Below are 111,413 nucleotides of genomic sequence, written 5' to 3'. Positions count from 1 at the left end.
TCGGCGGCGACCCGCCGTCCTTCGTGCTTGGGCAGGTGGTGCAGGTCGGCCATGAGGAGCATGTTCTCCTCGCCGGTGATCAGACCGTCCACGGCGGAGAACTGACCGGTGACACCGATCGCGGCACGCACCCCGTCCGGTGAGGTGGTGATGTCGTGGCCCGCGACCTGCGCCTGACCGTCGTCGGCGGTGATGAGCGTGGAGAGGATCTTCACGGCGGTGGTCTTGCCCGCGCCGTTCGGCCCGAGCAGCGCGAAGACCGACCCTGCCGGGATGTGCAGATCGATGCCGTCGAGGACGGTCTTGTCGCCGTAGGACTTGCGCAGTCCGACGGTGGAGACGGCGGCAGGGGACGCGTGGCCATTGCCTCGGTTGGATGTGGGCATGACAAAAGAAGGCATGAGGTCCTCCCTTTCGAAGGCTCAAGTGTTCTGGTGCGGCTGGCGTGGCTGTGGCGGCTGGCGTGGCTGTGGCGACTGATGTGGCAGAGCGGCTGACGTGGCTGAAGAGGGCTGGGGCGCGAAGGGGCTGGGACGCGAAGGGGGCGGTCGGGATCTTTCGGGGCGGTCAGACCTTGGCGCGGACGATGTCGATGTTTCCGTGCCGGGTGCGGGCGCGGATCTTGACGGTGTCCTCGGTCTCCTCCGGGCCCTCGGACGAGGTGAGCAGGTTGCGCACCTGCCCCTTGTCGGAACTGATGTCGAGCCAGGCGGCCGTGCCCTCGCGGATGCCGACCTCGATGGCGCCGTAGTTGGTCTCCAACTGGACGGTGCCGCGGGCGGCTTCGGCGATGCGCAGGGCGCCATGGGCGTTGGTCGCGGTGACCGAGCCCTCGGCGCGCGCGATCTCGATGGCGCCGTTGGCGCCGCTCACCCGCAGGTCGCCGGTCGCGGCGCCGACGGTGGTGCTGCCGTGCGAGTTCTTCAGCATGGCGGGGCCGTCGACGAGGCCGACGCGGATGCTGCCGGAGCTGGTGGTGATCTCCGCCGGGCCCTCGGCCCGGTCGACGGTGATCGAGCCGTGGGAGACGGTCAGGTGGAGCGGCCCGGTCCTGTCGAGGCGGACGTCGCCCCCCGAGGACTTCACGCGGACCTTGCCGAGCCTGCCCTCGCCGAGCACCTGGGTCCAGGAGCCGCTCACCTCGACGTGCGAGCCTGTGGGCAGTTCGACCGTCACGTCGACGGCGCCGGTGGGGCCGATCATGAGGCGCTCCTTCGTCCTGATGTTCAGAACGCCGCTCGCGTACGTGACCTCGGTCTGCTCGGCGGCCCGAACGTCCTTGTTGCTCTTCGGGTTCTGGGCCGCGACCTCGACGAGGGTGTCAGGTCGCTCGCCGGCGGTGAACCGGATGGAACCGGCGCCTACATGTGCCGCGACCGAGATCGCTTCGGGAGTGTCGAAAGAAGGCATGGCTGTCCCGTCCTCTTGGGTCCTTGGAGCGTCCCCGCTGGTGGGACGTGGTGTGGGTGAAGTGGTGGGAGGGGCGGGGCGGAGGCGTGGTTACCGCACCCAGCCCGTGATGCTCTGTCCGACGGTCTTGGCCCTCTCCGGCGTACGGGCCCGGGCTCCGCCGCCGTCGACCGCGGCCGACACGGCGCGGGTCAGCCAGGCGTTGACCGAGAGGCCCTCGCGGGTCGCGGCCTGCTCGGCGCGGGCCTTGAGGTGGGCTGGCAGGCGCAGGTTCACACGGGCGGTGGCGCCCTCGTCGCCTTCCGCGGGCGCCTGCGCCTTGAGGGGTTCGTACGAGGCGTCCGGCTCCGCGGAGGCGCCGCTGTCGGTGGGCGGCAGCGTCACCACGAAGTCGGGGTCGAGCCCACGCAGCCGTACGTCGACCGAGCCGGGGGCGAGCTCGCGGGTGATCTCGTCCATCGCGGCCGAGAGCACGTTGAGCATGGTCAGCCGGGTTGCCGACTCCAGGGGAGCGGTGAGCCGGTCGGCCAGCTCGCGAGCGTCTTCCCCGCCGGCTTCGGCGGCCACCGCGAGTTCACGGCGGAGGTTGTCGACATACGGGGTGAGGTCCATGACGTCATCATGGCACCACGATGGCGCCATGCGCAAGCCTGGTGGCGCCGCGTGGCGCCAATGGGTGCCAGTAGGCGCCAGGGGTGCCACCTGATGCCGCGTGGTGCCCGATCGCGCCGACCGTAGGCTGGGCCCTTCTGTGCACGGGTTGTGTGGGAGGGGGCGCCGGGGTGGGCGACGTGAAGGCCGGTGCGGCTGGCGGTGCGGCTGGCGGTCCGGCTGGCGGTGCGGTGGGGAGGCGGCAGAAGCGGATGCCGCGGGCCGTGCGGGAGCAGCAGATGCTGGATGCCGCCGTACGGATCTTCGGGCAGCGGGGGTACCGGGCGGCGTCCATGGATGAGATCGCGGAGGTCGCGGGGGTTTCAAAGCCGCTGGTGTATCTGTACCTGAACTCCAAGGAAGAGCTGTTCACCGCGTGCATCCGGCGGGAGGCCGCGGCGTTGGTCGCGGCGGTGCGGGGCGGGGTGAGCGGTGGCGGGCCCGCCGACCGGCAGCTGTGGGCCGGCCTGCGGGCCTTCTTCACGCATACCGCGGAGCGGCCCGACGCATGGGTGGTCCTGCACCATCAGGCGCGGACGCAGGGGGAGCCGTTCGCCGCGGAGGTCACCGTGATGCGTGAGGAGATCGTGGCGTTCGTGACGTCACTGATCGCGGAGGCGGCACGGGACGCGCACCGGAAGCCGGAGCTCGCGGAGCGCGAAGTCGCGGGCCTGGCGCAGGCGTTGGTGGGCGCGGCGGAGTCACTCGCCGGTTGGGCGAACGGGGACGCGTCGGTATCGGCGAAGGAGGCTGCGGCGACGCTGATGAACTTCGCGTGGGCGGGGCTCGGGGCGTTGATGGAGGGGCGGAGGTGGGTGCCTTAGCGCATCAGCGGAGGGTTCCGCTGAGGTGGATCGCGCCGGTGGTGGAGTCGCGGAGTTGGAAGGCCGGGCCTTCGGCGGCGTAGGTGACGGTACTGGGGAGCAGTACGGGCGCCTTGAAGTCGACGGCGACGTGGGCGGTTTCGAGGGTGGCTTCGTGGGTGGCTTCGGACGCGTCGAACTCCGCGAGGCAGCGGGCGGCGGTCCACATGCCGTGGGCGATGGCGCGGGGGAAGCCGAGGAGGCGTGCGGTGAGGGGGTGCAGGTGGATGGGGTTGCGGTCACCTGAGACGGCAGCGTAGCGACGGCCGAGGTCGCGGGGGAGGGGCCACTCGGCGAGGGCGGGAAGGGGCTCGCTGCTGTTGCTGTTGCTGTTGCTGTTGCTGTTGCTGTTGCTGTCGCGCGGCGCGGCCGGTGTGTCGGTGCGATGGCGGGCCAGGTAGGTGCTGCTTGACGTCCATACGACGGCGCTGTCGACGCGTGCCTCGGTGACGAGGGTGGCTTCGGTACCGCGGCGATGGGCAGCCAACTGGCGTGCGTGCACGGCGAGTTCAAGCTCATCGTCGACGCTCAGGGCGCGCTGCTGGGTGATCTCGATGGACGTGTGGACGAGACCGAGGAGCGGGAGCGGAAAGGCGCGGGTGGTCATGAGGCGCATGGCCAGGGGGAAGCTGAGGACGTGGGGGTAGGTGAGGGGGAGGGTGCGCGGGGCGGTGCGGTAGCCGCAGAGGCGCGAGTAGGCGGCGAGGTGCCCCGCATCGGGACGCAGGCCGCCGAGGGTCGGACGTGCGGCGGGGAGCGGGGCGTCGGGCCGGGGCCGCTTGAACGGGGAGAGGATCGCACCACGGAGGAGCTGGGGGGCGAGCATGGGGGTCCTTTCGGGGCGGGGTGCGGGCGTCGTGTGTTGCTGCGGGGTGCGTCTGTGTGTGGGTGCGGGGCCGCGCCGGTATGTCCGTCCTCGCTGTCGTCCGGTGGGCGTTTGGGTGCTTCGGTTCCGGAGTCTTCGGGAGCCGTGCTCCGGGCGGACATACCGGCACGTCCCCTCGCGTCTCGCTGCCGGCTGCGGCTGTTCGCTGTTCGCTGGTCGCTGCGGGGCAGTCGGGATGGGTGGGCGGGAAGGCTTGTTCGTTCAGGGGTGGATGCGGGGCAACCGGGCGGGTGGGGGGTGGGGAGGGGCAGTTCGGGGCGGGCGAGGCCGCGGGGCCGGCGAGGACACCGTCGCACCGAGGGCTACGACCCGAGCAGGCTTTGGCCGCAGACCCGAACCACCTGCCCGTTCACGGCAGTTGATGCCGGGGAGGAGAGCCACGCCGTGGTCTCCGCCACGTCCACCGGCAGACCCCCCTGCGCAAGGGAGTTCATCCTGCGGCCCGCCTCACGGATGAAGAGAGGGACCGCCGCCGTCATCTTCGTCTCGATGAACCCGGGGGCCACCGCGTTCACCCTCACCCCGTACTCCGCGAACGCCCCCGGCGCGAGCGAGCGAACCAGGCCGATGATCCCCGCCTTGCTCGCGGCGTAGTTCGTCTGACCCGCATTCCCCGCGATCCCCGCGATCGACGCCGTGGCCACCACGCTCCCGCCCCGGTTCAGCGTCCCGGACTTGAGCAACGCGTCCGTCGTGCGCAGCACACTCGTCAGGTTCACGTCCAGGACCGGGCCCCAGCGGTCCGCCGGCATGTTGGCCAGCTTGCGGTCCCTCGTGATCCCCGCGTTGTGGACGAGGATGTCCAGACCGCCGGGCGCGAGCGCCGAAGCCATGCGCTCCCCGGCGTCCTCCGCCGTGATGTCCAGCGGCAGCGCGGTTCCGCCGAGTCGGTCCGCCACCCGTACCAAATCCGCCTGCGCGGACGGCACATCGAGTACCACCACCCGCGCACCGTCCCGCGCGAGCACCTCCGCCACCGCCTCGCCGATGCCCCGCGCCGCCCCGGTGACGAGTGCCGTACGGCCGGACAGTGGACGGTCCCAGTCGCACGGGGCGGCCTGATCCTCCGCCTCCCCCACCTCGATCACCTGGCCGCTGACATACGCCGACCTCGGTGACAGCAGGAACCGCAGTGTCGACTCCGCGGCCACCGCGGAGCGCATGCGGACCAGCGTCACCGTGCGGCCCCTGCCCAGTTCCTTGCCCAGGGATCGTACGAAACCCTCCAACGCCTGTTGCGCCGCCGCCTGGTGGTGGTCCGAGGGCGAGACGGGGGCGCCGAGCACCACCACGCGGCCGTTCTCCATCACCGAGCGCACCACGGGGTGCAGCGCCGCGTGTACGAGGGCGAGGTCGGAGGTGTCGCTTATGCCCGTTGCGTCCAGCACCACCGCTTCCGGGCGGGAGGAATCGGGTGTCAGCTTCAAGGTTGTTCGCGCCAAGGCCGAAGCCAGGTCCGCCCCGTGAGGGGAGCCCCCGCCCGCCGTCAGGAGCAGCAACTCGCCATCCAGGGAGGGGTGTTCCGGAGACCAGCGGCGCAGCGCCGACGGCTGGGGCAGGCCGAGCCTTCGGGTGAGGAAGCGGCCGGGTGCGGTGCCCGTGAAGTTCAGATAGCGATCGGCCATTGTCCAACTCCCAGCTCGGTCGTAAATTTACTTCAGAGTAAGGTTACTCAAGGGTCAGGATCTGGTCGAGACATGAAACTGCCCACCACCCGCCGCGTGGCGGTCATCGGCGGCAGCCGCATCCCCTTCGCGCGCTCCGACGGCCCCTACGCCACCGCGTCGAACCAGGAGATGCTGACCGCCGCGCTCGACGGACTCGTGGAGCGGTACCGCCTTGAGGGGGAGGGCGTGATCGGGGAGTTCGTCGCCGGTGCCGTCCTCAAGCACAGCCGGGACTTCAATCTCGCCCGCGAGACCGTCCTCGGTTCGCGGCTGGCGGCGACCACGCCCGCGTACGACATCCAGCAGGCCTGCGGCACCGGGCTGCAAGCCGTCATCGCCGCCGCCAACAAGATCACGCTGGGGCAGACGGAGTCCGCCGTCGCGGGCGGCGCCGACACCGCGAGCGACGCCCCCCTCGGTGTCAACGACTCCCTGCGGAAGATCCTCCTGTCCGCCCGCCGCGCGAAGACGGCAGGGGGGCGGGTCAAGGCGCTCGCCCGCGTGCGGCCCTCGCATCTCGTGCCCGACATCCCGCGCAACGCGGAGCCCCGCACCGGGCTTTCGATGGGTGAGCACGCCGCCGTGACCGCCCAGGCGTGGGGCGTCACGCGCGAGGCGCAGGACGAACTGGCCGCCGCCAGCCACCAGCGGCTTGCCGCCGCGTACGGCAGGGGGTTCCTGGACGGGCTCGTCGTGCCGTTCCGTGCGCTCGAACGGGACCAGAATCTGCGGCCCGGGTCGAGCGTCGAGAAGCTGGCGACGTTGCCGCCGGTCTTCGGCGTGAAGGGGCCCAACCCCACCATGACCGCTGGGAATTCCACGCCCCTGACCGACGGCGCCGCCGTCGCCCTGCTCGCCAGTGAGGAGTGGGCCGGGGAGCGCGGGCTCGAACCGCTTGCCTGTCTGACCGCGTACGAGACCGCCGCCGTCGACTTCGTCGGCGGTGACGTCGTGGGCGGCGGTGACGGGCTGCTGATGGCGCCCGCGTACGCCGTGCCGCGGATGCTGGAGCGGGTGGGGCTCGGGCTCGCGGACTTCGACTTCGTCGAGATCCACGAGGCGTTCGCCTCGCAGGTGCTTGCCACGTTGGCCGCCTGGGAGAAGCGGGGGCTCGGGGTGGTGGACCGGGAGCGGCTCAATGCCGCAGGGTCCTCGCTCGCCACGGGGCACCCCTTCGCCGCCACCGGCGCGCGGATCGTCGCCACGCTGGCGAAGCTGCTTGCCGAGCGGGGGGCTCCCGGGCGGGGGCTCATCTCCATCTGCGCCGCGGGTGGGCAGGGAGTGACGGCGATCCTGGAGCGGGAGTGAGTCGTCGTCGGCTCCCCGGGGGTGAGTCGTCGTTGGCTCCCAAGCCCGGAGCGGGAGTGGTTCGCAGTTGCCTCCCCGAGGCCGGAGCGGAGGGTGGCTCGCCGTTGCCTCCCCGAGCCCGCCCCTTCCCGAAACCGGGGGCAAGCCCTCGGACCCCCAAGACAGGCCCCCGGCACCCCTGGGGCTCCGCCCCAGACCCCGCTCCTCAACGCCGGAGAGGCTGGATTCCTGAGCCCCGGAGGGGCTGAAGTCCCTCGCCGCCCCCTTCACCCGCAAGGAGCTCCCACCCATGCCCCCCAGCCCCATCACCCCTCAGCCCGCCTTCGTAGAGCCCCACCTGCGCCACCTCGACGGCGTCGTACGCGAAGTCTCCGTTCCGCCGTTCGCCTCCGTCGTCCGCAGGGGGTCCCTCGCCGACATCCCCTTCGACAACGCACGTGAGGCGCCCGCCGAAGCCGTGCTCTCCCGCAAGGGCGGGGACGGGCGGTGGCGGGACGTGTCCGCCGCGGTGTTCGCCGATGAAGTCCTCGCCGTGGCCAAGGGGTTGATCGCCGAGGGGCTCGCCCCGGGGGACCGGCTCGCCATCATGGCGCGTACGACGTACGAGTGGACGCTGCTCGACTTCGCGGGGTGGGCGGCCGGGCTTGTGACCGTGCCTGTGTATCCGACCTCCTCCGCCTATCAGACCCGGTGGATACTCCAGGACTCGGGCGCGATCGCGCTCGCCGTCGAGACCTCGGCGCTCGCCGCCTCGCTCGGGCCCGAGCGGGACCGGATGCCCGATCTGGAGCATCTGTGGACCTTCGAGAAGGGGGACGTGGGGCGACTCGCCGACCTGGGGCGGCAGGCCGAGATCGGGGATGACGAAGTCGCGCGCAGGCGGGCCGAGTCGGGGCCCGGCTCCGTGGCCACGCTCATCTACACCTCCGGCACCACCGGGCGCCCCAAAGGCTGCGTCCTGACCCACGGCAACTTCTTCGCCGAAGTCGACAACGCGATCGAGCTGCTCCATCCCGTCTTCAAGTCCGTCAGTAAAGAGCCCGCCTCCACGTTGCTCTTCCTGCCGCTCTCCCATGTCTTCGGACGCATGGTCGCCGTCGGCTGTCTGCGCGCGCGGGTGCGGCTCGGCCACGCGCCCAGCATCCAGACCGAGGATCTGCTGGGGGATCTGGGCGGGTTCAAGCCCACCTTTCTGCTCGCCATTCCGTACGTCCTGGAGAAGGTCTTCAATACGGGGCGTGCCACCGCCGAGAAGATGGGGCGTGCCTCCTCCTTCGACCGCGCGGCCCGCATCGCCGTCCGCTACGGCGAGGCGGTCGAGGCGCGGCAACACGGCACGGGGCCCGGGCCGGCCTTCGGGCTGCGGCTTGCCCGCGCGCTGTACGACCCGCTCGTCTACCGGCGGATACGCGCGGCCCTCGGCGGCAAGGTGCGCTACGCGATCTGCGGCGGTTCACCGCTGGGGCGCCGCCTCGCCGCGTTCTACGCGGGCGCTGGCATCGAGATCTTCGAGGGGTACGGGCTGACCGAGACCACCGCGGCGGCGACCGTGACCCCGCCGCTGAAGCCGAAGCTCGGGACGGTGGGCTGGCCGCTGCCGGGTACGCGCGTGCGGATCGCCGACGACGGCGAGGTGCTGCTCGCCGGAGGCCAGGTCTTCGGCGGGTACTGGGACGGGCAGGCCGGGCGCGCGGTGCCCGCCAAGGGGGAGTGGTTCGCCACCGGGGACATCGGCGCCCTCGACGCCGACGGTTATCTGTCCATCACCGGCCGCAAGAAGGACATCCTCATCACCACCGGCGGCAAGAACGTGGCGCCCGCCCCGCTGGAGGACTGGCTGCGCGCCCACCCGCTGGTCGGCCAGTGCATGGTCGTCGGCGACGACCGGCCCTACATCACCGCCCTGCTCACCCTTGAGACGGACGGCATCGCGCACTGGTGCCGTATGAAGAAGAAGGTGCTCACGGAGCACACGGAGCACACGGAGCCCACAGGTCTGGCCGCTCTCGTGGACGACGTCGACCTGCGCGAGACCCTGCAGCGTGCCGTCGACGAGGCCAACAAGCTCGTCTCGCGTGCCGAGTCCATCCGGCGGTTCGCCGTCCTGCCCGTGGACTTCACGGAGGAGAGCGGCCATCTGACCCCGTCCCTGAAGCTGAAGCGGGACGCCATCGAGCGCGATTTCGCGGAGGAGATCGAGAGTCTGTACGGACACGCACGGTAGCGGGCACACACGGTAGCGAATGTCACTCACTGTCACCTGAACGGGCGGGGCCGCTGCCCCGCGCTTAGGGTGATCGAGGGGCAGACCCAGGGAGGTTGCCGTGCGTGGAGCCGTTGCACTCGCCGGCGTGACAGCGCTGGCCGTCATGGGGACAGGGGCCTGGCTGCCGGGCACAGGAGCCTCGCAGCCGGGCGAGAGCGCGGCGGCCGAGCCTTCCCCCGCCCCATCGCCCGACCTTTCCCGGTTCTACACGCAGAAGATCAAATGGGGCGCCTGCGAGGAGGACGGGGCGGACCTCATGTCCATGTCCGATGCCACCTCCGTCCCCAAGGACAAGAGCATCCAGTGCGGCAAGATCACTGTGCCCCTCGACTACGCGAAACCGGGGCGCGGCACGGTCAAGCTCGCCATGATCCGCATCAAGTCCAGTGGAAAGCCGCGGGGTTCGCTCCTGCTGAACTTCGGAGGCCCCGGCGGCGCCGGCGTGTCCGGGCTGCTCCATTCGCAGAAGGAGTTCGAGTATCTCGGCAAGGGATACGACGTGGTCTCCTTCGACCCCCGTGGCGTGGGCGAGAGTTCGCCCGTCAGCTGCGGGGACGTGGGTGCCGATGAGCCGGAGATGGAGGGGGGCTCCGATGGGCCCGGTGCCGTACTCGACGAGATGCGCAAGATCGCCGAGCAGTGCAAGAAGAAGTCGGGACCCGTCCTTCCGTACATAGGGACCGTCAACGTCTCGCGCGACCTGGACGTCATGCGCCAGGTGCTCGGCGACAAGAAGCTCAACTACCTGGGCTTCTCGTACGGGACGCGGCTCGGTGCCGTGTACACCGCCCAGTTCCCGAAGAACGTCGGGCGCATGGTCCTCGACGGCGTCGACACGCTGACCGAGGACGTCGCGGAGCAGGCGCTGGTGAGCGCGGAGGGACGCCAGACCGCCCTCGACAACTTCATCAAGTGGTGTACGGACAACGCGGGTTGCGTGCTCGGCACCGACTCCCGTGCGGCACGCGACAACATGGGCGAACTGATAAAGGGGCTCGACACCTATCCGCTCCAGTCGTCGGACGGTGCGGAGTTCACCGGACAGGACGTCGTGGACGTCCTCGGCCAGGCGCTCTACAGCAGGCAGTCGTGGCCCGCGCTCTCGCAGGCACTCGGCGCGCTCCTCGCGGACGGGGACCCCAGGGCGCTGCTGCGGATGAGCGGGTCCCTGGCGCACCAGAATCCCGGCAGGGGGCTCGCGGGCGTGCGCGGTCGGGCGCCGGAGGATGTTCCCGCCGACAACATGGCCGCCGCGCTGATGGCCGTGAACTGCGCGGACGACCCGGACCGGCCCGACGCGGACCATCTGGAGAAGGAAGTCGGCAAGCTCCAGGAGGAGTTCGAGTCGACGTCCGCCATCTTCGGGCAGTCGATGCTCACGCCGGTGCTCTTCTGTTACGGGCGGCCCCCCGGTACGGACTACATCCGCGACGACGTACGCGACGTGAAGAGCCCCGACTTCCTCCTCGTCGGGACCCGGGGCGACCCGGCCACGCCGTACCGCTGGACCGACGAGACCGCGAAGCGGCTCGGCTCGGCGGCGGTCGTCCTGGACAACAAGGGCGACGGGCACACCGGTTACGCCGGCTCGAAGTGCGTGCGGGACAAGGTGGACGGGTTCCTCCTGTACGGGGAGATGCCGAGGAACGGCAGTTCCTGCGGGGCGGAGGAGGAGGACTAGCGTCCGGCCCCCCGGGGTGTGCGCTAGAAATCCGGTGCGGGCCGGGCGCGGGCACGACTACCGTCCCCCTCCATGCGCCGACAAGCCGAACAAGATGCCGCCACCCCCGGTCCCGTCACCCCCGATGACCTCGATCGGGTCGTCCAGCTCGCCCTCGCGGCCCTCCGCGAGGCGCCCCCGGCCGCCTGGGACGGCAAGGCGGGGACGTTGGAGTGGGACTGCTGGGAGACCCTGGAGCACCTCGCCGACGATCTTTTCGCGTACGCCGCCCAACTCGGCCCGCGGAAGCCTCCCTTGGCGGGAGAGGTTCCCTTCGTCTGGGAGTCCCGCAGGCCGGGCGGCCCCGCCAACGCCATCCATGCGGACCGGGCCGCGGGTCCCGCCGGGCTGCTTCAGGTGCTCGAGGCGAGCGGGGCGCTGTTGATCGCCATGGCACGCACCGCGACACCGGAGACCCGCTCCCATCACGGCTTCGGGATCTCGGACCCGGAGGGCTTCGCCGCGATGGGAGCCGTGGAGACCCTCGTCCACACGTATGACCTGGCCGAGGGCCTGGGCCTTGAGTGGGCGCCGCCCGCCGACGTGTGCTCCCGGGTCCTCCACCGCCTGTTCCCCGACGTCCCCTCGGGCGATGAGCCATGGCCGACGCTGCTGTGGGCGACGGGGCGGGGTGAGCTGCCGGGGCAGGAGCGGCGCACGTCCTGGCGCTGGTACGGGGAGCCCCGGGGATAGGGGCAGTAGGCGGGGGCCGGGAGGCTGCCGTACTTGCGCGGCCCCCGCGCACTACCCCTCCTCCGTCAGGAGGTCGGCGTGGCCGAGACCTCGGGGGAGAGGGCGGACTCCAGGCCGTCCGCGTCGACGGTGGCGATGGCGTAGTAGTACTTCGTGCCGCCCGTCAGCTCCCTGTCCACGTACTCCGTGTCGCTCGTGACGTGGGTGAACTCGGCGTTCTCCTTGGTGACGCCGGGCTTCGTCGAGCGGTAGACGTGGTAGCCGGCCACGGGCACGTCGCCGCTGCCGGACGGGGCGCTGTACCAGCTGAGCCGCACGCTGCCCGCGCCCGGCGTGATCTCGTAGACCTGTGTGGCGCCGGGCGGGCCGGGCTCCGAGTACGTCGGCTGCACCGATTGCGAGGCGGGCGAGGTGACATGGTGCTCGGTTCTTGCGATGACGGCGTAGTAGTAGTCCGGCTCGTCCTCCGCGTCGCTCACTGTGGCGGTGTACTCGGTACGCGTCGTGGTGGCTATGCGGTTGTTCGTGTCGTTGATGTCGACCGTGGGGCTCTTGGAGCGGTAGACGGAGTAGGAGGAGACCGGCACGTACGGGCTCTGGGACCAGGACAGCGTGAGCCGCTTGCCCACGAGCTGGGCGTTGCCCAGGGAGGGCGCCTGCGGCACGCTGATCGGCGAGACGGTCTTGGTGCCGGTCACGAAGTTCGAGGCCTCGGACTCGTTCCCGACGGCGTCGACGCCCCGCACCTCGTACAGATACGTGCGGCCCGCCTCGCCCTTCGTGTCACGGAAGGTCAGCGAGGTCGTCGAACCGACCTTCGTGCGGTGCGAGTTGGGCGAGTCGGCGCGGTACAGGACGTACTTCACCGCGTCCGAGTCGCCGGTGCGCCACGTCAGCGTGACACCGCGATCGTCCTCGCGGGCACGGGTGAGGTCCCGCGGCGCGAAGGGCGAGACGGTGTCCCGGCTGCCGCGGCGGGGTTCGGTGTAGGGCGAGAAGTGGCCGGCGTCGTCCCGGGCGCGGATCTTGTAGGCGTACGCGACATCGGGGTCGGCGGCGCTGTCGACGTACGAACTCGCGGCCACGGTGTCGAGCAGTTCGTACGGGCCGACCTCGTCCGGTTCGGAGCCCTCCGCCTCCGCGCGGTACACCTCGTAGCCGGTGGCCGCGGAGAGCGTGCTCCAGGACAGGGAGACGGACTCACGCCCTGATGCGACATTGAAGCTCTCGGGGGCGTCGTACAGGGGATTGTCGGGCAGGTCCGGGTCGTCGCTGACGCGAGGGGCGGCGCTGGGGGCCGTGGCGGGCGCGGCGGCGTGGGCGGTGCCGGTCAACCCGAGGGCGAGGACGACGACAGCCGCTGCGGAGGCGACGGCTGCGGGTCTGAGAGTGCGGCGTTGAGACACGGCTGGCGTTCCCCTTCCGATGGAACCACGCACGGGTGTACGCGAGTTCGGGATGCAGTCGTGGGGGGAGGTGGCTGGTGGTGCTGAGCTGTGCCGTGGGGGCAAGGAACTGTAGCCGCATACGACCGGGAAAGGGGAGGCGGCGCGGGCTCCCGCCGGCTACACCGGCTGGCGCAAGGACGACAACGGCAGCTACAAGGGCCACAACGCCCCGTTCCACCGGTGCGTGGCGAGCAACGTGCCGGAGAACCGCAAGTGCAAGATCAAGATGTGCGTGACGTCAGCGAGCCACCAGTGGTGCTCGAAGGCTGCGCGGGTCGTGTCGTAGCGGGTCGTGGTGCTGCCCGAGGGGCGTCCTGGTGGGCGGGCCCTCGGGCTGACCGTCAGCGGGTGGGCCGGATGGCCGTCTGCGCGATGAAGGTGGTCCACGCGGTGGGCTTGATCGCGAGGTTGGGGCCTTCGGGGTTCTTGGAGTCGCGTACGTGGATGGCGTGGGGGCGGGGCGATACCTCTACGCATGAGCCGCCTTCACCGCCGCTGTGACTGGACTTGCGCCAGGCGTAGGCGACTTCGAGGCATTCGCCTCCGCCTCCGCTACTGTGGCTGGACTTGAACCAGGTGAGGTCCTCGGTGCTCATAGTTCTCCCAGCATCTTCTCGATCAGGGCCAGCGAATCACGGGGCGTTAGAGCCTCCGATTGCAGGATCCCATAGCGGACGGCGAGCACACGTACTTCCTCCAGAACGGTGATCAAGCGCGGGTATGTATGGATCTCCATGTACGCAACTTGCTGCTGCCTCTTGGGCGTCAGGAGAGTGAACGGGCCGTCCAGGCTGGGTTGTTCCTGACGGTCCAACGGCATCACCTGTAGTTGAACCGTCCGCATCCGCCCGATGCGCAGGAGCTTACGCAGCTGCTCCTCGTGCACGGCCTTCCCACCGATCGGCCGCAGCAGCACGCTCTCGTCCAGGATGAAACTGAACGTCGGTGAGGGCCAGGGTTCGAAGATCTGCTGACGAGCAAGTCGGTCCGCCACCCGCTTCTCGATGGTTTCCTCGCTGAGTAGCGGCTTCCACTGGGTGAACATGGAGTGTGCGTACGCTTCGGTCTGGAGGAGGCCCGGAACGGACTGGTTGGTGTACACGTACAGCTGGACGGCCAACGCCTCCAGGCTGGCGTACCCCCGGTACCAGTCCGGATGCCGCGTACGCGACTTCTTCTGCGCCTCCCGCACGTCATCGATCGCCGCGATCAGCACGCCGTCCGCCCCCAGCAACGGGTCCGCCAGGTCGAGGAACTCCGGCTGCGGCGTGCGAACTCCCCGTTCCATGGCGGAGATCAGGTCCTCGCCGCAGTGCGTACGCGCGGCAAGTTCCTTCTGGCTCAGGCCCGCCCGGACGCGCAGCACCTTGATCTGCTTGCCGACGGCCCGGAAGAGATGGGCCGTGCCGTCCTCCTCGGCGGGCCGCTCCGGGCGCCGCTCTTCAGGTTCCGTGTTCGCCATGCCCCGTACCGCCTTCGCGTGCGTCCAATGGTCACGGCCGACGACCCGACAGACAGCACAGGGCAGCCGTACAGCTACGCTCCGTCGCGGCGTCGTACCTGGTCAGCCTAGAACCAACCGACCACGCTCAGTGACATGAAATCCCAAATCGCCGCCCCCCAAATGCAGTTCGCGCAGCGGCTCAGTGCCACCCGCAGAGGTGCCCGCCTCGCCCGCCGCCTCACCGCCCACCAGCTGGAAGCCTGGGGCGTCCCCCACGGCAGCGACCTCTCCGACGCGGCAGCACACGTCATCGCCGAGTTGGCGGCCAACGCCGTCACGCACGGCCACGTCCCCGGAAGGGACTTCGAACTCCGGCTCCTCTACGCGGAGTCGGCGCGCACGCTGCGTATCGAGGTGTCGGACGCGCGCGGCGACCGCGTCCCGCAGTTGCGCCCGCCGGACCCCGATGCGGAGACGGGCCGGGGGCTCCGGCTGGTCGAGGCGACCGGCGCCACGTGGGGCGTCATGGAGCGCCGGATCGGCAAGACGGTCTGGGCCGAGCTCCGAGGACGTGCGCCTGGAGGCCGGGTCAGCGGTCGGGTCGCGCCATCCGCTGTTGCGAAGCCGGGGGCGGGTACCCGCCGGGACGTACCGTGAGGCCTTCGTCCCGCCGTGAGGCAACCGGCCGGCAACACGTGAACCCGACCGGAGCGGGCACAGGATGTCGGGTCCGGCAGGGTGGGTCCTTCCTAGCGTGAGGGTGTCAAAGGGAAGGAGTCCGGGGTGCTGGAGCGGCTGAACCAGGCCATGGAGCACATCGAGGCCCACCTCGATCAGCGGATCGAGGCGGCCGACCTGGCGCGGACGGCGCTGACGTCGGAGTACCACTTCCGGCGGCTGTTCTCCGCGCTGGCGGGGATGCCGCTGTCGGAGTACATCCGGCGCAGGCGGCTGACCGTCGCGGGTGCCGAGGTGCTCGCCGGGGAGCGGACGCTCCTGGACGTGGCCACGCGCTACGGCTACTCGTCGGGCGAGGCGTTCGCGCGGGCGTTCCGCGGGATGCACGGGGTCGGGCCCGGCGAGGCCAGGCGGGACGGCGCGACGCTGCGGTCCCAGCAACGGATGACCTTCCGACTCATCGTCGAAGGGAGCAGCAGCATGCGGTACCGGGTTGTGGACAGGGGCGAGTTCCGGGTCGTCGGCAGGAAGGCGCGGGTTCCGCTCGTGCACGAGGGCGTGAACCCGGCCATCGCGGAGTTCATCCGGGGGCTTGGGCGGGAGACGCTGCAGCGTATCGAGAGCCTGTCGGATCAGGAGGGGGAGGGGCCGGAGGGGATCATTTCGGCGAGCGACAAGCTGGATGAGAGCCGCGCCGAGGGGACCGAACTCGACTACTGGCACGGTGTGGTGACCCGCGGGGCCGTGCCCGACGACATGGAGGCACTCACCGTGTCCGCCGGGATCTGGGCCGTCTTCGAGAGCGAGGGTCCGTTCCCGCAGACGCTCCAGTACCTCTGGCGGGACGTGTTCACGCAGTGGTTCCCGTCGAATCCGTACCAGAGCAGGCCGGGACCGGAGATCCTGCGGACCCGCCTGTCGGACGACGGGACGCGGGCGGACGCGGAGCTGTGGATTCCGGTGGAGCGGACGGTGGCGGGGGTCTGAGGGGCGGCGGCCCGGGTGGGCCGCGGTTCGAGCAGCGGTGCGCGGCGGGCGCCTGTCCGCCGCGAGCTGCATCGCCAGCTCGTTCAGCGCCCGCGCCCCCCCCGCGATCTCCTCGCCCACCCGCGGCTGTGACGAGTCGGCAGGGTGCCGGCTCGCGTATCCGTGCGCCCGGACCTCGTTACCGTCGGGGAGTCGTACGAGGGCGGCCGCACGGGTGCGGTCAGGGTGCGCCCGGCCGCCCGCCGTGGTCCAGCGGGCGGCTCGGGTGACTACTGGCAGTTGCCCCGGGCCGGCTTTCCGGCGAACCGGTCCGCCAGCCAGTTCGCCGCCAGCGGTGACTGCGTGATCACGCCGGATACGTGCTCGCCCAGCGGGACCGTGTGCCACTGGACGTTCGCGCCCCTGGCGCACCAGTCCTTGCGGACCTGCCTGCCCACGCCGTACGGGATCAACTCGTCGGTGATCACGTGGTACTGGTAGACCGGCGCGTCGGGAGCCCGTGTGCCGACCGTCGACTCGCGCAGCCGCTGCTGCCAGTCCGGCTGGTCGAGGGGGTTCTTCACCGTCATGTCGGAGATCTTCTTGAAGGCGCCGAGCACCGCGCCGTCCGCCACACAGCTGTTGCGCAGCGCGCCGATCAGCTTCTTGCCCGCCGGGTTGAGGTACGACTCCAGGTTCAGCTCGGGGAAGGCCGCGTTCTGGCCGATCGCCGCCATGAAGATCAGGCCCGAGCCGTACGAACCGTTGTTGAAGTCCGCCACCTTCATCAGGTCGCCGGGGACACCGCCGGTCGCCGTGCCCTTGACCTTCAGGTCGGGGGCGTACGAACCGTGCAGCTCGGCGGCCCAGCTGGAGGCCTGCCCGCCCTGCGAGTAGCCCATGATGCCGACCGGGGTGTCCTCACCGAGCCCCGCGTCCGGGAGCCGGATCGCGGCGCGGGCGGCGTCGAGCATGGCCTGCCCCTCGGCCCTGCCGACCGTGTAGGTGTGGTCGCCGGGGGTGCCGAGGCCTTCGTAGTCCGTCACCGCCACCGCCCAGCCGCGCAGGGTGAGTTGCTGGATGAGGTTGGCTTCGAGGGTCGTGCCCCTGGGGAAGCCGGCGCTCGGGGCGCAGTGGTCGCCCATGCCGATGGTCCCGACGGCGTACGTGATGAGGGGGCGGGGGCCCTTCCTGCCGTCCTGCGGCACGATGACTGTCCCGGAGACGGTGTTCGGCTCGCCCTTCGCCGTCGTCGACCGGTAGTTGATCTTCCAGGCCTTGGTGTGGGTCGGCTGGCCGGGGAGCGGATGGAAGCTGCTGGGTGCGGAGCTGACGATGTCGCCGGGGGCGGCGGCGTCGGCCGGTGCGGCCTGGGCCGTCACCGGGGTGATGGCCGAGAGGCCGAGCGCGGCCACCACGGCCAGGGCTCTCGCGCTGGTTCTCGCGCCGGCTCCTGGACTGGCGCTTGCGCTTCTTCTTGCGCTGGTGCGAACGTGCATGCGGCTCTCCCAACTGTCCTCAGTGGCTGGGGTGTTCAGGCGACGACCGTAGTGACTCGCGGGTAAGTTCGGCGCTGGCTGGAGCGCTCAGCTTTGTTGACCCCGGTTCTCATAGCGGTAGGCGCCCGGCGTGGTACCGGTCCACCGACGGAACGCCCGGTGGAAGGCCGTGTCCTCGGAGAAGCCGAGTCGCGCGGCGAGGTCGGCGATGGGCTCGGCGCCCTCGGCGAGCCCGGCGATCGCCGCGTCACGCCGCACGGCGTCCTTCAACTGCTGGTACGAGGTGGACTCCTGGGCCAGGTGGCGGCGCAGCGTCGCGGGGCTCACCGCGAGGCGGGCGGCGATCTCGCCCAGGGAGGGCAGCCGGGGAGAGGTGCGCAGCGCGCGGGCGAGGGCGCGGCGGACCTGTTCGGCGACCGTCGTCCCGTACTCGCGCCGCGAGAGGAGATCGAACGGCGCGCGGTTCAGCATCCCCTCGAGCGCAGCCTCGTCCCGGATCAGCGGGGCGGTCAGCCAGTGCTCGTCGAACCCGGCACCCGTGTGCGTCGCGCCGAAGCGGACCGGGCAGCCGAAGAGGAGCCCGTACTCGTCCTTGTGCGGGGGCGGCGGATGCCCGAACTCGGCCCAGTGGAGCGGGATGCGGCGCCCTATCAGCCAGCTGCACAGGCGGTGCCAGATGATGACCAGGCACTCGGCGAGGAAGTAGTCCCGTTCGAGGTCGTTGCGTACGGCGAAGACGGCGCTGCCCGTCTCGCGGTGCTCCAGGGTGAGGTCGGGGCCGCCCGGGAACAGCCCGTAGAAGGTGACGCCCCGCTCCATGGCGGCGCCGAGGTCACGGCAGCCGAGGGACGCGTGGCACATCATCGCGAAGGTGCCCGGCCTGCTGACGGCCGAGCCGAGGCCGAGGAACTCGTCACCGGTGGCGCGGTACAACTCCCGGAAGAGGCGCGCGAACTGGACCTCGGTGATGCGGGCCCGGTCGTCCCCCAGGAGCAGCGGCGGGATCTGGGCGGTGCGGAGCAGCGGGACGGTGTCGATCCCGTGGCGCCGGGCGCCGTGCAGCATGGCGCGGACGTGGTGGACGGTGATGGTCCGGCTGGGCATGGGGTTTCCTTCCCCCGCCCTGCCCCTTCTCGAACTCGAAGGGGCCGCCCACCACGCTGCGGCTGTCAGACTCCGGCCAGGCCCGCGAGCACCCCGAAGCCGACGGGGAGCAGGAAGGCGACGCGGCCGAAGTCGGGCCGCCCCTTGCCCGCCCGGCGCAGGAAGGTCGCGAGCCCGGCGGTGACGATGCCGAACGTCACCGCGTACAGCAGGGTGTCGCTGGACGACATGCCGCTCCAACCGTCCGAGAACAGCGCCGTCAGCGTCATCGCGCCGCCGAACAGCGCGCCACCGGCCACCGCGTCACCGCCGGTGAACACCGGAGCCGACTCACCGCCGTGCCGCTCCTTGCGCCAGATCTGGAAGACCAGGACGGCGACCATGACGAGTTGGATGGCCACGGCCACCATGAACGAAGCCTTGAAAGTGGTCTCCATGGTGTCCATGATCCCCCACGCTCCCGCATGAGTTGCCCGGCCACGCTCCCGCATGAGTTGCCCGGCACGATCCCGCATGAGTCGCCCGGCCACGACCCCGCGTGAGCTACCCGGCCAACTCCGCTGACGTTTCCCGTCATCCCGGGAAGGACCGCACTGTCCCTAGCGTCGTACGCATGCAGCCGACGGAGCGCCCCAAGACCCTCGCCGTCCTCACCGAGTGGGCGGCCGACCGCCACGGCAAGCTGCCCGCCCTCCGGTTCAAGTCCGGCGGCGGTACGTGGGAGGAGGTCTCGTACGACCAACTGCGCGCCCGTGTAAGGGATGTCGGCAGTGAGCTGCTCGCTCTGGACGTCCGCCCGGACGACCGCGTGGCGATCCTCGCCGAGACCTGCCCCGAGTGGACCTACGCCCACTTCGCCGCCTTCGCGGCGGGCGCGGTGGTCGTCCCCGTCTACCCGACGGCGGGGGACGAGGAGGTCGAGTGGGTCATCGGGGACTCCGGCACCTCGGTGGTGATCTGCGAGGACGCCACACAGGCGGCGAAGATCGAACGCCTGCGGCCGCGGCTGCCGGGAGTGCGGCACGTGCTGCTCATGGCGGAGGGGGCGGGGGCGGCCGAACCGGCCCCGCCCAAGGCCCTGTTGGAGAAACTGCTGGACCGCGCCGGGACCCGCGCCCCCGCCGACCTCGCCACCATCATCTACACCTCCGGCACCACCGGCCTGCCCAAGGGCTGCCTCCTCACCCACGGCAATCTGGGCGCCGTCCAGTCCGCCACCCTCCCGCTCATCCAGGGCGGCCCCGGCGACTCCACGTACCTCTATCTCCCGCTCGCCCATCTCCTCGCCCAGCTCATCGAGTTCACGACGCTGATCCAGGGCGGCGAGCTGTGCTTCTTCGGCGGGAAGATCGAGAACGTCGTCGGCGAGCTGGCCGAGGCGAGGCCCACGCATCTTCCGTCCGTGCCCCGCCTGTTCGAGAAGGTGTACTCCGTGGTCCTCTCCCTCGCGGAGTCCCAGGAGGGGGGCCGCGAGCGGTTCGAGGAAGCGGTACGCATGGGGGTCCTCGCGGCGGACGGAGACCTTCCGCCCGCGCTCCAGGACGCGTACGAGGCAGCGGACAAGGCCCTCTACGGGCTGGTACGGCAGGCGCTCGGAGGGCGCGTCCGGTGGGCGCTGACCGGCGGCGCACCCATCGCGCCGCACGTCGTCGACTTCCTTCGGGCCTGCGGGATCGCGGTCTACGAGGGGTACGGGATGACCGAGTCGGCCGGTGTCATCAGCCTCAACCATCCCGGCGCGGTCCGGTACGGCACGGTCGGCCGTCCCGTCGAGGGCTGCGAGGTCCGCATCGCGGAGGACGGGGAGGTGCTCGCCCGGGGCGAGATGGTCTTCCCCGGCTACCACGCCGACCCGGCCGCGACCCGCGATGCCCTGGACGAGGAGGGCTGGCTGCACACCGGTGACCTGGGAGCGGTCGACCCCGACGGCTACCTCAGCATCACCGGCCGCAAGAAGGACCTGATCATCACCTCCGGCGGCAAGAACCTCACTCCGTCCCTCAGTGAACTGGCCGTCCAGCGTTCGCGTTTCGTGTCGCGCGCGGTGATGGTCGGCGACAAGCGTCCCTACCCGGTGGCCCTCATCACCCTGGACGCGGAGGAGGTCACCGCCTGGGCGGGCCGCGAGGACGTGACGCTGACCGAACCGCCCGCACGGGACCCGCGCGTCCGCGCCCTCGTCAAGGAGGTGGTGGACGAGGTGAACGCAGGCGTCTCGCACCCGGCCCGCATCCGCGATTTCGCCCTGCTCGACGAGGACTTCACGGTGGAGGACGGACTGCTCACGCCGAGCCTGAAGGTGCGCAGGCGTGCGGTGACGGAGCGGTACGCGGGGGTGGTGGACGGGCTGTACGAGAGGGGCGGCGGCGAGGGGGCGGCGGTTACGCCACTCCCGCCAGACGCAACAGCGCCGTAGTCGCCGCCGCGCCGACCACCACCACGGCGAAGGGCGCCTTGCGCCAGGCGAGCAGTCCGCCGGCCAGCACGCCGATGGGCCGTGCCCACCCGGCGAATCCGTGGCCCTCGGTGAGGGCGCCGGTGGCGAGCAGCGCGACGAGCAGGACGGTCGCCCCGACGGTGAGCAACTCCTGGACGCGGGCGGGCAGTTCGATCCGGCCGTGCATCAGGGGCCCCGCGAGGCGGAAGGCGTACGTTCCGGCGGCGAGTACGAGGACGCAGGCGAGGTAGGCGTTCACGAGGCACTCCTCTCGGAGAGGCGGGAAGGGCGTGCGGGACGGCCGGGTCCGCGCCGTGCCGCGAGCAGACCCAGCAGGGCGAGCAGCACCGGCACCCCCGCGGGCAGCCACGGCGCGGCGGCGACCGCGATCACGGCGCCGGCGGCCGCGGCCCGCCGCGTCATGCTGTCGCCGCGCAGCGCGGGAAGCACCAGAGCGAGGAGCACCGCGGGGAACGCGGCGTCGAGGCCGAAGCGGGCGGTGTCCCCGATCGCGGACCCGGCGAGCGCGCCCCCGAGGACGCTGACGTTCCAGACGGCGAACAGGCCGAGCCCGGATATCCAGAACGCGGCCTTGCGCCGCTTCTGGTCGGGCTGCGCGAGGACGAACGCCGCGGTCTCGTCGGTGATCAGATGCGCGCCCAGGAACCGTGCGGCCCAGGATCGGCCCAGGCTGTCGGCGACGGCCAGGCTGAACGCGGCCGTGCGGGAGTTCAGGAGCAGGCCGGTGGCTGCAGCGGCCACCGGACCGCCGCCTGCGGCGAGGATGCCGACCGCGCTGAACTGGGCGGAGCCCGCGTACACGAGCAGGGACATCAGAACCGGCACCCAGACGGGCAGGCCGCCCGCGACGGCGATCGCGCCGAAGGAGACACCGACGACGGCGTCGGCGAGCCAGACGAGGGCGATGTCGCGCAGGACGCCGCGGGGCAGGTGGGCAAGGCGCACGAAACCGTCGTTCGTTCGCTCTGGCGGGCTGTCTGTTCGGTGTGACGAACGCATACGTCGTAGGATGGGCAGAGGGAGCGCCGTTCGTCAAGGCGAACGATCGACCCGGCATACCGAACGATCGAGGGAGCGGCAGGGCATGACTGACGCCGAAGAAGCCGGAGGGGCCACCGGAGCCGGAGGGGCGGGCGCCGACGGCACCGTCCGATCCCGCCTGCCGCGCGAATGGGTCGCGGCGGCGTTGCGCCGGGAGCGGGCCAAGGCGGGGCTGTCCCTCTCCGAGCTGGCCAAGCGGGCGGGCGTCGCGAAGTCGACGCTGTCCCAGCTGGAGGCGGCCACGGGAAACCCCGGCATCGAGACGTTGTGGGCCCTCGCGGTGGCGCTGGGCGTGCCCTTCAGCGTCCTTGTGGAGTCGCCCGCGCCCGAGGTGACGGTGATCAGGGCCGGGCAGGGCCCGACGATGCATGCCGAGCGCGCATCGTTCGCGGGGACGTTGCTGTCGGCGGGCCCCGCGGGTGTGCGGCGCGACATCTACCACGGGGCGATGGAACCGGGCTCCGCACGGGAGTCCGACCCGCACATTCCCGGCTCGATGGAGCACCTGATCGTCAGCACGGGCCGCCTCCTGGCGGGCCCGCGCGACGAAACGGTGGAACTGTCCGCAGGCGACTACATGTCGTACCGCGGCGACGTCCCCCACTCGTACGAGGCCCTGACCCCGGACACGACGTTCGTCCTGATCATGCAGCACACCTAAACCACCGAACCACGCCCCAACGGCGACTACCGGCCGGCCCCCAAGGGACGCGGGAAACGACTGCCGATCGGTCCCCAAAGGGGCGCGGGGAACTGCGCGCCCGGCCAGGACGGCGCCGCAGTCGAAGAACGGACGGCCCACGGCCCCCTTGCGAGGCCAGGGGTCAAGCACTGACTGCCGGCCGGTCCCCAAAGGGGCGCGGGGAACTGCGCGCCCGGCCAGGACGGCGCCGCAGCCGAAGAGCGGGCCTACGACCCCTTCCGAGGCCTAGAGGCCAGCAACTGCTCGCGCAGAGCCGTCAGCTGGTGCGAGGTCTCCACGGCCAGGCCCTCGTCCAGCGTCGCCAGCGCAAGCAGCAACGCGTCTGCCACCACCAGCGCCGTCAACGCCTCCGTAGTGATGCCGGTAGGCGTATGCGGCGCCGTCAGGACCGCGTCCACCCGGGGGCCGTACAGCTGCGCCAGCTCATCCGTGACCAGGACGACCCGCGCCCCCACCGCCCGCGCCCGCTCTATCAGGACCGTCAGCTCGGTCAGCGCGCGCCCCGGCTGGAAGATCACCACCGCGTCGCCCTGCCGCACGGCGAGCAGACGGTCGGCGAGGGTGAACCCCGTGTCCCCGAGGAAGCGGGCCCGGCGGCCGATCCTGCCGAGCGCCAACGCCAGGTGCCGCGCGGCGAGTTCGGACGCCGCGACGCCGTAGCAGTGGATCTCCGGCGCCTCGGCGAGGAAGCCCACCGCGTCCCGGAGCGCCTCGCCCGGCGTCAGGCGCCGCGCGTGCTCGATGCGCTCCTGGGCCTCGTCGAAGACGTCGCTCCAGATGTCGTCCAGGTCCCGGCCCACGTGCGCGATGCGCTGCCGCAGGCGCACCTCGGGCGGCACCGCCGAAGTGAAGTCCGACGTCAGTTCCCGCTTGAGCGCGGGCAGACCCGCGTAACCGAGGCGCTGCAGGGCGCGGACCACCGTCGCGTTACTGGTGCCGCTCGCCGTGCCCAGCTCCTGGGCACTGGCGAAGAGCAGCGACTCGACGGGGGCGCTGACCAGGTACTGGGCGACGGCCCGCTCGGACGTCGGGAGCGTTTCCCACTGGTCGCGCACGGCGGCCCGCAGCCGGGCCAGGCCCGCCCCACCGGAGGCCTCGGCCTCCTCGGTCCCACCCTCTGAAATTTCCATTACAGCTATTGACTCTCGTGTGATGGCGGTTACTCTCCTGGGCAACGCATTCCAAAGGGAGAGCTTCTCGTAACGAACGTTACAGCAGCACTCCGCCGCGAGGAGAACAATGGCACTGCCCCTCATCGAGATATCCGGCACCCCGATCGACCGCGGCCGCCAGTACGGCGAAGCTGTCCGACCCCAACTGCACGCCGCCCTCGCCTATTACGAGGAGGCGTTCGGCCAGTCGTCGGGCCTCACCTGGAAGCAGGTCGCCGCCCGCGCCGCCCGCTGGCTCGAACCGGTCCGCGACTACGCGCCCCACCTCCTGGAGGAGATGCGCGGCATCGCCGACGGCGCCGGAGTCGACCTGCCCGACATCCTCGCCCTCAACGCCCGCGGCGAGGTCATCTACGACCGCTCCTTCGCGGACATGGATGCCAAGGGCACCGCACCCGCCCAGGAGGAGCCCGCCGAAGGCTGCACCTCCTTCGCCGCGTACGGAGAGGCCAGCGGCGACGGCCACGTGTGGGCCGGGCAGAACTGGGACTGGCGGGCCGGAGTCGCCGACACCGTCGTCATGCTGCGCATCGTGCAGCCCCCGCACCCGACCCTGATCATGCAGGTCGAGGCGGGCCAGATCGGGCGCCAGGGCGCCAACTCGGCAGGTATCGCCCTCAACGCGAACGGCCTCGGCGGGCGCTTCAGCGACGCGATCGGCCTCCCCCAGACCGTCGTACGCCGCAGCGTCCTGGACCAGCACTCCATCACCGACGCCCTGGACGTGCTCTGCCGAACCCGCGCCCATATCGCGTCCAACGCCCTGCTGACCTGCCGCGAGGGCTTCGCCGTAGACCTGGAGACGACCCCGGCCGGGCACGGCTGGATGTACCCCACCGACGGGCTCCTCGTGCACGGCAACCACTACCAGGCGGGCGTCCCGGCCGCGATCGCCGCCAACTACCGCCCCATGTCGTCGGATTCGCTGGTCCGCGTCCCCCGCGCCGAAGAAGGCCTGAGGGCCCTGCGCTCCTCCACCGGCGCCGACGAGTCGCGCAAGCTGATCAAGCAGGCCATGTCCGACCACCTCGGCCACCCCGAGTCGCTCTGCACCCACCCCGACCCGCGCACACCCGAGGTCAAGCACTGGTCCACGCTCGTCTCCTCCTGCGTGGACCTCACCAGCGGCGACTACCACGTCACCGCGGGCACCCCCTGCGACCGCGACTACCAGCACATGCCCTGGAACCTCCACGACGGTCCGTACGGAGACAACAGATGACGACGACCAGGACCCCCATGAGCCGTCCGCTGGTCGCGGGCCTCGCCACCGCCGCGCTCCTCACTGTCGCCGGATGCAGCGGCGCCGACACGGCCGCGACCGGGGGCAGGCCGGCCGACGCGGCGAAGCTGAGACTGACCGCGACGACCACCGCCGCCAAGGGCCCGTTGGACAAGGCGAACTGGCTCCTGGAGGACGAGCCGGACTCGCTCGACCTCGACACCCAGGGAACGAGCGCGGGCCGCGTCGTCCTCACGAACGTCTGCGAGCGGCTCTACCAACTGCGGCCCGACATGACGACGAAGCCCTTCCTCGCCGAGAAGGCCGACGCGCCCGACGACAAGACCCTCGTCCTGACCGTCCGGGACGGCGTCACCTTCCACGACGGGTCGAAGCTGACGGCCGACGACGTGCTGTGGTCGCTGAAGCGGCACGCCGATCCGGACATGGAGCAGGCGGACGAGTTCGGCAACGTCAAGTCAATGAAGAAGACCGGCGACCGCGAGATCACCATCCGCTTCAAGTCCCCCGACGCGCTCTTCACCAAGGCACTCGCGGGCGACGCGGGCATCGTCTGGAACAAGGAGCAAGTGGCCGCCGCGGGCGAGGACTTCGGGACGCCGGGCCAGGGCGACGCGTGCAGCGGGCCGTACGAGCTGAAGGGATGGAAGTCCGGCGACTCGATCACCATCGAGGCCTACGACGGCTACTGGGGCCGGCAGCCGCTCACCCGCCAGGTCGTCTTCCGCTGGGCCTCCGACAGCGCGCTGGTCAACGCCCTGAAGACGGGCGCCGCCGACGGGACGTACGCGGAATCCCCGAACACGGCCTCCGCCCTGCGCGCGAGCAAGGGACTCGACCAGCACTACGGCCCGTCCACCGCGTCGCTCGTGCTCATCCCGACGGCCAGGGGCGGCCTGAAGGATCCGCAGATCCGGCGCGCACTGTCCCTCTCGATCGACCGGACGGGCATCGCGAAGTCGGGATACGGCGGCCTCGTCCAGCCGTGGGCCACACCGGTCGGCTCGGGCGCGTGGGGGTACGAGAAGCCCGAGTTCACCGCGGCACAGAAGGAGTTGGCGGGCGCCGCGCCCGATACTCCGACCGCCGACGACCTGGCCGAGGCCAAGGAGCTGGTGAAGGAGGCGGGGGCGCCGACCGACCCCATCGTGGTCGGCACGGACAGCAGCCAGGGCCGGACGGTCGTCGCGAACGCGGTGCGTTCCGCGCTCCAGCGGATCGGGCTCAAGGGGCAGATCAAGACCGTGCCGACGGCCCAGTTCGAGGAGTTCTACAGCGACCCGGCCGCGCGGGCAGACATCGATGTGCTGGTCGGCGACTGGTACATCTCCAAGGCCGACCCCATGGGCTTCTACGACAACGGCCTCTCCGACTCGCCCAACAACTGGGTCGGCTTCAAGGACGCCACGTACGACAGGAAGGTCCGGCAGGCGCTGAGCACCCTGGACGACGGGAAGCGGGCCGAGCTCGCGATCGACGTACAGAAGCGGTTCGTGGACGCGGGGGTCTGGATCTCGGTCGCGCAGGTGCCGACGGCGCTCGTCCTCTCCGACGAGCTGACAGGGCCCCCGGCCTCGCAGGCCTATCTCTACTACCCGTGGGCCGCCGAACTCGGCCTGAAGAAAGGCTAGGTGAGGGTCGTGCTCGCTCGGATCTCACGAAGGCTCGCGGGCCTGGTCGCCACTCTCCTCGCCGCCTCGTTCGTCATCTTCGCCGCCGTGTACGCGGCGCCGGGCGACCCCGCGGTGTTCCTCGCGGGCGGCCGGGACAAGCTGACCCCGGAGCGTCTGGCCCAGGTGCGCGCGCAGTACCACCTGGACGAGCCGCTGGTGGTGCAGTACGGCCGGTGGCTGTGGGACTGCGTCCACTTCGACCTGGGGAGGTCGTTCAAGTACAGCGACCAGGTGGCCGACCTGGTGACGGCCCGCTTCCCGACGACGCTCCAACTGGTGTCCTACGCCACGGTGTTGTTCGTCGTCCTGGGCGTCGGAGCCGGCATCCTGGCCGCCGTGAAGCGATCCACGTGGGTCGACTCCGCGGTCGTGGGCGGCACGACGCTCGCCGCCTCCGTCCCTTCGTTCGTGGCGGCCATCGCGCTGGTCTCGCTGTTCGGCGTGCAGCTGGGGTGGTTCCCGGTATCGGGTTCGGGAGAGGGCTTCGGCGGCACACTGCACCATCTGACCCTGCCCGCCCTGTCGTTGGCGCTCGGCGCCCTTGCCATCATCAGCCGGGTCACCCGCCAGGCGATGGCGGACGCCGCCGCGTCGGACCACGTGGAGGCGGCGCGCGCGTCGGGCGTGCCGGAACGCGACATCATCCGGCGGCACGTCCTGCGCAACGCGCTCGGGCCGATCATCACCATGTGCGGGCTCGTCATGGCGGGCATGCTCGCGGGCACGGTGGTCGTGGAGACGGCGTTCGGCATCAGCGGCATCGGCTCGCTCCTCGTGGGCGCGATCAACACGCATGACTTTCCGGTGGCGCAGGCGGTCCTGCTGCTCATGGTCACCGGCTACATCGTGGTGACGACGCTGGTGGACGTGGTGCACCCGCTGCTGGACCCGCGAGTGAAGGAGGCACGCTCCTGATGGCCGCCACCGCAGTTGCTCTCGCGCCCTTGGTCGTACGCCGTCGGCGCCCCGTCGGGGTGATGGTGGCCGCGGGCCTGCTCGGCCTGGTGGTGCTCGCAGCGGTGTTCGCACCGCTGCTCGCGCCCTACGCCCCGGACGCGATCGACCTCTCGGCCTCCCTGGTCGGTACGTCGGGCGACCACCTCCTGGGCACGGACTCGTCCGGCCAGGATCTGCTGTCGCGTGCGTTGTACGGAACCCGGACCAGCCTGATCGCGCCGGTCCTGCTGCTCGCCGTAGCAGCCGTACTGGGTATCACGCTCGGCGTGCTCGCGGCCTGGCGCGGGGGCTGGGTGGACGCACTGGTCTCGCGGATCACGGACGTGATGTACGCGTTCCCGGGCCTGCTGTTCACCGTCCTGATCATCGCGGTGTTCGGCGCCGGGATGACGACGTCGGTCCTGGCCCTCGGCCTCGCCTTCACTCCCACCATCGCCAAGTACGTGCGCTCGCTGGCCCTTTCGGAGGCCCGCAAGCCGTACGTCGACGCCTACCGGGTGCAGGGGATGGGCGGCGCGCGGATCTGCGTCGCGCACCTGGTGCCGAACCTGGGCCGAGCGATCCTCGGCTACCTGGTGGTGCTCTTCGGGGAGGCGCTGATGTCGTTGGCGACCCTCTCGTACCTGGGCTTCGGCGCCCAACCGCCCTCGTCCGACTGGGGCTTGATGGTGCAGGAGGGGCAGGCGGCGGTAGTCCAAGGCGCCCTCCTTCCAGCCCTCGTCCCCGGCACGGCCATCGCCCTGGTCGTCGTGTCCTTCAACGTGGTCGGGGTCTGGGCCGCCGACCGGCTGGGGAGGCAGTGACCCATGCTCCTTGAGATCGAAGACCTCACCTTGCGGATGCCGGGCGCGGCCAGGCCGCTACTGGACTCCGTGTCCCTCACCGTGCGGCCCGGCGAAGTCGTCGGCCTGGTCGGCGAGTCGGGTTCGGGCAAGTCGACCACGGCGAAGGCCGCGCTCGGCCTGCTGCCTGCGGGGTCGGTGACGTCGGGCGCCGTCCACGTGAACGGCACCGAAGTCCTCACCCTCACCGGCGAGGCCCTGCGCACACACCGCGCGCGTACGGTGGCCATGGTCCACCAGGACCCCCGGGCCGCCCTCAACCCGGTGCGCCGCATCGGCGACTTCCTGGTCGAGCGGGGAGCGACCCGCGAGCGGGCGGTCGAACTCCTGGACGCGGTAGGCCTCTCGGACCCCGAACACCGCGTACGCCAGCGCCCGCACGAGCTCTCCGGCGGCATGCTGCAACGCGTGGTCATCGCGGGCGCCCTCGCGGCAGAGCCGAGCCTGCTCCTCGCGGACGAGGCGACCAGCGCGCTGGACGTCACGACACAGGCGGAGATCCTGGCGCTCCTGCGCCAACTGCGCTCCACCCGGGACCTGGGCCTCCTGTTCATCACCCACGACCTGCACCTGGCGGCCGCGTACTGCGACCGTGTGTACGTCATGTACGCGGGCCGGGTCGTGGAACAGCGGTCGGCGAAGGCCCTGTTCGACACCCCGGCACACCCCTACACCCGGGGCCTGCTCGCCTGCTCGCCCACCCTGGGGGACACGACCCACACGCTCCACCCGATCCCGGGCCGCCCGCCGTCCCTCTCGGACACGTTCCCGGGCTGCCCGTTCGTGTCGCGCTGCGGGGAGGCGGAGGAGGGGTGCGGGACGTGGGTTCCGGAGCAGTCACGACTGGACGACGACGGAACGGTCGCCTGTGCTGTTGTGTCCAAGACGCCGAGCACCGACGCAACAGAGGTGAGCCACTGATGTCCCCCGACCTGCTGTCGGTAGACGGCCTCAGCAAGAGCTATCCCCTGCCGGGCGGAGGCCGCCACCAGGCGGCGGACAACATCACGTTCAGGGTCCGACCAGGCGGCTCCACAGGAATCGTGGGGGAGTCGGGCTCAGGCAAGACAACGGTCGCCCGCACCCTCGTGGGCCTGGTCCGCCAGGACTCCGGCACGGTGAAAGTGGCAGGCCGCCCCCGCGAAGCCCGTACGCCCAGAAAACGCGCCGCACGCCTGGCCAGGGCCAGGGAGATCCAGATGGTCTTCCAGGACCCCTACCTCTCCCTGGACCCCCGGCTCACCTCCACCCAGTGCCTCCGCACAACCCTGCGCCTGCACGGCAGGGACGAGGGCCTGGCGACAGGGCTCCTGGACCAGGTGGGCCTCGGCAGCCGAGAGGCCGGCGCCCGCCCCCGCGAACTCTCCGGCGGCCAGCGCCAACGCCTGGCCATCGCTCGGGCGCTGGCGGTGGACCCGCAGGTCCTGGTCCTGGACGAGGCGGTGGCGGCACTGGACGTGTCGATCCAGGCCCAGATCCTGCAACTCCTCGGGGAGATCCGCCGGGACACCGGGGTGGCCCTGGTCTTCGTCAGCCACGACCTGGCGGTCGTCCAGCACATCACCGACGAGGTCCTGGTGATGCGCCGGGGCAAGGTGGTGGAACAGGGCCCCACGGAAGGGGTCCTCACGGCACCCCAGGACCCGTACACGATCCGGCTCCTGGCATCGGTCCCGGGAGAGGGCTGGAACCCGGAGGACGTGCTGAGCACCCCGTAAGGGGCGCGGGAAACCGCACCGGGCCCCGTATGGGGCGCGGGGAACTGCGCGCCAAGCCACGACGGACCCGCAGAAGAACAGAACCCCAAGGCCCAGGGGCCAGAAAAAGGCAGGAGCCCCGCCTTCCACTTACGCGGGAGGCAGGGCTCCTTGGGTACTGCTATCCATGTCCGGATCAAGTCACCGGAACTGTCACACGCCCCACTCGCATGGGGCGCCCCACTACATGGGGGTGACGTTCTCCGCCTGCGGACCCTTCGGGCCCTGCGTGACGTCGAAGCTCACGGCCTGGTTCTCCTCAAGGGAGCGGAAGCCGTTTGCGTTGATCGCGGAGTAGTGGACGAAGACGTCGGGGCCTCCGCCTTCCTGGGCGATGAATCCAAAGCCCTTTTCGGCGTTGAACCACTTCACGGTTCCGGTAGCCATAAGCCCTCCTTGGGCCAAAGGGTTGCCCTGCTCCAGAACCTGCGATTGTTGAAACAACTGCATAAGTCTGAAAACGACGAGAGCCCGCGGGTCACATGCTCCGCAGGCTCTGTACTGCAAGGGAAACCAAACTGCAACTTGCGGCGAGCTTAGCACGCAGGCAGCCGAAAGCAATAGGGGGCAAGATCACGTCACCCGGATGTTTGACGGACCCCCCAGAGGGGTTGACGGACCAGGTCCGAAGCTCTTGACAAAGACGGGATCGGGGCCCCGCTTTCTGCACCGTACCGCAAGGGGGCTAGCCTCCCCGATGTGGACAATTCTCCCGTTGACACCCTCGCCGGGGAGGGCTCAGATCAACTCCCCGGCCATCGCCGCACCCCCCGGCCGCGCGTCGGTCACATTCAGTTCCTGAACTGCATGCCTCTGTACTGGGGGCTCGCGCGGACCGGAACGCTGCTCGACTTCGAGCTCACGAAGGACACGCCGGAGAAGCTCAGTGAGCAGCTGGTGCGGGGCGATCTCGATATCGCGCCCGTGACTCTCGTCGAGTTCCTCAAGAACGCCGACGACCTCGTCGCTTTCCCCGATCTCGCCGTGGGCTGCGACGGCCCGGTGATGTCCTGCGTGATCGTCTCGCAGGTGCCGCTGGACCAGCTGGACGGCGCCAGGGTCGCGCTCGGCTCGACCTCGCGCACCTCCGTGCGCCTGGCGCAGCTGCTGCTCGCCGAGCGCCACGGCGTGCGCCCCGACTACTACACGTGTCCGCCCGACCTCGGCGTGATGATGCAGGAGGCGGACGCCGCCGTCCTCATCGGGGACGCGGCGCTGCGGGCCAACCTGATCGACGGGCCGCGGCTCGGTCTGGACGTGTACGACCTGGGCCAGATGTGGAAGGACTGGACGGGCCTGCCGTTCGTCTTCGCGGTCTGGGCGGCGCGCAAGGACTACGCCGCGCGCGAGCCGGCCGTGGTGCGCGAGGTGCACAAGGCGTTCCTCGCCTCGCGCGACCTCTCGCTGGAGGAGGTCGGCAAGGTCTCCGAGCAGGCCGCGCGCTGGGAGACCTTCGACGCGAAGGTCCTGGAGCAGTACTTCACGACGCTCGACTTCCGCTTCGGCCGGGCGCAGTTGGCGGGCGTCGCGGAGTTCGCGCGCCGGGTGGGCGAGACGACCGGCTTCCCCGCGGACGTGCGGGTGGAGCTGCTGGGGTCGCAGCGGTAGTAAGTGGTAGTAAGCGGTAGCAAGGGGCAGTAAGCGGTGGGAATGCCGGGGCCGTCCGGTGTGCGGGCGGACTACCCTGAGCCGCAGACAATGCGCGCGGCCCGGGGGCCGCGGCCGTGCGGCGCGTCCGGGGGAGGCCTTCGTCATGCACCCGCTCGATCCCGGCGAACCGACCGTCATCGGGCCCTACCGGCTGCTCGGCCGGCTCGGCTCGGGCGGTATGGGCCGGGTGTACCTGGGGCGCAGCTCGGGCGGCCGTACGGTCGCGGTGAAGGTCGTCCATCCGCATTTCGCGCTCGACGAGGAGTTCCGCGCCCGCTTCCGGCGCGAGGTGGACGCGGCGCGGCGGGTGGGCGGCGACTGGACCGCGCCCGTCCTCGACGCGGACCCGGAGGCGCCGGTGCCGTGGGTGGCGACGGGGTACGCGGCGGGCCCTTCCTTGGCCGATGCGGTACGCGACCTGGCACCTCTCCCCACCCATTCCGTACGCGTACTGGTGGCGGGCCTCGCCGAGGCGCTGACGCACGTGCACGGGCTCGGGCTCGTCCACCGCGACATCAAGCCGTCGAACGTCATGCTCACGATGGACGGACCGCGGCTGATCGACTTCGGTATCGCACGGGCGACGGACGGCACGGCCTCGCTCACGTCGACCGGTGTCTCCGTCGGTTCGCCCGGCTACATGTCGCCGGAGCAGATCCTCGGCAAGCCGGTCGCCGGGGCGGCGGACGTCTTCTCGCTGGGGGCGGTCCTGGTGTACGCGGCGACGGGGTCGGCGCCGTTCCCGGGTGACTCGTCGGCATCACTCCTCTACAAGGTCGTGCACGAGGAGCCGGAACTGGGCGCGCTGGACGGCGAGTTGCGCGACCTCGCCCAGCAGTGCCTGACCAAGGACGCAGCGGCCCGTCCGACGCCGGATGAGGTCGCGAGGCGGCTCGCTCCCGCGGGCGCGGACGGTCTCGTGGCGGCCGGGTGGCTGCCGGGTCCGCTGGTCGAGCGGGTCAGCCGGAGTGCGGTGCGGCTCCTGGATCTGGAGACACACGGGGCCGGGGCCGCGGAACAGGCTTCGGGGCCGGTGCCGTTCGGCAGCTCGGCGGTGGGCGGGGCGTCGAGCGGTAACGCTCCGGTACGGGAGGCATCGCAGACCGGCGGTTCCTTCGGCCCGCCGGACCCGTCGTACGCCCCGAGCGCTTCTTCCTCTCCTCCCCCCGCGTACGTCCCCACCCAGACATCGGCACCTTCATCCGCGCCCCCCGGCCGGGTGACGGTCTCGGTCGCCGCGACGTCCGCTCCCAGCGGGGCCGACGGGCGGGGCCGCAAGGTCAGTTGCACGCTCGTCCTGGGCGTGGCGGGCGCGCTCGCCGCGGTGACCGTCGGGTCGGTCTTCGTCTTCGGCCTGCTTCCCGGGAACGACGGCAAGTCGAGCGACGCGGGCCACCCGCCGGCGGCGAGTCAGCAGCCGACCGGGGACGGCGGCGCCGACCAGGCCGGCGGCAAGGTCCCCGCCTCCTACCGCGGCACCTGGGAAGGCCAGGCGGTCGCGGCCAACGGCGCCGTCCCGATGGGCACGTTCAGACTCAGGGTCGAGCAGGGCAGGATCGGCGAGCGCTTCGCGGTGATGACGCAGACGGACCAGCTGGGCGGCACGTGCGCGGTGGACCTCACCCTGAAGTCCGTGTCGGGCAAGGAGATCGTGGCTCGGGGGAAGGGGCAGGCGGACAGCGCGTCCCAGTGCACGAAGAACACGCACACGGTGCGGTTGCGCCCCAAGGGGGACGCCCTGCTGTACCTGTCGGAGAACGAAGAGTCAGGCAACCCAGAAGCCACAATGACCCGCCTGAACTAGCCCCCGGCAACCACCCCCACCCCGAACAATTCCTTCCCCGCCCACCCATCCCGACTGCCCCGCAGCGACCAGCGACCAGCCGCAGCCGGCAGCGAGACGCGAGGGGACGTGCCGGTATGTCCGCCCGGAGCACGGCTCCCGAAGACTCCGGAACCGAAGCACCAAAGCGCCCACCGGACGACAGCGAGGACGGACATACCGGCGCGGCCCCGCACCCACAGCCGGAGAAGCCCCACACCCCACCAAGGCCCGCGGCCCGCCCCGCACTCGACCAAGGCCCGCCCCGCACTCCACCAAGGCCCGCGGCCCGTGTCACGCACCCCACCAAGGCCCGCGGCCCGGTCACGCACTCCACCAAGGCCCGCGGCCCGCCCCGCACTCCACCAAGGCCCGCGGCCCGGTCACGCACCCCACCAAGGCCCGCGGCCCGGTCACGCACTCCACCAAGGCCCGCGGCCCGGTCACGCACTCCACCAAGGCCCGCGGCCCGTGTCACGCACTCCACCAAGGCCCGCGGCCCGGTCACGCACTCCACCAAGGCCCGCGGCCCGTCACATCGGCGTAGTAACCGTGACCGGCTCCCCGCTGCCCGTGTACAGCAGGCCCTTGCCCGGTGCGATCGGGCCGCCGACCATGCTCCGGGTCGTGCGGATGCCGATCAGTTCGCCGCTCGAAGAGTCCTGCGGGGAGAGCAGGATGCCGCGGCGGCCCTTCTTCGCCTCGACCTGCCAGCCGGAGAAGCCGCCGCACACCTCCTCCTCGTCGCCACCGATGACGAGCCCGAGTCCTCGCTCGGAGCCCCGCTGCACCAGGCGCTTGAACTCGCGCTCGGCGTCGCAGTCCTCCAGGACCTCACCGTCGTCGATGATCCACACGATCGGGTCCTCGGGCGTCGCCGACTCGACGACCTCCTTGAAGTCGTCGCTCTCGATGTCGTCGTCCTTGAAGACCTTCAACACGCCCTCCTGGCCTTCCAGTTCGCGCAACGGCGACGGGCGCGGGGCTGCGATGACCAGACGTACGCCCTGTGTCATGTAGGACCGCGCCAGGTTCATCAGCGTCGTGCTGCGGCCCGACTTGGCCGGGCCCGCGACGACGAACGTCGGCACGCCCTGCGCGAGGTCGGGACCGAAGCCCATGATGTCGTCGCCGCCGATGCCCGCGAGGGCCCACAGCTTGGAGCGCGAGGCGTCCGGGTCCCGCATCTCCCAGGCGTCCGCGAAGCCGATACGGCTGGGCAGGCTGTCCACGCGGAACGGCTTGCGCGAGCGCGGCACGTCCGCGTCCCGCACGGCCACCGCCTCGCCGATCTCGGAGAGCGCCGCGGCCTGGCCCTGGCCGGTGGAGTCCTCGGCGAGGAGCGCGAACTGCGTCTCCGTACCGTGCTCGTTCTTGAAGCCGCGGCCCGGCGGGATCTCCTCCGGCACCTTGCGCGCGTTCATGCCGAGCATCGAGAAGTCGGAGCGGTCGGCGAGCCGCAGGCCGTACTTGTCCTCGGTGAGCGAGGCCATGCGGCCGATGAGGACCTGGCGGTCACCGGTGATGACCAGGTGGATGCCGACGCTCGCGCCTTCGCGCATCATCGCCTGCAACTCGTCGGTCAGCTCCCCGTGGTCGTACTCGCCGAGGGTCGGCAGCCAGCCTTCCCAGCGGTCGAGGAGTACGACGATGTGCGCGAGCCGCTCCTCCTCGGGCTCCGCGGCCCGCTGCTCGCCGATGTCGGCGAAGCCCTTGTCGGCCAACAGGTCCTGGCGGCGGGTCAGTTCACCCTTGAGGCGGGTGATGAGGCGCACCGCGCGCTCGGTCTGGTTACGGCTGACGACGGCGCCGCAGTGCGGAAGCCGGGTCAGCGCGTTGAGCGCGCCGTTGCCGCAGTCGATGCCGTAGAGGTGCACGTCGGCCGACGAGTGCGTGCGGGCGACGGAGCCCGCGATCGTACGCAGGATCTGCGAGCGGCCACTGCGCGGGGCGCCGCCGATGAGCAGATGCCCGAAGGTCTCGAAGTTGACGGCGACCGGGCGGCGTGCCTGGTCGGAGGGGATGTCCTCCAGGCCGAACGGCGCGGGGGCCAGCGAGCCCGGCTTGTCGCTCGCGACAGGCAGCGGGATCTCGTCGAGCTGGAGCTGCTCGGAGAGCGCGGGCAGCCACGGGCTGTGCTGGGAGGGGATGCCCATCGTCGCGTTCGCGTCGCGCACGGCGTCCACGAGGACCTTGAGGTCGGTGATCTCCTCCTCCTCGCGCGCCGCGGCCTTGGGCTTGACCAGGGCCGCGCGGCCCAGGTCCTCCCAGCCGAGCGGTCCCGCCCAGGGCGCGAGCAGCGCCGGGTCGGTGGCGCCGGGCCTGCGGCCACCGACACGCCCCGACTGGAAGGGGACGAGCGAGGCGTGGCCGAGGCGGACGTAGGCGCGTCCCGGCGTGCTCTTGGCGATGTGTCCTGCCGCCGGGTCGTCGATGACGTCGGCGGACTCGGCGCCGTCCGTCACACGCAGGGCGATACGGAGGTTGGTGTTGGCGCGGATCTCGGGGGACACGACGCCGGAGGGCCGCTGGGTGGCGAGGAGCAGGTGAATGCCGAGCGAACGGCCACGCTGGGCGATGTTGACCAGGCCCGTCACGAAGTCGGGCAGGTCACGCACCATCGAGGCGAACTCGTCGATGACGATGAGGAGTCGGGGCACGGGAGGGTGCGAGGGATCACGGCGTACGAGATCCTGGTAGTCCTCGATGTCCTTGGCGTCGGCGGCGGCGAGTATGTGCTCACGTCGCTTCAGCTCGGCGCCGAGGGACTCCAGGGCGCGTTCCACGAGGTGGGCGTCGAGGTCGGTGACCATGCCGACGGTGTGCGGCAGCTTCACACAGTCCTTGAACGCGGACCCACCCTTGTAGTCCACGAGGACGAAGGTCATGTTCTCGGGCGTATTGGCGACGGCCAGCGCCGCCACGATGGTCTGCAGGAGCTCCGACTTACCGGAGCCGGTCGTGCCGGCGATCAGGCCGTGCGGCCCGTCGCGCCGCATGTCGATGCCGAAGGGACCGTCGTACGACTCACCGATGACGGCCATCGTCGACTGGCCCCCCATCTGCCAGCGCGCGGTGATCTGGTCGGCGGTCGGCGGTTCCAGCTGGAGCACGTCGAGCAGCCGGCTGGAGCCGGGCAGCGCGGAGTCCTCGGTCTCGCCGCTGATGTCGCGCAGCGGCGAGAGGGCGCGTGCGAGCCGCCCGCACCAGGCGGGGGAGACGAAGTCGGGGCGTACGTCACGGATGCGGGCGGCGTCGGTCCTCTCGACGCGCAGCCGCAGTTCGAGGGGCTTCTCGGCGCTCTGTTCGGCGTCGTCCCCGGCGGCCGTGTGCCAGGCCTGGAAGGAGGGGAAGCCGCCGGGAGCACCGGCCGCGGGCGTGGCCGCGCCAGGCGCGGACGGGGCGGGCAGGCCGATCTCCTCGGCCTTCGGCTCGGCGATCACGATGGCCTGGCACTCGCCGGGCAGGAACCGCTCCTCGTCGTCGAGGCAGAGCGCGTACATGGCGACGGCGGGACCCTCGCGCAGCAGCTTCACCACGCCGGGCAGGGAACGCAGCCGCCGCGAGCCGTCCCACATTACGACGATGTCGGGGTCGCCGAAGGACGCGGCGCCGCCGCGGTTGTTCTCCTTGGCGGCCTTCTGGCGCGCGGCGAGGATCTGGGTCAGCTCACCGATGCGGGATCCGACGGTCTCGGCGTCCGTCCCGATCAGTACGTTGGCGTCCTGCGCCCCGGCGGGCCGCGAGTGCGGCAGCCAGCGCGTCCAGTCCCACGTCTCGCGCGCGGAGTTCTCGGTCAGTACGTAGAACTGCACGTCGAGCGGGCTGTGAAGGACCGCGGACTGCGCTACGGCCCAGCGGCCGAGCGCCTTGGCCGAGTCGCCGGGGCCCGCGATGCCGATGACGCCGAGATCGCGCAGCGAGAGCGCGACGGGCGCGTCCTCGATCTTCCAGGTGACCTCGCGCTTGTGGTCGTCCTGCTCGGGGTCGTCGAGCACGACCTCGGAGTCGAGCCGCCCGGTGCCGACGCGCACGAGGAGGTGGTCGGAGTCGGTGCGCCGCCGCTCCCACAGCCGTGTACGGGGCCCCGTACTGAGGGAGAGGACGCCTGCCGGGCTGAGGATGGCCTGCCGCTTGTCGAGCCGCTCGGCGACGAGGGCTTCCTGGGCGTCCTTCTCGATCCGCTCCTTGTGTTCGTTGTACTCCTGGACCTGTTTGGCATGGGACTTGCGCCCGTGCTTCTTGTCCATGAAGTAGTTGCCGAACAGGATGAGCGGGCTGAGCAGCGCCATGATCAGGTAGTACCAGCGCCCGAAGATCATCACGGATACGACGGCACCGACGAGCGGCGTGAGTGCCATCAGCCAGGGCAGCGGGCGTGCCTCGAAATCACGTACCGGACTCGGCAGCCTGAATTTCGTCTGCCGCTCCGGGGGACGCAGTCGGGGCGGCCGGTTGTAATCGAGTCCGGCACCGTCTTCGGACCACTTCAGGGCGGCGTTGGGCGGCGCGTACCTGTCGAGTTCGAGCAGGGTGTTACCGACGGCGATCTGGGCGCCGATCGGCCATTCGCCCTTGTCGCGCTTGTCGCCCTTTTTCCCGCTGCTGTCCGCCCTGTTGTTCTTGTCGCGCTTCTTGCTCTTTTCCGGCTTGCCGCTCGTCTCGCCCTTCTTCTCGCTTTCCTCTGCCTCGCCGAACGGCTTGCCCTCCAGGGTCACGCCGTCTATGTCCCCATGTACGGCGACTTGGCAGGTGCCATCGGTTGCAACTGACAACGTCAGGGCGCGCGCGGGCAGCTCCGGATCGTCGATGCGGATGTACGAGGCGGGCCCGCTGCCGATGTCGTAGCGCCCGATGCCGAGCCGGTGCACGGCGCCGGCCACGGGTCCGCCCGCGATGCGCAACTCGACGAGGCCGGTGGGTTCGCCGGGCAGGCAGCCCGCCGGATCGTGCAGGCTGACGACGGCGCCCTCGCGCAGCGCGGAGGTCCCGATGGTCGCGGCGGCGTCGATGGGGTAGCCGTCCACGAAGACGATCGGCGCACCGCCCTGGCCTGGCCCCGGCTGGAGTTGATGCCCGCCGATCGGGATGATCTGAGCGTCGCCGCCGCCGTACCCCACGTGTGAGGCCAACTCCTTGGCGATGTCCCCCACGGAGGACTCAGGATCGGCGTCGAGCACGACGTCGGCGTTGGCGCCGCCGAGCGGATCGACGACGGTCAGAGTCAGGCGCACGATCGTCCTCCCCTTAAGCCCCTTTTGACCGCTTCCGGAACACGGTCACAGCGGCAAATCCACAGTGCCTGTGAGGCTGTCCACAGTGCCTGTGACGATAGCCGCTCCACCCTTCCCGCCGGCAACGGGCTGTGCAGGAGCTCATAGCAGAGCTGTGACTCAACCGGGGTGTGCTCACTTCTGCCCCACCCGTAAGCTGCTGACACAAGAGCGGAAGATCGCACGAGCAACCGAGTGGCCTCGCACGCGGGGTGCACGGGTTCGAGCGGGCCCGCACTGGTGGAGCCAAGGGGGATGGCCCTGCGGCGAGTTGGATTGGATGTGAAGCCACATGGCCAAAGACGCCGATATCACCTATGAGGAGATGCGGACCGCGGCGGGCAAGCTGAACGACGCCAAGGACAAGATCGACGAGAAGCTCGACGCCCTCGAGCGCTTCGTCGAGAACCTGGTGAAGAACGGCTACACGACTCGCAAGGGCTCGCAGGCCTTCGAGGACTCCTTCAAGGAGTTCAAGAAGGGCGCCAAGGACACCATCGAAGGCCTCACGGGCATGGGCAAGTTCCTGACCAGCGCCGCGAAGGCGTACGAGGACCTGGATGACGACCTCGCGAAGGGTGTCAAGGGCAAGGGCTGAGCACGCCTTTGGTCTCTTGAAGTGAGCCGGTGCGATGGGCAGCCGCATAACGCGGCGGTTCATCGCACCGGCTTGTTTGTCGGCATTGCGATGCATGGGGGCACTGTGGGTGGCGGTGGCGGCCGGGCCAAGCTTGACCTTGATGTGATCAAGGGCATGGGCACCGGGCTCAACAACGTGAAGAAGGCCTTCGACGGCCTGGAAGATCTCGGCGGACAGTACGAGGACGACTTCGGAAACGGTGATCTCGCCGACAAGTTCGGTGATTTCGCGGACACTGGAAGTTGAGCCGCAAAAGACTGACGGACGAGGTCGACGCGCTCGCCCAGATCGCCAAGGCCGCCGCCGAAGCGTACGAGGACATCGACCACCAGCTGGCCGAGGCGATCCGGGGCGCGGACGACCCCAAGTCGAAGAAGAAGGGCTGACCCATGGCCGGACGCCCACGCGATTGGCACCCGGTCGCGGACAACGACCCCATCCCCGGTGACGCCGACCGGGTCGCGAACCTGGGAAAGAAGCTCCGCAAGACCGCCGCCGAGCTCGAACGGCAGATCAAGAACATCAAGGCCGTCTCCGAGGTCGAGGCCTGGGACAGCAAGGCGGGCACGGAGTTCCGGGAAAAGGCGCAGGGCAACGTCAAGAAACTGGAAGCGGCCTTCAAGCGGGGGGATGGCGGCGCTTGGTTTCCTCATGATGGGCGTGGGTAAGGCCTTCTCGAAAGTGGCAGGAAAGTTCGCGAAGACCGCGCTCGATCGCATGGGAAGTGCGAGGAACGCAAAGACGGCCGCACAGGTTAAGCGTGCCCGGAAGAACGTCAACCGGGCTTCTGGCGACAGCTTCCACGTCGATGGCTCCAGGCCTCTTTCCTCGCTACGAGAATCCGTGGCCGGGAAGCTTGAACAGTTCAAGCTCCAAAAGGGCGAGGGGTGGGCTTCGCTCAAGGAGCCGTTCAAGGAGCCCTTCTCGCCGTCTGCCTGGGGAAAGAACCTGAGCACTCTCAGGCCGGGTAGCGGAAACTATCGCGAGCTCCGCTTCCTACGCCTGTCGAGGTTGTGCCGATCCTTCTGGACTGGTCGAACGCAGAGATCGCGGGCGAAGCAGACGTCAGATACCTGGAACTGGCGTCCGCACCTGCGGTGCGTGTTCAAGCAATGGTTGAAATGAAGCGAAAGTTCGGATTCGGCAGGCAGCTTGGCGAGTTCATCAAGTACGCCGTTTTCCGCCAGGCCTTGAGACCTGGCACGGAGCTGTATGTCTCAACCCTGGCGGTCGGACCGCTACCGCTGGCGTCCTCGCTCCTGATCAGCGTCCCCCGTTCTGACGAATGGCCAAAGTGCTCGGATGCCGACGAACTCGCGGGGCACCTGTCGGGACGGAGCGGCGCGGATTCGTCCGAGTTGGACGGTGAGGCCGAGCTGGACGTGGTGTCTCTCGCCGCTGCCGGCAGAGCCGTGCGTCAGCGCCGCAGGGAATCGCCTGACCCGTCAGCCCAGTTGGGCAACACCCTGCCGACTACGCAGCTCACGTACTATGTCCCCATCCCCGCGACCAAGAGCTGGCTGCTCCTGAACTTCTCCACACCGATGGATCCGCTGGCGGACAAGATGGTGGAGCTGTTCGATGTGGTGGCCGGCACGTTGCACTGGGACTGACTGATGACGCGCGCACAAGGCGACTCCCGCCTCCGGGACGGCTTCGGCATCGTGGCTTTCGTTATGGCGATGCTCGCTCTGGTTGTCGGCTTTCTCTGGGTGAAGGGGGTCTGGCGGGCGGTGATCCGTGAGGCTCCGGACCTGATTGCGGGTTGGCCCGGTGGCCCCTGGGGCTTTGGCATCGTGGCCGGAGTGTTGGCGGTGGCTGGGGTGTATGGCGGCCTGGCGGCATCCGACGCCTCGGAGGGCACGGGAAAGTCACGCCGTATCGCCCGTCGTACGGCCACCGCGGTGTGCTGGGCCGTGCCCTTGCTTCTGACGCTGTACATCGTCTCGGCGCTGCCAGGCCGCAACTGCCGCCCTTCGGCCGCCACTTGCCGGGAAGTCGAGGGAGCGTTCCCCGCTCTCCTGGCGTACGCCGGCACGGCGGCTGTCGCGGGCTGGGCGACGTACCGCGTCCGAGCCGGCCGGGAGGAGCAGCGCCGCGCGGCCCAGCAGGCGAGGCTGCGCAAGCTGCGAAAGAAGGGCAAGGGGAAGAGCCGGGCGGCTCGGTAAGGGGCACGCCTCGCAGTCTGTCCTCTCCTAGGGTGGCCCGCATGTTCATCTCACCTCGTGCCCTGGACGGCAGCCGTCGGCATCGACTTGCCGTCGCCACGCTGTTGTTCGCCACCTTTGTCCTGCTGGCGATCGGAACGACGGCCGAGGCGGTGGCCGGCGGATTCGGAACGCTCGGGCGCGTCGGGTTCGGGGCGATGGCGGCGTCCTTGTACGCGGTGGCCTGGTGGTGCGTCCGCTACTGGTACGCCGCCTTCAGCCAGGGCCGCCGCGCCGAACCGGTGCGCGAGCCAGGCTTCTGGCCGTGGCTGCTGCCTTACGGGGTTCTCGTCGTGATGTTCACCGTCAACGGAGTGCGTGAGCTGGCCCGCGGTGAGGACGGAGCGTGGTTCTCGCTCGGTTTCGGGGCGCTGATGGGGCTGCCGGTGATCGTGGTAGGAGTGATGGGGCTGTGGGCTCTGGTGCGGTCGCCGAGGCGTGGCCGGGCCGGAAGCGGCCGTGCGGAACCCGCGCCCGCAGAGCCGCCGCGTCCGCGCCGGGACTGGGGCCCGATCGGTTAGCACCTCGACCTGCTCCGCCGGGCTCCTCCAACCCCCGCCGCAGCTACCCCCGCCCCCGCGAGAACTCCCCCCGCCCCACCCGCACCGCAAGGCCGTCCCCCTCCGCGTCCTGGAGCAGCGACCCGTAGCCCGTCGCCGCCCACACGCTCTGCTCCGCCGGTACCTCGAAGTACGGAACCCTGCGCCCCTCGAAGTCATCGGTGAGTACCTCCGGCGCCCGGCGGGAGTGGACAGCCGTCCCGCACTTCTCGCAGGCCGAGACGTGCAGCTGATCGCGCCGTCCCAGGGGGCGCCACCGGATACGGAGGACGGAGCGGCCGTGGAGGGGGTTGAAGAAGCAGAGGGGGAGCGGGGACGCCGTGCCGACTTGTGTGTCCCCGTCCTTCAGCGCGTCCCGGCCCTCAGTCACCAGGGCAAGCGCACCCGCCAGGTCCGGCAGGCCGCGCGCCGCGTCGAGGACCGTGCTTGCGGCGGCGTAGGCGTCAAGTGCGCGCTGCAACCCAGGAGTTGAGGTCGGCGTCGTTGCGGCAACCGCCTCGCCCAGAGCCAGCACCTCCGCCTCCGTCCGCCGTCGCAGGGTCGCCTCGTCCGCGGTACGCCCCGCCGCGAACACGGCCTGGGGGAAGGCGAAGGGTGAGCCGGTCGCGCTCGGGTACCGACCTGACCTGCGGCGCCCCCGTCGACGTACGCCTACGAAAGAGACGAGACCGGCGGCGGCCACCGCCACCGCGACACCGGCCGGCAGCAGCCAGGAGGAGCTGCCCTCCTCGCCCGCGGCCTCCGGGCGCCCGGGAAGGCTCCCGCTGGGACCGCTGTCACCGCCGTCCCCCAGGTCCGCCGTCGCCTCCTCGTACGCCTTCGTGCCGTCGCCTTCCGCGATCAGCTCGATCGCCCTCTCCGTCTGCTCGGCGAGCCCCGCGTCCTTCATGTCGTCGAGGAAGCCGACCGCGCCCACTGCGTCGTGGGCCTGGTGCTTGTCGGCGTCCGGCCACTCGTAGCCGTTGAGGCTTCCGCTCCACTTGTCGCCGCCGGTGACGAGGATGACTTCGCGCTGGTCGAGGCGGTCGCGTACGACCTCGGCGAAGATGTCCGCCTCGCCGGCGTACGCGTCGCCCTGGACCAGCGGCGCGAGGGCGACCTTGATCGGGAGTCCGGTCTTCTCGATCTGCCGCGCCAGTTGCTTCTGGCGGGCGGGCGGTACGGAGTCGGTGTACGCCGCGTCGACGTACACCGGCGACTCGCGCAGGGCGTCGGCGATCTTCTGACCGGGGCTGGGTGCGCCCGGAGCCTGCGCCTCGGAGGGTACGGCCACAGCGAGGAGGGCGGCGAGGGCGGTCAGGGCGCCGGCCGCCACCGCCGCGAGGCGCTTCAGGTCACTGAACACCGGCGTACTCCCGTACCTGGCGGATGAGTTGAGGGACCCCGTTGACTATGGCCGGCAGCGGTCCCACCGCCTCCTCGTACGGCACGCGCCGGGAGCGGCCCGGCCCCGGCAGCGTGAGCCGGAGCGTGTGGGCGAGGCGCGGCTGCACGCCGACGAGGACCCGGCATTCCGCGCAGACCGGGATGGTGCGCAGGCGCTGTTCGTCCGGCGAGTACTGCGCGTCGCGCCACCCCGTGGCAGGTCCGTGCAGCGGGTTGAGCGCGCAGCAGGGCTTGTCGGCGCCGACGAGCGCGCCCCGGCCGACCCGCGCGAGGACGATCGCGGCGGCGAGATCGGCGGGCGTCGTGTCGTCGTCGACGTGACCGTCCGGATCGCGGTCGGCGAGGAGCGTCGCGGTGTCGAGGCAGTCCCAGACGCGGGTGCGTACGGACGACCCAAGGGCGGCGCCCGGATCGAACTCGCGGGCCAGCGCATCGAGTTCGTCGCGCGCCGCGCGCCGCAAGTAGCCGAGGGAGGGAGCCGGCGGCGCGGTGAAGTCGAGAACGCCGTCGGGCGACACGGTGGTGCTGGGCGGCCGTCTGAGCCCCGGCACCAGCAGCCGCAACAGTCCGAGCAGCGCGGCGACGATCCCGAAGAGCAGCGCTGCGGCGAACGCGCCGACGAGAAGGCCCGGCCAGAAGTCCCCGGAGAAGAGCGGAGGGAGCGTGTCCTCCTCGACGGGCTCGGGTGCGTCGTCCATTCCGAGCGAGGAGGTCTCGGGCCGGTCGGTGCGTGGCGCCTTGTCGAGGAACGTCAGCAGGTCGTCGAGTCGCTCGCCGAGCCGGTGATCGGTGGAGCGGTCGTCGTCATCGCCGTAGCGGATGGAATCGGGGAGATCGAAGGCGACGTGGTTCGCCTCGATGCGTACGTCGTAGGTGACGACGTCGATGGAGCCGCCGAGGGGGTCGGCGACGACGTACACGCCGTGGTCGTCCTTCGTACCCATGCTCCGCATCTTCTGTCGCACGGCTTCCACGAAGAGCTCGGGCTCGCCCCCGGACTCGTCCTCGGTGAGCTGCGGGACGAGGGCGATACGGACGGGGCCCCTGTCGAATTTCGCGATCCGCTCGCGGAGTTGACGATGCTGCTCGTCGTCGAGTGGGCGTGGGCTCTCGGGATCGCTGTAGATCGGCCCGCCCTGCTGCAGCCCGGCGGCAACCCGCTCCACACGGCTCGACAGGTCGGAGGCGGTGGGTGGCGGCGAGGCTCCGGCGGAGTCCTGGTGGAAGACGAGGAACGCGGTGAGGGCGATGGCACCGGCGACGAGGGCGGCGGCACCGGCTTCGACTCGGAAAGGGGTGAAGTGGCGGTGGCGGGGGACGGGCGGTTGCTCGCTGAAGCTGTCGCCCGCCGGAGGCTGAGGCCTCCGCTGCCGCCGATGCCACCGACGTACGTACGGACTGAGGGCGAGGATCAGCAGAGGTACGCCGGTGAGGGCGATGCCGGTGACGAAGGACTGGTTGTCGCGGTCGGCGGGACCGATGTGCATCTTGTCGACTTCTTCACCGGTGTCACCGCCGTACTTCTTGCGGGCGGCCTCCGCGCGCGCGGCGGCCTTCTTGCCGCCTTGGGCGATGACGTCGGTGAACCGCTCGAAGCTGAGCAAGGGCCCTGCGTCGTACGGAAGTTCATAGAGCGCCACGGTGGACGCGTCATCGGCCGGCGCCCGCACCCCGAAGGCCGCGGCGTCGGCGACGCCCATGTCGTCGACGAGCACGTAGAGCCCGTCCCGCCCGAGCCGATCGTGCACGGCCCCGAGCAGCTGGTCACCGTCGGTGCCCTGTTCGGGCAGTACGAGGACATAGGTGGGCACACCGGTCCGCTTGGCGAGCTTCGCGAAGTCGGGGGCGGTGGACCGGGGGATCTCGCGGGGGAGCTGGTCGGTGACGTGGACGGGGTTGGCGCGGAGGAGGGCGGCCAGGGCGGCGGGTTGGGTGGGGGCGGCAGTGGCAGTGGCGCCGGCGGCTGCGGTGCGGGTGGCGGTGGAGGGTGACGCGTCGGAGGGGCTCGCGGTGGAGGGTGCCGGGCCGGAGGGGCTCGCGTTGGAGGGCGACGCGTCGGAGGGGCTCGCGTTGGAGGAGCCTGCGAAGGCAGGCGCTGCCGGGCCGCCGCCGACCAGGAGGAGAACGCAGAGGGTGGCGAGCAGCGCTGGGAAGCGTCTGCCATGGCTGGTGCGCGATATCTCGCAGTCCGTGGCCGCCTGCCCGGCAGAGGCCCCTTCACCGGCACCGTTCGGCGCCGTCCTCACCCGTCCCACCCCGTAACTCATTGGGCGCACTTTACTGTCGCGACGGAGGCGTTTCCATGGGGGCCGTCGGGGTGTTGTTGCGGGGCGGAGTAAGGGGGCCGGCCATAGAAGGCGTACCGGCAGCGGAATGTGCGGCCGCGAAGGTCATGACCGTCATGGGCCGGACGGCGGTCAGGCCGTGGAGTGGCGGTCAGGCCGTGGAGTCCTGGGACGCCAGGGACATTTCTGCAGGGTCCTCTTCGTCCCGTCCCTCTTCGTCCTCCACAGGTTCCGTGAAGCTCACCGTCTGGAGGATGGCCGCCATGATGTCGCAGAACTCGGTCCAGTAGTCCGTGGACGCGGTGTAAAGCGTGAATATCGCGGTGAACGGGCCTGTAGGGAAGGGGACATGCACCTGGATCTGCCCGGTGAGCAGATCCACGGGCTCACCGGTCGCGGTCACTTGCGGACTCAGCGTGTACGTGGTCAGCGTGATGCAGGAGACTGCGGGCCCACAGGGCAGGTCGAGCCAGCGGGCGTCGTTGTGCGGGTCTGTGGAGAGGACCGACAGGATCCCCTGGGCGGCGATGTCGGTGTCCTTCGCGGCCTGGTCCGTCGGAACGGCGGCCACGGTGAAGGCGCACTGGGCGACACCGTCGGCGCCTTCGTACCGGGCCTCGAACCCCCTGGCGTCTTCGTCGTCCTCCGCCTCTTCGCCCTCATTCGCGGTGGGTTCTTCGCCCCCGTCCGCGGTGGGCTCCTCGCTCCCATCCGCGGTGGGTTCTTCGCCCCCATCCGCAGTGGAGAAGAGCCCCATGGCCGAGTACGAGACACCGGTCTCCGCCATGAGCTCGGCCAGGCCCTCGTAGTAGGGCGCGGCCGGCTCCCAGATGCTTTCGTCGCCGCGGGAGTAGAGGCCGCGTACGAACTCTTGGGAGCGTTCGGCGCGCTCCTCGGGGGTGGCGGCGAGAGGGAGGGCGAAGAAGCCTTCGGGGACGTTGAACCAGAGGGGCGGGGGTTCCTCGTCGGTGGGCAGGGGCGGGATCGCGCTCGTGGAGTCGGCGGAGGTTGTCATCGTGGGGGACCGTCCTGGTCAGAAGCAGATGCGACGTCGGGCTCTAAGAGTCGGGCGGGGTCTAGAAGTCCTCCGGATCAAAGTCCTTGGGCTCGACCTCTGCGCCCTCGGCGTCCATGAGCAGGTCGTTCTCGGAGAGGCCGAAGAACGAGTCGACTTCGTACGACCTCAGGAACCCGACCTGGAAGTGGCCGCAGGGGTGGCGACTGATCACAGGGCTCCCGTGGTCGGACGAAGCCGGGGACTCCGCGACGAAGTTCTCCACCGTGGTCCGCTGCGCGGGTGTGAGGCCGGCGAACGGGATCAGGTCGAGGGGGTGGCGCAGATACCGGGTGAACTTCTCCGGCGTGATGGCACGCAGCCTGCACCAGGACCCGTCGTCGAAGACGACCTTGACATCGGTTCCGTCCTTGAAGGGCTTCGGCTCCACCTGGCTGATCCGGGAGCGCGAGACCTCCCAGAGCACTTCGTCGTCGATGAGGCTGTCGTTCTTCTTGGAGTACGGGAAGCCCACGACGACCAGTCGCCGGTCAGTGACGATCGCGTGCGTGCGGTAGTGCTTCTCGGGGGAGCGCGCAGGGTCCAGCTGCCATGGCAGGGTGCGGGCGAGGGAACCCGGAGCGGCCCACATGACGGGGAAGTCCTCGACCTCGTCGGCGGGGTCGTCCGGGGTGTCGGAGCCTGATCCCGGCCCCGAGCCGCCGCTGACGTTGCCTCCCGCCGAGCTGAGCGCGGCCATGATGGCGCCGCCCAGCGCGATCAGTCCGCCCTTGCCCGTGTTCCGTGCGACCGTGCCGCCGGTCGAATGGGCCACGTACGTGGGGCCATCGGGCCAGCCGGAAAGCTCACCCTGGATGTCACGGCGCTCGGTGTCGCGGAACCAGCGCATGCCCCGGACGCGCGTGGCCTCGCCGGTGGCGAAGGTGACGTACGCACGGGTGAGGAGCGTTTCGCCCGGTTCGGGCTGCCATGTGTCCATACCGGAAAGAATCCTCCTACGTGGTACTCCCGGGCGTGGTACTCCCGGGCTCTTTGCCCTGCATCCTCACACTTCGCGCCGGCCGCTCATCCACTCACGCTCGTCCGCTCACGCGTGGCTGCCTGCGCTTGTCCGCTCACGCACGGCTGCCCGTGCCCACGCACGGCTGCCCGTGCCCACGCACGGCTGCCCGCGCTCACGCATGGCTGCCCGCGCCTACACACGGCTGCCCGCGCTCATGCCCCCGACGCCGATTTCTCGAACTGGTCACCGGGGAAGAGGGCTTCTCCCACGTGCTGGTGGATGCTCTCGACCTTGGGGAAGATCTTGAGCCCCGCGTCCATGGCGATACCGGCACCCAGAGGGTTGATGTTGACCCCCGGGATGAGGTTGGCGCCCTTGGAGCCGAGCCACTGACCCGCGTGGTAGCCCTGGTTGGCGATGCCGCCCATGCGCGATGCCAGGCCGCTGGTGGCATGGGAGACCTCGTAGACGTTGTCCGCCATGCCGCCGAGCACCACCTTTCCGGGCAGTAGTTTGATGCCGCCCTTCACGAACCCCGCCTGCTCGCCGGTGGAGATCAGCATGCGTGCTTTGCCGATGTTGGTCGCCTGGAACCCCTTGCCGAGATTGCCGGCCTTGGCGACGCCGGCGGCCCTGGCCAGCTTCGTGGTCTTGCCGGCCACCTTGATGCCCTTGCTGAAGGCGCCGATCCCCGGCATCAACCCCACCGCATCCATCCCGATCTGCATCCAACTCACGTCCGCACCGGCCGCCTTGGCGACCCCGTGCGCCGCCAGCGCGAGCCCGCTCGCGATGAGTGCGGCCGTGCCGAAGATCGCAGCGAGCGGCGGGAACGGCAACGTGATGATGGCCAGCAGGCCCAGCACCGCGGTCAGGTCGCTCAGCAGATCGCCGATCAGTTTGATCATGTCGGCGTGGTCCTTGATCCACTGACCCGTGGCGTCCCACGCGTCGGCGACCCCCTTGGTGAGCTTGTCCCAGAAGCCCGGCTCGTCCGGGGCGATGTCGCCCGCCTTGTCGAGCTCCTTGCTGATCCGCCCGGCGGCACGCGCGTATCGGTCCTCGAGGTCGTGCACCTTGCCGGTGACCTCGTCGACATCGCCGGAAGCCTTGCCGAGCTCCTTGCTCCCCTTGCCCTCGGCCTTTGTCTCGGCCTCCTGCCGGGCGTCGAGCTTCTCCCCGGCCGACTTCTCGAGGCGGTCCGCCTCGTCCTGGAAGTCCTGGAGCTCGCCGGCCCACTTGTGCAGCGCCCGGGAAGCCTTGTCGAACGACTCGTGGCTCTTGCGGACGAGCGGGGTGACGTCCTGTCCTATGTACTCGGTGAAGGCGAGCGCGGTCTTGCCCTTCCAGGCCCCGCACTCGATCCGCTCCAAGTCCCGTACGGCGTTGCCGAGTTCGGTGGCGAGCCCACCCAGCTTCTTCGCGAGCTCGCGGGTGTCGGTCACGTCCCCGGGGGTGGGGTCCCAGCCGATGTGCGGGAAGGCGGGTCGACGTCCCACGTCACTCACCGCCCTTCTTGGAGCCCGCCTTCTTCGAGTCCGCCTTGGCCGACTTGAGCGACTCGGCCAGATCCTGGTCCAACTCGCTGAACTTCTCGCCGATCTTGTTGATCATCTTGACGGCACCGTGTGTGTGCTTGCCGAGCTGCTTGACGCCGTAGCCCCACTCGTCGGCGAACTCGTGTACGTCCTCGACGAGTTTGCCCGCGCCGACGACTGAGCCGTCGGTCCCACGGAGGGTGCGGCGGGCGGCATCCATGCGGTCGCTGACCGTGGAGAAGGTCTTGCGCAGGTCTTCGAAGATCGTGTCGTCGAGCCGTAGATCGCTCACGTGGTGTCCCCCGGGTCCCTCTGGGCGGTCGATGTACCGGAGCCCGGCGGCAGTCCACACTCGAGTCCCGTGCGACGAGGCTATCGTCAGGAGGTTTGACGCTATTGGCCGGGTCGAGGACTTGCTAGGGCGAACCAAGGGGGCATGCTGGGGCGATAGGGAGTCGAATGTGAAGGGGCGGTGGAGGCGAGATCTACCACGCCAGAAGCCGAACCGTCCGTCACCAGCATTCTTTCCTCGCCCTTTACCTCTTGCTTTGCGTCCGTTTACTTCATGATTTGCAGGGCGCGGGTGGTTTATTGCCCTTATCGAACTGGAGGGAGTTCCTGCTTGCGTTCCTCCAGGCCCGCCTGACCCGCCTGACCCGCCTGGCCCGCCGGGGTCACGCAACACCAACCAGCCGTGTCAGCTCAGCGGTTGATGGACTGGATCTCCTCGACGGTGACCGGCTGATCGTTCCCGTACTCGCCGTTGGGGAGCGTGCCGCCGGGACTGTTCGTGCCGGTCCAGGTGATCTCCCAGGTGGCGGTGGCCTGGAGGTTGAAGGTGCCGTTGCCCGACGAGCGCTTGTACGTCACGCCGCACGGGGGCTGCTGCTTCGCCTTGCCCTTCGCGTACGGCTCACCGATGGAACCGTCCTCGTTCATCTCGCACTTGCCGGAGGCCGGCATGCGCACGGCGTCCTCGGTGCCCGGATTGATGCTGAGCGCGACCGGCTTGGCAGTCGTCGTCGCCTCGATGTGCAGGCCGGGAGCATCGAGCGAGGCGGTCACGGACACGGGCTGGAACTCACCCTTGTCCAGCCAGGCCCAGGTGGGGAGGTTGACCTTGGAGGGGCCGTCGGGGGCGAGGGAGACCTTCGTGCCGGGGACCTCGATCTGCTCGTACGCGAGACCTGCGAGGGTTTCGGCATCGATCGCCTCAGGAACTCCGGGGTCTTCGCCGTTCTCGACCCAGAATGCCGGCTTGTTGCACTTCTGCTGTTCCGCAAGTGTGGCGTTCGGGCTGAACTGCGCGTCCCACCACATGCCCTCCTTTTCCTTGTCGATGTTGTAGTTGTCCTTGGCGTAGGCCTGATTCTCGTCGGACATGTCCTTCAAGGCGTCCCGGGGTGCTCCGGGGTCGTGCCGAGCGGTGAAGTACAGCCGGTCGCGGAACTTCGCAAACTCGCTGGCTTTCCATTCTGGGGCGTACCAGCACGGCGGTGGCGCCCAGTTGGGGTCGACGGAGGTCACGGGTCCAGATCCCGGCCCGCCGTTCCCGGTCGAGGTGTAGCTGATGCGCGCCATGGCGCCGATCGAGTCGTCCTTCTTCGTGGCCGATGTGTTGCTGTCGCTGACCACGGGATCCTCACCGGCCATTGCCGGGGCCCCAGAAGCGAGTATCAATGCCGTGCTCGCGGCCAACAGGACCAGGGATATGCGGGGGATGGTCACCTGCACTCCTCAGCCTTTTCCTGCACCTGAACCTTCTGGGCCCGCCACAGCCCCTTTGCGTTCTTGGACGGGGTCATGAGGACCTGCCAGGAGTAGTAGTCATTGATGCTCGGCTTCGTGTGATGGACCTTCTTGGTCTTCACTTCCTTGCTGTACAGCTTGCTGCTGTCGCTGCAGAAGGTGACGACGCTTGTCTTCTTGTTCTCGGCAGGCATGACCTTGGTACGGGAGAAGCGCATCTCTCCGCTGATGGTCAGGCTCCTGTCGACGCGCTGCTTGATCTGGTCCTTGGCGTATGTCTGAGCGGGGCTCTTGAATTCCGAGTAGAACTTGTACGCGGAATTGTTCATGTCCTGCTCGACGATTCCGTACCGGATGGCAAGCGCGAAGTTATGGGCGTCGCTCGCGGCTGCTGCCTGGTCGGGGTCGCTGAGGTCAGCCTCGTCGAAAACGATGCTGACGTCCGAGGGGAGCCGCATCTTCGGCCGGTCGACCCCGGGAACTTCACTCTTGCGGGCACTCGGCGACGCACTCTTCTTCGCGCCCCCCTCATCCGCCCCCGCGATCTTGTCCTTACCCGAGTCCTTGTCGCCCCCACCCCCGCATCCACTCAGCAGCAGGGCAGCGGCAGCGGCCATCGAGGCGGCGGCAACGGGCAAAGTGCGACTGCGGTTCACGTGGGACTCCCGGTGGGGCGACAGTTCTTCAAGCCATCTGAAGGTACTGAAGCGGTCAACGCCTTCGCCAGGGTTCACATCGCCGAGTAGTGAATGTCTCGTGATGTAAATGACCGCACAAACCACCCAGTTCGGTCGCAGCGGGCACGAATGTTCCGGGCGTCACAAATAGCGGAATGTATAGCTCCGCAGATGACGGGGCTCTGCCCACCGGGGCGTGGGGGCCATTGCCTCCGACGCCAGGCAGTGCGGTGCGAGTGCGTGCAACGTAAGAATCCTCTGGAGGAGAGGGTCCTACGAGGATGTCTTGCGGGCCTGTGACGCTCTCAAAGGTCAAACACTCTCAGCGGTTGATGGACTGGATCTCCTCGACCGTGACGTTCTGCTCATTGTCGAAGGTGCCGCTCGGCAGGGTTCCGCCGGGCACGCCGGTGCCGGTCCACGTCACCTTCCACGTGACGGTCGCCTTCAGCGGGTAGGTACTGTCACCGGAGGAGCGCAGGTATTTGAGACCGCAGGGCGGGTTCCGGTCGCTCTTGCCCTTCGCGTACGGCTCGCCAATGGACCCGTCGTCGTTGAACGTGCACTCGCCGGATGCGGGATAGGTCTCCGCGTCCTTGGTGCCGGGCTCAAGCTTGAGGGAGATGGGCTCGGCGGTGGTGGTGGCCTCGATGTTGACGCCTTGGGCGTTCAGCGCGGCCGTCACGGAGACCTTCTTGAACTTGGACTTGTCGAGCCAGGCCCAGGTCGGCAGGTTGACCTTCGTCTCGTCCTGGGGTGCGAGCGTAACCTTCGTGTCGGGCAACCGGACTTTGTTGTAAGCGAGTTCGGCGAGGATCTCGGGGTTCACGGCGTTCGGATCGTCGACGGGCTCCCCGTTCTCCACCCAGAAGGGCTGCCGGTCGCAGGCCTGCGCGGCATCCTCCATCCACCGATCAGGATCCCGCTTCGCGACCCACCAACTACCCTCGTCGGCTTTGCCCTTGTTGTAGTTCTTGTACTTGCCGTCTTTGTAGATGTCCCGGAAGTCACTCACGGAACGGCGGGCGTAGTTCGGTTGCTGGGGATCGTTGGTGACCTGGTCGTAACCGCGCTCGGTGTCCTTGGCGAACTCACCTGCGGAGTACGGCTCGTACCAGCAGGCGGGCGGGGTCCAGTCCCCTACGGGCTGCATGCTTCCGGCTTCGCCCCCGGAACCCTTGGTGACGCCTTTGAAGGTGATGCGGGAGGAGAGGGTCTGGTCCTCGCGCTTGTTCTCCTGCTCCTTCTCGCCATTGGACCCGCCTGGGCCCCATTCGGCCATGGCGGTGCCCGGGGTGAGCGCACACAGCCCAGTCAGCACTCCGATGACGAGCAACCTTTTGCGCGCGGTTATGGCGTGCACGTCTTGTCCCCCCTCTTTGACTGAAGCTTCGTGGTCTGCCAGACGCCTTGCGCGTTCTTGTCCAGGCGGGTGCTGTAGGTCACGTAGGAGTTATCGGTGACGGGAGTCTTTGTGACCTTGTTCGTCTTGCGGTTCTTGTTGAACGCCTTGCTCTCGTCGGAGCAGTACACGACGGAGGCGGCATCCTTGCCGATCAGTGAAACCCTGGGCGCGAAGTAGCGCACCTTGCCGTGGAAAGTCGATCCGGAGTCGATGACCGACTTGACCCACTGGGCGCTGCCGACGAGAGCGTCGCCGTCCTGATAGAAACCCAAGGCCGGTTCGTCCGCATTTCCTTGGGTGATGGAAAAGGTGACGGCAGTCTGCGCGTGGCCGGCGTCTGCGAGGACGGCGTCCTTCGTCGCATCGCCCGTCTTCCAGTTGGCGAAGGTTTCGGTGACATCCTTGGGAAGCGTCATATCGGGCCGCTTCGCCCCACCCTCTGCACTCACACTCGGCGAGGCCGACTCCTTCTTCTCTCCACCCTGATCTGCGCCATTGATCTTGTCGTTGTCCTTGGGCTTGTCGTCGTCCCCACTCCCGCAGGCCGTCAGCAGGAGAGCTGCGGTCGCGGCGAATGCGGCGGCAACGGGCAAAGTGCGGCGCTTCAAGATCGACTCCCAGATTGGGGCACGGGTGCAGTCAAGCGCAATGACGCTATAGGCGGGACGCGTGGTTTCGCCAGAGCGAACTTCCCTCTGTGGAGGCGCGATACGGGCGCAATGCGGGCAGTAGGGATGTGGCTCCTGACACTTGCCGGAGCCCGGAGCCCGGAGCCCGGAGCCCGGAGCCCGGAGCCGCCCGTCGTCTGGATCAATCGCAGAGAAGTCTCAGTGGCGTACCGCTAAAGCGGCCTTCCGGTGGGAGATTTCTGCAGCGGTGTGCCCGTGTACTGCTGGCCCGGCGTAGGAGCGAGCAGTCCAGGACGTCAGCATGCGCAGGCCGGGACGCGCGGCCGCACACATCGCACACCTCGCACGCGTATCAGCCGTCGCCGACCCGCTCCCGGAGGGCCCGGCGGCGCGGCCTCTCTCCGCGCGAGGCCGCGCCGGGAGCACGCCCGAGCACGGCACCGGAATGCCGCCTCGTACGCTGACAAGCCAGAGCCGACAAGCCAGCCGATAAGAGTCAACAAAGGGGACGGGGACAACCGCATGGCCCGCTACACCGAAGCGCAGACCATCGCCCGCGGCGGATTCAGCATCAAGGTGCCGGAGACCTGGTGGGAGTTCGACGTCCGCCCGGAGTCGCGCGACGCCAGCATCCGGCAGATGATCAACGACCGCATACGCGAGCGCCCCGAGCTGGAGCCGCACCGGAACACCTTCGAGGGCTTCCTGCGCAAGGCGTCCAAGGAGGCGTGGCAGTCCGGTGCCCTGTACTGCGGCTGCATGGCGGAGAGCTTCGGCGGCGACGTGCCGATCACCGGCTCGGTCACGGTCTCCCTGGTCGGCGCCCGCACATCGAACGGCGACGTGCTGCCGACCGACCCCGCGGCGATCGTGGCCCAGCTCGGCGTACGGGAGGCCAAGCGCGAGGGCGACACGTACCGCAAGGTGAAGACGGTCGACATCCCGGGAGTGGGGATGGCGGCCCGGACGTACGGCATCGAGGACGTCTCGGTCCCGGGCGACGACCGCACGATGCGCGTCGTGCTGATGCAGACGTTCATCCCGGTCCCGGGCCAGGAGGGCAAGGTCGCACTGGTGGCGGGCAGCAGCCAGGTCCTGGACCTCGCGGACTCCTTCTTCGACATCTTCGACGCCGTGACGTCAACGTTCCGCTTCGCGGAATAGCCACCCCATGCAGGAAGCGGCGGGGGGTCGCCTGATTGAAGTCACATTCGTCAAACGTGCGGGTGCTCGGGAATCGGGCCTGGCGGTCGCGCCACCGCCAGGCCCAGCTCGCAGAAGGGTCAGCGGCGGTTCATCCCCCGCTTGACCTTCTTCCCGCCCGCCGACTCATCCAGCGTCTTCCACAGCTTCGACGAGCTCACCGACGTGTAGATACCCGGAGCGCCCTGCGCCCCGCAACCGTCCCCGTACGAGACCACGCCGATCTGGATCGGGGCCCTGCGGCCGGGGACGTTGCGGAAGATGGGGCCGCCGCTGTCGCCCTGGCATGAGTCCTTGGTCTCGACTCCCGCGCAGAAGTTGACCTTTGAGTCGTATTCGTCGTAGCTCGTCCTGCATTCCGCGTGCGAGAGGATCGGGACGTTCACCTTGCGCAGGCGGTCCGGGGTGTCGGGGAGGTCCGTGTCCGTGTTTCCCCAGCCCGCGACCGTGGCCTTCTGGCCCGGGCGGATCAGGGCGTCCGTGCCCTGGGTGGGGAGGGCGATCGGGCTGTTCCCCTTCACCCGCTTGCTGAGTTGGATGAACGCTACGTCGTACGCTTCTTGGCCCTTGAGGTAGCGGGGGTGTACCACCACACCGCCCTTCGCCACGTTGCGTATCTGGCCCTGGCCCGAGGACGAGAGGACCGTGCGGCCTACCGCCACCTGGAGCTTCTCCGGCTTCAGGGGCTTGCCCGCGTCGTTCACCAGACAGTGGGCCGCCGTCATGATCGTGTCGGCCGTGACCAGGCTGCCACCGCAGAACTGGCGGTCCAGCGGGCTGCCGGAGCCCTTGTCCATCACGGCCGCCATGAACGGATAGGCGTCGTTGGAGACTTCGGTGCCGCCGATGATCGCGTGCGCGGCGGGAGTGCTGGTGGCCAGCAGGGCAAGCGCCGCCGTGGCTACGCCGGTTGCCGCCATGGTCTTGCGGGGCGCCCTCAGTGAGAAGCGTCGTGCGTGCGTGGGAGAGGAAAGTCTCATGGGGGTTGAAATTCTCTTCCGTGTCTAGCAGAGCAGGAATTTCTGATGCGGTACGCCGAACCAATCGCCGGTGGTGCGGTGGTGCGGTGGTGCGGTGGTGCGGTGGTGCGGTGGTGCAGTGGGCGGTGGTGCAGTGGTGCGGTGTTGGCGTGCCGGCCTGTGAGACGGGGGAGCGCGCGTCGCGGTTCATCGGGTGCGCCTGGCGCCTGGCGGTCGGCGGCCAGCGGTTGGCGGCCAGCGGTCGGCAGCTGTGGGGCAGCACTTGGCTGAAGTCCGACCAACCCGAATCCGTGGGAACCACTCCCACCCCTCCCGGCGTCATCCGTGCGGCTGACGGATCAACTGCTCATCGGCCGGGCGGGCAGCCCGTGTTCCTCATCACCGCGCCCAGCGGAGCCCGTTGCGCAAAGGGGAATTATTCGCGTACGCACATCCGTCTCTCCGTCCGTGATCCCGGAATGCGTGGGAACCATGGAGTGCGGATTGCGCGTGGATAACGATGAGGGGCACGGGCCGCGGCAGGTCTGACGCGCCTTGAGGGGCTTATGTGCTGCTGATACGGTGCGATGACTTGACACTGTGCCTGGGGCTGAATAGCCCGCCCGAGGCGGGCGAAGAGAGTCGCGAGTGTCTGAAAATGACCGAATCTTCTTGGGCGTGCGGGGAGCAGTTGCGTGAAGATCCAAGAGCGTACGGGGGCGGGCAACAGCCGTTCCGCCGCGCCGGTTCAGCCAGCGGTCGGTGAGCGCCTTCCCGCGCCGCCTCGCGAGCGCAAACCGGCACTCGCCGCCCTGGCCGTTCTGCTCATCCTTGTCGGTGCCCTCGGGGCCACCGTCCTCGTGCTGCGCGCGGGGGACCGGATCGAGGTCGTGAAGGTGACGGCGGAGATCCCCGCCGGGGAGTCCGTCGTCCGCGACGAGAACGTCACTTCCGTGATGGTCGCCGCCGACTCCGGGGTCAACTACGTCAAGTGGTCCCAGGTCGACAATCTGTCGAAGCTCAAGGCCACCAACACCATCCCCAAGGGCGCCGTGGCCGTCGGCGAGATGTTCTCCAGCAAGAGCGGGCTGCCCGCGGGCAAGTCCGCCGTCGGCGTCTCCCTCAAGGAGGGTCAGTACCCCGCGGACGGCCTGAAGTCCGGCGACAGCGTGGACGTCTACCAGGTCGGCGACAACGCTTCCGGAGGAAGCTCCGGCGACAAGGGGACCGGCGGCTCCGCCGGATCGAGCGCGAGTGACTCGCCGATCGTCTCGGCCGCCCGTGTCAGCTCCGTCGCGAGCAAGAGCGACGCCACCGTGAGCACCGGTGCCCTCGGCATCACGCTCCTGGTGGACAGCGCCGACGCCGCGGCCGTCACCAGGGCCGCGTCCGCCGGTGCGGTCTCTCTCGTCCAAGTGTCTCCCAACGGCAACTAGAGGCGAGTAGAAGAGACATGGCGCTCATTGCTCTCGCTGCTGACAAGGGGTCTCCCGGAGTCACCACCGCGGCCGTCGCGCTGGCGGCCGTGTGGCCGCGGCGCGTCCTCGTCGCGGAGACGGACCCCGCCGGCGGCGACCTGATCTACCGCAGTGCCGCCGCGCACGGCGGGCCGCTCAACCCCAACACCGGGATGCTCAGCATCGCGGCCACCGCGCGTCGCGGCCTCGTGCCCGATCAACTCTGGGACCACACCCAGCCGTTGAGCGGTGGACTCGAGGTGCTCGTCGGGCTCGGTGTCGCCGAGCAGGCCGCCGGGCTCGCGGGCCTCTGGCCGACCCTCGGCCGTGCCTTCTCGCAGCTCGCCGACTCCCCGCACGCGCCCGCCGACGTCATCGCCGACTGCGGCCGCATCAGTGGGGACACCCCTGCCGTCGAGCTGTTCCCGCAGGCGGCCCTCGTGCTGCTCGTCTCGCGGACCGAGCCCGAGGCCATCGCGCGCGTGCGCGACCGCGCCGCCGCCCTCGCCGCCAAGCTGCACGGCGGATCGCGTGGGGCCGCATCTCTTGCGACCCCGCTCATCGGCGTACTCCTGATCGCCGACCCGTCGACGTCCGCGAAGCTCGTCCACCAGGTCAACGACATGCTGATGGCCGCGCAGACCGGCGCCCGCGTCGTCGGCACCCTCGCCGAAGACCCGGCGGGCGCCGAGCAGTTGGCGGGGCGGAAGCGCGGGCGTCTCGACAAGTCCATGCTGATCCGCTCGGCCCGCAAGGTGACCGTGGACCTCTACCAGCAGTACGGCGCCGCCTGGGCCAACCCGAACACCGGCGCCCACGGAGCCATGGGCGCCCACGGCACCGTAGGCATGCAGGGCACCCACGGGACCGGCCGATGAGCGTTCCCGTCGATCACCAGCTCGTCAAGCGGTTCCGGCAGGACGCCGGTGACCGCATCGCCGAGCAGCGCCGCCTGGACCAGGTCTCCGGCGTCACCCCCATGTCGGGCGAGGACGAGCGGCAGTACGCCCGCGCCGTCATCGCCCAGATCCTGGAGGAGTACGCCCGGATAGAGATCAACGCCGGGCGGACCCCGCTGGATGCCGACACCGAGGAGAAGTACGCGGCCGCCGTGCACGCGGCGCTCTTCGGCGTAGGAAGGCTCCAGCCGCTGCTCGACGACCCCGAGGTCGAGAACATCGACATCAACGGGTGCGACCAGGTCTTCGTCGGATACGCCAACGGCCGTGAGGCCAAGGCCGATCCGGTCGCCGAGACCGACGAGGAGCTCATCGAGCTCATCCAGATCCTCGGCGCGTACTCCGGTCTCTCCTCGCGCCCCTTCGACTCCGCCAACCCGCAGCTCGACCTCCGGCTCCCTGACGGCTCGCGTCTGTCGGCCGTCATGGACGTCACGCGGCGCCCGGCGCTCTCCATCCGACGTGCCCGCATGGGCAAGGTCTTCATGTCGGACCTGGTGGGCAACGGCACGGTGACCCCCGAGGTCGCCCACTTCATGGCGTGCGCGGTGCGGGCCCGCAAGAACATCATGATCGCGGGCGCGACCAACGCCGGCAAGACCACTCTGCTGAGGGCGCTCGCCAACGAGATCCCGCCGCACGAGCGTCTGGTGACCGTCGAGCGCGCCCTGGAGCTCGGCCTCGACCAGTTCGCCGACCTGCACCCGAACGTCGTCGCGTTCGAGGAGCGCCTGCCCAACTCCGAGGGGCAGGGCACCATTTCGATGGCGGAGCTCGTGCGCCGTTCGCTCCGTATGAACCCCTCACGCGTCATCGTCGGTGAGGTGCTCGGCGACGAGATCGTGACGATGCTGAACGCGATGTCGCAGGGCAACGACGGCTCGCTCTCCACGATCCACGCCAACAGCTCGAGTGAGGTCTTCAACCGCATCTCGACGTACGCACTCCAGGCCACCGAGCGGTTGCCCATCGAGGCAAGCCAGATGCTCGTGGCCGGAGCCGTCAACTTCGTCGTCTTCATCCAGCGGCGCAACAACTACCAGTCCGGCGGCAAGCTCCAGCGCATGGTGACCTCGGTCCGCGAGGTCAACGGCGTCGACGGCCGCGTCCTGTCCAGCGAGGTCTTCGCGGAGGCCGCGAACGGGCAGATCGTCGCGCACGCGCCGATCGCCTGCATGGACGACCTGGCCGCGTTCGGCTACCGCCCCGCCGGGCAATGGGGGTGAGCACGACATGAACTCACTCGGCTCGATGGGCGGCCTTTTCTCGCTGCCCGTCCTGTACGCACTGGGCTGCGGCATCGCCGTCGGCGGTGGCCTCGCGGTCCTCGCCATGGCGCTGCGCGGTCTGCCGGTGAAGCCGGAGCACGAGAAGCAGAAGGCCAGCGAGCGGATGAGTGAACTCATCCGGTTCGCGGGCCAGCGCGGCTCGCTCGCCATCGGCGTGGGCCTTGTGGTCCTGCTCCTCACGCGCTGGGCGGTGGCGGGCATCGCGTCCGGCATCCTCGTCTTCTTCTGGGACAAGCTGTTCGGCGGCGCGTCCGAGGAGCGTGCCCAGATGAAGCGCGTCGAGGCACTCGCCGCCTGGACGGAGTCCCTGCGCGACACCATCGCGGGGGCGGTGGGCCTGGAACAGGCGATCCCGGCATCGGCACGGGCGGCGGCGCCCGTCCTCCGTCCCCACCTGGACGCCCTGGTGGACCGACTGCGTGCGCGTACGCCGCTTCCCGAGGCCCTTCAGATCCTGGCCGACGAGATCGACGACGCCTCGGCGGACATCATCGTGGCGGCGCTGATCCTGAACGCGAAGCTGCGCGGACCGGGTCTGCGTCAAGTTCTCGGCGCGCTCGCCAAGTCGGCGCGCGAAGAGGTCGACATGCGCCAGCGCGTGATGGCGCAGCGCGCCTCGACGCGACGCTCGGTGCAGATCGTGGTCGCGGTGTCGATCGCGTTCGTCCTCGGCCTCTCGATCTTCAACCGCGACTTCGTCGCGCCGTACGGCACGGCGGTCGGCCAGCTCGTGCTCGCCTGCGTCTGCGGCCTGTTCGCGCTCGGCTTCTGGTGGCTGCGCAAGCTGTCGACGGTGGAAACCCCGGACCGCTTCCTGGTCCGCGACGAGCCCGGCGTGCAGTTCGTGCGGCCGCGGGGGCCGGGGGCGGCCCCTGGCACGGGTGCTTCGGGTGCTTCGGGTGCTTCGGGTGAGCAGGCGCCGCTGACGGGCCCGTCGGGCCCGTACGGCCAGCCGCAGCCTGGCGTGGGCCCGGGGCAGCCCGGTCAGCCCGGTCAGCCCGGCTATTCGAATCCCGAGGGGGTACGTCGATGAGCCTGACGATGCCGATAGTGATCGGCGCCATCCTGGGCCTGGGTATCTACGCCCTCGTACGTGCGCTGATGCCCTCCAAGCGGAGTGCGGTCGCCACTGTCGCGCGGATTGACGCTATGCGGGCTCGGGGGGCGGCTTACGAGTCGCATCGGTCCCCGGCCGGGGACGGCAAGAAGGCTTCCGGGCGACTGGATTCGACGCGCTCCCGGGTGGGCACGCGAGTCGCCGACTTCTACCTCCAGCAGGGCTGGGAGCAGCGCTCGCTCCGTGCCGACCTGGCCGTCCTTGACCGCAGCTGGGAGAAGTTCCTGGCGACGAAGACGTTGCTGGCGGCCGCGGGGGTCTTCTTCGGGCCGTTCATGTTCGTCATCATCTGGACGTTGGGGGTCGGTCGCAGCCCCATCATCCCTGTGTGGCTCGCGTTGATGTTCGGCGTCATCTTCTTCTTCCTTCCCGACCTCGAAGTCCGACGGGATGCCCAGGAGAAGCGCCGCGACCTGCGCCGCGTCATCGGTGCCTACCTGGATCTGGTGTCGATGAGCCTGGCGGGCGGCCGGGGTCTCCCCGAGGCCCTGATGGCGGCGGCGGAGGTCTCCGACGGTTGGGCGACGCAACGTATCCGAAGTGCTCTGGCCGATGCGCGTATCACCGGCATCAGTCAGTGGCAGGCGCTCGGCTCACTCGGCGAGCAGCTGGGTGTCGAGGAGCTCAAGGACCTGTCGGCTTCTCTGGGTCTGGTGGCCGACGACGGAGCCAAGGTGCGCGAGTCGCTCGCCTCCCGCGCGGAGACGATGCGGCACCGCGAGATGGCCGAGATCGAGGGCAGCGCGGGCGAGAAGTCACAGTCGATGCTCGTCGCTCAGCTGCTTCTGTGTGCGGGCTTCCTGGTCTTCCTCATCTTCCCGGCGGCCATGCGCGTGTTCCAGGTCTAGCGAGCTTCAAGGCGACGGACGGGCCGGCCGACGGGGGCGGCCCGACAACCTCCCCCCACTCCTGAGAGGACAACTCACCATGAACGGACGGAATTTCAGCACCGGCAATCCCGGTCTGGACCTCGTGATCACCTTCCTGCAGGGCCGCGTGCAGCGTGCCCGCTCCGGCGAGCTCGACCGCGGTGCGTCCGCGGTCGAGTGGGTCATCATCTCGGCGGTCGTCGTGGCGATCGTCGGCGTGGTCGCCGCAGTGATCAACGGCGCGCTGAAGGGCGGCGCGGAAGACGTCAAGAACTGCATCGAGGGCGCGGACGCCGACGGCACCTGCTGATCAGCTGTTGACCGGGGAGCGAAGGCGGATACGAGTGCGCGGGTGCGTGAAGCGATGGATACGCCGCAGGGTGGAGGCCGCCTCCACCCGCGGTGAATCCGGCATGACCGCGATCGAGTTCGTGCTGCTCACTCCGGTGCTTTTCTTCATGATCTTCGCGACGGTGCAGTTCGCGCTGTACTTCTTCGCGGATCACGTCGCCCAGGCCGCGGCCCAGGCGGGGGCGCGCAAAGCCCGAGCGACGGCCGACGAGAACCCCGGCGGGTGGCGAGGCGACGCGCGTGATGTGGTCGACGACTACATCCAGCAGCTGGGACCGCAGTTGGTGCTCGGCCCGGACGTGAAAACGGTCGAGCCGAAGGCGAACACGGTCGGTGTGGAGATCACCGCGAAGGTGCCTTCCGTCTTTCCCGGACTCGACATGACGGTGCGCGCGCAGTCGTCCGGGCCGGTTGAGCGGTTCGTGGAGGAGGGCGAGGGCGGCTGATGACCAACGTAGGGGCACGTGTCCTGCGACGGCGCGTGCAGCGCATCGGGCACGGCGGACGCGAGCTCAGGAAGGATGACCGCGGTCTTTCGACCATCGAGGTGGTCATCCTCGCCCCCGTGATGATCCTCTTCATCCTGCTCCTGGTTGCCTTCGGACAGCTTGTCGACGCCCGGGGGGCCGTCGACGGCGCGGCGCGTGACGCCGCGCGCGCCGGCTCGATCCAGAAGGACAGCGGCACGGCGATGGCGGAGGCACGTGCGGCGGCTGTGGCCGACCTCGAGGGCTCATGCGTCGGCCCGGTCACCGTCAACCAGACGAGCAACGGCTTCGAACCCGGCACGTTCTTCACGGTGGAAGTCAGCTGCGAGGTACGGGGGCTGGGCATGCTCGGCCTCGACATGGAGACGACACTGAAGGCCAGCTTCAGCTCGTCGCTGGACCCCTACCGGAGGTCGGCGTGAGCGTGGCTCCTCGTATCAGTTCTCACATCGGCACTTCTCGACTCGGCCCTCGTTTCAGCCCCCGTATGCGTGAGTGGGCCGCCTCCCGCCGCGAACGCCTCGACGACCGTGGTTCGGGCGCGGGCGCCGTCATCATCTTCGCGATCGTCTTCCTCACTCTCTCCGCCTTCGTCATCGACGGCGGCATGTCCATCTCCAAGCGGGAGCGGGCAGCGGACATCGCGGAGCAGGCCGCGCGCTACGCCGCGCAGGATCTCGACACCGAGGGCATCTACGAGGGCGCCAAGGGTGCGCCCATCAACTACGAGAACTGCGGCGCGCGAGTACAGGCGTACGCCCGCTCGGCGGGCATGCGAGGCGCGGACGTCGCGGCGACGCACTGTGTGACGGCGAACGCGAATCAGGTCGAGGTCGAAGTCCAGATGACCTACAGCCCTGTGTTCACCGGGATGTTCTACGGCGGCGACGTGACGGTGCACGGACGCGCGGTCGCGGAGAACGCGGTCGGCTGAGCGGCGCCGCAACCGCGCCCTCTCCGGCCTCTACCTCCGGCTCCGCCTCTACCTCTACCTCCGGCTCCGCCTGTGCCTCAGGCTCCGCCTACACCTCTGGCTTCCACTGGGTCGCTGTCACGACGTACGTACGGAGATTGTCGTTCGTCGGCTCCTTGTTGACCTTGGTGATCCACAGGTGTGTGACGGGTCCATCGCTGGATTCGACGCAGATGCCGGTGTTCACCTTGAGGAGCGAGTCGTTCCTGACCTTGCTCAGTGGGATGGGGTTCGGCAGGTTGGCCTTGCGCGCGGTGTCGCGGCACGCGCTGGGGGTGGGCCTTTCCTCGGTCGTGCTGCTGAACGCGCCGCTCTCGTCGGCCAGGCGGATGCCGTTGCTACTGAGGGGGTCCGCGCAGTCTTCGTACGTGATCAGAGGACCGGAGTTGGACGCTATCTTCTGGTTGAGGCTGAGCTTCAGGTCATTGATGTTGAGCTCGGTGACGTCGACGGGCCGGCATCCGGCGTCGTGGCCCACGTCCTCGGAGGTGGGGTCGTACTTGGGTGCCCGCAGGGTCAGAGGCTTGTTCTGAGCGCTGATCTGCCACCCAGCCTCGCTCTTCGGGGCGTCGGCAGCTGCGTCCGGTGATGCGTCGGCGCCCGTCCCGGATCCGCTGCCACCGGGCTTGGCGTCCGCGCCGGAACCGGAACTGGTTTTGTCACCGGCCGAGTTGTTCTCCGTACCACTGCCCAAGAGCTGGTACGCGGCGAAGCCTCCGCCCCCCACTGCCAGGACGCCCACGACGGCGAGCGCGGCGATCAGCGGCGTACGACGGCGCTTGCCGCCCGTCGTCGGGGCGGAGGGCGGCGCGTAGGCGGGTGCGGTCGGCGCGGCGGCGGCGAAGGCGTAGCCCGGGGTCTGCGCGGGCTGGGTGGGGACGGCGGCGGCGTACGCGGCGCCGGGGGAGTGGGCGGGCTGCGTCGGAACCGGGGGCCCCGCAGCCCCGGAGGGCCCCGCGGCGCCGGAGACATGGAGCCGCATCGTCTGCTCCTGCCACGCGATCTGCTGCACGACGGCCGGCGGCAGCCACCACCCCTCCTGCCGGGCGAGCCCCGACGTACCCGCGAGCGTGGCGCACGCCTCGACGAGCTGGGCCGGAGTGGGCCGGGAGCGGGGCTCCTTGGCGAGGCAAGCGGCGAGCAGAGGGCGCAACTGCTCGGGGCAGGCGGAGAGTTCGGGCTCGTTGGAGACGATGCGATAGAGCAGCGCATGCGAGGAGCCGTCGCCGAACGGATGCTGCCGGGTCGCGGCGAAGTACGCCACGAGGCCGAGGGCGAAGACGTCCAGGGCCGGGGTGACCTCGCCGCCCATGGCCTGCTCGGGGGCCATGTAGGCAGGCGTGCCGAGCCGTACGTCGGTGCCGGTCAGCGCGGTGGTGTCGGCGGCGCGGGCGATGCCGAAGTCGATGACGCGGGGCCCGTCGGCGGCCAGCAGGACATTGGAGGGCTTGAGGTCACGGTGGATGACCCCGGCGGCGTGGATCGTCTGCAGAGCCTCCGCGATGCCGGCCATGAGCTGCAGAACGGTCGGTACGGGGAGGACGCCGTGCTGGTAGACGGCGGAGGAGAGGGAGGGCCCGGGGACGTAACTCACGGCGAGCCAGGGCTCGGGACCTTCGGTGAAGCTGTCCAGGACGGGCGCGGTGTAGGCCCCTTGCACGCGACGGGCGGCGGTGACTTCCTGGGTGAACCGCTGCCGGAACTCGGGATCCTGCGCGTACTCCCGCCGCACGACCTTCAGGGCGACGGGCTGGCCGCCGCGGGTGTGCGACAGATAGACGACGCCCATACCGCCCTCGCCCAGGCGGGCGCGCAGTCGGTATCCGGCTATCTCGCGGGCGTCGTCCGGCGCCAGCTCGTCCATGGTGGGTCCTCCCCGAATCGTTGGGGCCATGGTACGGAAGGGGTTTGTGGGGGTGGTGGTCCCCTGCGGGCACGGGGGTGTCTCTCGGCGGTCTATGCCGCCGCAGTGGTGGAGCGCGCGGTGCAGTCGCGGCAGTGGCCCGGCACCGGGGCGCGGAAGGCGCGGTCGCAGTGGTCGCAGTTCTGGAGGGGGGCCGGACGGGGCGATGGCTGGGGTGGCGGGAGTTGGGGCGGGAGGAACTCCGTGAGGCGGTGGGCCAGCAGGGCAGCCGGGTGGTGGATCGGGTTGGTGGGGAGCCCTGCTGTGAGGGTGCGGCGCACCGCCTCCGGATCGATGCCGCGCTCCAGCCATGCGGCGGCTGCCGGTGCGAGGCGGCGTACCTCGCGTTCGGCGAGCAGGAGGCGGGGGTCGTGGTGGCGCAGGTCGGCGAGGAGGGTCGTCGCGGCGGTGTCGTGTGCTTCGGGGAGAGGGAGAGGGAGAGGGAGAGGCGGCGGAGCATTAGGGGGTGCCGGTGCGGGCCTCGGTGGTGGCGGACTGGCCGTCATCGCGGGCGGGTTGTTGTACGACACCGTTCGCGTGATCACCCGGCCCGACGGCAGGCGCTCGCGAGTGCGGGTGAGGTAGCCGTGGGCCTCCAGCTCGCGCAGGGCGGCGGCGATGCGGACCTCCCCTTCGGGGAAGCGCTCTGCCAGGTGTTTGATGCTGACCTTGGCGCCTGCGGGCAGCGACTGGATGTGGGCGGCCAGGCCGATCGCCGTGAGGGACAGCTCGCGATGCTGGGTGAGGTGGTTGCCGACCACGGTGAAGCGCTCCGCGTGGCGGCGGTTGTCGTGCCCGATGCCGGAGGAGGGAACGGGGGACGGTGCGCATGGGTGCGCGTTAAGCTGCTGCTCAGTCCTCGGGAAGGTCTTCTCTTCCTTGGTGGTCAGGCCCTCGCATTGGGATGCCAGTCCCGGCGGGGGCCGTTTCATGTCTGGAGTTGTCGAGGCCGAGCTTGCACCGTGAACTGGCATACTCGCCAGCTGCGTTGCCTGTTCGGCCCCGTTAGTCGCCTTCCCCCTTGCCCTTCCCCTTGCCCTTGCCACCCTTGTCCTTCACGCCCTCGGAGACATCCTTCGCGAGCTTGTCGTCCAGCTTCTTGAACTCGCGTACGACCGCGTCGGACATATCAGCCAGCGCGGTCAGCTGCTGGTTGATGTCCTCGCGGCCGTCCTCCCAGTTGGACTCGAAGTCCTCGAGCGCGTCGTACACGCCGCCGTCGCCGATGTCGTCCTTGTAGGACTCGAAGGTCTTCTTCGTACGGTTCATGCGGTCCTTGACGGACCTCAACCGGCTTCCGTAGTCCTCCAGATCACTGAGCGGGAGCGCGAGGTCGCTCTTGCCTTTACCACCCATGCCGTCGTCTCCCCCTCTTGGTGTTCCGGCTCGCTGCGTACTCAGACGAGTATGGCCTGTTCAGTGGCGTCCGGGGCGGGAGTGCACCCATGTGGACCGTGGACTACTGGGATGTATGGAAGGTGAGGCCCGAGATGTCGTACTCGGCGAAATGCTCGGGGAAGAGCGTGACTTCGCCGCCCTGGGAGTCCGCTCCGCAGAAACAGCGCGGGCCGGGAGCGCGCAGGTACAGCACGTCGATGTCCTGCAACGCGTCCTCGGTGCGGCAGAGGATGGCCGGTTCGCTGCTGTTGTACATGATCAGCACCAAGGGATGGCCGCCAAGCGGAGTCTTTCCCCAGGCCTCGGTGAAGTCCGGGTCGTCGGAAGGCGCCTCGTCGATCTCGATATGAGGGACGGCTGCCCACCGGATCCGGCTGGATGCCCAGGGAAGGGTCTCCAGGTAGCGTTCCAATGTGGCGGAGTACGCGGGATCAAGAATCCGGTGGTCGTGGTCCGCGAGCCATTCCCGCACATGGTCGTGATCGGTATACCCCATGCCTGTTCCTTGCGGTTCCTTCGGGCCGATGGGCAGTAGGTCTACTGGGACGCTGGTGGTGATCTGCCTGGTTCCGAGCCGACGTCGGGCCAGTCCTCGCCGGTCGATGTCGCCCTCAAGCGCCCCTCTTCGAGTTCCACGCCGACGTCCATGCCGTTCGCAACGGCCGTGGCGAAGGCGCCGGGCGGGGTGCTGTCGAGGAGGAAGACGAAATGCAGAACGAAGGGCGCGGTGTGTGGGTCGGGTACTCCATCGGCGTCGAGCTGAAGGTTGGCCTTCCAGGCTGCCTGGCAGAGAACGGAGACGAAGCGCCCCAGGAATTCGGCGCTCAGCAGGCAGTCGGCGTGCTCGATCAGGACCGCGACGTCCTTCGTGTCCGCCCCGTGGCCGTGCCAGTCATGGAGACAGTCCACGAGCGCGTCCCAGTTGTGGCCGAAGTGGCCAGGGAAGCAGAGCTCCCGGGCAAAGGTGCCGAACAGGATGTCCGGCTCGCGCAGCTTCCTGCCGTCCAGGCGGATCACGCGTCCGCCCTGCTTCTGGAGCTCGGCGGCCTCCGTACTCAGCCATGGGTCGTCACGGCGTGTGAAGACGACCCATGGTGAGCGACGCCGAGTGAGGTTGCCCATGGGGGAGGACCTGAATCAGCGGTTGATCGACTGGATTTCCTGGACGTCCATGTCCTGGGTCGTCTCGAAGGTGCCGTCAGGCATGGTGTCGCCCGCGCCGCCCGTGCCTTCCCAGGAGATCTCCCAGGTGATGGATGCCTTCAGCTGGTACGGCTCTCCGCCGGTTGCCCGGAGGTATTTGATGCCGCACGGCGGGTCCTGCTTCGACTTGCCCTTGGTGTAGGGCGTGCCGATGCTGCCGTCGTCGTTGATCTTGCACTCGCCGGATGCCGGGAAGGTTTCCGCGTCCGCCGTGCCCGGTTCCAGGTGGAGGCTCTTCGGCTTTGCCGTGGTCTCCGCCCAGAGCGGGGTGTTCGGGAGCTCCGCGCGGACCTTGACGTCCTTGAAGGTGCCCTTGTCCAGCCAGGCCCACGTGGGGAGGTTCACCGTCGACTTGGCCTCGGGCTTCAGTTCGACCTTGGTGTCAGGGACCTTGACCTTGTCGTACGCGTACTCGGCGAGCATCTCCGGAGTAGGGGCGTTCGGGTCGTCCGGGATCTCGCCCGCGTCCACCCAGAACATGATGCGGCCGCAGTCCCAGGACTTCGGGTCGGAGGGGTCCGGTGCGACGCCGCGCCAGAAGTAGCCCTTCTTGCCCTCGTTGTAGTCCTTGTAGCCCTCGGCGACGCTGTTCGTGGGCGAGTGGAGGTCGAAGTTGTCCTCCGGCTTGCCGTCCCTGTAGTGGTCGGTCCAGAGGCCGTTGCCGAACCACGACTGGTGGATGCCGACGTCGCCGCCACCGTCGTTCTCCGCGAAATCCTTGAGCTGTGCGGGCGTGAAGGCCGGCTCGTACCAGCAGGCCGGGGGCTCCCAGTTGGGGTCGATGGGCGCGAGGTTGCCCTTCTTGCCGTCGCCGCCCCCGCCGCTCAGGTACTTGATCTTGATCTGGGAGGTCTTGGCGGACAGGTTCCCGTTGTTGTCCGCGCCACCCTCCACCGGGGCGGGAGGTGGCTGCGTGGTGCCGCCGGGGATGTCGTCGGCATGCGCCGTTCCTGCGGATCCCAGCGCCAGGGCGGCCACGCCGGCCGCCGCGAGCCACTGCCGTGCGCGAAGGTTCCTGGTCATCCGCGGCATTCCTTGACCCTCCCCTGGACTTCGATCGTCTGCGCTTTCCACACCTTGACGTCGCCCTTCGGCGGGCTCATGAGCACGCTGAACTTCTGGTAGCTGTCGAGGGATTCCTTGCCGTAGTGGATCTTGTCGCCCTTGATGTCCTTGCTGAAGGACTTCGCCTGGTTGCGACAGAAGGTGACGAGGACGGCTTTTCCGCCGCCCAGCTCGGTGGCCTCGGACTTGAAGTAGCGGTCCGTTCCGGTGGGCACCCAGCCGCCCTTGACCCACGTGTTGATCTGGCCCTTCGCGTACCGGGCCGCCTGTGCGGCCGAGTAGTACTTGTACGCGGGGTCATTCGGGTCCTGCTGCACGATGCCGTGCTTCAGGGCGCGGATGTAGTTGCCCGCGTTGTCGACCGCCGCGGCTTGCTTCGGGTCCGAAGGCTTGCTGAAGTCGAAGATCAGCTTCAGGTCCTTGGGCACACTGACGTCCGGGCTGCCGTCCTCGGCCGACGGCGAAGTCGACGGTTTGTCCGCCCCCTGTCCCGCCCCCTCGATCTTGTTCGGGGAGTCATCGCTCCCGCCGCCTCCACAGGCGGTCAGGAGCAGGGCCGCGCTCGCCACCAGCGCGGTCATGACGGGCAGGGTGCGACGGGCCACGATTGCAGTCCCCCAGAGTTCGGCAGAGTTCGACATGTGTGCAGGAGAGAATGGAGCCGGACGACGCTACCAGGCGTGGGTTTCCAGTACTGGTGGGCCGTGTGAAGGTTCTCGCGTCCGGTGTGATGACGGAAGCGAACAGGAATGGACGGTCCTCAAGTGCTACGCGGGCGCAGCGAATCCGTGCCGGAACTGTGACGCGTGGCGATGAATGCCTGTCCCGGGCAGCCAATCCCCAGGCGGAGCCCTGGAGGGAGAGTTGGGCTTATGGGGCAACTCGGTCGTAAACGGGTGTGCGCGGCAGTCCCTTGGAGGCCGATACCCCTGTCTGACCTCCGGCCCCTTCCGTACCATCGCCTCAGTACGCTCAGCGCACAGACGTACCGCTGATCCCAGACCTCCATCCGCTCCCTCTCAGAGGACAACAGGACACCCGCCATGGCGCGCACCACTTCAAGTTCGACAGGCGGCCCGTCGGCTCCACGGAATCGGACGCCGCAGCCGCTGCCCCGGCGTCGACGTACGTTCGGGGACTTCGCCAAGGCGTTCCTCGCCTTTGTCGCGTTGGCCGCGCTCGTCTTCGGCGTGCCCGGTGCCCTCGCGGTCGCCGTGGGGTGGCCTCTCCCGGGCGGTGCGCCCTCGCTGGACTGGTTGCAGCAGGAGATCACGGTCGGGACGTTCATCAACGTACTGACGGTGGTCGTCTGGCTCGCCTGGGCCCAGTTCACCGCCTGTGTGCTGGTCGAGGTGAAGGCCGCGCTCTCCGGGGTGGGGATGCCGGGTCGCGTTCCCGGTGCCGGTGGCAGTCAGCTGCTCGCGCGTCAGCTTGTCGCCGCGCTGCTTCTCGTGGGCGCCACCGCGGCCAGCTTCGCGCCGGGGCTCTCGCAGTTCGGGCAGTCGCTGGAGGGGAATCAGAAGCCCGCGTCCGCCGCCTCCGCCCAGCAGACGCCCGGCGGTCTCTTCGGCCAGGAGCAGGCCGGGAGCGCCGCGAGTGCCGTTGCCGAGCAGGCCGAGCAGGCTGCCGCCCACGCGGACGGCAGCAAGAGCGAAGACACCAAGTACTACCGGATCCAGCCGCCCGAGGGCCGTCACCACGACTCCATGTGGGAGATCGCCGAGCGGCACCTGGGAGACGGGCGGCGGTACAAGGAGATCTACCAGCTCAACAAGGACCGCGAGCAGCCCGACGGGTCGCGACTGTCCGAGGCCAGCCTCATCCGGCCCGGCTGGATCATGGAGATGCCCGCGGACGCACACGGCGGCGAGCTCGTCGAGATGCCCGACGAGGCGCCCAAGGTCTCGCAGGACGTGAAGGAGCAGATCTCCGACTACGCCAAGTCCGGGGACCACCAGCAGGGTGGCGGCGCCCACGAGCAGGGCGGCGGTCAGCAGGGCGGCAGCGGCTCCGGTGACCGTGACACCGCGCACATCACCATTCCCGAGCAGCGGCCCTCCCAGGGTGCGGGGCAGGGGCAGCGGGAAGCCCCCGTCGCCAGCAGCGGCAGCGAGTCCGAAGGGTTCTCCTTCGGGCTGCCCGAGGCGCTCATCGGCGCCCCGCTCCTCGCCGCCGGGCTCCTCGGCGCGCTCGGCCGTCGCCGCCGGCACGCGCTGTGGCAGTCGGCCATGGGCGCCGTCGGCGGCCGTCGCGGCATGGAGCCGCCGACGCCGACCGGGGGCGCGGCCGACGCGATGGACGCGCTGCTCGTGGGCGCCGACCCCGAGGGCGTACGCCTTCTTGATCTGTCGTTGCGGGGGCTCGCCGCCGCGCTCGCCGAGGAGTCCCGGGCGCTGCCCACCGTGTACGCGGCCTGGCTCAGCAACGGCGATCTGCATCTCCAGCTCGCCCAGCCCGCCGGACGGCCGCCCGCTCCTTGGCAGTTGGGGCAGGACCAGACGTTCTGGATGCTGGCGCGGACCGACGCCGAGCGGTACGAGGATGTGGACACCGCCGCTCCCTACCCGGGCCTGGTGAGCCTCGGAACGCTCGATGACTCGCGGCTGCTGCTCAATCTCGAAGCCGTGCCCGGTGTCGTGTCGCTGAGCGGGACCGAGGCCGACCGCGCCGCCGTCTTCGCCTCCGTGGCCGCCGAGCTCGCCACCAACGGCTGGTCCGACCGCATGACCATCACCCTCGTCGGCTTCGGGCAGGACCTGACGCCGCTCGCGCCCAACCGTCTGCGGCACCTCGACGACATCGAGGCGCTCATCGAGACGATGGAGGCGGAGACGCGGCAGCGGCGCGGAGCCCTGGGGGCGGCCGGACACGACTCCGTGCTCACGGGTCGTACGGGGCCCGCCCAGCACACCCGCTGGGCGCCGCACCTGGTGCTGCTCGCCGCCGAGCCCGAAGGGGACGACGCGGTGAAGCTCGCCGAACTGGCCGCCGACGCGAGCAGGTTGGGCATCGGATACCTCGTCGGCACCGAGTCCGGTGACCTGCCGGGCGCCGCGTGGGAGATGGAGATCACCCCCGAGGGCAAGCTGCTCGCCCCGCTGCTCGGGCTCGAACTGGACGCTCAGACGCTGCCCGAGGCCCAGCAGCGAGCCGTCGTGGAGCTGTTCGTCGACGCCGATCCCGGTGAGGGCGACGCCTCCGGCCCCGGTTCCGGTCGTACGGCCGCCACCCCGCCGTTCCTCGTCGACGTCACCGAGCAGGGGCGGCCCGCGGTCTACGCGCGCCTCGTCGGTACGTACGAGATCATCGGCCTCGACACGCCGGACGGCGAGCGCAGCCCGCTGATGCACGAGGCGCTCGCGCTGCTCCTGCTGCACCGCGAGGGTGTGCACCCACGGGTGCTCTCCTCCGCGCTGTGGCCGCGCGGTGTCACCGAGGACGTGCGGGACGCGCTCGTCGACCGGCTGCGGGAGTGGCTCGGCACCGAGCCCGACGGGTCGCCCCGGCTGCGGGCCGACCGGAGCGGGCGGCTCACGCTCGCGAAGTCCGTGGTGTCCGATCTGGATGTGCTGCGGTCGCTGTACCACGAGGCGACTCAGGGGCGGGGCGCCAACAGCCGGGCCGTACGGGGACGGATGCTCACCGATGCCCTGGTGCTCGTACGCGGGCCGCTGCTCGCGGACCGGCCTCAGGGGCGGTACGCGTGGCTCACGCACGAGATCATCGACGCGCAGCTGCCGCTGCTCGTCGCCGACATCGGGCTCGCCCTCTCCGAGTTCCACCTGGAGAAGGGGCGCGCGGAGAAGGCCATCGAGGCGTTGAACGCCGCGCTGAACTCTTCGCCGGGGGATGAGCGGCTCTGGAACGAGTTGCTGCGGGCCACGCATGCGGTGGGCGACCCGGGTCGCCTTCAGCAGGTGGCCGCTGACCTCGTTGCCCGGAGTGGGGCTCGGGGCGTGCCGCCCCGGACCGAGGCTCTGCTGGACGAGTTGCTTCCTACCTGGCGTAGTGGGCTCACCGCTGTCAGCTGACGCCCGGCTGCGTCGGAACCCAGCAGCTTCGGCGTTGTGCCCACCCGTTCCGCCTTGCGGAACGCCTGCCCACAACGGGGGACGGACCTCTTGTACGTGACGCTCATCATCGGCGGCGCCCTCTGGGGCGTCGTCGCCGGGCTGCTCGTGCCCCGTGCCGTCTACCGGCTGTCCGTGTCGCCCGACGAGGGCTGGCGGGACAGCTGCCCCGAGGGACATCCTCTCGGCGGCTGGGTCGGGCTCGCGCGCTGTCCGCGAGGAGACCGCTTCGGGCCCCGTACCACGAGCGTCGCCACCGCCACCGCCCTCATCTGCGCCGCCCTCGCCGCCGCCACCGGCGCGCGGCCCGAGCTGGCCGTCTGGCTGCTGCTCGCGCCCGTCGGCGTACTGCTGGCCGTCGTGGACTTCGGTGTGCACCGGCTGCCCGACGTGCTCACCCTGCCGCTCGCCGCGGCCGCGCTCGTACTTCTCGGGGGCGCCGCACTGCTGCCCGAACACGCCGGCTCCTGGATCCACGCGCTGTACGGGGCGCTGGGGCTCGGCGGCGCGTACTTCGTGCTCTTCCTCATCAGCCCGAACGGCATGGGCTTCGGCGACGTGAAGCTGGCGCTCGGCCTGGGCGCCGTCCTCGGCTGGTACGGGTGGGGCGCGGTGCTGCTCGGCACGTTCGCCGGGTTCCTGCTCGCCGCCCTCTACGGGGCGGGGCTCGTCATCGCCCGCCGCGCCGGACGCAGGACGGCGATCCCGTTCGGGCCGTTCCTGATCGGCGGGGCGTTCGTGGGGCTGCTCATGGGGGCGTACGCCGCCTGACGTCGGGTGCCGGATTCGGCTGGCGTACGCTGAATCCGTCCGCCCACAACCCTTACGAAAGGGACGCCCCGGTGACCGAGAAGGCCGACCTTCAGTCCGTCCTCGACCGTGCCGCCGCAGGTGGGCGGATCAGCGCCGAAGAGGCGCTCGACCTCTACCGCGACGCCCCGCTGCACGCGCTCGGCGCCGCCGCCGACGCGATCCGCCGCCGCCGGTACGCCGGGACCGAGCACATCGCGACGTACATCATCGAGCGGAACATCAACTACACCAACGTGTGTGTGACCGCCTGCAAGTTCTGTGCCTTCTACGCCGCTCCGAAGGACACCAAGAAGGGCTGGACGCGCGACCTCGACGACATCCTGCGGCGCTGCGCCGAGACCGTCGAGCTCGGTGGCACGCAGGTCATGTTCCAGGGCGGGCACCACCCGGACTTCGGCGTCGAGTACTACGAGGAGCACTTCTCGGCGATCAAGAAGAACTACCCGCAGCTGGTCATCCACTCCCTCGGCGCCTCCGAGATCGAGCACATGGCGCGCATCTCGAAGGTCTCCGCCGAGGAGGCGATCCAGCGGATCAACGCCGCCGGGCTCGACTCCTTCGCCGGTGCCGGCGCCGAGCTGCTCCCGGCCCGCCCGCGCAAGGCCATCGCCCCGCTCAAGGAGAGCGGTGAGCGCTGGCTGGAGATCATGGAGATCGCCCACAACCTCGGGGTGGAATCCACTTCCACCATGCTCATGGGTACGGGCGAGACCAACGCCGAGCGCATCGAGCACCTGCGGATGATCCGCGACGTACAGGACCGGACCGGCGGCTTCCGGGCCTTCATCCCGTACACGTACCAGCCCGAGAACAACCACCTCAAGGGCCGGACGCAGGCCAGCATCTTCGAGTACATCCGCATGATCGCGATCTCGCGGATCTTCCTCGACAACGTGGCCCACATCCAGGGTTCCTGGCTGACCACCGGCAAGGAGGCCGGCCAGCTCACCCTGCACTACGGCGCGGACGACCTCGGCTCCGTGATGCTGGAGGAGAACGTCGTCTCCATGGCGGGTGCCAAGCACCGCAACAACCTGCGCGACATGATCGACATGATCCGCACCGCGGACCGCGTCCCGGCCCAGCGCGCCACGACGTACGAGCACCTCGTCGTGCACGACGACCCGGCGAACGACCCGACCGACGACCGCGTCGCCTCGCACATCTCCTCCACGGCGATCGAGGGCGGCACGGCCCACCCCGAGCTGAAGCTCCTCGCCTCCAACTGAGGCTGCCGTGCTGACACTTCACGTCGCCGAACGCTCACCGGAGTCGGCGGTCCTGGTCGACGGGGCGAGCGTCACCGCCGTCGGCCCGTACGAGGGGCTGGCGGCAGCGCACCCTGCCGCCCGCGTCCGGCGCTGGCCCGGCATCCTCTTGCCGGGCCTGCTCAACCCGTACGGCCCCGAACTCCTCGAAGCCACCTACCACCCCGACCCGCGCGAGGCCGACGAGTTCGGCACGGAGCCCATCGGCGGGGAGCGCGCGCGGGCCATCTTCCGGGCCGACCCGTCCCGCCTGGGCGCCAGCGCGCGACGCGGCGTGCAGCGTCTCTTCGCGCACGGCACGGTGGCCGTCGCGGGCGAGCTGAAGGCACGGCCCGTCCTGGACACCGTCCGCAGGGCGGGCCTGGCGATCGGCCGGCGCCCTCCGCGGCTGTCGGGCCCGGTGTCCCTGTCCCCGACCCCACTGGTCCTCCTGCCCCCCTTGAGGGAGGGCGCCCCGGCCCGCTTCGCGATCTTCGACGTGCCCACGCGCGCGGAACTGGTGCGCCGGGGCGCGGGAACGTGCGTGGCGACGGTGGTGGGCGGACGCCTGGTGTACCGGGCGCGCTGAGACCTGAGACCTGAGACTGGCTGAGCTGAGGACAGCCCCGCGGGGGCGCCCTCAGGGGCGCGGGGCTGTGTCGATATGCGGCTCCGCCGCGTGGGCGCGAGCAACCACAACAAGCCCGCACCCGCCGACGGCCCCGCACCGGGCAGACGCTCCCGCGTGGAAGCCCGCCGCAGGCGAGAAGAGCCCGCCGCAGGCGAGAAGAGCCCGCCGCAGGCGAGAAGAGCCCGCCGCAGGCGAAGCAGGGCGCGGCCACGGCAGAAGACCGGCCTGACACAATGGCCGGGTGACCCGAGCCTCCTTGGACAAGCAGCCGCACGAAGTCGCCTCCATGTTCGACGACGTCGCGGAACGGTACGACCTGACGAACGACGTGCTGTCGCTCGGGCAGGCGAGGCTGTGGCGCAAGGAGGTCGCGAAGGCGGTCGACGCGCGCCCCGCGCAGAAGGTGCTCGACCTCGCCGCGGGCACGGCAACCTCGTCGCAGCCGTTCGCCAGCGCCGGCGCGTACGTCGTGCCCTGCGACTTCTCGCTCGGCATGCTCCAGGTCGGCAAGGGACGCCATCCCTGGATGCCGTTCACGGCCGGGGACGCGACGAAGCTGCCGTTCAAGGACGACACGTTCGACGCCGTCACGATCTCCTTCGGGCTGCGCAACGTCCACGAGACGGACGATGCGCTGCGGGAGATGTACCGCGTGACGAAGCCCGGCGGCCGGGTCGTCATCTGCGAGTTCTCGCACGCCACGTGGACGCCGTTCCGCACGGTCTACGAGGAGTACCTGATGCGGGCGTTGCCGCCGGTGGCGCGCGCGGTCTCCTCCAACCCCGACGCGTACGTCTATCTCGCGGAGTCCATCCGCTCCTGGCCGGACCAGTCGACGCTGGCCGCGCGGCTGCGGGACGCGGGCTGGTCGAAGGTGGCGTGGCGGAATCTGACGGGTGGGATCGTGGCCCTGCACCGGGGCTTCAAGGCCTAGGCCTGCGGCCTTTCCACGCCTGGACGGGGCGCGCGCAGAATCCTGCGGTGTGACCCGAGTTGACGGGAACCAGCCGCCGGGCAAGATGTGTCCGTTGTGATACGACTCCGCCGACGCGACGGAGTCGATGCGAAGCCGCTCTTTCGCATCGGCCGCCGCGGGATCACTCGGCACGGGTCGGTTCCATCTGGTCATCTCCCCAATGACGGAGCGTTCCCATGGCGTCGTACTGCTCTCACTGCGGGGCACCCACCCCTGACGAGGCCCGCTTCTGCATGAAGTGCGGGCGTGAACGCCCGCGTGACACGACGGTGGACGCGGGGCCCGCGGAACTGCCTGCGGCAGAGCTGGGCGTTCCCACGTCTGCGGGGGAGGACCCCCCTGCGGCGTCGGCGGCGTCGGCGGCCCCTGAAGCCCCTGAGCCCGACGCACCCGGCAGCGAGGCGCCCCCCGCTGGGCCCGGGTTCACTGAAACGTCCCTCCCCGCGCCCGCCCTCCCGCCCCCGCCCGCATACGTTCCGGGGGCGCCCGCCGTGCCCGCGGCTCCCGCCGGGCCCTCCCCGCTCGGCGCCTTCTTCGGACGGGCGCTCCGGGGCGACTGGGCCGGGGCTGCCCAAGCCGCCCTGTGGCCCGTGGGGTTGGTGCTCGTCGCGGCCGTGGCGCTGGCCGTTCCCTCGTACGGGCAGGACGAGGGCGACGTCGTCGTCGGGTTCGGCGACCGGCTCCGGATCGCCCTCGCACTGCTGCTCCAGGCCGTGGGCGGCGGCTTCGAGATCTCCGGGAGCGAGCGGCAGCAGTCGTCACTCTTCGGCGGCGAAAGCTCCGGCGTCGACGTCGCCTTCGACGGCAGCGCCACCCTGCACCTCATTCCGCTCACCGCCACCGCCCTGTGGATCGGGGCCCTCTTCATCGGCGTACGCATCCTGCGCAGACGTGTTCTCCTGCGCGCCGAAGGGCAGGGCGGTGGCACGTCCGGACTCGAAGCGGCCGTGCGGGTCAGCCTGTTGGTGACCGCGGCCACCCTCGTGCTCAGCCTCTTCGCGCAGCCCGAGATCGAGGGCGTCGAGCTCTCCTCGTCGCCGGTGCTCGCCGCGCTCGGCGCCCTCGTACTCGCCGTCGCCGTCTCCTGCGGTGTGCTGCACCGCCACGATCTGGCCCCCTGGCTGGCCGGACGGCCCGGCTGGCGGGCGACGTTCCGTGCCACCGGCACCGCCCTGCGCGCGCTCGCGATCGTGCTGGCCCTCTGCTCGGTCGTCGCGTTCATCAGCCTCGCCCAGATCGACGACCTCGAAGGCCTCACCGACCTCGACGACGCCGATGTGTCCCCGCTGCTCATCGCCCTGCTCCTGCTGCCGAACCTAGGCGTGGCCGCCCTCGGCCTCGGGTGGGGAGCGCCGCTCAAGGCCTCGGTGGAAGGCGGCAGTTCGGCGTACGGCGGTGGCTACGAGAGTGAGTCCTTCGGGCTCTCCGAGCTGGGTGACGTCACCAACGCCTGGGCGACCGTCGGGGCGTTGGCGCTCGGCCTCGTGTGTGCGCTGGTCCTCGGCCTCCTGGCCGCGCGCCGCACCGCGCACCGCGGAGAGCAACTGCTCGCCGCTGGCGTCTTCTTCGGGTTCTTTCTGCTCCTGGCCGGGATCGGCGGCTTCGGCGTCGACGCGACCGGGAGCGCGTCCTCGGAGTTCGGCGGTGGCGCAGGTGGGAGCGGATCGGGCAACGGCAGCTTCGAGGCGGGCGTGAGCGTGCCGGACGCGCTGCTGTTCGGGCTGCTCTGGGTGTTCGCCGCCGCGCTCATCGCGCCCTTCCTGCTGCAGGTGCTCGGGCAGCGGGCTGGGATCGGCGCGGCGCCCGTGCCACAGGTCCCGCCGATGCCGAGCGCCCCGGCGGGTGCGTCCGGCACGCCCGGCTCCGTGGCCACCGCGCCCACCGAGGGCGCTGTCGGTTCTGTCGGCCCCGTCACAACCGACGCGTCGGCGCCGGGGTTCGCCCCCGCTTCTCAGCCCGCCTACGACCCGGCCGCGAACCCCTCCCACGCCCCTGCTGCCTACGACCCCCACACCTTCCAGCTGCGCCAACAGCCCCCCGCGACGCCCGGGTCCCGCCGCACCGCCCTCTGGGTCGGCACCCTCGCCGCAGCCTTCCTCATCGGCAGCGGTATCGCGGCCGGTGTCCTGCTCTGGCAGAACAACGACGACGGCACGGCCGACAAGGCGGGAGGCAAGGACGACAAGCCCGCCGTCAGCCGGTCCCAGGACCCCACGAATCCGCCCTCGCCGTCCCCTCCGGCCACCCCCACGGATGAGACGCCCACGGACGAGCCGAGCGCGAGCCCGGACGCCGTGGACGACGCCCCCGGCGCCCGACTTCCCGCAGGCTCCGACCTGGTGTCCGACGTGAGCGGCTTCGAGTTCGCCGTGCCCGAGGGCTGGACCCGGCAGGGCGAGGAGCGGCCGGGCCAGATCGTGTACGCCGGATCGACCGGCCCGGAGGGGTTCATCGTCGGCGTGGTACCGAACGCCACGTACACCTCGTACGAGAACTTCACGACCATCGAGAAGGACGCCAAGAAGGACCCCAAGAAGTCGGACTACCAGCGGATCCGGCTCGAGCCGAACACCTTCCAGGGGCGCGGCGGCGCGATCTGGGAGTACACCTACACCGACATGTCGGGGCGCGAGATCCATGCGCTGAACCAGAGTTACGTCGCGGACAACGGCACCGAGTACGCCATCCTGCTCTCCTGGCGCGCTGACTTCTGGCCCGTGGGCGAGGGCGAGAAGATCCACCGGACCGCGCTGGAACACTGGCGGCTCAACGGCTGAAGGAGAGCGCGGACGCGCTGGAGCACGGCGCCGACCTCGCTCCCCGGTTCGTCCAGTTCCTGCCGCAGCCCGCCGTCCGGAGGTCCCGGGCGGCGGGGCTCGCGTACGCCCGCGCCGCCTTCGCCCTCGCCGGGGCCCAGATCGAGCCAGACGGTGACGACGGCGTCGCGCGGGATCCACATGCCGGGGAGGGGGTACTGCCGGACCACGTGAGCGAGGACGACCCGGTGGAAGTCGGGGCGGTCCGGCGCCGCGAGCACCAGGCCGTGCTTCGCCGCCGACTCACGCGCGTCCACGGCCATGAGACCGACCAGCCGCGGCACGCGCACTTCTTCTGTCTCGTCCGTCGCAGCTGTCCTGGGCGTCTTCGGCACAGAGGTCACCCCCGGGCGGTACCGGCAGGGTAGACCCGCTACAGCGCGAGCCGGAAGGTGTGGGCCTCCCGCTTCGACGGCGTCGTGAAGGTGTCGGCCAGTTCCATGCCGAGCCGCCGGGTCACGGCCACGGACCGTGCGTTGCGGACGTCGACCATCGCCACCACGTCGCGCACGCCCGCCGCGCGCACCCGTTCCAGGGTGGCCTGCGCGGCGGCGCTCGCGTACCCCTTCCCCCAGGCGGCGCGGGTGAGCCACCAGCCGATCTCGATCTCGCCCCTGGGTCCCCAGTCGTTCGGCCAGGGCTGCGCTCCGGTGAAGCCGATCGGCTCGCCGTCCGCGTCGAGCAACGTCCACAGGCAGAAGCCCAGTTCGGCGTCGTGTCTGCGCTGCCGGGCGGTCAGCTCCTCGTACACGGAGAGCTCGGCCGACGTGCCGGTGCCGAAGAACTCCATGACCTCCGGGTCGTCGAAGAGCCGGTGCCAGACGAACGCGTCCTCGTGCGTCGGGACACGCAGTTGTACGGCGGGCAGGGTCTTGGTCGGCAGTGCCTGCTTTGTCACGGGTGGCCCTTCGGCTGGCTGATCGGTACCGCTGCATAGACTGCCCATAACCCGTGCCCGTCGGCACACAGATTTCGAGCCTTGGGGAGAACCCGCCGTGACCGAGCCCCAGCCCCTCACCGAACACACCGCTGATGTGATCGTCGTCGGGGCCGGGCCAGCCGGTTCCACGACCGCCTACTACTTGGCGAAGGCCGGACTCGACGTACTGCTCCTGGAGAAGACCGCGTTCCCCAGGGAGAAGGTCTGCGGCGACGGCCTGACGCCGCGCGCCACCAAACAGCTGGTGTCCATGGGGATCGACATCTCCGAGGAGGCGGGCTGGCTGCGCAACAAGGGCCTGCGCATCATCGGGGGTGGCGTACGGCTCCAGCTCGATTGGCCGGAACTCGCCGCCTACCCCAACTACGGCCTGGTCCGTAAGCGCGACGACTTCGACGAGCAGCTCGCGAACCAGGCGCAGAAGGCGGGCGCCCGCCTGCACCAGCGCTGCAACGTCGGCGCCCCGATCGTCGACGACCGCACGGGCCGCATCACGGGCGTGCACGCCAAGCTCGGCGAGGAGAAGACCCCGGTCACCTTCCACGCCCCGCTGGTGGTCGCCGCCGACGGCAACTCGACGCGGCTCTCGCTCGCGATGGGTCTGCACCGCCGCGACGACCGTCCGATGGGCGTCGCCGTCCGTACGTACTTCACATCCCCGCGCCACGACGACGACTACCTGGAGTCCTGGCTGGAGCTGTGGGACCGCCGGGGCGCCGAGGACCGGCTCCTTCCCGGCTACGGCTGGGTCTTCGGCATGGGCGACGGCACGTCGAACGTCGGGCTCGGCATCCTCGACTCCTCCTCCGCCTACAAGGAGCTCGACTGGCGCGAGGTGCTCAAGGCCTGGTGCGCCTCGATGCCGGAGGAGTGGGGCTACACCCCGGACAACATGACGATGCCGATCCGCGGCGCCGCCCTGCCCATGGCGTTCAACCGCCAGCCGCACTACACCAAGGGCCTGCTCCTGGTCGGCGACGCGGGCGGCATGGTGAACCCCTTCAACGGCGAGGGCATCGCGTACGCCATGGAGTCCGGGCAGATCGCGGCGGACGTCATCGTCCAGGCGCACGCCCGGCAGACCCCGGGCCAGCGCGAACTCGCCCTCCAGCGCTACCCGAAGGTCCTCAAGGACACCTACGGCGGCTACTACACGCTGGGCCGCGCCTTCGTGAAGCTCATCGGCAACCCGAAGGTCATGAAGATCGCCACGCAGCGCGGCCTGACGCACCCGATGCTGATGCGCTTCACGCTGAAGATGCTGGCCAATCTCACCGACCCGACGGGCGGCGACGCGATGGACCGCATCATCAACGGCCTGAGCAAGGTGGCGCCGAAGGCGTGAGCGTCTGTGGGCGTGCCTGTCTGTGGGAGTGCCCGTCTGTGGGCGTGCCTGTCTGTGGGCGTGAGGCTCTGTCCGATTTGCCTTACCCCGTGGGTGGTACGAGGCTGGCGGCATGATTTTTATCGCCGTCAAGTTCACCATCCGCCCCGAGCACGCCGACACCTGGCTGGAGCGGACCGCCGAGTTCACCCGGGCCACGCGCGCGGAGGAGGGCAACCTCTTCTACGACTGGTCCCGCAGCGTCGACGACCCCAACCAGTTCGTCCTCCTCGAGGGCTTCGCCTCGCAGGAGGCGGGCGCCGCGCACGTCGGCTCCGACCACTTCAAGGCCGCCATGGAGACGATGTCCGAGGCGATCGCCTCGAAGCCCGAGATCATCCACACCGAGATCCCGGGCAACAGCTGGTCCGAGATGGGCGAGCTCTCGCCGAAGGGCTGAGGCACGCGGCTCTTCTTCACCAGAAGCGCACAGAAGGGCCGGGAACCCTCTCGAGGGGGTTCCCGGCCCTTCTTGTTGCTACGCGGTGCTGTGAGGCCCTCAGAGGACGCGCACGGCTCCGTCGGCGGGGTAGCCCGACAGGTCCTGGATGACAACGCCCTTGCCGGGGTTGGCGGCGTCGAGGTACTGGCCGTTACCGATGTACACACCCACGTGGTACGCGGAGCCCGCGCCACCCCAGTAAAGGATGTCGCCCACCTGGACGCTGTCGAGCGAGACCGGCGTACCGGAGACCGACTGGTCCTGCGAGACGCGCGGAAGGTCCACGCCCGCCTGCTTGAACGCGGCCTGGACGAGGCTGGAGCAGTCCCAGGCGTTGGGTCCGGAAGCACCCATGACGTACGCGTCGCCGAGCTGGGCCTTGAGGAAGCTGATGACCGAGCCGACGCTGCCGCTGGCCGGGGCGGCCACATCGGCGGACGAGGCGCTGGAGCCGCCGGTGGCGCTGAGCGCCGTGCGCTCCGAGGAACGCGAGGCGCGCTCCTCCTCCGCCTTCTTCTTGGCGGCGGCCTCCGCCTTCGCCTTGGCCTTTGCCTTGGCTTCGGCCTTCGCCTGGTCTTCCTTGGCCTGCTTGGCGGCCTTCACGGCGGCCGCGTCCTGCTCGGCGCGGAGCTCGTAGCTGTCGGCGGTCTGCTGCGTGACTTCAGCGGACTGCGCGATCTGCGTGGAGAGGTCCGCGGTGAGCGTGGGCATTTCGATGGTCTCGGTCACCGGCTCGGCGGCGTTCGCCGTGCCGGCGGCCGCGGCCACTGCCAGGGTGCTGAGGACGCCACCGGCAACTCCGGCGCGCAGGGCCATCTTCGAGGCGCTACGACGGGGCTTCCGGTGGCTGGGTATGTGAGCGGTGTGGGACATGAGAACAACCGCTATCAGGGAGTCAGGGTTCCCATCAAGAAACGTGGGCTGCGCCACAGTTGCTCGCGAAGGCCGCGAATCCCGGGCGTGTCACTTCTTATTGACGCCGTAACGGGCAATGCGGACAACGGCGATCACGCCTGTGATCATGGGTTTTCTGTGATACGCCCGAATTGCCCGTGGTCTACCACCGGTTGAGCCGGTTGGCCAAGCCCGGTTTCTTCGCCGCGCATGGGTGTGTGGCGCAGGTCACAGGTGTAGCCCTAGGGGATCTCCCTGAGATCCGGCCGAGACCTTCCTGAGATCTCCCGAAGAATTCAGGGGTGTTGCCCGTATGGGGGATCGGTGACGGATCGACGGCGAATCGACGGTGGATCGACGACGGGTCGGTGCCGGAGGGTGTCGACCGGCACCGACCGGCACCGACCGGCACCGACCGGCACCGACCGGCACCGACCGGTGTCGACCGGCACCGACCGGCACCGACCGGTGTCGGCGAGGTGGCGATTCACTCTCAGGTCGCCTTCGCGCGGATGTCGCCCTCCGGCGCTCGTGAATCGGCGCACGCGTCCGTAGTTGTCCACTCCCGTCCACACCTCTCCCGCCAAAGTGTGAATGAGCCGCCACTATCAAGCCGGTGCGTCCAGCACCAATTTGCTTGTGGCGGCCAACGCTTGATAGGGCGACCCCCTCCCGACCAGCGGTAACTCGCTGAGATGTCACCTCTGGTGATCACTCAGGCGCTTCGCGTATGAAGATCACCGCTCATCCGACTTCATGATCCTTCGTCAGGTGGTGGAGATCACAAAGCCGTTGTCGCACCCCGTGTCGCAGATCACAGACCGGCGGGCATAAGATGCGGGGCAGTTGGGCTTGTGACCTGCTTCACATGTAAGCGATCTTCGTTGGTCGCGGTCCGTGGGTCGCGGTCCGATGCAACCGCCAACAGTCAGTGCCGACTGAGAGGAGCGAGGAGCGTGAACGCCTATGCGCCCATCCTCGTGCTGGGAGCCCTCGGGGCAGGCTTTGCGATCTTCTCCGTGGTCATGGCCACGCTTATCGGTCCAAAGCGGTACAACCGCGCCAAGCTCGAGGCGTATGAGTGCGGTATCGAGCCGACGCCGACTCCGGCCGGCGGCGGGCGATTCCCGATCAAGTACTACCTGACGGCGATGCTCTTCATCGTCTTCGACATCGAGATCGTCTTCCTTTACCCCTGGGCCGTCACCTTCGACGCGCTGGGGATTTTCGGGCTCGTGGAGATGCTGCTCTTCGTGCTCACCGTCTTCGTCGCGTACGCGTACGTATGGCGGCGTGGCGGCCTGGAATGGGACTAAAGGTCTGAGGGGCCAAAGAGCATGGGACTCGAAGAGAAACTGCCGAGCGGTTTTCTGCTGACCACCGTCGAACAAGCCGCGGGCTGGGTGCGCAAGTCATCCGTCTTCCCCGCGACCTTCGGCCTCGCGTGCTGCGCCATCGAGATGATGACGACGGGAGCCGGACGTTATGACCTGGCTCGCTTCGGCATGGAGGTCTTTCGCGGTTCACCGCGTCAGGCCGACCTGATGATCGTGGCCGGGCGTGTGAGCCAGAAGATGGCGCCGGTCCTGCGGCAGGTCTATGACCAGATGCCCAACCCCAAGTGGGTCATTTCCATGGGGGTTTGCGCTTCGTCGGGCGGGATGTTCAACAATTACGCGATTGTGCAGGGTGTGGATCACATTGTCCCTGTTGACATCTATTTGCCCGGCTGTCCGCCGCGGCCCGAGATGCTGATGGACGCCATCCTCAAGCTCCACCAGAAGATCCAGGGCGGAAAGCTCGGGGTCAACGCCGAGGAAGCGGCCCGCGAGGCGGAGGAGGCGGCCCTCAAGGCGCTCCCCACCATCGAGATGAAGGGGCTGCTGCGGTGAGCGACTCGCACGACGAGCATCTGAACGGGAACGGGAACGGGAACGGTGTCCCGGCTCCCCGCGACGAGGCCGGCAAGGTCATCGGGGTCCGCAAGGGCATGTTCGGCGCCAACAACGGCGGCGACACGTCCGGTTACGGCGGCCTCGTGCGGACGGTCACCCTGCCGGGCGCCTCCGCGCGCCCCTACGGCGGCTGGTTCGACGAAGTCGCGGACGAGCTGGAGGGGGCCCTGGAAGAGCAGGGGCTCCTGCCTACGAGCGCGATCGAGAAGACGGTCGTCGACCGTGACGAGCTCACCTTCCACATCGCGCGCGAGCACCTCGTCCGGGTCGCCCAGACCCTGCGCGACGACCCCGCCCTGCGCTTCGAACTCTGCACGGGCGTCTCGGGGGTGCACTTCCTCGAGGACAAGGGCCGCGAGCTGCACGCCGTCTACCACCTGCGCTCGATCACCCACAACCGCCTGATCCGGCTCGAAGTCAGTGCCCCTGACGCCGATCCGCACGTCCCCTCGCTGGTCGCCGTCTATCCGACGAACGACTGGCACGAGCGCGAGACGTACGACTTCTTCGGCCTGATCTTCGACGGTCACCCGGCGTTGACGCGGATCATGATGCCGGACGACTGGCAGGGCTTCCCGCAGCGCAAGGACTACCCCCTCGGCGGCATCCCCGTCGAGTACAAGGGCGCCCAGATCCCGGCTCCGGACCAGCGGAGGTCGTACAGCTGATGTCTGCCACTCAGGGAACTTCCCACGCTTCCGCTCGTGAGACGACCGAGGGGACTGTATATACAGTCACCGGCGGCGACTGGGACGAGGTCGTCCAGTCCGCGGCCCGGTCCGACGACGAGCGCATCATCGTCAACATGGGTCCGCAGCACCCCTCCACCCATGGTGTGCTCCGGCTCATCCTGGAGATCGAGGGCGAGACCGTCTCCGAGGCCCGCTGCGGCATCGGCTATCTGCACACGGGCATCGAGAAGAACCTCGAATACCGCACGTGGACGCAGGGCACGACGTTCGTCACGCGCATGGACTACCTGACGCCGTTCTTCAACGAAACGGCGTACTGCCTCGGGGTCGAGAAGCTCCTCGGCATCGAGGACCAGATCCCGGACCGCGCCTCGATCATCCGCGTGCTCCTGATGGAGCTCAACCGGCTCTCCTCGCACCTGGTGTGCATCGCCACCGGCGGCATGGAGCTGGGTGCGACGACGATCATGATCTACGGATTCCGCGATCGTGAACTCGTTCTCGACATCTTCGAGCTGATCACCGGCCTGCGCATGAACCACGCGTACGTCCGGCCCGGCGGGCTCGCCCAGGACCTGCCCCCGGGCGCGGTGGACCAGATCCGCGAGTTCGTGAAGAAGATGAGCAAGAACCTCGGCGAGTACGACAAGCTCGCCACCGGCAACCCCATCTTCAAGGCCCGTATGCAGGACGTCGGCTATCTCGACCTCGCGGGCTGTATGGCCCTCGGCGCCACGGGACCCGTCCTGCGCTCGGCGGGCCTGCCGCACGACCTGCGCAAGTCGGACCCCTACTGCGGCTACGAGAACTACGAGTTCGACGTGCCGACCGCCGACACCTGCGACTCCTACGGACGCTTCCTGATCCGCCTGGAGGAGATGCGCCAGTCGCTGCGCATCGTCGAGCAGTGCCTGGACCGCCTGGAGCCGGGTCCGGTCATGGTCGGCGACAAGAAGATCGCCTGGCCCGCGCAACTGGCGCTCGGCCCGGACGGATTGGGCAACTCGCTCGATCACATCAAGAAGATCATGGGCACCTCCATGGAGGCCCTGATCCACCACTTCAAGCTGGTGACCGAGGGCTTCAGGGTCCCGGCCGGGCAGGCGTACACCGCGGTCGAGTCGCCCAAGGGCGAGCTCGGGGTGCATGTCGTCTCCGACGGCGGCACCCGCCCCTACCGGGTCCACTTCCGCGACCCGTCCTTCACCAACCTGCAGGCCATGGCGGCGATGTGCGAGGGCGGCCAGGTCGCTGACGTCATCGTCGCCGTCGCGTCCATCGACCCCGTGATGGGAGGCGTCGACCGGTGACCACCACTCCTTCCCAGCAGGGTGCGGGCGTCAGCCTGGGCATGCCCCAACTCCCCGCCCCCGACTTCCCTGCCGACGTACGGGCCAGGCTCGACGCGGACGCCAAGGAGATCATCTCCCGCTACCCGGACTCCCGGTCCGCGCTGCTGCCGCTGCTGCATCTGGTGCAGTCGGAGGAGGGCCACGTCACGCGTACGGGCATGGCCTTCTGCGCGGAGGTGCTCGGCCTGACCACCGCCGAGGTCACCGCGGTCGCGACCTTCTACACGATGTACCGGCGCAAGCCCTCCGGTGACTACCAGGTCGGCGTCTGTACGAACACGCTCTGCGCTGTCATGGGCGGCGACGCGATCTTCGAGTCGCTGCAGGAGCACCTGGGCGTCGGCAACGAAGGGACCACGGAGGACGGCAAGGTCACGCTGGAGCACATCGAGTGCAACGCGGCCTGCGACTTCGCTCCCGTCGTGATGGTCAACTGGGAGTTCTTCGACAACCAGACTCCCGAGACCGCCAAGCGGCTCGTCGACGACCTGCGCGCGGGCGTGCAGGTCGAGCCGACCCGCGGCGCCCCCTTGTGCACGTACAAGGAGACGGCCCGGATTCTGGCGGGCTTCCCGGACGAGCGCGCCGGCGCAGTCGAGGCGAGCGGCGGCGCGGGCCCTGCCTCGCTGATCGGACTGCGCCTGGCCAAGGGCGAGTTGCCGCAGCCGAGGGTGGTCCACCCGCGCACGGGCGGCCCGCAGGACGAGGCGCCCGCCGAGCACCTCAGCTCGCACGACGCACCGCAGGAGACCTCGGCATCCGACCCGGCCCACCCGGCCGGACCGACCGCCGAGGAGGGGGAGTGATGACCTTGGCTGCCGAGATCGACAACGAGACGAGCCCCGAGAAGCTGCTCGCGCCGGTGCTCTCGGCGTTCTGGGACGAGGAGAAGTCCTGGACGCTGGACACCTACCGTCGGCACGAGGGGTACGAAGGTCTGCGTAAGGCTCTGGCCATGGCGCCGGACGACCTCATCGCGTACGTCAAGGACTCCGGTCTGCGCGGCCGGGGCGGCGCCGGATTCCCCACCGGAATGAAATGGCAGTTCATTCCGCAGGGAGATGGAAAGCCGCACTATCTAGTTGTCAACGCCGACGAATCGGAGCCGGGGACCTGCAAGGACATCCCGCTCCTCTTCGCGAACCCGCATAGCCTCATCGAGGGCATTGTGATCGCCTGCTACGCGATCCGCTCGTCGCATGCCTTCATCTACCTGCGCGGTGAAGTCGTCCCCGTGCTCAGGCGGTTGCACGAGGCCGTGCGTGAGGCGAAAGAGGCGGGATTCCTGGGCGAGAACATCCTGGGCAGCGGACTCGACCTCGAACTCACCGTGCACGCGGGCGCGGGCGCGTACATCTGTGGTGAGGAGACCGCGCTGCTCGACTCGCTCGAAGGCCGCCGTGGCCAGCCGCGACTGCGTCCCCCTTTCCCGGCCGTCGCGGGCCTCTACGCATGCCCCACTGTTGTCAATAACGTCGAGTCCATCGCGTCGGTTCCCGCGATCCTGAATCGCGGAAAAGACTGGTTCAAGTCGATGGGGAGCGAGAAGTCCCCCGGCTTCACGCTCTATTCGCTGAGCGGCCACGTCACGAGCCCCGGCCAGTACGAGGCGCCGCTCGGCATCACCCTGCGCCAGCTGCTCGAGATGAGCGGCGGGATGAGGGCGGGCCACCGGCTCAAGTTCTGGACGCCCGGCGGTTCCTCCACGCCGATGTTCACCGACGAGCACCTCGATGTCCCGCTGGACTACGAGGGAGTGGGAGCCGCCGGGTCGATGCTCGGCACGAAGGCACTGCAGTGCTTCGACGAGACGACGTGCGTGGTGCGGGCGGTCACGCGCTGGACCGAGTTCTACGCCCACGAGTCCTGCGGCAAGTGCACGCCGTGTCGCGAAGGGACGTACTGGCTGGTGCAGTTGCTCCGCGACATCGAGGCCGGCAAGGGCGTCATGTCCGACCTGGACAAGCTGAACGACATCGCCGACAACATCAACGGCAAGTCCTTCTGCGCCCTCGGTGACGGCGCCGCGTCGCCGATCTTCTCCTCGCTCAAGTACTTCCGCGAGGAGTACGAGCAGCACATCACCGGCAAGGGCTGCCCCTTCGACCCGGCGAAGTCGACTCTCTGGGCCGACCGGCCCTCCGCACATTCGGAGGTGAACGCATGACAGTGACCACGAACAGCGCTCCCTCCGGGGGCGGCGAGGCGGCGGTTCCGCCGGAAGACCTCGTGTCGCTGACGATCGACGGCATCGAGATCAGCGTCCCCAAGGGGACGCTGGTCATCCGGGCCGCCGAGCTCCTCGGCATCGAGATCCCGCGGTTCTGCGACCACCCGCTGCTCGACCCGGCGGGCGCCTGTCGCCAGTGCATCGTCGAGGTGGAGGGCCAGCGCAAGCCGATGGCCTCCTGCACCATCACCTGCACCGACGGCATGGTCGTGAAGTCGCAGCTCTCCTCGCCGGTCGCCGAGAAGGCCCAGCGCGGTGTGATGGAGCTGCTCCTGATCAACCACCCGCTGGACTGCCCGGTCTGCGACAAGGGCGGCGAGTGCCCGCTGCAGAACCAGGCGATGCAGGTCGGTGACACGGACACCCGCTTCGAGGGCAAGAAGCGGACGTTCGAGAAGCCGGTGCCGATCTCCACCCAGGTGCTGCTCGACCGCGAGCGGTGCGTGCTGTGCGCACGCTGCACCCGGTTCTCGAACCAGATCGCGGGCGACCCGATGATCGAGCTGATCGAGCGCGGCGCGCTCCAGCAGGTCGGCACGGGCGAGGGCGACCCCTTCGAGTCGTACTTCTCCGGGAACACCATTCAGATCTGTCCGGTCGGCGCGCTGACCTCGGCGGCGTATCGCTTCCGCTCACGGCCCTTCGACCTGGTGTCGTCGCCGTCGGTCTGCGAGCACTGTGCGGGTGGCTGCGCGACCCGCACCGACCACCGGCGGGGCAAGGTCATGAGGCGGCTCGCCGCGGACGACCCCGAGGTCAACGAGGAGTGGCTCTGCGACAAGGGGCGCTTCGGCTTCCGTTACGCGCAGAAGCCGGACCGGCTCACCACGCCGCTGGTGCGCAACGCGGAGACGGGTGAGCTGGAGACCGCCAGCTGGCCCGAGGCGCTCGAAGCCGCGGCCAACGGGCTCGCGGCCGCGCGCGGCCGTGCCGGTGTGCTGACCGGTGGTCGACTCACCGTCGAGGACGCGTACGCGTACAGCAAGTACGCGCGCGTGGCGCTCGACACGAACGACATCGACTTCCGCGCGCGCGTGCACAGCAGCGAGGAGGCCGACTTCCTCGCCGCCCGTGTCGCGGGCCGTGGCCGGGATCTCGACGGCGCCGGAGTCACGTACACGGAAGTGGAGAAGGCGCCCGCGGTCCTGCTCGTCGGCTTCGAGGCCGAGGAGGAGGCGCCCGGGATCTTCCTGCGCCTGCGCAAGGCCTGGCGCAAGCACGGCCAGCGGACGTTCTCCCTCGCCACGCATCAGACCCGGGGGCTGGAGAAGGCGGGCGGCACGCTGTTGCCCGCCGCGCCCGGCACCGAGACGGAGTGGCTCGACGCCCTCGCGGGCGGAGCCGGACTTGAGGGCGACGGCGCCAAGGCGGCCGAGGCGCTGCGCGCTTCGGGCGCGGTGATTCTGGTCGGCGAGCGTCTCGCCGCTGTGCCGGGCGGGCTCACCGCCGCTGTGCGGGCCGCTTCGGCGACCGGTGCGCGGCTGGTGTGGATTCCTCGCCGGGCGGGGGAGCGCGGTGCCATCGAGGCCGGCGCGCTGCCCTCGCTGCTTCCCGGCGGGCGGCCTTCCACCGACCCGCGCGCGCGGGACGAGGTCGCGGCCGCCTGGCGCGTTGCCGAACTCCCGCACCGCTACGGCCGTGACACGGGTCAGATCATCGAGGCCGCGGCGACCGGCGAACTGGGCGCGCTCCTGGTGGCGGGCGTGGAGGTCGCCGACCTCCCCGACCCGGCACGCGCGCGTGAAGCACTCTCCGAGGTCGGGTTCCTGGTCTCGCTCGAGCTGCGACCCAGCGAGGTCACCGAGAACGCCGATGTCGTACTTCCGGTGGCCGCGGTCGTGGAGAAGCCCGGCACCTTCCTCAACTGGGAGGGCAGGGCGCGGATGTTCGACGCCGCGCTGAAGCCCGACCACATGACGCGCACGCTGGCCCCGACGGACGCCCGCGTGCTGCACATGCTGGCCGACGCCGGGGACGTACACCTGGGTCTTCCCGACCTGGCGAGCGCCCGGCGCGAGCTTGACCGGCTCGGCGGGTGGGACGGTACGCACGCCACCGAGCCCGTGGAGACAGCCGCCCAGCCTCCGAGGCCCGCCTCCGGAGAGGCCGTTCTCGCGGGGCACCGGCTGCTGCTCGACCGGGGCCGCCTCCAGGAGGGCGACGAGGCGCTGGCCGGTACGCGGCACGCGGCGGTCGCCCGGGTCTCGGCGGCCACCGCGGCCGAGGCCGGCGTCAAGGACGGCGACGTCCTGGCCGTCACCGGGCCCGCGGGGGCGACGGAACTGCCCCTCGTGGTCACCGAGATGCCCGACCGGGTGGTGTGGCTGCCGCTGAACTCGACCGGGGGAGGCGTCACTTCCGACACCGGTGCGCGCCCCGGCGACCTCGTCCGCATCGGCCCGGCGCTCCTGCCGGAGCCCTCTGAGGCCCCGGAGGTGACGTCGTGATGCACCCCATGGTGCCGCTTGCGGCGGAAGACCTGTCCATGTTCGGCCGTGACCCGTGGTGGCTCGTCGCCGTCAAGGCGGTCTTCTGCTTCGCGTTCCTGATGGTGACGGTGCTCTTCTCCATCGTGTGGGAGCGCAAGGTCGTCGCCTGGATGCAGCTGCGCATCGGCCCCAACCGGCACGGCCCCTGGGGCATGCTGCAGTCCCTCGCGGACGGCATCAAGCTGATGCTCAAGGAAGACGTGATCGTCAAGCGCGCGGACAAGGTGGTGTACATCCTCGCGCCGATCGTCGCGGCCATCCCGGCCTTCATGGCGATCGCGGTGATCCCCTTCGGCCCCGCGGGCAACGAGATCTCGATCTTCGGCCAGCGCACGACGATGCAGCTCACCGACCTGCCGATCGCGATGCTCTACATCCTCGCGGTCGCCTCGGTCGGCATCTACGGCATCGTGCTCGCGGGGTGGAGTTCCGGCTCGACCTATCCGCTCCTCGGCGGTCTCCGCTCCTGCGCGCAGATGATCTCGTACGAGATCGCGATGGGTGCCGCGTTCGCCTCGGTGTTCCTCTACTCCGGGTCGATGTCGACCTCGGCGATCGTGGAGGCGCAGGCCGACCGGTGGTACGTCCTGCTGCTCCCGGTCTCGTTCCTGATCTACATCGTGACGATGATCGGCGAGACCAACCGCGCCCCCTTCGACATGCCGGAGTCCGAGGGCGACCTCGTCGGCGGCTTCAACACCGAGTACTCGTCGATCAAGTTCGCGCTGTTCATGCTCGCCGAGTACGTCAATATGGTCACCGTCTCGGCGGTCTCGGTCACCCTCTTCCTGGGCGGCTGGCGGGCCCCGTACCCGGTCAGCACCTTCTGGGAGGGCGCGAACCACGGCTGGTGGCCGATGCTCTGGTTCGTGATCAAGGTCCAGCTGCTGCTGTTCTTCTTCATCTGGCTGCGCGGCACGCTGCCACGCGTCCGCTACGACCAGCTGATGAAGCTCGGCTGGAAGGTCCTGATCCCTGTCTCGGTCGTCTGGCTGATGCTCGTGGCGACGGTCAGGGCGATGCGGAACGAGGAGTACGACTTCACCTCGATCGCGCTCTATGTGGGCGGCGGAGTCATCGCGCTCCTGTTGCTCTCCGTCGTCGTCGACATCTTCCGCGACAAGCGCGAGAAGGAAGCGGCGACCGAGGAGGAGCCCGTCGCCTTCGATCCGATGGCGGGCGGATTCCCCGTCCCGCCGCTGCCCGGACAGAGCCTGCCGCCCGTACCGCGACGACGCTCGCGCCAGGAGCGGGAGCTGATTGTCAGTGGTGGACCGGATACTCAAAGTGACGGAACCCGAAGTGACGGAAAGGAGGCGTCCGATGGCTGATTCGAAGAAAGAGCCGCAGCGCGAGCCACACCACGAGTCGAACCAATCGAAGCAGGGGTTCCAGAACCCCGTCGCGGGCTTCGGCGTGACCTTCAAGGCCATGTTCAAGAAGCGGCTGACCGAGCAGTATCCGGAGCAGGAGAAGACCACCGCTCCTCGCTTCCACGGCAGGCACCAGCTCAACCGCCATCCGGACGGCCTGGAGAAGTGCATCGGGTGTGAGCTCTGCGCCTGGGCCTGTCCCGCGGACGCGATCTATGTGGAGGGCGCGGACAACACCGAGGAGGAGCGCTACTCCCCGGGCGAGCGGTACGGCCGCGTCTACCAGATCAACTACGCCCGCTGCATCCTGTGCGGCCTGTGCATCGAGGCGTGCCCCACGCGCGCGTTGACGATGACGAACGAGTTCGAGCTGGCCGACAGCACCCGCGAGAAGCTCATCTTCACCAAGGAGCAGCTGCTCGCGGGCCTGGAGGAAGGCATGGTCGAGTCACCGCACTCGATCTTCCCCGGCACGGACGAGCAGGACTACTACCGCGGTCTGGTGACGGAGGCCGCGCCCGGCACAGTGCCCCAAGTGGCCCTCTCCAAGGGGGAGACGCCCCAGGAGGCGGCCTCCACCTTCGGGGAAGACGAGCCCGCGTCGGGGAAGGTGATCAACCGATGACGCAGCTCGCCGCCTACACCACGTCCACCGGTGAGGCCGTCCAGTTCTGGGTGCTCGGCACGGTCGCCGTGATCGGCGCCCTGTGCACGATCCTCATGAAGAAGGCCGTGCACAGCGCGCTCTGTCTCGCCGGGACCATGATCATCCTGGCGGTCTTCTACCTCGCCAACGGGGCGTACTTCCTGGGCATCGTCCAGGTCGTCGTCTACACCGGCGCGATCATGATGCTCTTCCTCTTCGTGGTCATGCTCGTCGGTGTCACCGCCGCCGACTCGCTGAAGGAGACCATCAAGGGGCAGCGCTGGCTGGCCGGCCTCTGTGGCTTCGGCTTCGCCATCCTGCTCTTCGGGGGCATCGGCAACGCCTCGGTGAACGAATTCGCCGGACTGGGCAAGGCGAACGCCGGCGGCAACGTGGAGGGCCTCGCCGAGAGCATCTTCACGAAGTACGTCTTCGCGTTCGAGATCACCGGTGCGCTGCTCATCACCGCCACCGTCGGCGCGATGGTGCTCACCCACCGCGAGCGCACGGAGCGCGCCAAGACGCAGCGCGAGATGTCCGAGGAGCGCGTGCGCGGCAAGCACCTGCCGCCGCTGCCCGCCCCCGGTGTCTACGCCCGGCACAATGCCGTGGACGTCGCGGGCCTGCTCCCCGACGGCACCCCCTCGGAGCTCACGGTCAACAAGACGTTGCGTGAGCGCGGCCAGATCCGCGATGTGTCGGACGAGGCGCTGGATGATCTGCGTGCCCTCGAACAGCGCTCCACGGAGCGTCTGGAGCGGTCTTCCACGACCGAGGAGGCGTCGAAGTGAATCCGGTCAACTACCTGTATCTCGCGGCGCTGTTGTTCTCGATCGGCGCCACCGGCGTACTGATCAGGCGGAACGCGATCGTGGTGTTCATGTGTATCGAGCTGATGCTCAACGCGTGCAACCTCGCCTTTGTCGCCTTCTCCCGGCTGCACGGCAATCTCGACGGCCAGATCATCGCGTTCTTCACGATGGTCGTCGCCGCGGCGGAAGTCGTGGTCGGTCTCGCGATCATCGTGTCGCTGTTCCGCTCCCGTCACTCGGCCTCGGTCGACGACGCCAGCCTGATGAAGCTGTAAGGGGTCGCTGAAAAGTGGAGAACCTGATCGCGCTGCTCGTAGCGGCGCCTCTGCTCGGAGCGGCCGTACTGCTGTGCGGCGGGCGGCGGTTGGACCGCGTGGGCCACTGGCTCGGCACACTGCTCGCGGCCGCCTCCTTCGTCATCGGAGTCGTGCTCTTCTCCGACATGCTGGGCAAGGGCGCCGACGAGCGCACCCTGTCGCAGCACCTGTTCAGCTGGATCCCCGTGGAGGGTTTCCAGGCGGACGTCGCCTTCCAGCTCGACCAGCTGTCGATGACGTTCGTCATGCTGATCACCGGTGTGGGCACCCTGATCCACATCTACTCCATCGGGTACATGGAGCACGACGAGCGGCGCCGCCGCTTCTTCGGCTATCTGAACCTGTTCCTCGCGGCGATGCTCATCCTCGTCCTCGCCGACAACTACCTGCTCCTGTACGTCGGATGGGAGGGCGTCGGCCTCGCCTCGTACCTCCTGATCGGCTTCTGGCAGCACAAGCCCAGCGCGGCCACCGCCGCGAAGAAGGCCTTTCTGGTCAACAGGGTCGGCGACATGGGCCTCTCGATCGCCATCATGCTGATGTTCACCACCTTCGGGACGTTCGCCTTCGGTCCTGTCCTTCAGGCCACGGGTGAGACGTCCGAGGGCAAGCTGACGGCCATCGGCCTGATGCTGCTTCTCGCGGCGTGCGGCAAGTCGGCCCAGGTGCCGCTGCAGTCCTGGCTCGGCGACGCGATGGAGGGCCCGACCCCGGTCTCGGCCCTCATCCACGCGGCGACGATGGTGACCGCGGGTGTGTATCTGATCGTCCGCTCCGGAGCGATCTTCAACGGCGCCCCGGACGCGCAGCTCGTCGTCACCATCGTGGGCGCGGTCACGCTGCTCTTCGGTGCGATCGTCGGTTGCGCGAAGGACGACATCAAGAAGGCGCTCGCCGGATCGACGATGTCCCAGATCGGGTACATGATCCTGGCCGCGGGCCTCGGCCCCATCGGCTACGTCTTCGCGATCATGCACCTGGTGACGCACGGCTTCTTCAAGGCCGGGCTGTTCCTCGGGGCCGGTTCGGTCATGCACGGCATGAACGACGAGGTCGACATGAGGAAGTACGGCGGCCTCAGGAAGTACATGCCGGTCACCTTCGTGACGTTCGGGCTCGGCTATCTGGCGATCATCGGCTTCCCGGGCCTGTCCGGCTTCTTCTCCAAGGACAAGATCATCGAGGCGGCGTTCGCCAAGGGCGGCACGGAGGGCTGGATCCTCGGCTCGGTCGCGCTGCTCGGCGCCGCGATCACCGCGTTCTACATGACACGCGTAATGATCATGACGTTCTTCGGTGAGAAGCGCTGGCAGCCGGATGCGGAGGGCAACGAACCGCACCCGCACGAGTCGCCCAGGTCCATGACGATCCCCATGATCGTGCTGGCCTTCGGGTCGGTCTTCGCGGGTGGCTTCTTCAGCATCGGCGACCGCTTCATGCACTGGCTGGAGCCGGTCACCCACCACGACCACGGCGACTCTCCGCTGAGCGCCGCCACGGTCACGGGCGCCACCATGGTGGTCCTGCTCATCGGCGTGGCCCTCGCCTACTTCCAGTACGGCCGCAGGCCCGTCCCGGTCACCGCCCCGCGCGGTTCGCTGCTCACCCGGGCGGCCCGGCGCGACCTCCTCCAGGACGACTTCAACCACGTCGTCCTGGTACGCGGCGGAGAGCACCTCACCCGCTCCCTGGTCTACGTCGACCACACCCTGGTCGACGGAGTCGTCAACGGCTCGGCGGCCTCGGTCGGCGGGTTCTCCGGGCGGCTGCGCAAGATGCAGAACGGCTATGCCCGCTCCTACGCGGTCTCGATGTTCGGCGGCGTTGCGGTACTCATCGCCGCGACCCTGCTGATGAGGGCGGTCTGATACCGATGTCCTTTCCTCTGCTGACAGCGACGGCGGCCCTGCCCGCGGTCGGCGCGATCGCCACGGCAGCCGTTCCGGCCGCCCGGCGTACCGCCGCCAAGTGGCTCGCGCTGCTCGTGTCGCTCGCCACGCTCGCGCTCGCCGTGACCGTGCTCGTGCGCTTCGACCCCGACGGAGCCCGCTATCAACTGACCGAGTCCCGTTCGTGGATCGCGGAATTCGGGGTGCGGTACGAGCTCGGGGTGGACGGCATCGGTGTCGCCCTCATCGCGCTCACCGCGCTCCTGATGCCCTTCATCATCCTGGCGGGCTGGCACGACGCGGATCCCCTGGAAACCAAGTCGTCGCGATGGCGGCCGACCCAGGGCTTCTTCGCCCTGATCCTCGCCGTCGAGGCGATGGTGATCATCTCCTTCGCCGCCACCGACGTATTCCTCTTCTACATCTTCTTCGAAGCCATGCTCATCCCGATGTACTTCCTCATCGGCGGCTTCGGGGACCGTGCCCACGCGGGCACGGACGAGAACGCCTCGGCCCAACGCTCGTACGCGGCCGTGAAGTTCCTCCTCTACAACCTGGTCGGCGGCCTCATCATGCTGGCCGCCGTGATCGGGCTCTACGTGGTGGCGGGGAACTTCTCGCTCCAGGAGATCACCGAGGCGCGGGCCAACGGCACGCTGGAGATGGCCACAAGCACCGAGCGATGGCTCTTCCTCGGCTTCTTCTTCGCCTTCGCGGTGAAGGCACCACTGTGGCCGCTGCACACCTGGCTGCCGAACGCGATGGGCGAGTCCACGGCCCCGGTCGCGGTCCTGATCACGGCAGTGGTCGACAAGGTCGGCACGTTCGCGATGCTGCGCTTCTGCCTCGGACTCTTCCCCGAGGCGAGCAAGTGGGCGACACCGGTCGTCCTCGTGCTCGCGCTGATCAGCATCATCTACGGCGCGCTGCTCGCGGTCGGCCAGCGCGACATCAAGCGCCTGGTGGCGTACGCATCGATCTCGCACTTCGGGTTCATCATTCTCGGCATCTTCGCGATGACCTCGCAGGGCCAGTCCGGCGCGACGCTCTACATGGTCAACCACGGGATCTCGACCGCCGCTCTGATGCTGGTGGCCGGCTTCCTGATCTCGCGGCGCGGTTCGCGGCTCATCGCGGACTACGGAGGGGTGCAGAAGGTCGCACCGGTGCTCGCGGGCACCTTCCTGATCGGCGGTCTCGCGACACTCTCGCTGCCGGGTCTCGCCCCGTTCGTGAGTGAATTCCTCGTCCTGGTCGGCGCGTTCGCGCGCTATCCGGTGGTCGGGATCATCGCCACCATCGGCATCGTGCTCGCCGCGCTCTACACCCTCGTCCTCTACCAGCGGACGATGACGGGCCCGGTGAAGCCGGAAGTCTCGGCCATGCCGGACCTGCGGGTGCGTGAACTCCTGGTCGTCACACCGCTGATCGCGCTCCTGATCGGCCTCGGCGTCTACCCGAAGCCCCTCACCGACCTGGTGAACCCGGCGGTCAAGCACACCATGTCCGACGTACAGCAGAAGGACCCGAAGCCCGACGTGGAGGCGGCCAAGTGAGCGCATCAGCCGTCCACAGCCTGTGGACAATGGCGTCGGCCGCGGCGCCCCAGGACCAGATCGACAAGATCGACACTCCCACGATCGAGTACGCGCAGCTGTCACCGACGTTGATCGTCATCGGCGCGGCGGTCCTCGGGATCCTCATCGAGGCCTTCGTACCGCGCAAATCCCGTTACTACGCGCAGGTGTTCGTGGCGGTCGTCGCCCTCACCGCGGCCTTCGCCGCGGTCGTCGGGCTCGCGGCGACCGGGTACGGCACGACAAAGGCGCACATCGCGGCGATGGGTGCGATCGCGGTCGACGGACCCGCGCTCTTCCTGCAGGGCACGATCCTCTTGGCGGGCCTCGTCGCGATCTTCACCTTCGCGGAGCGGCGGCTCGACCCGGTGGCACATGGCAAGCGCGTGGACTCGTTCGCCGCGCAGGCCGGATCGACGCCCGGCAGCGAGGGCGAAAAGGCCGCCACCAAGGCCGGGTTCACCACCACCGAGGTGTTCCCGCTGGCGCTCTTCGCGATCGGCGGAATGCTCGTCTTCCCGTCGGCGAACGACCTCCTGACGCTCTTCATCGCCCTCGAGGTCTTCTCACTGCCGCTCTACCTTCTGTGCGCGCTCGCCCGCCGCAAGCGCCTGATGTCGCAGGAAGCCGCCGTCAAGTACTTCCTGCTCGGCTCGTTCTCCTCGGCGTTCCTGCTCTTCGGCATCGCCCTCCTTTACGGGTACGCGGGCTCGGTGTCGTACGGCACGATCGCCAAGGTCATCGACGGCAGCGTCCAGGAGGTCAACCCCGCGCTCGCCGACACCATGGGCAACGACGCGCTGCTCCTGATCGGCGCCGCGATGATCGTCATGGGCCTGCTCTTCAAGGTCGGCGCCGTGCCGTTCCACATGTGGACCCCGGACGTGTACGAGGGTGCGCCCACCCCGGTCACCGGCTTCATGGCCGCGGCGACGAAGGTGGCCGCCTTCGGCGCGCTGCTCCGGCTCCTCTACGTGGTCCTGCCGGGCCTTCGCTGGGACTGGCGTCCCGTGATGTGGGGCGTCGTGATCCTCACGATGCTGGCCGGCGCGATCGTCGCGATCACGCAGACCGACATCAAGCGGCTGCTCGCGTACTCCTCGATCGCCCACGCGGGCTTCATCCTCGCCGGTGTCATCGCCATGACGCCGGACGGCATCTCGTCGGTCCTCTTCTACCTGGGGGCCTACTCCTTCGTGACGATCGGTGCGTTCGCCGTGGTCACGCTGGTGCGGGACGCGGGCGGTGAGGCCACGCACCTGTCGAAGTGGGCGGGGCTCGGCCGGCGCTCGCCGCTGGTCGCCGCCGTGTTCGCGGTGTTCCTGCTCGCCTTCGCCGGGATTCCGCTGACCTCCGGGTTCTCCGGAAAGTTCGCGGTGTTCAAGGCGGCGGCGGAGGGCGGCGCCGGTGCGCTGGTCGTGGTCGGTGTGATCTCGTCCGCGATCGCCGCGTTCTTCTACATCCGCGTGATCGTGCTCATGTTCTTCAGCGAGCCGAAGGCGGACGGGCCGACCGTCGCCGTGCCCTCGCCGCTGACGATGACGGCGATCGGCGTGGGCGTCGCGGTGACGCTGGTCCTGGGCGTTGCCCCGCAGTACTTCCTGGATCTGGCGAACCAGGCGGGGGTCTTCGTCCGGTAGCCGTTTCGCAGGCTGTTCCGCATATCTGTTCCACTCGCCGTCGCCCGGCACCCCGTCCGACAGGGGTGCCGGGCGGCGGCCTGTGGATAACTTCCAGGTGTGTCGGTGCGGAGCCCTATCGTGGAGTCTGTGGTCGAAGCGCGACGCACGGGGGCAGGGCGATGGATGGGATCGATGGCATGAGCGAGGTGACCGTACCGAGCGCGGTGACGGAGAGCAGCGTGGTGGCGGAGAGCGGCGCGGTGGCGGAGAGTGACGCGCTGCGGACGCTGCACCGCGTCTTCGGGTATGACGCGTTCCGCGGTGAGCAGGAAGCGATCATCGACCACGTGGTCGCGGGCGGGGACTCCGTCGTGCTGATGCCCACCGGTGGCGGCAAGTCGCTCTGCTATCAGATCCCGGCGTTGGTGCGCTCCGGCACCGGTGTGGTGATCTCCCCGCTCATCGCGCTCATGCAGGACCAGGTGGACGCGCTGCGTGCGCTCGGCGTGCGGGCCGGGTTCATCAACTCCACGCAGGACTTCGACGAGCGGCGCGTGATGGAGGCCGAGTTCCTCGCGGGGGAGCTCGACGTGCTGTATCTCGCGCCGGAGCGGCTGCGTCTGGAGGGGACGCTCGATCTGCTCTCCCGCGCCAAGATCTCCGTCTTCGCGATCGACGAGGCGCACTGTGTGGCGCAGTGGGGCCACGACTTCCGCCCGGACTATCTGGCGCTCTCCCTCCTCGGCGAGCGCTGGCCCGACGTGCCGCGGATCGCCCTGACGGCGACGGCGACGCACGCCACGCATCGGGAGATCACCGAGCGTCTCGGCATGCCGGACGCCAAGCACTTCGTGGCGAGCTTCGACCGGCCCAACATCCAGTACCGCATCGTGCCGAAGGCCGAGCCGAAGAAGCAGCTCCTGTCCTTCCTCAAGGAGGAGCACGCGGGCGACGCGGGAATCGTCTACTGCCTCTCGCGCAACTCGGTCGAGAAGACCGCCGAGTTCCTGTGCAAGAACGGCATCGAGGCCGTGCCGTACCACGCGGGTCTGGACGGCAGGACGCGCGCCGCCCACCAGTCCCGCTTCCTCCGGGAGGAGGGCCTGGTCGTCTGCGCCACGATCGCCTTCGGGATGGGCATCGACAAGCCGGACGTCCGGTTCGTCGCCCACCTCGACCTGCCGAAGTCGGTCGAGGGGTACTACCAGGAGACGGGCCGTGCGGGACGTGACGGCCTGCCCTCCACGGCCTGGATGGCGTACGGCCTGCAGGACGTCGTCCAGCAGCGGAAGATGATCCAGGGCAGCGAGGGGGACGAGGCGTTCCGCCGCCGGGCGGCCTCGCACCTGGACTCGATGCTGGCCCTGTGCGAGACGGCCCAGTGCCGCAGGGCCCAGCTCCTGACGTACTTCGGCCAGGAAGCGGCCGGTCAGTCCTGCGGCAACTGCGACACGTGCCTGACACCCCCGGAGACCTGGGACGGCACGGTCCCGGCCCAGAAGGTCCTCTCCACGATCGTGCGGCTCCAGCGCGAGCGCGGGCAGAAGTTCGGCGCGGGGCAGATCATCGACATCCTGCTCGGCAAGAAGACCGCCAAGATCATCCAGTTCGACCACGACCAGCTCTCGGTCTTCGGCATCGGCGAGGAGCTCGCGGAGGCCGAATGGCGGGGCGTGGTGCGGCAGTTGCTCGCCCAGGGGCTGCTCGCGGTCGAGGGGGAGTACGGCACGTTGGTCCTGACCGAGGAGAGCGGTTCCGTCCTCGGCAGGGAGCGGGAGGTGCGGTTGCGCAAGGAGCCGAAGCGGCCCGCCGCGGCGAAGGCCGCGAAGGGGGAACGGAAGGCGAAGGCAGCGGCGGCCGTCGCCGAGCTGCCCCAGGAAGCGGTGCCGGTGTTCGAGGCGCTGCGGGCGTGGCGCGGTGCGCAGGCCAAGGAGCTGGGCCTCCCGGCGTACGTGATCTTCCACGACGCCACGCTGCGGGAGATCGCCACGCTGCGGCCGTCGTCCCTGTCGGAGCTGGGCGGCGTCAGCGGCCTGGGCGAGAAGAAACTGGCGACGTATGGGGAGGGCGTGCTGGGGGTCTTGTCAGAGCTCGGGGGAGCGGCCGCTCCGGCTCCGCAGACAGCCGAGCCGCCGGAGGAGGAGTGGCCGGAGCCGCCGGAGGATTTCTGAGCAGCCGAGCCTGGAGCGCCCCTTAGGGGCGCGGGGCTGTGACATTTGCGGCTCCGCCGCGTGGGCCACGACGGTGCGGCAGTCGAGGTGGTAGCGCCCCCGGATGGGGCGCGGGGAACTGCGCGACCAGCCACGACGGCGCAGCAGTCGTACACGGCGCCGGGGGCGGGGGGCCGGGGGCCGGGCGGGCCGGGGGTGACACCCCCGGCCCGCAGCATCAACGGCCCGAGGCGACCACGCCAGAAACTGCTCCGAGACCCACCCGGGTCCCGTCCGGCCCGGGGGCCCACGCCGTCAGTGTGACCTCGTCACCGTCCTCAAGGAACGTCCGCTTCCCGTCCGGAAGGACAAGAGGGTCGCGGCCGTTCCAGGTGATCTCGATCAAGGAGCCGTACTGCCCCTCGGAGGGTCCGCTCACGGTGCCCGAGCCGTACAGGTCGCCCGTGCGCAGGGACGCGCCGTTCGCCGTCATGTGGGCCAGCTGCTGAGCGGCCGTCCAGTAGACGGTGGAGAAGGGCGGCTCGGAGATGACGTGGCCGTTCAGGGTCACGGTGATGCGCAGGTCGTAGCCGCCGGGCTCGTCTGCGACGGACTCCGCCGAGTCGTCCAGGTAGGGGAGGAGTTCGTGCGTGCGCTCCGGAGGGGCGACCCGCGCCGCGTCCAGGGCCTCGAGGGGGGTGATCCACGCCGAGACAGAGGTGCAGAAGGACTTGCCGAGGAACGGCCCGAGCGGGACGTACTCCCAGGCCTGGATGTCGCGCGCCGACCAGTCGTTGAGGAGGGTCAGCCCGAAGACGTGCTCCCGGAAGTCCGCGAGCGGCACCGGAGTGCCCAGCTCCGACGGCGTACCCACGACGAAGCCGACCTCGGCCTCGATGTCGAGGCGGACGGAGGGCCCGAAGACCGGGGCCGTCTCCGATGGAGCCTTGCGCTGCCCGCAGGGGCGTACCACCTCGGTCCCGGAGACCACGACGGTGCCTGACCGGCCGTGGTAACCAATGGGGAGGTGCTTCCAGTTGGGGGTCAGCGGGGACGGTGCGTCCGGGCGGAAGATCTGCCCCAGGTGGGTCGCGTGGTGCTCCGAGGCATAGAAGTCCACATAGTCCGCGACCTCGAAGGGGAGGTGCAGCGTGACCTCGGACAGCGGGTACAGCAGGGGGCGCACGACCTCGCGGTGCGCCGGGATCGTCACCCACGCGGTGAGCGCGCGCCGCACGTCGGACCACGCCGTGCGGCCCGCGGCGAGCAGCGGGTTGAGCGTGGGCCTGGCGAGCAGCGAGACATAGGGCGAGCCGAGCGCGGCGGCCGCGGCGCCCGCGTCGAGGACATGATCACCGAGTCGTACGCCGACCCGGCGCTCCGCGGCCCCGGCCGCGCCCGCAGGGCCCTCAGCGCCCTTGGCCAGGGAGAACACGCCGTACGGGAGATTGTGCGGCCCGAAGGGATCGCCCTCCGCGAGAGCGAAGGGGTCGCCTACGGAGCGGACGGAAGGGTCGCTCCCGGCCGGATCGAGCGGGGTGTGCTCGGACATGCGTACCTGCCTCGCTTTCCATATGGGTGTGCCACACGTTACGTGGGAACCTCCAGTTGGGGCAGTGTCTAAAGAGTTCGCAATGTCCGGATAAACCTTGCTGGAGTGGTCAGTTCCGGCTTAGCGTCCTTTGGGGGACGCGGACGCGTATGGGGTGGGTCCGGGTCAGTAGGGACACGTGGGGGGCCCGTGGCCATGAGGAACGACAGCCTGCCCTTCGCGATCGACCGTGAGGTGCCCGGCCTGATCGTGAAGTTCGGCAGCTATCCGCTGCATCACGGCGGTGTGGGCGCGATCCGCAGCCTCGGGCGGCTCGGCGTGCCCATGTACGCGATCACGGAGGACCGTTACACACCGGCCGCGGCCTCCCGCCATCTCACCGGCGCCTTTCCCTGGCCGACCACCGGGGCGGAGGAGCCGGAGCGGCTCGTCGAAGGGATGCTGCGCGTCGGGCGCCGCATCGGCAGGCCCACGGTCCTCATCCCGACCGACGAGGAAGCGGCCGTCCTCATCGCCGAGCACCAGGAGCCGCTGAGCGGCGCCGGATTCCTCTTCCCGCGCGTGGAGCCGGAGTTGCCCCGCCGCCTCGCCAGCAAGCAGGGCCTGCACGAGCTGTGCGCGGAGCACGGCATCGCCTCGCCTGCCGCGTCGTTCCCCGAAAGCTACGGGGACATCAAGGAATTCGCCGCGACCGCGGTCTTCCCGGTGGTCGCCAAGAACCGCGAGGCGTTCACGCGCCGCTCCCGCCCCGCGGTGAACGGGACGACGCGCATAGAGACCCCGGAGGGCCTGCTCTGGCTCGCCCGTGACTGGGGCGAGCGGCCCGGGGTGATACTCCAGGAGTATCTGCCGCGTGAGCAGGCAGAGGACTGGATCGTGCACGCGTACTTCGACGCGAACTCGGCACCGTGTGCGATGTTCACGGGCGTCAAGGTGCGCTCCTGGCCGCCGCACGCGGGGATGACGGCGCATGCGTACGTCGTCGACAATCCGGAACTCGCGGACCTCGCCGCACGTTTCATCAAGCAGATCGGCTTCACCGGCGTCATCGACCTCGACCTGCGCTTCGACCGCCGCGACGGTCAGTACAAACTGCTCGACTTCAACCCCCGCATGGGCGCGCAGTTCCGGCTCTTCGAGAGCGAGTTCGGGATCGACGTCGTCCGCGCGATGCACCTGCACCTGACAGGGCGCCCGGTTCCGGAGGGGGAACAGCGCGCCGGCCGGCGGTATGTCGTGGAGAACATCGACCTGCCCGCCCTCCTCGCCTACCGCCGCAGTGGCTATACGACGCCGCACGCGCCCCCGCGCGCGAGCGGTACGGAACTGGCGTGGCTCGCGGCGGACGACATGAAGCCGTTCTTCACGATGCTCGCGCGTTTCGTCAGGCCGGGAGCGAAGCATCTGTACCAACTGTGGCGGACGAACCGCCGTGGCAGCAGCACGAGTTAGCCATGGCGCACGGGCGACCGTTCGGACGGCCCGGCCGCCACCCACGAAGTAGGCACACGCGGTAAGTGACGTGACGTCCTGGGGAGGGACTTCGTGATCCATCCAGTAGCAGTCATCGGGGCCGGGCCGTTCGGCCTGTCCACCGCGGCCCATCTGCGGGCCAGAGGCATTCCGGTGCGGGTCTTCGGCGACCCGATGGTGAGCTGGCGGGCGAACATGCCCGCGGGCATGCTCCTGAAGTCGACCCCCGTGGCCTCGAACATCGACGCGCCGCAGCGCGGCCACAACCTCGTCGACTACTGCGACGCTGCCGGTATACGGCGTCTGATCACCGACGAGGACATCATCCCGATCGAGACCTTCGTGTCCTACGGCCGGTGGTTCCAGGAGAAGCTCGTGCCGGACCTGGAGCAGGTGCGGGTGGTGTCGGTAGACCGCAAGGGCACGGTGGGCTTCGACTTGAAGCTGGACTCCGGCGAGCAGTTCACCGCCCGTGCGGTGGTGGTCGCGACGGGCCTCTCGGGCCTCGCGCAGCTGCCGCCCGCGCTCGCCGCGGCGGCACCGGACGGGCCGGCCCCCACAGGGCCCGTCTCGCACAGCTCGCAGCACAGCGACCTGTCGCGGTTCGCGGGGCGCGAGCTCATCGTGGTCGGCGCGGGACAGTCTGCCCTGGAGACGGCCGCGCTCGCCGCCGAAGCGGGCGCGAGCGTACGGGTGGTGGCGCGCGGCAAGGGATCGGTGGCCTTCGGTGAGCCGCCGTGGAAGCAGCCGAAGCTGCGCCCCGAGTCACCGTTCGGCCGCGCCTGGTCCCTCCACGCGATCAGCTACTACCCCCACCCTTACCGCTATCTGCCCCCGCAGGCCCGCCACTTCCTGGTCCGCCGCGTCCTCGGCCCGCTGGGCGCGTGGTGGCTGCGCGACCGCTTCGAGGGCAAGGTCGAGACGCGCGAGGTCCGCCGCGTCATGTCGGCGGACATCCGGGACGGCAGCCCCGTCCTGCGCCTGGAGACCCTGGGTGGCCGCATCAGGGAGCTCTCCGCCGATCACGTCATAGCGGCGACGGGATACCGCGTGGACATCGCAGCGATGGACTTCCTCGGCCCCGCCCTCCGCGCCCGCCTGGCGACGAGCCGAGGCACACCGAAGCTGGCCGCGGGCTATGTCTCATCGGTCCCGGGCCTGTACTTCACGGGCCTTCCGGCGGCGGCGTCGTACGGCCCGGTGATGCGGTTCGTATGCGGCACGGAGTTCGCTTCGCCGCGGTTGGCGGGGCACTTGGGGCGGGCGCACGGGTGAGGGCGAGCTGCGCCGCTGGCTGGTGGCCGGTGCTTCAGACGCGCCTACGTGATATGTCCGGACACTCACTCATCGAGCTTCAGGGCCGCCGGCAGCCTCAGGCCACGTGAACGAGTACCCGGTCGACCGATCGAACTCGACGGGGACGTGCGGGGCCTCGACGCCGAATTCCTCGCGCACCCACTCGATGATCGCCGCCGCGGCGGCTTCCGGCTGGTAGTCGGTGGGGAGGTAGTCGAGTTCCTGCACATGAATGCCGATCACACCTTCGGGACGTGCGGCGCTCATGGCATCGGCCATGATGCGGAGTCCCCGTACGAGGTACTCCGTGTCCTCCTGAGTCGCGTACTTGTCGAGGACGCGGAGGTAGATCCTGTCCGTCACCCGCACCGCCTCGGGGTACTGGACCGCACCGCTCTCGGTGACGTAGGTCGCCGTGAGCCGGACCAGAAGTCCCCAAGGCCCCATGAATTTGCGGTATGTGACAGTTCTGGAAGGCACCTGGTTCACCATCAATCGAAGTTCAGGAGATGCATCACGTCCTTGCTGAAGAAGTGTTCACTTCCCAGGTTCGTCGGACGCGTAATGTATTGGAATCCATGATCTGTTACGCCTGTGTCCGACATGAGGCTGTACCGATCAATGAAAGTCTGGGCTTGATCGTCGGTCATCTTCGAAATGTCAGTCTTGCGCAACTTGGCGAAATCGGCCTCGGGGATGGTGAACCGCACGATCTCAAGCTCATCAGTCCTTCTTGACTTGATTCCGAAGTAGCGCTCGGCATCACTGCGGGATGCCCAAGAGTACACGCCTTCCCCGAAGTGGGCCCGGTGCATTTCGCCTGGCCACGGCTCTCCTCCTCCCCTAAGTCGCGCCGCGTCCGTCGGTGACTGAACCGTGAAGAACTCGCGGCATGGAGCCAGACCGAGCGGGTCGGACACCGTAAGCGGATTGTCCACGTATGTTGCGGGGTTGGGGGCTGGAGAGAGGCCGAGGGGGTCGGGGGAGAGGTAGCGGGCGGATTCGGGGTCGTAATGGCGAAAGTGGTTGTAGTGCAGCCCGGTTTCCGGGTCGAAATACTGGCCGGGAAATCTTAGCGGCGTGTACGTGGTCGCATCGGTGTTCCACGTGGTGGCCCCCCAGGTGGTCCTGCGTGTTCGCCAGGCGATGTCGCCGGACTCGTCGATGAGTTCCGTCGGAGATCCCACCAGATCGCTGACGATCGTGAAGAACCGCTGGTCGAATGCTTCTTGTGGAAGGTTCCGGGTGCTGATGCGTTCGGTCTGCGCGACGGGGTGGAGCCCTTCGTGATCCCAGGTGACAGTCAGTTGGTCCGCCCGATCGGCTGATCGTGTCGTCTGCTCACAAAGGGTCGTCCCCTCCCACGAGAACTCGACTTCCGCGAGGATCGTCTCGCCGTCCGGTGACATGTGCTGCTTGGCCATACGCCGACCCATGGGGTCGTACTGGTACCTCCACCGTTCGCCGGTGGGCGTGATCACCGACGTGAGACGGTCCTCCGCGTCCCATGAATAGCGCCAGGTGTCAGGGCCCCGCGAGATGCGCGTCTTCTGCCGCAGCGTCACGCGACCAGCCCGGTCGTACTCGTATCGCAGCCGACCTGCACGGACGATCTGGTTGCGGTGATAGGTGCGTTGACCGACGGCTTCCTGGCCGGGGTGACGCTCGGGCCACTCCGCCGAGACCTGATTGCCCGCGCCGTCATAGGCGTACCGCTCGGTCCACGTCGCCGCGTCCACCGCGACCACCCGTCCCGATTCGTCGAGGTCGAACCGGCGGGTGCCATTCAACTGGTCCTCGACAGACACCACATGGCCGTCGTCGCGATAGCCGTAAGTGCGCTTCTGGAGGAGGCTGCGGCCGTTACCGGCGCTCACCGTTTGAACCGTCAGGCGACCCAGTGGGTCGAAGGTGTTACCGAGCGAGATGTTCTTGTCGACGAGCCGGTTCGTCTCGCGGCCCATGGCGTCGCGAAGGATGTCTATGGTGTGTCCCGCAGTGGCCAGCTGGACCCGGTTCCCCGCAGTGTCGTACGACCACACACTCGTCGCGCCCGTGGGCGTGGTCCGGCTCGTGCGGCGCCCGCGCAGGTCGTAGCCGTAGGTCATCGTCCGGCCGTTGACGGTCTCGGCAGTGAGCGCACCGGTGCGGTCGCGACGGAGGCTCACGACTGCCTCTGGGCCGGCCGCCGTGGCGAGGTTGCCGAGGGCGTCGTACTCGAACGTGGTGACCTGCCCCGCGGCATCCTTGCGGGTCATCTGACCGAGAGCGTTCCGCTCATAACAGATGGACTGACCCAGTGGATTCGTCCGTGAGGACAGCCGCCCCGCCGAGTCGTACGTGTACCGCAGTTCCCGGCCGTCGAAGTCGGTCTCGGAGAGTAGACGTCCTGCGGCGTCGTATGTGTAACTCCAGGTCAGCCCAAGCGGGTTGACCACCTCTGACAGTCGCAGGGAAGAGTCGTACCCGAACGTGTAGTGAGAACCATCCGGATCGGTGCGGGCTGTCATGACGTCGAAGTGGGAGTACTCGTAGAGAGTGCTCGCCGCTGCGGCGTTGTCATGGCGGACACAGTTTCCTTCGCCGTCGTAGAGCCACGACTCGGAAGTGCCGTCTGGCGCGGTGCGGCGGGCGAGCTGCCCTTCGATGGTCCAGGCGAGTTCTGTCACGCCGCCGAGAGCGTCGATGCTCTCAACAGGGCGCCCGAAGGAGTCGTAGGTCTGGGTCGTGTGATGGCCCAGCGGGTCCGTCACTTCGATCGGCAGGCCCGCGGTGTTGCACCGGATGCGGGTCTCCGTGCCGTGGGCATCCACGATGCTTGTCGGCCTGCCATGTGCGTCGTACGAGAAGCGCGTGGAACCCGAGGGGGCGATGACCTCGACGCAGTTCCCCCGAGCGTCGTAACGGCGTGCCCAGTCGCTGGCGTCGGGCAGGGTGATTTTGGTGGGATGCCCGAGCTCGTTGTACGTGAACCGAGTGATCGAGCCGTCCGGACCGACCACCTCCAGGGGGCGGCCCGCTTGATCATTCACGAAGCTGTTCGTACTGCCCATGCCATCGGTCCGGGACTTCACATGGCCGAGGTCGTCGTAGGTGCTGTGCACCGCATTGCCGAGCGGGTCGATCTCGGCGACGACGAGACAGTTGTCGTCGACCACGAAGCGGGATGTGTGGCCTTCGTCAGAGGTGACCGTGGTCGTGCGGAAATCGGGCCATGCGGGGTCGGTCACGTCGTAGGTGAACGTGTTGGCCAAGTGTCCGGCTGCGCCTCGCTGGGCGACGCACCGGTCCTGCTCGTCATAGGCGTAGTCGTATCGGCTGTCGTTGGTGTCCACCCACGAGGTGATGCGCAGCCGTTCGTCATATCCGAACTCCAGCGGACGCCCGGAGGAGTTGGTGACGTGAGTGAGGTTGCCGGCTGTGTATCCGTACCGCTTGATCGTGACGTCGTCGCCGTGTTCGTCCGCCCCCGCCAGGTCGAGAGCCGTGACGCGCTCGTCCTCGACGGTCAGCTTGAGGTGGTAGCCACCGCTGTGACGCATCGCCAGAGGTGTGCCTTCGGCGTCATGCTCGACGTCGATGGTGTTGTCATTGCGGTCGGATATGCGGGCCAGGAGCGCCACGTCGTCCGTGGGCGGTGTGAAGTACCTGCGGAGGCTGGTGACCGAATCGGTGATGCGGTATCCGCCGCCGGCCAGACGTTCCAGTGGCCAGCGCGGCCCCGACTCCGGCAGGACAGCAGCATCTGACCCCTCCGGGTGGGGGTAGGCGAGGAGCATGCCGTCCTCGGTGACGAACACGATCCCGTACTCGTCGATTTCGAGCCGCTGATCGATGGTGGATGTCCAGCTCGGCCCGAACCAGCCGCCGGTCCGGTAGCCCGAGGTGACACGGCGGGTGAAGACCAGGGGCAGCGTGCCGGGCAGAGTGACGTCGACCGCGTCCAGGAACATCTGCCCGGTGGCTACGTCCACAGGGTCGCCGCATCCCTTGATCTTGCTCTTGAGACGGTTGAACGCGCCCTTCGCGCCGCTCGTGAGGGCGCTCCGGGCTGATTTGAGGCCCTTGAGTCCGGCCTTGAGGCCTTTCATGCCCTTGGCGAGGCCGCGGAGGCTGGTCAGGCCCTTCATGCCGGGGATGCAGTCCAGGGCGGCGAACGCGACGTCGAGTAGGCCTGCTTCTCCGTTGGCGTATTTGTGGAGGGTGTCGGCGAGGACGACGAGGGCGGCGATGAGGACGATGGCGCCGAGGAT

The 111,413-nt window shown here is 69.4% G+C and carries 98 protein-coding genes and 3 pseudogenes; 60 read left to right on the top strand and 41 right to left on the bottom strand.

The window, feature by feature from the left end; genetic code table 11:
- The 3 genes from ACZ5WE_RS35700 to ACZ5WE_RS35690 all read right to left on the bottom strand — a co-directional run.
- The coding region (locus ACZ5WE_RS35700) for an ATP-binding cassette domain-containing protein (protein ID WP_467695428.1) at window positions 1–401 on the bottom strand (401 nt) is incomplete at its 3' end.
- A 166-nt stretch (window positions 402–567) separates the two neighbouring features.
- On the bottom strand, window positions 568–1,410 hold the full coding sequence (locus ACZ5WE_RS35695; RefSeq protein WP_467695426.1) for a DUF4097 family beta strand repeat-containing protein: 843 nt from the start codon (window positions 1,408–1,410) through the stop codon (window positions 568–570).
- A 90-nt stretch (window positions 1,411–1,500) separates the two neighbouring features.
- Window positions 1,501–2,022, bottom strand: a complete 522-nt coding sequence (locus ACZ5WE_RS35690) for a hypothetical protein (RefSeq protein WP_467695424.1) — start codon at window positions 2,020–2,022, stop codon at window positions 1,501–1,503.
- A 251-nt stretch (window positions 2,023–2,273) separates the two neighbouring features.
- Here ACZ5WE_RS35690 and ACZ5WE_RS35685 point away from each other — a divergent pair, with 251 nt between their 5' ends.
- Window positions 2,274–2,885, top strand: a complete 612-nt coding sequence (locus tag ACZ5WE_RS35685) for a TetR/AcrR family transcriptional regulator (protein ID WP_467695422.1) — start codon at window positions 2,274–2,276, stop codon at window positions 2,883–2,885.
- Window positions 2,886–2,889: 4 nt separating this feature from the next.
- Here the strand turns inward: ACZ5WE_RS35685 and ACZ5WE_RS35680 are convergent, their stop codons facing one another.
- Both ACZ5WE_RS35680 and ACZ5WE_RS35675 read right to left on the bottom strand, forming a co-directional pair.
- A complete protein-coding gene (locus tag ACZ5WE_RS35680) occupies window positions 2,890–3,750 on the bottom strand; it encodes a MaoC family dehydratase (RefSeq protein ID WP_467695420.1) in 861 nt (286 codons plus the stop codon).
- Between the two features lie 362 nt (window positions 3,751–4,112).
- On the bottom strand, window positions 4,113–5,435 hold the full coding sequence (locus ACZ5WE_RS35675; protein ID WP_467695418.1) for a 3-oxoacyl-ACP reductase: 1,323 nt from the start codon (window positions 5,433–5,435) through the stop codon (window positions 4,113–4,115).
- Window positions 5,436–5,507: 72 nt separating this feature from the next.
- Here ACZ5WE_RS35675 and ACZ5WE_RS35670 point away from each other — a divergent pair, with 72 nt between their 5' ends.
- From ACZ5WE_RS35670 to ACZ5WE_RS35655, 4 genes are all read left to right on the top strand, one after another.
- A complete protein-coding gene (locus ACZ5WE_RS35670; RefSeq protein ID WP_467695416.1) occupies window positions 5,508–6,785 on the top strand; it encodes an acetyl-CoA C-acetyltransferase in 1,278 nt (425 codons plus the stop codon).
- A gap of 289 nt (window positions 6,786–7,074) precedes the next feature.
- Complete coding sequence (locus ACZ5WE_RS35665; protein WP_467695414.1) at window positions 7,075–9,009, top strand: AMP-dependent synthetase/ligase; 1,935 nt, start codon at window positions 7,075–7,077, stop codon at window positions 9,007–9,009.
- 145 nt (window positions 9,010–9,154) lie between these two features.
- Window positions 9,155–10,732, top strand: a complete 1,578-nt coding sequence (locus tag ACZ5WE_RS35660; RefSeq protein ID WP_467695434.1) for an alpha/beta hydrolase — start codon at window positions 9,155–9,157, stop codon at window positions 10,730–10,732.
- 72 nt (window positions 10,733–10,804) lie between these two features.
- Window positions 10,805–11,464 (top strand): maleylpyruvate isomerase N-terminal domain-containing protein, encoded by a 660-nt coding sequence (locus ACZ5WE_RS35655; protein WP_467695412.1) that lies wholly within the window; start codon window positions 10,805–10,807, stop codon window positions 11,462–11,464.
- 65 nt (window positions 11,465–11,529) lie between these two features.
- Here the strand turns inward: ACZ5WE_RS35655 and ACZ5WE_RS35650 are convergent, their stop codons facing one another.
- The 3 genes from ACZ5WE_RS35650 to ACZ5WE_RS35640 all read right to left on the bottom strand — a co-directional run bounded on the left by ACZ5WE_RS35650 (window position 11,530) and on the right by ACZ5WE_RS35640 (window position 14,374).
- The gene (locus ACZ5WE_RS35650) at window positions 11,530–12,870 is read right to left on the bottom strand and encodes a fibronectin type III domain-containing protein (protein WP_467695411.1); all 1,341 of its coding nucleotides are present in this window, start codon (window positions 12,868–12,870) and stop codon (window positions 11,530–11,532) included.
- A 383-nt stretch (window positions 12,871–13,253) separates the two neighbouring features.
- Window positions 13,254–13,508: a DUF397 domain-containing protein gene (locus ACZ5WE_RS35645; RefSeq protein ID WP_467695409.1), complete on the bottom strand. Its 255-nt coding sequence runs from the start codon at window positions 13,506–13,508 to the stop codon at window positions 13,254–13,256.
- Window positions 13,505–14,374 (bottom strand): helix-turn-helix domain-containing protein, encoded by an 870-nt coding sequence (locus ACZ5WE_RS35640; protein ID WP_467695408.1) that lies wholly within the window; start codon window positions 14,372–14,374, stop codon window positions 13,505–13,507. The genes ACZ5WE_RS35645 and ACZ5WE_RS35640 overlap by 4 nt, the downstream gene beginning before the upstream one ends.
- Window positions 14,375–14,509: 135 nt before the next feature.
- Here ACZ5WE_RS35640 and ACZ5WE_RS35635 point away from each other — a divergent pair, with 135 nt between their 5' ends.
- Together ACZ5WE_RS35635 and ACZ5WE_RS35630 are read left to right on the top strand one after the other, a co-directional pair.
- Window positions 14,510–15,013 (top strand): ATP-binding protein, encoded by a 504-nt coding sequence (locus ACZ5WE_RS35635; protein ID WP_467695406.1) that lies wholly within the window; start codon window positions 14,510–14,512, stop codon window positions 15,011–15,013.
- 126 nt (window positions 15,014–15,139) lie between these two features.
- Window positions 15,140–16,021, top strand: coding sequence for an AraC family transcriptional regulator (locus ACZ5WE_RS35630; protein WP_467695404.1), 882 nt, complete (start codon window positions 15,140–15,142; stop codon window positions 16,019–16,021).
- Between the two features lie 63 nt (window positions 16,022–16,084).
- Here ACZ5WE_RS35630 and ACZ5WE_RS35625 read toward each other — a convergent pair.
- From ACZ5WE_RS35625 to ACZ5WE_RS35610, 4 genes and pseudogenes are all read right to left on the bottom strand, one after another.
- Window positions 16,085–16,300: pseudogene (locus ACZ5WE_RS35625) on the bottom strand (dsRBD fold-containing protein); the annotation flags it as partial.
- Entirely contained in the window at window positions 16,291–17,499 is a 1,209-nt protein-coding gene (locus ACZ5WE_RS35620; RefSeq protein ID WP_467695402.1) for a lipase family protein, read from the bottom strand. The pseudogene ACZ5WE_RS35625 and the gene ACZ5WE_RS35620, both read right to left, overlap by 10 nt.
- An 87-nt stretch (window positions 17,500–17,586) precedes the next feature.
- Window positions 17,587–18,603 carry an AraC family transcriptional regulator gene (locus tag ACZ5WE_RS35615; RefSeq protein ID WP_467695401.1) on the bottom strand — a complete coding sequence of 339 codons (1,017 nt, stop codon included), beginning with the start codon at window positions 18,601–18,603 and terminating at the stop codon, window positions 17,587–17,589.
- A gap of 65 nt (window positions 18,604–18,668) precedes the next feature.
- On the bottom strand, window positions 18,669–19,040 hold the full coding sequence (locus ACZ5WE_RS35610) for a hypothetical protein (protein WP_467695400.1): 372 nt from the start codon (window positions 19,038–19,040) through the stop codon (window positions 18,669–18,671).
- 176 nt (window positions 19,041–19,216) lie between these two features.
- Here ACZ5WE_RS35610 and ACZ5WE_RS35605 point away from each other — a divergent pair, with 176 nt between their 5' ends.
- Complete coding sequence (locus tag ACZ5WE_RS35605) at window positions 19,217–21,019, top strand: AMP-dependent synthetase/ligase (RefSeq protein WP_467695398.1); 1,803 nt, start codon at window positions 19,217–19,219, stop codon at window positions 21,017–21,019.
- Here the strand turns inward: ACZ5WE_RS35605 and ACZ5WE_RS35600 are convergent.
- Window positions 20,985–21,299 carry an AzlD domain-containing protein gene (locus ACZ5WE_RS35600; RefSeq protein WP_467695397.1) on the bottom strand — a complete coding sequence of 105 codons (315 nt, stop codon included), beginning with the start codon at window positions 21,297–21,299 and terminating at the stop codon, window positions 20,985–20,987. The two genes, ACZ5WE_RS35605 and ACZ5WE_RS35600, sit on opposite strands and share 35 nt — an antisense overlap.
- Entirely contained in the window at window positions 21,296–22,060 is a 765-nt protein-coding gene (locus tag ACZ5WE_RS35595; RefSeq protein ID WP_467695395.1) for an AzlC family ABC transporter permease, read from the bottom strand. The genes ACZ5WE_RS35600 and ACZ5WE_RS35595 overlap by 4 nt, the downstream gene beginning before the upstream one ends.
- Before the next feature lie 85 nt (window positions 22,061–22,145).
- On the opposite strand from ACZ5WE_RS35595, the gene ACZ5WE_RS35590 reads away from it, so the two are divergent.
- Window positions 22,146–22,763 carry a helix-turn-helix domain-containing protein gene (locus ACZ5WE_RS35590; protein ID WP_467695394.1) on the top strand — a complete coding sequence of 206 codons (618 nt, stop codon included), beginning with the start codon at window positions 22,146–22,148 and terminating at the stop codon, window positions 22,761–22,763.
- Window positions 22,764–23,011: 248 nt separating this feature from the next.
- On the opposite strand, the gene ACZ5WE_RS35585 is transcribed toward ACZ5WE_RS35590, so the two are convergent.
- Window positions 23,012–23,935 (bottom strand): MurR/RpiR family transcriptional regulator, encoded by a 924-nt coding sequence (locus ACZ5WE_RS35585; protein WP_467695392.1) that lies wholly within the window; start codon window positions 23,933–23,935, stop codon window positions 23,012–23,014.
- Window positions 23,936–24,044: 109 nt separating this feature from the next.
- On the opposite strand from ACZ5WE_RS35585, the gene ACZ5WE_RS35580 reads away from it, so the two are divergent.
- The 6 genes from ACZ5WE_RS35580 to ACZ5WE_RS35555 are packed head-to-tail and all read left to right on the top strand — an operon-like array spanning window position 24,045 to window position 30,410.
- A complete protein-coding gene (locus ACZ5WE_RS35580; protein WP_467695390.1) occupies window positions 24,045–25,199 on the top strand; it encodes a C45 family autoproteolytic acyltransferase/hydolase in 1,155 nt (384 codons plus the stop codon).
- Window positions 25,196–26,851 carry an ABC transporter substrate-binding protein gene (locus ACZ5WE_RS35575; protein WP_467695388.1) on the top strand — a complete coding sequence of 552 codons (1,656 nt, stop codon included), beginning with the start codon at window positions 25,196–25,198 and terminating at the stop codon, window positions 26,849–26,851. Before ACZ5WE_RS35580 ends, ACZ5WE_RS35575 begins: the two co-directional genes overlap by 4 nt.
- Before the next feature lie 9 nt (window positions 26,852–26,860).
- Complete coding sequence (locus ACZ5WE_RS35570) at window positions 26,861–27,808, top strand: ABC transporter permease (protein ID WP_467695386.1); 948 nt, start codon at window positions 26,861–26,863, stop codon at window positions 27,806–27,808.
- The gene (locus tag ACZ5WE_RS35565; protein WP_467695384.1) at window positions 27,808–28,653 is read left to right on the top strand and encodes an ABC transporter permease; all 846 of its coding nucleotides are present in this window, start codon (window positions 27,808–27,810) and stop codon (window positions 28,651–28,653) included. The genes ACZ5WE_RS35570 and ACZ5WE_RS35565 overlap by 1 nt, the downstream gene beginning before the upstream one ends.
- Before the next feature lie 3 nt (window positions 28,654–28,656).
- Window positions 28,657–29,613, top strand: a complete 957-nt coding sequence (locus tag ACZ5WE_RS35560) for an ABC transporter ATP-binding protein (RefSeq protein WP_467695382.1) — start codon at window positions 28,657–28,659, stop codon at window positions 29,611–29,613.
- A complete protein-coding gene (locus tag ACZ5WE_RS35555; RefSeq protein WP_467695380.1) occupies window positions 29,613–30,410 on the top strand; it encodes an ABC transporter ATP-binding protein in 798 nt (265 codons plus the stop codon). Before ACZ5WE_RS35560 ends, ACZ5WE_RS35555 begins: the two co-directional genes overlap by 1 nt.
- Window positions 30,411–30,632: 222 nt before the next feature.
- Here the strand turns inward: ACZ5WE_RS35555 and ACZ5WE_RS35550 are convergent, their stop codons facing one another.
- Window positions 30,633–30,836 carry a cold-shock protein gene (locus ACZ5WE_RS35550; protein ID WP_006138897.1) on the bottom strand — a complete coding sequence of 68 codons (204 nt, stop codon included), beginning with the start codon at window positions 30,834–30,836 and terminating at the stop codon, window positions 30,633–30,635.
- A gap of 312 nt (window positions 30,837–31,148) precedes the next feature.
- Between ACZ5WE_RS35550 and ACZ5WE_RS35545 the strand changes: the two genes are divergently transcribed.
- Window positions 31,149–32,057: a menaquinone biosynthetic enzyme MqnA/MqnD family protein gene (locus tag ACZ5WE_RS35545; RefSeq protein WP_467695379.1), complete on the top strand. Its 909-nt coding sequence runs from the start codon at window positions 31,149–31,151 to the stop codon at window positions 32,055–32,057.
- Between the two features lie 145 nt (window positions 32,058–32,202).
- Window positions 32,203–33,903 (top strand): serine/threonine-protein kinase, encoded by a 1,701-nt coding sequence (locus ACZ5WE_RS35540; protein WP_467695377.1) that lies wholly within the window; start codon window positions 32,203–32,205, stop codon window positions 33,901–33,903.
- A 551-nt stretch (window positions 33,904–34,454) separates the two neighbouring features.
- Here ACZ5WE_RS35540 and ACZ5WE_RS35535 read toward each other — a convergent pair.
- Window positions 34,455–39,155, bottom strand: a complete 4,701-nt coding sequence (locus tag ACZ5WE_RS35535) for an FtsK/SpoIIIE domain-containing protein (protein WP_467695375.1) — start codon at window positions 39,153–39,155, stop codon at window positions 34,455–34,457.
- A gap of 331 nt (window positions 39,156–39,486) precedes the next feature.
- Here ACZ5WE_RS35535 and ACZ5WE_RS35530 point away from each other — a divergent pair, with 331 nt between their 5' ends.
- The 7 genes from ACZ5WE_RS35530 (at window position 39,487) to ACZ5WE_RS35500 (ending at window position 42,562) form a co-directional block, all read left to right on the top strand.
- Window positions 39,487–39,792 carry a WXG100 family type VII secretion target gene (locus tag ACZ5WE_RS35530; protein ID WP_160506537.1) on the top strand — a complete coding sequence of 102 codons (306 nt, stop codon included), beginning with the start codon at window positions 39,487–39,489 and terminating at the stop codon, window positions 39,790–39,792.
- A 21-nt stretch (window positions 39,793–39,813) separates the two neighbouring features.
- A complete protein-coding gene (locus ACZ5WE_RS35525; protein WP_467695373.1) occupies window positions 39,814–40,080 on the top strand; it encodes a hypothetical protein in 267 nt (88 codons plus the stop codon).
- Entirely contained in the window at window positions 40,077–40,220 is a 144-nt protein-coding gene (locus ACZ5WE_RS35520) for a hypothetical protein (RefSeq protein WP_467695371.1), read from the top strand. Before ACZ5WE_RS35525 ends, ACZ5WE_RS35520 begins: the two co-directional genes overlap by 4 nt.
- A gap of 3 nt (window positions 40,221–40,223) precedes the next feature.
- On the top strand, window positions 40,224–40,502 hold the full coding sequence (locus ACZ5WE_RS35515; protein WP_467695369.1) for a hypothetical protein: 279 nt from the start codon (window positions 40,224–40,226) through the stop codon (window positions 40,500–40,502).
- Between the two features lie 345 nt (window positions 40,503–40,847).
- Window positions 40,848–41,447, top strand: coding sequence for a hypothetical protein (locus tag ACZ5WE_RS35510; protein WP_467695367.1), 600 nt, complete (start codon window positions 40,848–40,850; stop codon window positions 41,445–41,447).
- 3 nt (window positions 41,448–41,450) lie between these two features.
- Window positions 41,451–42,002 carry a hypothetical protein gene (locus ACZ5WE_RS35505; protein WP_467695366.1) on the top strand — a complete coding sequence of 184 codons (552 nt, stop codon included), beginning with the start codon at window positions 41,451–41,453 and terminating at the stop codon, window positions 42,000–42,002.
- Between the two features lie 41 nt (window positions 42,003–42,043).
- Entirely contained in the window at window positions 42,044–42,562 is a 519-nt protein-coding gene (locus tag ACZ5WE_RS35500) for a hypothetical protein (protein WP_467695364.1), read from the top strand.
- Window positions 42,563–42,605: 43 nt separating this feature from the next.
- Here ACZ5WE_RS35500 and ACZ5WE_RS35495 read toward each other — a convergent pair whose 3' ends face one another.
- The 10 genes from ACZ5WE_RS35495 to ACZ5WE_RS35450 form a co-directional block, all read right to left on the bottom strand.
- Window positions 42,606–43,946 carry a hypothetical protein gene (locus ACZ5WE_RS35495; protein ID WP_467695362.1) on the bottom strand — a complete coding sequence of 447 codons (1,341 nt, stop codon included), beginning with the start codon at window positions 43,944–43,946 and terminating at the stop codon, window positions 42,606–42,608.
- On the bottom strand, window positions 43,936–46,254 hold the full coding sequence (locus tag ACZ5WE_RS35490; protein ID WP_467695360.1) for a hypothetical protein: 2,319 nt from the start codon (window positions 46,252–46,254) through the stop codon (window positions 43,936–43,938). The genes ACZ5WE_RS35495 and ACZ5WE_RS35490 overlap by 11 nt, the downstream gene beginning before the upstream one ends.
- 169 nt (window positions 46,255–46,423) lie before the next feature.
- Window positions 46,424–47,287 carry a hypothetical protein gene (locus ACZ5WE_RS35485; RefSeq protein WP_467695358.1) on the bottom strand — a complete coding sequence of 288 codons (864 nt, stop codon included), beginning with the start codon at window positions 47,285–47,287 and terminating at the stop codon, window positions 46,424–46,426.
- Between the two features lie 61 nt (window positions 47,288–47,348).
- Window positions 47,349–48,266, bottom strand: coding sequence for a hypothetical protein (locus tag ACZ5WE_RS35480; RefSeq protein WP_467695356.1), 918 nt, complete (start codon window positions 48,264–48,266; stop codon window positions 47,349–47,351).
- A gap of 236 nt (window positions 48,267–48,502) precedes the next feature.
- Window positions 48,503–49,789, bottom strand: coding sequence for an enoyl-CoA hydratase/isomerase family protein (locus tag ACZ5WE_RS35475; RefSeq protein WP_467695354.1), 1,287 nt, complete (start codon window positions 49,787–49,789; stop codon window positions 48,503–48,505).
- 1 nt (window position 49,790) lies between these two features.
- The gene (locus ACZ5WE_RS35470) at window positions 49,791–50,120 is read right to left on the bottom strand and encodes a hypothetical protein (RefSeq protein ID WP_467695352.1); all 330 of its coding nucleotides are present in this window, start codon (window positions 50,118–50,120) and stop codon (window positions 49,791–49,793) included.
- 410 nt (window positions 50,121–50,530) lie between these two features.
- Window positions 50,531–51,556 (bottom strand): hypothetical protein, encoded by a 1,026-nt coding sequence (locus ACZ5WE_RS35465; RefSeq protein WP_467695350.1) that lies wholly within the window; start codon window positions 51,554–51,556, stop codon window positions 50,531–50,533.
- Entirely contained in the window at window positions 51,553–52,233 is a 681-nt protein-coding gene (locus tag ACZ5WE_RS35460) for a hypothetical protein (RefSeq protein WP_467695348.1), read from the bottom strand. The genes ACZ5WE_RS35465 and ACZ5WE_RS35460 overlap by 4 nt, the downstream gene beginning before the upstream one ends.
- Before the next feature lie 343 nt (window positions 52,234–52,576).
- The gene (locus ACZ5WE_RS35455; protein ID WP_467695346.1) at window positions 52,577–53,617 is read right to left on the bottom strand and encodes a hypothetical protein; all 1,041 of its coding nucleotides are present in this window, start codon (window positions 53,615–53,617) and stop codon (window positions 52,577–52,579) included.
- Complete coding sequence (locus tag ACZ5WE_RS35450) at window positions 53,605–54,267, bottom strand: hypothetical protein (RefSeq protein WP_467695344.1); 663 nt, start codon at window positions 54,265–54,267, stop codon at window positions 53,605–53,607. The genes ACZ5WE_RS35455 and ACZ5WE_RS35450 overlap by 13 nt, the downstream gene beginning before the upstream one ends.
- A 543-nt stretch (window positions 54,268–54,810) precedes the next feature.
- Between ACZ5WE_RS35450 and ACZ5WE_RS35445 the strand changes: the two genes are divergently transcribed.
- The gene (locus tag ACZ5WE_RS35445; protein ID WP_467695342.1) at window positions 54,811–55,452 is read left to right on the top strand and encodes a hypothetical protein; all 642 of its coding nucleotides are present in this window, start codon (window positions 54,811–54,813) and stop codon (window positions 55,450–55,452) included.
- 119 nt (window positions 55,453–55,571) lie between these two features.
- Here ACZ5WE_RS35445 and ACZ5WE_RS35440 read toward each other — a convergent pair whose 3' ends face one another.
- Entirely contained in the window at window positions 55,572–56,471 is a 900-nt protein-coding gene (locus ACZ5WE_RS35440) for a S1 family peptidase (RefSeq protein WP_467695340.1), read from the bottom strand.
- Between the two features lie 674 nt (window positions 56,472–57,145).
- Here ACZ5WE_RS35440 and ACZ5WE_RS35435 point away from each other — a divergent pair.
- The 9 genes from ACZ5WE_RS35435 (at window position 57,146) to ACZ5WE_RS35395 (ending at window position 63,914) form a co-directional block, all read left to right on the top strand.
- Window positions 57,146–57,886 carry an RcpC/CpaB family pilus assembly protein gene (locus tag ACZ5WE_RS35435; protein WP_467695338.1) on the top strand — a complete coding sequence of 247 codons (741 nt, stop codon included), beginning with the start codon at window positions 57,146–57,148 and terminating at the stop codon, window positions 57,884–57,886.
- 17 nt (window positions 57,887–57,903) lie between these two features.
- Window positions 57,904–58,785: a hypothetical protein gene (locus ACZ5WE_RS35430; RefSeq protein WP_467695336.1), complete on the top strand. Its 882-nt coding sequence runs from the start codon at window positions 57,904–57,906 to the stop codon at window positions 58,783–58,785.
- Window positions 58,782–60,092, top strand: coding sequence for a CpaF family protein (locus tag ACZ5WE_RS35425; RefSeq protein ID WP_467695334.1), 1,311 nt, complete (start codon window positions 58,782–58,784; stop codon window positions 60,090–60,092). Before ACZ5WE_RS35430 ends, ACZ5WE_RS35425 begins: the two co-directional genes overlap by 4 nt.
- Before the next feature lie 7 nt (window positions 60,093–60,099).
- Window positions 60,100–61,188, top strand: a complete 1,089-nt coding sequence (locus ACZ5WE_RS35420) for a type II secretion system F family protein (protein WP_467695332.1) — start codon at window positions 60,100–60,102, stop codon at window positions 61,186–61,188.
- Window positions 61,185–62,120: a type II secretion system F family protein gene (locus ACZ5WE_RS35415; protein WP_467695330.1), complete on the top strand. Its 936-nt coding sequence runs from the start codon at window positions 61,185–61,187 to the stop codon at window positions 62,118–62,120. Before ACZ5WE_RS35420 ends, ACZ5WE_RS35415 begins: the two co-directional genes overlap by 4 nt.
- A 79-nt stretch (window positions 62,121–62,199) precedes the next feature.
- Window positions 62,200–62,451, top strand: a complete 252-nt coding sequence (locus ACZ5WE_RS35410; protein WP_467695328.1) for a hypothetical protein — start codon at window positions 62,200–62,202, stop codon at window positions 62,449–62,451.
- Window positions 62,452–62,554: 103 nt separating this feature from the next.
- Window positions 62,555–62,938, top strand: a complete 384-nt coding sequence (locus tag ACZ5WE_RS35405) for a TadE family protein (RefSeq protein ID WP_399394049.1) — start codon at window positions 62,555–62,557, stop codon at window positions 62,936–62,938.
- Window positions 62,938–63,402 carry a TadE family protein gene (locus ACZ5WE_RS35400; RefSeq protein WP_467695326.1) on the top strand — a complete coding sequence of 155 codons (465 nt, stop codon included), beginning with the start codon at window positions 62,938–62,940 and terminating at the stop codon, window positions 63,400–63,402. The genes ACZ5WE_RS35405 and ACZ5WE_RS35400 overlap by 1 nt, the downstream gene beginning before the upstream one ends.
- Window positions 63,403–63,467: 65 nt before the next feature.
- Entirely contained in the window at window positions 63,468–63,914 is a 447-nt protein-coding gene (locus ACZ5WE_RS35395) for a TadE/TadG family type IV pilus assembly protein (RefSeq protein WP_467695324.1), read from the top strand.
- Between the two features lie 88 nt (window positions 63,915–64,002).
- Here ACZ5WE_RS35395 and ACZ5WE_RS35390 read toward each other — a convergent pair whose 3' ends face one another.
- The 7 genes from ACZ5WE_RS35390 to ACZ5WE_RS35360 form a co-directional block, all read right to left on the bottom strand.
- Window positions 64,003–65,817 (bottom strand): serine/threonine-protein kinase, encoded by a 1,815-nt coding sequence (locus tag ACZ5WE_RS35390; RefSeq protein ID WP_467695322.1) that lies wholly within the window; start codon window positions 65,815–65,817, stop codon window positions 64,003–64,005.
- 92 nt (window positions 65,818–65,909) lie between these two features.
- Entirely contained in the window at window positions 65,910–66,617 is a 708-nt protein-coding gene (locus tag ACZ5WE_RS35385) for a helix-turn-helix domain-containing protein (protein ID WP_467695320.1), read from the bottom strand.
- Between the two features lie 244 nt (window positions 66,618–66,861).
- The gene (locus ACZ5WE_RS35380; RefSeq protein ID WP_467695318.1) at window positions 66,862–67,212 is read right to left on the bottom strand and encodes a hypothetical protein; all 351 of its coding nucleotides are present in this window, start codon (window positions 67,210–67,212) and stop codon (window positions 66,862–66,864) included.
- A gap of 103 nt (window positions 67,213–67,315) precedes the next feature.
- On the bottom strand, window positions 67,316–67,750 hold the full coding sequence (locus ACZ5WE_RS35375) for a hypothetical protein (RefSeq protein ID WP_467695316.1): 435 nt from the start codon (window positions 67,748–67,750) through the stop codon (window positions 67,316–67,318).
- Between the two features lie 41 nt (window positions 67,751–67,791).
- The gene (locus ACZ5WE_RS35370) at window positions 67,792–68,376 is read right to left on the bottom strand and encodes a barstar family protein (RefSeq protein ID WP_467695314.1); all 585 of its coding nucleotides are present in this window, start codon (window positions 68,374–68,376) and stop codon (window positions 67,792–67,794) included.
- Between the two features lie 15 nt (window positions 68,377–68,391).
- Window positions 68,392–69,489 carry a hypothetical protein gene (locus tag ACZ5WE_RS35365; protein WP_467695312.1) on the bottom strand — a complete coding sequence of 366 codons (1,098 nt, stop codon included), beginning with the start codon at window positions 69,487–69,489 and terminating at the stop codon, window positions 68,392–68,394.
- Window positions 69,477–70,127 (bottom strand): hypothetical protein, encoded by a 651-nt coding sequence (locus tag ACZ5WE_RS35360; protein ID WP_467695310.1) that lies wholly within the window; start codon window positions 70,125–70,127, stop codon window positions 69,477–69,479. The genes ACZ5WE_RS35365 and ACZ5WE_RS35360 overlap by 13 nt, the downstream gene beginning before the upstream one ends.
- A 438-nt stretch (window positions 70,128–70,565) precedes the next feature.
- Between ACZ5WE_RS35360 and ACZ5WE_RS35355 the strand changes: the two genes are divergently transcribed.
- From ACZ5WE_RS35355 to ACZ5WE_RS35325, 7 genes and pseudogenes are all read left to right on the top strand, one after another.
- On the top strand, window positions 70,566–73,553 hold the full coding sequence (locus ACZ5WE_RS35355) for a BTAD domain-containing putative transcriptional regulator (RefSeq protein WP_467695308.1): 2,988 nt from the start codon (window positions 70,566–70,568) through the stop codon (window positions 73,551–73,553).
- A 96-nt stretch (window positions 73,554–73,649) separates the two neighbouring features.
- Window positions 73,650–74,363, top strand: coding sequence for a prepilin peptidase (locus ACZ5WE_RS35350; protein ID WP_467695306.1), 714 nt, complete (start codon window positions 73,650–73,652; stop codon window positions 74,361–74,363).
- 71 nt (window positions 74,364–74,434) lie between these two features.
- On the top strand, window positions 74,435–75,634 hold the full coding sequence (gene mqnC / locus ACZ5WE_RS35345; RefSeq protein WP_467695304.1) for a cyclic dehypoxanthinyl futalosine synthase: 1,200 nt from the start codon (window positions 74,435–74,437) through the stop codon (window positions 75,632–75,634).
- A gap of 7 nt (window positions 75,635–75,641) precedes the next feature.
- Window positions 75,642–76,241, top strand: a complete 600-nt coding sequence (locus ACZ5WE_RS35340; RefSeq protein ID WP_467695302.1) for a hypothetical protein — start codon at window positions 75,642–75,644, stop codon at window positions 76,239–76,241.
- A 283-nt stretch (window positions 76,242–76,524) separates the two neighbouring features.
- Window positions 76,525–77,217, top strand: a complete 693-nt coding sequence (locus ACZ5WE_RS35335) for a demethylmenaquinone methyltransferase (RefSeq protein ID WP_467695300.1) — start codon at window positions 76,525–76,527, stop codon at window positions 77,215–77,217.
- Window positions 77,218–77,435: 218 nt separating this feature from the next.
- A pseudogene (locus ACZ5WE_RS35330) lies at window positions 77,436–77,504 on the top strand (zinc-ribbon domain-containing protein); the annotation flags it as partial.
- A gap of 246 nt (window positions 77,505–77,750) precedes the next feature.
- Window positions 77,751–80,036 carry a hypothetical protein gene (locus tag ACZ5WE_RS35325; RefSeq protein ID WP_467695436.1) on the top strand — a complete coding sequence of 762 codons (2,286 nt, stop codon included), beginning with the start codon at window positions 77,751–77,753 and terminating at the stop codon, window positions 80,034–80,036.
- A gap of 23 nt (window positions 80,037–80,059) precedes the next feature.
- Here ACZ5WE_RS35325 and ACZ5WE_RS35320 read toward each other — a convergent pair.
- Both ACZ5WE_RS35320 and ACZ5WE_RS35315 read right to left on the bottom strand, forming a co-directional pair.
- Window positions 80,060–80,338 (bottom strand): annotated as a pseudogene (locus tag ACZ5WE_RS35320) (PASTA domain-containing protein); the annotation flags it as partial.
- 110 nt (window positions 80,339–80,448) lie between these two features.
- Window positions 80,449–80,973 carry a GNAT family N-acetyltransferase gene (locus ACZ5WE_RS35315; protein WP_467695298.1) on the bottom strand — a complete coding sequence of 175 codons (525 nt, stop codon included), beginning with the start codon at window positions 80,971–80,973 and terminating at the stop codon, window positions 80,449–80,451.
- Window positions 80,974–81,070: 97 nt separating this feature from the next.
- Here ACZ5WE_RS35315 and ACZ5WE_RS35310 point away from each other — a divergent pair, with 97 nt between their 5' ends.
- Window positions 81,071–82,360: a geranylgeranyl reductase family protein gene (locus tag ACZ5WE_RS35310; RefSeq protein ID WP_467695296.1), complete on the top strand. Its 1,290-nt coding sequence runs from the start codon at window positions 81,071–81,073 to the stop codon at window positions 82,358–82,360.
- A 112-nt stretch (window positions 82,361–82,472) separates the two neighbouring features.
- The gene (locus ACZ5WE_RS35305; protein WP_467695294.1) at window positions 82,473–82,799 is read left to right on the top strand and encodes a putative quinol monooxygenase; all 327 of its coding nucleotides are present in this window, start codon (window positions 82,473–82,475) and stop codon (window positions 82,797–82,799) included.
- Between the two features lie 99 nt (window positions 82,800–82,898).
- Here ACZ5WE_RS35305 and ACZ5WE_RS35300 read toward each other — a convergent pair whose 3' ends face one another.
- Window positions 82,899–83,714: a C40 family peptidase gene (locus ACZ5WE_RS35300; RefSeq protein ID WP_467695293.1), complete on the bottom strand. Its 816-nt coding sequence runs from the start codon at window positions 83,712–83,714 to the stop codon at window positions 82,899–82,901.
- Between the two features lie 977 nt (window positions 83,715–84,691).
- Here ACZ5WE_RS35300 and ACZ5WE_RS35295 point away from each other — a divergent pair.
- The 15 genes from ACZ5WE_RS35295 (at window position 84,692) to recQ (ending at window position 102,860) form a co-directional block, all read left to right on the top strand.
- A complete protein-coding gene (locus tag ACZ5WE_RS35295) occupies window positions 84,692–85,051 on the top strand; it encodes an NADH-quinone oxidoreductase subunit A (protein WP_003992243.1) in 360 nt (119 codons plus the stop codon).
- Between the two features lie 21 nt (window positions 85,052–85,072).
- On the top strand, window positions 85,073–85,627 hold the full coding sequence (locus ACZ5WE_RS35290; protein WP_160506582.1) for a NuoB/complex I 20 kDa subunit family protein: 555 nt from the start codon (window positions 85,073–85,075) through the stop codon (window positions 85,625–85,627).
- Entirely contained in the window at window positions 85,624–86,358 is a 735-nt protein-coding gene (locus ACZ5WE_RS35285; RefSeq protein WP_467695291.1) for an NADH-quinone oxidoreductase subunit C, read from the top strand. The genes ACZ5WE_RS35290 and ACZ5WE_RS35285 overlap by 4 nt, the downstream gene beginning before the upstream one ends.
- Window positions 86,358–87,692 (top strand): NADH-quinone oxidoreductase subunit D, encoded by a 1,335-nt coding sequence (locus ACZ5WE_RS35280; RefSeq protein ID WP_467695289.1) that lies wholly within the window; start codon window positions 86,358–86,360, stop codon window positions 87,690–87,692. Before ACZ5WE_RS35285 ends, ACZ5WE_RS35280 begins: the two co-directional genes overlap by 1 nt.
- 41 nt (window positions 87,693–87,733) lie before the next feature.
- On the top strand, window positions 87,734–88,540 hold the full coding sequence (gene nuoE / locus ACZ5WE_RS35275; RefSeq protein ID WP_467695432.1) for an NADH-quinone oxidoreductase subunit NuoE: 807 nt from the start codon (window positions 87,734–87,736) through the stop codon (window positions 88,538–88,540).
- On the top strand, window positions 88,540–89,901 hold the full coding sequence (gene nuoF, locus ACZ5WE_RS35270; protein ID WP_399394071.1) for an NADH-quinone oxidoreductase subunit NuoF: 1,362 nt from the start codon (window positions 88,540–88,542) through the stop codon (window positions 89,899–89,901). The genes nuoE and nuoF overlap by 1 nt, the downstream gene beginning before the upstream one ends.
- Window positions 89,898–92,411, top strand: coding sequence for an NADH-quinone oxidoreductase subunit G (locus ACZ5WE_RS35265; RefSeq protein WP_467695287.1), 2,514 nt, complete (start codon window positions 89,898–89,900; stop codon window positions 92,409–92,411). The genes nuoF and ACZ5WE_RS35265 overlap by 4 nt, the downstream gene beginning before the upstream one ends.
- Window positions 92,411–93,784 carry an NADH-quinone oxidoreductase subunit NuoH gene (nuoH, locus tag ACZ5WE_RS35260; protein ID WP_467695430.1) on the top strand — a complete coding sequence of 458 codons (1,374 nt, stop codon included), beginning with the start codon at window positions 92,411–92,413 and terminating at the stop codon, window positions 93,782–93,784. Before ACZ5WE_RS35265 ends, nuoH begins: the two co-directional genes overlap by 1 nt.
- Complete coding sequence (gene nuoI / locus ACZ5WE_RS35255) at window positions 93,777–94,451, top strand: NADH-quinone oxidoreductase subunit NuoI (protein ID WP_467695286.1); 675 nt, start codon at window positions 93,777–93,779, stop codon at window positions 94,449–94,451. The genes nuoH and nuoI overlap by 8 nt, the downstream gene beginning before the upstream one ends.
- The gene (locus tag ACZ5WE_RS35250; RefSeq protein WP_467695284.1) at window positions 94,448–95,263 is read left to right on the top strand and encodes an NADH-quinone oxidoreductase subunit J; all 816 of its coding nucleotides are present in this window, start codon (window positions 94,448–94,450) and stop codon (window positions 95,261–95,263) included. Before nuoI ends, ACZ5WE_RS35250 begins: the two co-directional genes overlap by 4 nt.
- Window positions 95,260–95,559, top strand: coding sequence for an NADH-quinone oxidoreductase subunit NuoK (nuoK, locus tag ACZ5WE_RS35245; RefSeq protein WP_249588397.1), 300 nt, complete (start codon window positions 95,260–95,262; stop codon window positions 95,557–95,559). Before ACZ5WE_RS35250 ends, nuoK begins: the two co-directional genes overlap by 4 nt.
- A 14-nt stretch (window positions 95,560–95,573) precedes the next feature.
- On the top strand, window positions 95,574–97,469 hold the full coding sequence (gene nuoL, locus ACZ5WE_RS35240) for an NADH-quinone oxidoreductase subunit L (protein ID WP_467695282.1): 1,896 nt from the start codon (window positions 95,574–95,576) through the stop codon (window positions 97,467–97,469).
- A 5-nt stretch (window positions 97,470–97,474) separates the two neighbouring features.
- Entirely contained in the window at window positions 97,475–99,046 is a 1,572-nt protein-coding gene (locus tag ACZ5WE_RS35235) for an NADH-quinone oxidoreductase subunit M (protein ID WP_467695280.1), read from the top strand.
- Window positions 99,043–100,707: an NADH-quinone oxidoreductase subunit NuoN gene (nuoN, locus tag ACZ5WE_RS35230; RefSeq protein WP_467695278.1), complete on the top strand. Its 1,665-nt coding sequence runs from the start codon at window positions 99,043–99,045 to the stop codon at window positions 100,705–100,707. Before ACZ5WE_RS35235 ends, nuoN begins: the two co-directional genes overlap by 4 nt.
- A gap of 179 nt (window positions 100,708–100,886) precedes the next feature.
- Window positions 100,887–102,860, top strand: coding sequence for a DNA helicase RecQ (gene recQ / locus ACZ5WE_RS35225; protein WP_467695276.1), 1,974 nt, complete (start codon window positions 100,887–100,889; stop codon window positions 102,858–102,860).
- Window positions 102,861–103,077: 217 nt separating this feature from the next.
- Here recQ and fahA read toward each other — a convergent pair whose 3' ends face one another.
- Complete coding sequence (gene fahA / locus ACZ5WE_RS35220; protein ID WP_467695275.1) at window positions 103,078–104,391, bottom strand: fumarylacetoacetase; 1,314 nt, start codon at window positions 104,389–104,391, stop codon at window positions 103,078–103,080.
- 195 nt (window positions 104,392–104,586) lie between these two features.
- Here fahA and ACZ5WE_RS35215 point away from each other — a divergent pair, with 195 nt between their 5' ends.
- Together ACZ5WE_RS35215 and ACZ5WE_RS35210 are read left to right on the top strand one after the other, a co-directional pair.
- On the top strand, window positions 104,587–105,843 hold the full coding sequence (locus ACZ5WE_RS35215; protein WP_467695273.1) for a carboxylate--amine ligase: 1,257 nt from the start codon (window positions 104,587–104,589) through the stop codon (window positions 105,841–105,843).
- Window positions 105,844–105,936: 93 nt separating this feature from the next.
- Window positions 105,937–107,139, top strand: a complete 1,203-nt coding sequence (locus ACZ5WE_RS35210) for an FAD-dependent oxidoreductase (RefSeq protein ID WP_467695271.1) — start codon at window positions 105,937–105,939, stop codon at window positions 107,137–107,139.
- 69 nt (window positions 107,140–107,208) lie between these two features.
- Here ACZ5WE_RS35210 and ACZ5WE_RS35205 read toward each other — a convergent pair whose 3' ends face one another.
- Both ACZ5WE_RS35205 and ACZ5WE_RS35200 read right to left on the bottom strand, forming a co-directional pair.
- Entirely contained in the window at window positions 107,209–107,607 is a 399-nt protein-coding gene (locus tag ACZ5WE_RS35205) for a hypothetical protein (protein ID WP_467695269.1), read from the bottom strand.
- Between the two features lie 44 nt (window positions 107,608–107,651).
- The coding region (locus ACZ5WE_RS35200) for a DUF6531 domain-containing protein (protein ID WP_467695267.1) at window positions 107,652–111,413 on the bottom strand (3,762 nt) is incomplete at its 5' end.

Source organism: Streptomyces sp. NPDC033180, from assembly GCF_055577645.1.
Note: the sequence above shows the minus strand (reverse complement) of the source record. Positions and strands in the feature narration are given on the sequence as shown.

Coding starts and splice junctions, on each gene's coding strand:
- ACZ5WE_RS35490 (WP_467695360.1), bottom strand. CDS start 46,254: ATGAGTTACGGGGTGGGACGGGTGAGGACGGCGCCGAACGGTGCCGGT.
- nuoE (WP_467695432.1), top strand. CDS start 87,734: ATGCCCCAACTCCCCGCCCCCGACTTCCCTGCCGACGTACGGGCCAGG.
- ACZ5WE_RS35280 (WP_467695289.1), top strand. CDS start 86,358: ATGTCTGCCACTCAGGGAACTTCCCACGCTTCCGCTCGTGAGACGACC.
- nuoI (WP_467695286.1), top strand. CDS start 93,777: ATGGCTGATTCGAAGAAAGAGCCGCAGCGCGAGCCACACCACGAGTCG.
- ACZ5WE_RS35610 (WP_467695400.1), bottom strand. CDS start 19,040: ATGGAGACCACTTTCAAGGCTTCGTTCATGGTGGCCGTGGCCATCCAA.
- ACZ5WE_RS35375 (WP_467695316.1), bottom strand. CDS start 67,750: ATGGGGTATACCGATCACGACCATGTGCGGGAATGGCTCGCGGACCAC.
- ACZ5WE_RS35575 (WP_467695388.1), top strand. CDS start 25,196: ATGACGACGACCAGGACCCCCATGAGCCGTCCGCTGGTCGCGGGCCTC.
- ACZ5WE_RS35645 (WP_467695409.1), bottom strand. CDS start 13,508: ATGAGCACCGAGGACCTCACCTGGTTCAAGTCCAGCCACAGTAGCGGA.
- ACZ5WE_RS35560 (WP_467695382.1), top strand. CDS start 28,657: ATGCTCCTTGAGATCGAAGACCTCACCTTGCGGATGCCGGGCGCGGCC.
- ACZ5WE_RS35675 (WP_467695418.1), bottom strand. CDS start 5,435: ATGGCCGATCGCTATCTGAACTTCACGGGCACCGCACCCGGCCGCTTC.
- ACZ5WE_RS35395 (WP_467695324.1), top strand. CDS start 63,468: ATGCGTGAGTGGGCCGCCTCCCGCCGCGAACGCCTCGACGACCGTGGT.
- ACZ5WE_RS35685 (WP_467695422.1), top strand. CDS start 2,274: ATGCCGCGGGCCGTGCGGGAGCAGCAGATGCTGGATGCCGCCGTACGG.
- ACZ5WE_RS35540 (WP_467695377.1), top strand. CDS start 32,203: ATGCACCCGCTCGATCCCGGCGAACCGACCGTCATCGGGCCCTACCGG.
- ACZ5WE_RS35370 (WP_467695314.1), bottom strand. CDS start 68,376: ATGGGCAACCTCACTCGGCGTCGCTCACCATGGGTCGTCTTCACACGC.
- ACZ5WE_RS35250 (WP_467695284.1), top strand. CDS start 94,448: ATGACGCAGCTCGCCGCCTACACCACGTCCACCGGTGAGGCCGTCCAG.
- ACZ5WE_RS35235 (WP_467695280.1), top strand. CDS start 97,475: ATGTCCTTTCCTCTGCTGACAGCGACGGCGGCCCTGCCCGCGGTCGGC.
- ACZ5WE_RS35515 (WP_467695369.1), top strand. CDS start 40,224: ATGGCCGGACGCCCACGCGATTGGCACCCGGTCGCGGACAACGACCCC.
- ACZ5WE_RS35680 (WP_467695420.1), bottom strand. CDS start 3,750: ATGCTCGCCCCCCAGCTCCTCCGTGGTGCGATCCTCTCCCCGTTCAAG.
- ACZ5WE_RS35380 (WP_467695318.1), bottom strand. CDS start 67,212: ATGGGTGGTAAAGGCAAGAGCGACCTCGCGCTCCCGCTCAGTGATCTG.
- ACZ5WE_RS35205 (WP_467695269.1), bottom strand. CDS start 107,607: ATGGGGCCTTGGGGACTTCTGGTCCGGCTCACGGCGACCTACGTCACC.
- ACZ5WE_RS35505 (WP_467695366.1), top strand. CDS start 41,451: ATGACGCGCGCACAAGGCGACTCCCGCCTCCGGGACGGCTTCGGCATC.
- ACZ5WE_RS35565 (WP_467695384.1), top strand. CDS start 27,808: ATGGCCGCCACCGCAGTTGCTCTCGCGCCCTTGGTCGTACGCCGTCGG.
- ACZ5WE_RS35390 (WP_467695322.1), bottom strand. CDS start 65,817: ATGGACGAGCTGGCGCCGGACGACGCCCGCGAGATAGCCGGATACCGA.
- ACZ5WE_RS35590 (WP_467695394.1), top strand. CDS start 22,146: ATGACTGACGCCGAAGAAGCCGGAGGGGCCACCGGAGCCGGAGGGGCG.
- ACZ5WE_RS35555 (WP_467695380.1), top strand. CDS start 29,613: ATGTCCCCCGACCTGCTGTCGGTAGACGGCCTCAGCAAGAGCTATCCC.
- ACZ5WE_RS35635 (WP_467695406.1), top strand. CDS start 14,510: ATGAAATCCCAAATCGCCGCCCCCCAAATGCAGTTCGCGCAGCGGCTC.
- ACZ5WE_RS35690 (WP_467695424.1), bottom strand. CDS start 2,022: ATGGACCTCACCCCGTATGTCGACAACCTCCGCCGTGAACTCGCGGTG.
- recQ (WP_467695276.1), top strand. CDS start 100,887: ATGAGCGAGGTGACCGTACCGAGCGCGGTGACGGAGAGCAGCGTGGTG.
- ACZ5WE_RS35215 (WP_467695273.1), top strand. CDS start 104,587: ATGAGGAACGACAGCCTGCCCTTCGCGATCGACCGTGAGGTGCCCGGC.
- ACZ5WE_RS35445 (WP_467695342.1), top strand. CDS start 54,811: ATGGCCCGCTACACCGAAGCGCAGACCATCGCCCGCGGCGGATTCAGC.
- nuoF (WP_399394071.1), top strand. CDS start 88,540: ATGACCTTGGCTGCCGAGATCGACAACGAGACGAGCCCCGAGAAGCTG.
- ACZ5WE_RS35410 (WP_467695328.1), top strand. CDS start 62,200: ATGAACGGACGGAATTTCAGCACCGGCAATCCCGGTCTGGACCTCGTG.
- ACZ5WE_RS35480 (WP_467695356.1), bottom strand. CDS start 48,266: ATGGACACATGGCAGCCCGAACCGGGCGAAACGCTCCTCACCCGTGCG.
- ACZ5WE_RS35405 (WP_399394049.1), top strand. CDS start 62,555: ATGACCGCGATCGAGTTCGTGCTGCTCACTCCGGTGCTTTTCTTCATG.
- nuoH (WP_467695430.1), top strand. CDS start 92,411: ATGCACCCCATGGTGCCGCTTGCGGCGGAAGACCTGTCCATGTTCGGC.
- ACZ5WE_RS35265 (WP_467695287.1), top strand. CDS start 89,898: ATGACAGTGACCACGAACAGCGCTCCCTCCGGGGGCGGCGAGGCGGCG.
- ACZ5WE_RS35670 (WP_467695416.1), top strand. CDS start 5,508: ATGAAACTGCCCACCACCCGCCGCGTGGCGGTCATCGGCGGCAGCCGC.
- ACZ5WE_RS35485 (WP_467695358.1), bottom strand. CDS start 47,287: ATGACAACCTCCGCCGACTCCACGAGCGCGATCCCGCCCCTGCCCACC.
- ACZ5WE_RS35615 (WP_467695401.1), bottom strand. CDS start 18,603: ATGCCCAGCCGGACCATCACCGTCCACCACGTCCGCGCCATGCTGCAC.
- ACZ5WE_RS35500 (WP_467695364.1), top strand. CDS start 42,044: ATGTTCATCTCACCTCGTGCCCTGGACGGCAGCCGTCGGCATCGACTT.
- ACZ5WE_RS35595 (WP_467695395.1), bottom strand. CDS start 22,060: ATGCGTTCGTCACACCGAACAGACAGCCCGCCAGAGCGAACGAACGAC.
- ACZ5WE_RS35695 (WP_467695426.1), bottom strand. CDS start 1,410: ATGCCTTCTTTCGACACTCCCGAAGCGATCTCGGTCGCGGCACATGTA.
- ACZ5WE_RS35430 (WP_467695336.1), top strand. CDS start 57,904: ATGGCGCTCATTGCTCTCGCTGCTGACAAGGGGTCTCCCGGAGTCACC.
- ACZ5WE_RS35605 (WP_467695398.1), top strand. CDS start 19,217: ATGCAGCCGACGGAGCGCCCCAAGACCCTCGCCGTCCTCACCGAGTGG.
- ACZ5WE_RS35305 (WP_467695294.1), top strand. CDS start 82,473: ATGATTTTTATCGCCGTCAAGTTCACCATCCGCCCCGAGCACGCCGAC.
- fahA (WP_467695275.1), bottom strand. CDS start 104,391: ATGTCCGAGCACACCCCGCTCGATCCGGCCGGGAGCGACCCTTCCGTC.
- ACZ5WE_RS35640 (WP_467695408.1), bottom strand. CDS start 14,374: ATGGCGAACACGGAACCTGAAGAGCGGCGCCCGGAGCGGCCCGCCGAG.
- ACZ5WE_RS35420 (WP_467695332.1), top strand. CDS start 60,100: ATGAACTCACTCGGCTCGATGGGCGGCCTTTTCTCGCTGCCCGTCCTG.
- ACZ5WE_RS35400 (WP_467695326.1), top strand. CDS start 62,938: ATGACCAACGTAGGGGCACGTGTCCTGCGACGGCGCGTGCAGCGCATC.
- ACZ5WE_RS35355 (WP_467695308.1), top strand. CDS start 70,566: ATGGCGCGCACCACTTCAAGTTCGACAGGCGGCCCGTCGGCTCCACGG.
- ACZ5WE_RS35620 (WP_467695402.1), bottom strand. CDS start 17,499: ATGCACGTTCGCACCAGCGCAAGAAGAAGCGCAAGCGCCAGTCCAGGA.
- ACZ5WE_RS35655 (WP_467695412.1), top strand. CDS start 10,805: ATGCGCCGACAAGCCGAACAAGATGCCGCCACCCCCGGTCCCGTCACC.
- ACZ5WE_RS35580 (WP_467695390.1), top strand. CDS start 24,045: ATGGCACTGCCCCTCATCGAGATATCCGGCACCCCGATCGACCGCGGC.
- ACZ5WE_RS35585 (WP_467695392.1), bottom strand. CDS start 23,935: ATGGAAATTTCAGAGGGTGGGACCGAGGAGGCCGAGGCCTCCGGTGGG.
- ACZ5WE_RS35365 (WP_467695312.1), bottom strand. CDS start 69,489: ATGCCGCGGATGACCAGGAACCTTCGCGCACGGCAGTGGCTCGCGGCG.
- ACZ5WE_RS35660 (WP_467695434.1), top strand. CDS start 9,155: ATGGGGACAGGGGCCTGGCTGCCGGGCACAGGAGCCTCGCAGCCGGGC.
- ACZ5WE_RS35415 (WP_467695330.1), top strand. CDS start 61,185: ATGAGCCTGACGATGCCGATAGTGATCGGCGCCATCCTGGGCCTGGGT.
- ACZ5WE_RS35550 (WP_006138897.1), bottom strand. CDS start 30,836: ATGGCTACCGGAACCGTGAAGTGGTTCAACGCCGAAAAGGGCTTTGGA.
- ACZ5WE_RS35300 (WP_467695293.1), bottom strand. CDS start 83,714: ATGTCCCACACCGCTCACATACCCAGCCACCGGAAGCCCCGTCGTAGC.
- ACZ5WE_RS35425 (WP_467695334.1), top strand. CDS start 58,782: ATGAGCGTTCCCGTCGATCACCAGCTCGTCAAGCGGTTCCGGCAGGAC.
- ACZ5WE_RS35665 (WP_467695414.1), top strand. CDS start 7,075: ATGCCCCCCAGCCCCATCACCCCTCAGCCCGCCTTCGTAGAGCCCCAC.
- ACZ5WE_RS35290 (WP_160506582.1), top strand. CDS start 85,073: ATGGGACTCGAAGAGAAACTGCCGAGCGGTTTTCTGCTGACCACCGTC.
- ACZ5WE_RS35530 (WP_160506537.1), top strand. CDS start 39,487: ATGGCCAAAGACGCCGATATCACCTATGAGGAGATGCGGACCGCGGCG.
- ACZ5WE_RS35440 (WP_467695340.1), bottom strand. CDS start 56,471: ATGAGACTTTCCTCTCCCACGCACGCACGACGCTTCTCACTGAGGGCG.